Origin of the sequence: Pedobacter sp. GR22-6 (assembly GCF_037402555.1) — a bacterium.
GTDB lineage: Bacteria > Bacteroidota > Bacteroidia > Sphingobacteriales > Sphingobacteriaceae > Pedobacter.
The window spans coordinates 979,831-1,095,173 of the sequence record NZ_JBBEUC010000002.1 but is presented as its reverse complement, the minus strand read 5'-3'; the positions used below and the strand labels follow the sequence as shown (position 1 = coordinate 1,095,173).

Annotated in this window: 92 protein-coding genes (2 of these 92 only partly in view); 36 read left to right on the top strand and 56 right to left on the bottom strand. The window is 42.3% G+C overall.

The window, feature by feature from the left end:
* The 3 genes in view from WAE59_RS12265 to WAE59_RS12255 are tightly spaced (at most 3 nt apart) and all read left to right on the top strand, a layout consistent with a single transcriptional unit that may run on beyond the window.
* Positions 1–508, top strand: the 3' portion of a protein-coding gene (locus WAE59_RS12265; protein WP_337856254.1) for an MlaE family ABC transporter permease. 299 nt of this gene lie to the left of the window's left edge; 508 of the gene's 807 nt are visible here — the last part of the coding sequence; its start codon lies beyond the left edge, outside the window; its stop codon occupies positions 506–508.
* 3 nt (positions 509–511) lie between these two features.
* On the top strand, positions 512–1,282 hold the full coding sequence (locus WAE59_RS12260) for an ABC transporter ATP-binding protein (protein WP_337856253.1): 771 nt from the start codon (positions 512–514) through the stop codon (positions 1,280–1,282).
* A gap of 3 nt (positions 1,283–1,285) precedes the next feature.
* Positions 1,286–2,272: an MlaD family protein gene (locus WAE59_RS12255; RefSeq protein WP_337856252.1), complete on the top strand. Its 987-nt coding sequence runs from the start codon at positions 1,286–1,288 to the stop codon at positions 2,270–2,272.
* A 2-nt stretch (positions 2,273–2,274) separates the two neighbouring features.
* On the opposite strand, the gene WAE59_RS12250 is transcribed toward WAE59_RS12255, so the two are convergent.
* Positions 2,275–4,230 carry a sensor histidine kinase gene (locus WAE59_RS12250; RefSeq protein WP_337856251.1) on the bottom strand — a complete coding sequence of 652 codons (1,956 nt, stop codon included), beginning with the start codon at positions 4,228–4,230 and terminating at the stop codon, positions 2,275–2,277.
* Positions 4,231–4,372: 142 nt separating this feature from the next.
* Between WAE59_RS12250 and WAE59_RS12245 the strand changes: the two genes are divergently transcribed.
* Positions 4,373–5,239, top strand: a complete 867-nt coding sequence (locus tag WAE59_RS12245) for an aldose 1-epimerase family protein (RefSeq protein ID WP_337856250.1) — start codon at positions 4,373–4,375, stop codon at positions 5,237–5,239.
* Here the strand turns inward: WAE59_RS12245 and WAE59_RS12240 are convergent.
* From WAE59_RS12240 to WAE59_RS12205, 8 genes are all read right to left on the bottom strand, one after another.
* On the bottom strand, positions 5,236–6,306 hold the full coding sequence (locus tag WAE59_RS12240; RefSeq protein ID WP_337856249.1) for a sensor histidine kinase: 1,071 nt from the start codon (positions 6,304–6,306) through the stop codon (positions 5,236–5,238). The genes WAE59_RS12245 and WAE59_RS12240 overlap by 4 nt on opposite strands.
* A gap of 114 nt (positions 6,307–6,420) precedes the next feature.
* The gene (locus WAE59_RS12235) at positions 6,421–7,341 is read right to left on the bottom strand and encodes an NAD(P)/FAD-dependent oxidoreductase (RefSeq protein ID WP_337856248.1); all 921 of its coding nucleotides are present in this window, start codon (positions 7,339–7,341) and stop codon (positions 6,421–6,423) included.
* A 108-nt stretch (positions 7,342–7,449) separates the two neighbouring features.
* Entirely contained in the window at positions 7,450–8,265 is an 816-nt protein-coding gene (locus WAE59_RS12230) for a DUF4249 domain-containing protein (RefSeq protein WP_337856247.1), read from the bottom strand.
* Between the two features lie 5 nt (positions 8,266–8,270).
* Complete coding sequence (locus WAE59_RS12225) at positions 8,271–10,571, bottom strand: TonB-dependent receptor (RefSeq protein ID WP_337856246.1); 2,301 nt, start codon at positions 10,569–10,571, stop codon at positions 8,271–8,273.
* A 108-nt stretch (positions 10,572–10,679) separates the two neighbouring features.
* A complete protein-coding gene (locus WAE59_RS12220; RefSeq protein WP_337856245.1) occupies positions 10,680–11,210 on the bottom strand; it encodes an OmpA family protein in 531 nt (176 codons plus the stop codon).
* Between the two features lie 194 nt (positions 11,211–11,404).
* A complete protein-coding gene (locus tag WAE59_RS12215; protein ID WP_337856244.1) occupies positions 11,405–13,237 on the bottom strand; it encodes a beta-N-acetylhexosaminidase in 1,833 nt (610 codons plus the stop codon).
* 102 nt (positions 13,238–13,339) lie between these two features.
* Positions 13,340–13,942, bottom strand: a complete 603-nt coding sequence (locus WAE59_RS12210) for a sterol desaturase family protein (protein WP_337856243.1) — start codon at positions 13,940–13,942, stop codon at positions 13,340–13,342.
* A 102-nt stretch (positions 13,943–14,044) separates the two neighbouring features.
* Entirely contained in the window at positions 14,045–16,579 is a 2,535-nt protein-coding gene (locus WAE59_RS12205; protein WP_337856242.1) for a BamA/TamA family outer membrane protein, read from the bottom strand.
* 106 nt (positions 16,580–16,685) lie between these two features.
* Here WAE59_RS12205 and WAE59_RS12200 point away from each other — a divergent pair, with 106 nt between their 5' ends.
* Both WAE59_RS12200 and WAE59_RS12195 read left to right on the top strand, forming a co-directional pair.
* Complete coding sequence (locus tag WAE59_RS12200) at positions 16,686–17,402, top strand: pirin family protein (RefSeq protein ID WP_337856241.1); 717 nt, start codon at positions 16,686–16,688, stop codon at positions 17,400–17,402.
* A gap of 1 nt (position 17,403) precedes the next feature.
* Positions 17,404–17,709: a hypothetical protein gene (locus tag WAE59_RS12195; RefSeq protein WP_337856240.1), complete on the top strand. Its 306-nt coding sequence runs from the start codon at positions 17,404–17,406 to the stop codon at positions 17,707–17,709.
* 107 nt (positions 17,710–17,816) lie between these two features.
* Here the strand turns inward: WAE59_RS12195 and WAE59_RS12190 are convergent, their stop codons facing one another.
* The 12 genes from WAE59_RS12190 to WAE59_RS12135 form a co-directional block, all read right to left on the bottom strand.
* Positions 17,817–20,282, bottom strand: coding sequence for a glutaminase family protein (locus WAE59_RS12190; protein WP_337856239.1), 2,466 nt, complete (start codon positions 20,280–20,282; stop codon positions 17,817–17,819).
* 94 nt (positions 20,283–20,376) lie between these two features.
* Positions 20,377–21,417, bottom strand: a complete 1,041-nt coding sequence (locus WAE59_RS12185) for a PKD domain-containing protein (protein WP_337856238.1) — start codon at positions 21,415–21,417, stop codon at positions 20,377–20,379.
* Between the two features lie 38 nt (positions 21,418–21,455).
* Entirely contained in the window at positions 21,456–22,904 is a 1,449-nt protein-coding gene (locus tag WAE59_RS12180; RefSeq protein WP_337856237.1) for a BT_3987 domain-containing protein, read from the bottom strand.
* Positions 22,905–22,914: 10 nt separating this feature from the next.
* Positions 22,915–24,726 (bottom strand): DUF4983 domain-containing protein, encoded by a 1,812-nt coding sequence (locus tag WAE59_RS12175; protein WP_337856236.1) that lies wholly within the window; start codon positions 24,724–24,726, stop codon positions 22,915–22,917.
* A gap of 50 nt (positions 24,727–24,776) precedes the next feature.
* Positions 24,777–26,390, bottom strand: a complete 1,614-nt coding sequence (locus WAE59_RS12170; RefSeq protein ID WP_337856235.1) for a DUF5008 domain-containing protein — start codon at positions 26,388–26,390, stop codon at positions 24,777–24,779.
* A 34-nt stretch (positions 26,391–26,424) separates the two neighbouring features.
* On the bottom strand, positions 26,425–27,204 hold the full coding sequence (locus tag WAE59_RS12165; protein WP_337856234.1) for a fasciclin domain-containing protein: 780 nt from the start codon (positions 27,202–27,204) through the stop codon (positions 26,425–26,427).
* A gap of 17 nt (positions 27,205–27,221) precedes the next feature.
* Complete coding sequence (locus tag WAE59_RS12160) at positions 27,222–28,832, bottom strand: RagB/SusD family nutrient uptake outer membrane protein (RefSeq protein ID WP_337856233.1); 1,611 nt, start codon at positions 28,830–28,832, stop codon at positions 27,222–27,224.
* A gap of 23 nt (positions 28,833–28,855) precedes the next feature.
* Entirely contained in the window at positions 28,856–32,008 is a 3,153-nt protein-coding gene (locus WAE59_RS12155) for a SusC/RagA family TonB-linked outer membrane protein (protein WP_337856232.1), read from the bottom strand.
* Positions 32,009–32,034: 26 nt separating this feature from the next.
* Entirely contained in the window at positions 32,035–33,156 is a 1,122-nt protein-coding gene (locus tag WAE59_RS12150) for a DUF5007 domain-containing protein (protein WP_337856231.1), read from the bottom strand.
* Between the two features lie 30 nt (positions 33,157–33,186).
* Positions 33,187–34,422: a hypothetical protein gene (locus tag WAE59_RS12145; RefSeq protein ID WP_337856230.1), complete on the bottom strand. Its 1,236-nt coding sequence runs from the start codon at positions 34,420–34,422 to the stop codon at positions 33,187–33,189.
* Positions 34,423–34,438: 16 nt separating this feature from the next.
* Positions 34,439–35,989 (bottom strand): RagB/SusD family nutrient uptake outer membrane protein, encoded by a 1,551-nt coding sequence (locus WAE59_RS12140; RefSeq protein ID WP_337856229.1) that lies wholly within the window; start codon positions 35,987–35,989, stop codon positions 34,439–34,441.
* 48 nt (positions 35,990–36,037) lie between these two features.
* Complete coding sequence (locus WAE59_RS12135) at positions 36,038–39,013, bottom strand: SusC/RagA family TonB-linked outer membrane protein (RefSeq protein WP_337856228.1); 2,976 nt, start codon at positions 39,011–39,013, stop codon at positions 36,038–36,040.
* A gap of 682 nt (positions 39,014–39,695) precedes the next feature.
* Between WAE59_RS12135 and WAE59_RS12130 the strand changes: the two genes are divergently transcribed.
* The 4 genes from WAE59_RS12130 to pgl are packed head-to-tail and all read left to right on the top strand — an operon-like array spanning position 39,696 to position 44,131.
* Positions 39,696–40,460, top strand: coding sequence for an ROK family protein (locus tag WAE59_RS12130; RefSeq protein ID WP_337856227.1), 765 nt, complete (start codon positions 39,696–39,698; stop codon positions 40,458–40,460).
* Positions 40,461–40,466: 6 nt separating this feature from the next.
* Complete coding sequence (gene gndA / locus WAE59_RS12125; protein WP_337856226.1) at positions 40,467–41,870, top strand: NADP-dependent phosphogluconate dehydrogenase; 1,404 nt, start codon at positions 40,467–40,469, stop codon at positions 41,868–41,870.
* Between the two features lie 24 nt (positions 41,871–41,894).
* Positions 41,895–43,406: a glucose-6-phosphate dehydrogenase gene (gene zwf, locus WAE59_RS12120; RefSeq protein WP_337856225.1), complete on the top strand. Its 1,512-nt coding sequence runs from the start codon at positions 41,895–41,897 to the stop codon at positions 43,404–43,406.
* The gene (pgl, locus tag WAE59_RS12115; RefSeq protein WP_337856224.1) at positions 43,406–44,131 is read left to right on the top strand and encodes a 6-phosphogluconolactonase; all 726 of its coding nucleotides are present in this window, start codon (positions 43,406–43,408) and stop codon (positions 44,129–44,131) included. Before zwf ends, pgl begins: the two co-directional genes overlap by 1 nt.
* Positions 44,132–44,181: 50 nt before the next feature.
* Here pgl and WAE59_RS12110 read toward each other — a convergent pair whose 3' ends face one another.
* Complete coding sequence (locus WAE59_RS12110) at positions 44,182–44,763, bottom strand: DUF4833 domain-containing protein (RefSeq protein WP_337856223.1); 582 nt, start codon at positions 44,761–44,763, stop codon at positions 44,182–44,184.
* Positions 44,764–44,837: 74 nt separating this feature from the next.
* Positions 44,838–48,698: a TIM-barrel domain-containing protein gene (locus WAE59_RS12105; RefSeq protein ID WP_337856222.1), complete on the bottom strand. Its 3,861-nt coding sequence runs from the start codon at positions 48,696–48,698 to the stop codon at positions 44,838–44,840.
* A gap of 631 nt (positions 48,699–49,329) precedes the next feature.
* On the opposite strand from WAE59_RS12105, the gene WAE59_RS12100 reads away from it, so the two are divergent.
* The 11 genes from WAE59_RS12100 to WAE59_RS12050 all read left to right on the top strand — a co-directional run bounded on the left by WAE59_RS12100 (position 49,330) and on the right by WAE59_RS12050 (position 59,552).
* Positions 49,330–51,390: an immunoglobulin domain-containing protein gene (locus tag WAE59_RS12100; protein ID WP_337856221.1), complete on the top strand. Its 2,061-nt coding sequence runs from the start codon at positions 49,330–49,332 to the stop codon at positions 51,388–51,390.
* A 33-nt stretch (positions 51,391–51,423) separates the two neighbouring features.
* On the top strand, positions 51,424–52,161 hold the full coding sequence (locus WAE59_RS12095; RefSeq protein WP_337856220.1) for a hypothetical protein: 738 nt from the start codon (positions 51,424–51,426) through the stop codon (positions 52,159–52,161).
* 23 nt (positions 52,162–52,184) lie between these two features.
* Positions 52,185–53,135 (top strand): gliding motility-associated C-terminal domain-containing protein, encoded by a 951-nt coding sequence (locus tag WAE59_RS12090; RefSeq protein ID WP_337856219.1) that lies wholly within the window; start codon positions 52,185–52,187, stop codon positions 53,133–53,135.
* On the top strand, positions 53,132–54,121 hold the full coding sequence (locus WAE59_RS12085; RefSeq protein WP_337856218.1) for a PorP/SprF family type IX secretion system membrane protein: 990 nt from the start codon (positions 53,132–53,134) through the stop codon (positions 54,119–54,121). Before WAE59_RS12090 ends, WAE59_RS12085 begins: the two co-directional genes overlap by 4 nt.
* A gap of 63 nt (positions 54,122–54,184) precedes the next feature.
* On the top strand, positions 54,185–55,312 hold the full coding sequence (locus tag WAE59_RS12080) for an NAD(P)/FAD-dependent oxidoreductase (RefSeq protein ID WP_337856217.1): 1,128 nt from the start codon (positions 54,185–54,187) through the stop codon (positions 55,310–55,312).
* Complete coding sequence (locus tag WAE59_RS12075) at positions 55,309–56,040, top strand: methyltransferase domain-containing protein (RefSeq protein WP_337856216.1); 732 nt, start codon at positions 55,309–55,311, stop codon at positions 56,038–56,040. Before WAE59_RS12080 ends, WAE59_RS12075 begins: the two co-directional genes overlap by 4 nt.
* Entirely contained in the window at positions 56,037–57,092 is a 1,056-nt protein-coding gene (locus tag WAE59_RS12070; protein ID WP_337856215.1) for a type III polyketide synthase, read from the top strand. The genes WAE59_RS12075 and WAE59_RS12070 overlap by 4 nt, the downstream gene beginning before the upstream one ends.
* A gap of 35 nt (positions 57,093–57,127) precedes the next feature.
* Positions 57,128–57,574, top strand: a complete 447-nt coding sequence (locus tag WAE59_RS12065; RefSeq protein WP_337856214.1) for a 3-hydroxyacyl-ACP dehydratase FabZ family protein — start codon at positions 57,128–57,130, stop codon at positions 57,572–57,574.
* Positions 57,567–58,844: a beta-ketoacyl-[acyl-carrier-protein] synthase family protein gene (locus WAE59_RS12060; protein ID WP_337856213.1), complete on the top strand. Its 1,278-nt coding sequence runs from the start codon at positions 57,567–57,569 to the stop codon at positions 58,842–58,844. Before WAE59_RS12065 ends, WAE59_RS12060 begins: the two co-directional genes overlap by 8 nt.
* Positions 58,837–59,091, top strand: a complete 255-nt coding sequence (locus WAE59_RS12055; protein ID WP_337856212.1) for a phosphopantetheine-binding protein — start codon at positions 58,837–58,839, stop codon at positions 59,089–59,091. The genes WAE59_RS12060 and WAE59_RS12055 overlap by 8 nt, the downstream gene beginning before the upstream one ends.
* Positions 59,088–59,552 carry a 4'-phosphopantetheinyl transferase family protein gene (locus WAE59_RS12050; protein ID WP_337856211.1) on the top strand — a complete coding sequence of 155 codons (465 nt, stop codon included), beginning with the start codon at positions 59,088–59,090 and terminating at the stop codon, positions 59,550–59,552. Before WAE59_RS12055 ends, WAE59_RS12050 begins: the two co-directional genes overlap by 4 nt.
* Here WAE59_RS12050 and WAE59_RS12045 read toward each other — a convergent pair.
* The 3 genes from WAE59_RS12045 to WAE59_RS12035 form a co-directional block, all read right to left on the bottom strand.
* Positions 59,543–60,433: a Ppx/GppA phosphatase family protein gene (locus tag WAE59_RS12045; protein ID WP_337856210.1), complete on the bottom strand. Its 891-nt coding sequence runs from the start codon at positions 60,431–60,433 to the stop codon at positions 59,543–59,545. The two genes, WAE59_RS12050 and WAE59_RS12045, sit on opposite strands and share 10 nt — an antisense overlap.
* Before the next feature lie 5 nt (positions 60,434–60,438).
* Entirely contained in the window at positions 60,439–62,496 is a 2,058-nt protein-coding gene (gene ppk1, locus WAE59_RS12040; protein ID WP_337856209.1) for a polyphosphate kinase 1, read from the bottom strand.
* Positions 62,497–62,568: 72 nt separating this feature from the next.
* Positions 62,569–63,153 (bottom strand): hypothetical protein, encoded by a 585-nt coding sequence (locus WAE59_RS12035; RefSeq protein ID WP_337856208.1) that lies wholly within the window; start codon positions 63,151–63,153, stop codon positions 62,569–62,571.
* 95 nt (positions 63,154–63,248) lie between these two features.
* Between WAE59_RS12035 and WAE59_RS12030 the strand changes: the two genes are divergently transcribed.
* Both WAE59_RS12030 and WAE59_RS12025 read left to right on the top strand, forming a co-directional pair.
* Positions 63,249–63,740, top strand: coding sequence for a YajQ family cyclic di-GMP-binding protein (locus WAE59_RS12030; protein ID WP_337856207.1), 492 nt, complete (start codon positions 63,249–63,251; stop codon positions 63,738–63,740).
* Positions 63,740–64,183 carry a GNAT family N-acetyltransferase gene (locus tag WAE59_RS12025; RefSeq protein WP_337856206.1) on the top strand — a complete coding sequence of 148 codons (444 nt, stop codon included), beginning with the start codon at positions 63,740–63,742 and terminating at the stop codon, positions 64,181–64,183. Before WAE59_RS12030 ends, WAE59_RS12025 begins: the two co-directional genes overlap by 1 nt.
* On the opposite strand, the gene WAE59_RS12020 is transcribed toward WAE59_RS12025, so the two are convergent.
* Entirely contained in the window at positions 64,180–65,493 is a 1,314-nt protein-coding gene (locus tag WAE59_RS12020; protein ID WP_337856205.1) for a nicotinamide mononucleotide adenylyltransferase, read from the bottom strand. The two genes, WAE59_RS12025 and WAE59_RS12020, sit on opposite strands and share 4 nt — an antisense overlap.
* Positions 65,494–65,582: 89 nt before the next feature.
* On the opposite strand from WAE59_RS12020, the gene WAE59_RS12015 reads away from it, so the two are divergent.
* Positions 65,583–67,298: an ABC transporter ATP-binding protein gene (locus WAE59_RS12015; protein WP_337856204.1), complete on the top strand. Its 1,716-nt coding sequence runs from the start codon at positions 65,583–65,585 to the stop codon at positions 67,296–67,298.
* Positions 67,299–67,301: 3 nt separating this feature from the next.
* Here WAE59_RS12015 and WAE59_RS12010 read toward each other — a convergent pair whose 3' ends face one another.
* Positions 67,302–68,240, bottom strand: a complete 939-nt coding sequence (locus WAE59_RS12010; RefSeq protein ID WP_337856203.1) for a hypothetical protein — start codon at positions 68,238–68,240, stop codon at positions 67,302–67,304.
* A gap of 72 nt (positions 68,241–68,312) precedes the next feature.
* On the bottom strand, positions 68,313–69,194 hold the full coding sequence (locus tag WAE59_RS12005; protein ID WP_337856202.1) for a mechanosensitive ion channel family protein: 882 nt from the start codon (positions 69,192–69,194) through the stop codon (positions 68,313–68,315).
* A gap of 111 nt (positions 69,195–69,305) precedes the next feature.
* On the opposite strand from WAE59_RS12005, the gene rnr reads away from it, so the two are divergent.
* Together rnr and WAE59_RS11995 are read left to right on the top strand one after the other, a co-directional pair.
* On the top strand, positions 69,306–71,438 hold the full coding sequence (rnr, locus tag WAE59_RS12000; protein WP_337856201.1) for a ribonuclease R: 2,133 nt from the start codon (positions 69,306–69,308) through the stop codon (positions 71,436–71,438).
* Positions 71,439–71,457: 19 nt separating this feature from the next.
* The gene (locus WAE59_RS11995) at positions 71,458–72,426 is read left to right on the top strand and encodes a polyprenyl synthetase family protein (RefSeq protein WP_337856200.1); all 969 of its coding nucleotides are present in this window, start codon (positions 71,458–71,460) and stop codon (positions 72,424–72,426) included.
* On the opposite strand, the gene WAE59_RS11990 is transcribed toward WAE59_RS11995, so the two are convergent.
* Positions 72,423–73,388, bottom strand: coding sequence for a response regulator (locus tag WAE59_RS11990; RefSeq protein ID WP_337856199.1), 966 nt, complete (start codon positions 73,386–73,388; stop codon positions 72,423–72,425). The genes WAE59_RS11995 and WAE59_RS11990 overlap by 4 nt on opposite strands.
* 216 nt (positions 73,389–73,604) lie before the next feature.
* Here WAE59_RS11990 and WAE59_RS11985 point away from each other — a divergent pair, with 216 nt between their 5' ends.
* Complete coding sequence (locus WAE59_RS11985; protein ID WP_337856198.1) at positions 73,605–73,985, top strand: helix-turn-helix domain-containing protein; 381 nt, start codon at positions 73,605–73,607, stop codon at positions 73,983–73,985.
* A 71-nt stretch (positions 73,986–74,056) separates the two neighbouring features.
* Here the strand turns inward: WAE59_RS11985 and rpmA are convergent, their stop codons facing one another.
* The 4 genes from rpmA to WAE59_RS11965 form a co-directional block, all read right to left on the bottom strand.
* On the bottom strand, positions 74,057–74,494 hold the full coding sequence (rpmA, locus tag WAE59_RS11980) for a 50S ribosomal protein L27 (protein ID WP_337856197.1): 438 nt from the start codon (positions 74,492–74,494) through the stop codon (positions 74,057–74,059).
* Between the two features lie 55 nt (positions 74,495–74,549).
* A complete protein-coding gene (rplU, locus tag WAE59_RS11975; RefSeq protein ID WP_008241463.1) occupies positions 74,550–74,861 on the bottom strand; it encodes a 50S ribosomal protein L21 in 312 nt (103 codons plus the stop codon).
* An 86-nt stretch (positions 74,862–74,947) separates the two neighbouring features.
* Positions 74,948–75,457: a hypothetical protein gene (locus WAE59_RS11970; protein ID WP_337856196.1), complete on the bottom strand. Its 510-nt coding sequence runs from the start codon at positions 75,455–75,457 to the stop codon at positions 74,948–74,950.
* Between the two features lie 3 nt (positions 75,458–75,460).
* A complete protein-coding gene (locus WAE59_RS11965; RefSeq protein ID WP_337856195.1) occupies positions 75,461–76,888 on the bottom strand; it encodes a dicarboxylate/amino acid:cation symporter in 1,428 nt (475 codons plus the stop codon).
* Positions 76,889–77,019: 131 nt separating this feature from the next.
* On the opposite strand from WAE59_RS11965, the gene WAE59_RS11960 reads away from it, so the two are divergent.
* Together WAE59_RS11960 and WAE59_RS11955 are read left to right on the top strand one after the other, a co-directional pair.
* Positions 77,020–77,517, top strand: a complete 498-nt coding sequence (locus WAE59_RS11960) for an RNA polymerase sigma factor (protein ID WP_337856194.1) — start codon at positions 77,020–77,022, stop codon at positions 77,515–77,517.
* Positions 77,504–78,100: a hypothetical protein gene (locus WAE59_RS11955; protein ID WP_337856193.1), complete on the top strand. Its 597-nt coding sequence runs from the start codon at positions 77,504–77,506 to the stop codon at positions 78,098–78,100. Before WAE59_RS11960 ends, WAE59_RS11955 begins: the two co-directional genes overlap by 14 nt.
* 11 nt (positions 78,101–78,111) lie before the next feature.
* Here the strand turns inward: WAE59_RS11955 and WAE59_RS11950 are convergent, their stop codons facing one another.
* The 7 genes from WAE59_RS11950 to WAE59_RS11920 all read right to left on the bottom strand — a co-directional run bounded on the left by WAE59_RS11950 (position 78,112) and on the right by WAE59_RS11920 (position 86,406).
* On the bottom strand, positions 78,112–78,729 hold the full coding sequence (locus tag WAE59_RS11950; protein WP_337856192.1) for a hypothetical protein: 618 nt from the start codon (positions 78,727–78,729) through the stop codon (positions 78,112–78,114).
* A gap of 6 nt (positions 78,730–78,735) precedes the next feature.
* Positions 78,736–80,643, bottom strand: coding sequence for a beta-N-acetylhexosaminidase (locus WAE59_RS11945; protein ID WP_337856191.1), 1,908 nt, complete (start codon positions 80,641–80,643; stop codon positions 78,736–78,738).
* Positions 80,644–80,759: 116 nt separating this feature from the next.
* A complete protein-coding gene (trxB, locus tag WAE59_RS11940) occupies positions 80,760–81,725 on the bottom strand; it encodes a thioredoxin-disulfide reductase (RefSeq protein ID WP_337856190.1) in 966 nt (321 codons plus the stop codon).
* Between the two features lie 101 nt (positions 81,726–81,826).
* Positions 81,827–83,455, bottom strand: coding sequence for an acyl-CoA carboxylase subunit beta (locus WAE59_RS11935; protein ID WP_337856189.1), 1,629 nt, complete (start codon positions 83,453–83,455; stop codon positions 81,827–81,829).
* A 240-nt stretch (positions 83,456–83,695) separates the two neighbouring features.
* Positions 83,696–84,946: a beta-ketoacyl-ACP synthase II gene (gene fabF, locus WAE59_RS11930; RefSeq protein WP_337856188.1), complete on the bottom strand. Its 1,251-nt coding sequence runs from the start codon at positions 84,944–84,946 to the stop codon at positions 83,696–83,698.
* Between the two features lie 122 nt (positions 84,947–85,068).
* A complete protein-coding gene (locus tag WAE59_RS11925; protein ID WP_337856187.1) occupies positions 85,069–85,485 on the bottom strand; it encodes a luciferase domain-containing protein in 417 nt (138 codons plus the stop codon).
* A gap of 3 nt (positions 85,486–85,488) precedes the next feature.
* Positions 85,489–86,406, bottom strand: coding sequence for a hypothetical protein (locus tag WAE59_RS11920; protein WP_337856186.1), 918 nt, complete (start codon positions 86,404–86,406; stop codon positions 85,489–85,491).
* Positions 86,407–86,891: 485 nt separating this feature from the next.
* Here WAE59_RS11920 and WAE59_RS11915 point away from each other — a divergent pair, with 485 nt between their 5' ends.
* Positions 86,892–87,674 carry a 3-keto-disaccharide hydrolase gene (locus tag WAE59_RS11915; RefSeq protein ID WP_337856185.1) on the top strand — a complete coding sequence of 261 codons (783 nt, stop codon included), beginning with the start codon at positions 86,892–86,894 and terminating at the stop codon, positions 87,672–87,674.
* A gap of 66 nt (positions 87,675–87,740) precedes the next feature.
* Positions 87,741–89,075 (top strand): M23 family metallopeptidase, encoded by a 1,335-nt coding sequence (locus WAE59_RS11910; RefSeq protein ID WP_337856184.1) that lies wholly within the window; start codon positions 87,741–87,743, stop codon positions 89,073–89,075.
* Between the two features lie 2 nt (positions 89,076–89,077).
* Here the strand turns inward: WAE59_RS11910 and WAE59_RS11905 are convergent, their stop codons facing one another.
* From WAE59_RS11905 to WAE59_RS11855, 11 genes are all read right to left on the bottom strand, one after another.
* A complete protein-coding gene (locus tag WAE59_RS11905; protein ID WP_337856183.1) occupies positions 89,078–89,554 on the bottom strand; it encodes an OsmC family protein in 477 nt (158 codons plus the stop codon).
* Between the two features lie 51 nt (positions 89,555–89,605).
* Positions 89,606–91,666 carry a glycoside hydrolase domain-containing protein gene (locus WAE59_RS11900; protein ID WP_337856182.1) on the bottom strand — a complete coding sequence of 687 codons (2,061 nt, stop codon included), beginning with the start codon at positions 91,664–91,666 and terminating at the stop codon, positions 89,606–89,608.
* A 123-nt stretch (positions 91,667–91,789) separates the two neighbouring features.
* The gene (locus tag WAE59_RS11895) at positions 91,790–92,632 is read right to left on the bottom strand and encodes an SDR family NAD(P)-dependent oxidoreductase (RefSeq protein ID WP_337856181.1); all 843 of its coding nucleotides are present in this window, start codon (positions 92,630–92,632) and stop codon (positions 91,790–91,792) included.
* Positions 92,633–92,720: 88 nt separating this feature from the next.
* Complete coding sequence (locus WAE59_RS11890) at positions 92,721–93,626, bottom strand: AraC family transcriptional regulator (RefSeq protein ID WP_337856180.1); 906 nt, start codon at positions 93,624–93,626, stop codon at positions 92,721–92,723.
* A gap of 2 nt (positions 93,627–93,628) precedes the next feature.
* The gene (locus tag WAE59_RS11885; RefSeq protein WP_337856179.1) at positions 93,629–94,027 is read right to left on the bottom strand and encodes a DoxX family membrane protein; all 399 of its coding nucleotides are present in this window, start codon (positions 94,025–94,027) and stop codon (positions 93,629–93,631) included.
* A gap of 18 nt (positions 94,028–94,045) precedes the next feature.
* Positions 94,046–95,302: a YeiH family protein gene (locus tag WAE59_RS11880; RefSeq protein WP_337856178.1), complete on the bottom strand. Its 1,257-nt coding sequence runs from the start codon at positions 95,300–95,302 to the stop codon at positions 94,046–94,048.
* Position 95,303: 1 nt separating this feature from the next.
* On the bottom strand, positions 95,304–96,761 hold the full coding sequence (locus WAE59_RS11875; RefSeq protein WP_337856177.1) for a phytoene desaturase family protein: 1,458 nt from the start codon (positions 96,759–96,761) through the stop codon (positions 95,304–95,306).
* A 40-nt stretch (positions 96,762–96,801) separates the two neighbouring features.
* Positions 96,802–98,247 (bottom strand): hypothetical protein, encoded by a 1,446-nt coding sequence (locus WAE59_RS11870; RefSeq protein WP_337856176.1) that lies wholly within the window; start codon positions 98,245–98,247, stop codon positions 96,802–96,804.
* Positions 98,248–98,262: 15 nt separating this feature from the next.
* Entirely contained in the window at positions 98,263–99,624 is a 1,362-nt protein-coding gene (locus tag WAE59_RS11865; RefSeq protein ID WP_337856175.1) for a DoxX family protein, read from the bottom strand.
* An 11-nt stretch (positions 99,625–99,635) separates the two neighbouring features.
* Positions 99,636–100,964, bottom strand: a complete 1,329-nt coding sequence (locus tag WAE59_RS11860) for a RagB/SusD family nutrient uptake outer membrane protein (RefSeq protein ID WP_337856174.1) — start codon at positions 100,962–100,964, stop codon at positions 99,636–99,638.
* A gap of 11 nt (positions 100,965–100,975) precedes the next feature.
* The gene (locus tag WAE59_RS11855) at positions 100,976–104,125 is read right to left on the bottom strand and encodes a SusC/RagA family TonB-linked outer membrane protein (protein WP_337856173.1); all 3,150 of its coding nucleotides are present in this window, start codon (positions 104,123–104,125) and stop codon (positions 100,976–100,978) included.
* Between the two features lie 363 nt (positions 104,126–104,488).
* Between WAE59_RS11855 and WAE59_RS11850 the strand changes: the two genes are divergently transcribed.
* Complete coding sequence (locus WAE59_RS11850; protein ID WP_337856172.1) at positions 104,489–105,379, top strand: aldo/keto reductase; 891 nt, start codon at positions 104,489–104,491, stop codon at positions 105,377–105,379.
* An 81-nt stretch (positions 105,380–105,460) separates the two neighbouring features.
* Here the strand turns inward: WAE59_RS11850 and WAE59_RS11845 are convergent, their stop codons facing one another.
* The 4 genes from WAE59_RS11845 to WAE59_RS11830 all read right to left on the bottom strand — a co-directional run bounded on the left by WAE59_RS11845 (position 105,461) and on the right by WAE59_RS11830 (position 111,621).
* A complete protein-coding gene (locus WAE59_RS11845; RefSeq protein WP_337856171.1) occupies positions 105,461–106,732 on the bottom strand; it encodes a metallophosphoesterase family protein in 1,272 nt (423 codons plus the stop codon).
* A gap of 5 nt (positions 106,733–106,737) precedes the next feature.
* A complete protein-coding gene (locus WAE59_RS11840; protein WP_337856170.1) occupies positions 106,738–109,800 on the bottom strand; it encodes a TonB-dependent receptor in 3,063 nt (1,020 codons plus the stop codon).
* Positions 109,801–110,001: 201 nt separating this feature from the next.
* Positions 110,002–110,991 carry a FecR family protein gene (locus tag WAE59_RS11835; protein ID WP_337856169.1) on the bottom strand — a complete coding sequence of 330 codons (990 nt, stop codon included), beginning with the start codon at positions 110,989–110,991 and terminating at the stop codon, positions 110,002–110,004.
* Positions 110,992–111,054: 63 nt separating this feature from the next.
* On the bottom strand, positions 111,055–111,621 hold the full coding sequence (locus tag WAE59_RS11830; RefSeq protein WP_337856168.1) for a sigma-70 family RNA polymerase sigma factor: 567 nt from the start codon (positions 111,619–111,621) through the stop codon (positions 111,055–111,057).
* Positions 111,622–111,788: 167 nt separating this feature from the next.
* Between WAE59_RS11830 and WAE59_RS11825 the strand changes: the two genes are divergently transcribed.
* The 4 genes from WAE59_RS11825 to WAE59_RS11810 form a co-directional block, all read left to right on the top strand.
* Positions 111,789–112,769, top strand: a complete 981-nt coding sequence (locus WAE59_RS11825; RefSeq protein ID WP_337856167.1) for a glycoside hydrolase family 43 protein — start codon at positions 111,789–111,791, stop codon at positions 112,767–112,769.
* Positions 112,770–112,773: 4 nt separating this feature from the next.
* Positions 112,774–113,352: an RNA polymerase sigma factor gene (locus tag WAE59_RS11820; RefSeq protein ID WP_337856166.1), complete on the top strand. Its 579-nt coding sequence runs from the start codon at positions 112,774–112,776 to the stop codon at positions 113,350–113,352.
* A 129-nt stretch (positions 113,353–113,481) separates the two neighbouring features.
* A complete protein-coding gene (locus WAE59_RS11815) occupies positions 113,482–114,651 on the top strand; it encodes a FecR family protein (protein ID WP_337856165.1) in 1,170 nt (389 codons plus the stop codon).
* Positions 114,652–114,905: 254 nt separating this feature from the next.
* On the top strand, positions 114,906–115,343 hold the 5' end (the start) of the coding sequence (locus tag WAE59_RS11810; protein WP_337856164.1) for a SusC/RagA family TonB-linked outer membrane protein. The gene runs 2,943 nt beyond the window's last position; the window shows 438 of its 3,381 coding nt (coding positions 1–438); it begins with the start codon at positions 114,906–114,908; its stop codon lies off the right edge, out of view.

Sequence of the window (115,343 nt, the reverse complement as noted above, 5' to 3'; positions counted from 1 at the left end):
CGCTTTGTTACGTACGCTGGCTCCTCTGCTTACTTCTTTGATTGCTGCCGGAAAGGTGGGTTCGAGTATAGGAGCAGAGTTGGGGTCCATGCGTGTGACGGAGCAAATAGATGCGATGGAAGTTTCTGCAACAAATCCTTTTAAATTCTTAGTTACGACAAGGGTACTAGCTGCAACCATAACCATTCCTATTCTCACATTTTATACCGCCATGGTCGGTATGTTGGGTGCATTATTGAATGTATCTATGAGCGAGGGAACCAGTGCAAAGTTATTTTTTCAATCCTCGTTAGAAAGCATCACCTTTCTGGACATTACAGCCTCAACTGTTAAAGCTGTCTTATTTGGTTTTACAATTGGAATGGTCGGTTGTTATCAGGGCTATAATTCTTCTAAAGGCACTGAGGGTGTAGGTAAAGCGGCCAATTCGGCAGTTGTAATCGGAATGTTTCTCATCTTCATAGAAGAAGTCGTATCTGTTCAGTTTTTTGGTTTATTCAGAAGTTAAGCCATGGAACAGAAAAAAACAATTGAAACACAGGAAAAAGTAATAGAGATCAAAGGGTTGTACAAATCCTTTGGAAATTACCACGTGCTCAGGGGAGTAGACTTGAACTTGTTCAAACGCGAAAACCTGGTGGTACTTGGAAAATCGGGAACCGGTAAATCAGTACTGATTAAAATAATTGTAGGCTTGCTGACACCTGATGCGGGGATGGTACATGTATTGAACCAGCAGGTAGATCAAATCAGTTACAAAGAGTTGTTGGCATTGCGGCTGAAAGTGGGCTTTTCCTTTCAGAACAGTGCCTTGTATGACAGCATGACTGTACGTGAAAATCTGGTCTTCCCACTTGTCCGAAATCAAAAGAACCTAACCAAAGCAGAGATCAACAGTTCGGTCGAAGAAATGTTGGATGCTGTGGGTCTTTTACAGACAATCAATCAAATGCCTTCAGAATTATCCGGTGGGCAAAGGAAACGTATAGGTATTGCACGTACGTTGATCCTGCGGCCAGAAATCATGTTGTACGATGAACCAACTGCAGGATTGGATCCGATTACCTGCCTGGAGATCAATAGCCTGATCAATGAAGTGCAGGATCGTTTTCACACCAGTTCTATTATAATTACCCATGACCTTACCTGTGCAAAAGCAGTTGGCAACCGTGTAGCCATGCTGCTGGACGGCAAATTTGAACGTCAAGGCACCTTCGACGAAGTTTTTAACACCAGCGATGAGCGGGTGAAACCATTTTACGATTACAATTTTATCCAATAAGATATGAAGGCAACAGACAATCGCCGCAAAATAATAGTAGGAGCATTTATACTGATCGGTTTGGCCATATTTATACTCGGCGTATTTACATTAGGCAGTCAAAAAAAGGCTTTCGTAAAAAGTTTTACAGTCAATGTAGTATTCAATGACATTCAGGGACTAAAAACAGGTAATAACGTTTGGTTTTCAGGTGTTAAAATCGGGACTATCAAGAAAATTCAATTCAATGAATCGGCACAGGTTCAGGTATTTCTGAACATTGAAGAGGAAGCCCACCGTTATATTCATAAGGATGCTTCGGCCAGTATAAGCTCAGATGGTTTGATTGGAAATAAAATTATTGTGCTCACCGGAGGTACCCCGAAGTTTCCTTTTGTAGAGGACGGAGATAAAATTCGTGTGAATACCACGCTATCAACAGATGATATCATGAAAACCTTTCAGGTAAATAATAAAAACCTAGTGGAAGTTACCTCAGATTTTAAAGTATTAGCCAGGGGCCTTGTAGAAGGGAAAGGCACAGTAGGTTCGTTATTGACCGATCAGCAGGTAGCTGATGATTTCAAGTCTATTGTAGTAAACCTTAAAAATACCACTGCAGCTGCCAATAAAATGGCAAAAGAACTGGATGCTTTTAGCAAGACATTGAATACGAAAGGCGGATTAGCAGATAAGTTATTGACAGACACGTTAGTGTTTGCACAACTTCAGGCATCCGTAAATGAGTTACAAAAAACTGCCAGTTCAGCTTCTGCCCTTTCCGAGAACTTGAACAAAGCCTCAGCGAAACTAACACAAACGGACAATGCTATTGGAGTGCTACTTAACGATCCTAAAACAGCAGAACAGGTGAAATCTATTGTTGTGAATATGGAAACCAGTAGCAAAAAACTTGATGAAAATCTAGAGGCTTTGCAGCACAATTTTCTACTTAGGGGATTCTTTAAGAAGAAGGAAAAAGCGGAAGCAGAAGCTGCTAAAAAACCTTAGGACTAATGTGGTTTAAAATAAATGCTGAATGTTGTTCCCTCGTGTAGAACGCTTTGAACTGTTATTCGCCCTCCCATTGCTTCTATTTGATTTTTGGAAATGAATAAGCCTACCCCTCTTGAATCCGGGTTGCCATTGAATGTTTTATACATTCCAAAGAGTTGGTGCCCGTGTTTTTCCAGATCGATGCCAATTCCATTATCTATAACGTGCAATACCAAGTGGTCTTCTTCATGGCTACAGGATAATTCAATCACAGGTGTTCTTTGTTTGTGACGGTAGCGAATGGCATTGAAGATAAAATTCAGAAGAATGCTCTCCAAATAAGCGGGGTTGTAATAAATCTTTACATCTGCTCCAACCTTATTATTAACAACTGCATTTGTCATGCTAATTTGGTCGTTTAGGACATCAAGTGTATTGTTAATGTACGTATTAAGCGGTAGCCAATCCTTAATTACATCAATGCTGGTCTGAATATTCACAACTTTATTGAGGTTAACAAGTGTTTCATTCAGCGATCCGGAAACAGTTTTCATAAGGTCGACCAACTCATTTCGTTCAGCCTCGGACTCTGCCCCTTCTATCAAGCTGGATATTGCTTGAATATTACTGGTATGTGATCTCAAGTTATGAGAAACGATATAAGAAAAATTTAGCAAACGTTTATTTTGCTCATTGACCAGTTCAAAAGAATCATTCAATGCTTTTTGGGCCTGCTTTGTATCGCTGATATCAATCATGATTCCCCTTAGAAGCACCGGTTTCCCTTCCTCAGAAATTACATTTACGATGTCACGCAGCCAAACAATACTACCATCTTTCGCAATCATCCTGTACTCTAAATCGTGTTGTTTGTTGTTTCGGGTGTTAGAAGTACAAAATGCAAAAGCCCAATCCCTATCTTCGGGGTGGAGATGATCTACCCAGAACGTAGTCGAGGCAAACCATTCCTCCGGGGTATATCCCAGTATAGATTCTACTTTTTTACTAATGAAGGTAAATTGAAAATTATCCGGATCTGCTTCCCATACGATCCCATCTATCGTGTTGACAAGGGACTCCATTCTCAGCCAGGATTCAAGTGTCAATTTTTCATCTGCTTTTTTCAATAGTTGCGTAACTAGCAAACTGCAAATTATAGCCAGTAGCAGACCGAACAGCATTTGATAGCTCAGCTGCAATAATATGCCGTACCTATCTGGAGAAATCAGATATAGCTTCCAATTGCCATCAGGAAAAAAAGCAGATTCATAATTCTTATCTGAAAAATTCTGGGGACCCGGCAAAAAGAATTCCTCCTGATCATTCGTTATATTTAGCTTGGAAAATTGAAAATAATACCTGCTATTTCTCGCATTGTATACGCCAATGTCACGCAGAAAAGTGTCTAACTTAATGACTACGGCCGAAAAACCCCAAAACTTTTTCTCCCGGTATAATGGGAGCCTACCTACTATGCCAAAGCCCCCCTGTTTCAATTTACTCGGCCCCAGAAAATACATTTTTCTGTTTCTTATAGACAACTTTGCACGGTGGGTATTTTCTTTGGAATAGCTAAAAGCATTGGTATTTAATGCACTTTCATTCCCTTTTAAAGGATAGATATACTTAATAACTCCTCCGGGTAATAATTGCACTGCTTTAAAATGGGACCCCTCACTCATCAATTGCGCGGCCACGCCATCAAAGTCCCTGGGAACTCCTCTATCATTGATTGTTAAAGCTAGAGTGAGCGCAGTGGTATAGCTATTTCTTAGTGATTGTTCAATGTTTTGTTTGACCACACTAATGATATTGGTCATTTCCCTACGTTCATTTTCTTTAAGGATCAAATAACGTTGATGGGTAAATAGCCCGATGAGTAGGGAGAGAAAAAAGAAAACAAATAGTCCTGCTACCTTTGGTTTGTTGAGTAGCCAATCAGTGATAGCAAAAAGTCTTTTTTCTAAATTCATATCATTTGAACCAATTTACCTAAATAGAAAATACCCCTTGTTCATCATCTCGCTATAAACTTAAACATTCAGGTGCAAATATGGAAAGCCATTAATACTATTAAGCCGATTTTATTTACTTTAGCATTTTAGTCTCCACTTTATGATAATTCTCGAAAACACCAATATTAAAGCCTCTTTTTCAACTAAAGGCGCAGAATTGCAAAGCCTCTATAACAAAAATACTGAGAGAGAATATTTGTGGGATGGAAATCCGGATTTTTGGGGCAAATATAGTCCCATATTATTTCCAATTGTGGGTGGACTAAAAGAAAATCGTTATATTCTGGAAGGCCGAGAGTACGAACTTCCTAGACATGGTTTCGCAAGGGATCATCAATTTGATAGTAAGCAACTAAGTGAAACAGAACTGATATTTATACTAAGACAGAGCTCAGGCACGTTTTCTGTCTATCCCTTCGAGTTCGACCTACTCATCCGTTATGAGTTAATAGAAGAACAGTTACGCTGCACTTACGAAGTAAACAATCCTGCGGATAATCCACTGTTCTTCTCAATTGGAGCGCACCCTGCGTTTGCAATACCTACGGGACGAAATTTAAGTTATACGGATTATTACCTGGAATTTAATAAAGATATTACTCTGGAATATCATAAAATTAAACATGACCTGATTGATACGGAGACCATTACACTTCCACTTAAGGATGGAAAATTACCTTTGAAATATGAACTTTTCTATGATGATGCCCTCGTGTTTAAAACATTGAAAAGTGATCTCATATCCTTAAAAAATCACAAAAATGACCATGGTCTGGATTTCAGTTTTAAAGACTTCCCATATTTTGGAATATGGACGGCAAAAAATGCAGATTTCATATGTCTGGAGCCATGGTGTGGTATAGCAGACGGAGTTCATCACAACCAGCAGCTAAAAGAAAAAGAGGGAATTATCACTCTGGAAGCCCAGCAAGAATGGAAAAGAAGCTGGGAGATAAGAAGTTTTTAACTACATATAGGAAGTATAACAGTAAATTTAGTCCCTTTACCTCTTCCTTCACTTTCTGCCTGAATAGTCCCTTCATGTGCCTCCACTAACAATTTAACAATGGAAAGCCCCAGTCCCGTGGAGTTTTCACCTGCGGTTGGCTGTGCACTTAAACGGGTAAAGCGTTGGTACAGGCGATTTTTATCTTCTTCTGTTAAGCCTTGCCCTTGATCTTCGACTGAAATCAATACGTTATTTTCAAATTCGCGCAATTTCACAAAAATCTCCGTACCATGTGCAGCGTATTTGACAGCATTGTTGATCAGATTATCTACAATCTCAGACAACTTAACTTCATCTGCTTTTACTTGTGCTGATGTTTCACTGTGGAAGTGGATCAACTGATTCTTGCGTTCCGCCAAGGGTTGGTTCATGGTTATAACATTCGCAACGATATCTGAAATCGTCAACTTGACTAATAGCAAACGGATTTTTCCTGCTTCAGCAGTCGCTGAATGCAACAATTCATCAATAATTCTAACCATATTGAAACTGGCTATTTTGATCTGATCGCACATTTTTTCTATTGCTTCCGGATCGTGCTTTTTCAATTTGATCAAGTCGGCCCTAACTGGAATCGTAGTCAGAGGGTTTTTTAGATCATGCGCTGTCGTATTGAGTACTTGCTGATGATGGAACACCGCCTGACGATGAGCAAGGCTGGTTTCAACCTGATCGATTACAATTGCAGTCAAATCTTGAAGAATTTCCTGTTCATCACTGGTCAACACACGCAATTTTTCATCAGCAATACTTAAAAAACCCAGATTGCTCCCATCTTTAGCTTTCAGCACTACAGAAACCTGAAACTGATAACCTAAGGCCATTGCTGCTAAAGGATCGTTGAGCAAATAAGGATCATGAGCTGCCGCTGTTTCCGGGTAACACCAGATATTTTTATTATCTTCAAGATGGATCACAACAATTTCAACACTGAGCAGCCTGGCAATCAGCTTGGTTAACTTATTTAATGTTTCTAAGCCCTCGGTACTTGAAGAGCCGGGTTGATGATCGATTTGAACTGCCATTAGATGTTAAATAGGGAAATATTATTAGCTCTGTGAATGCAATATAATACTATTCTTCCTCATCCTAAAGTAAAATAAACTCAGAGACATACCTTTATAAGCACGGGAAAAACATTAAAAATCTTCAGCACACATTTCTGCATTCAAAGCTGCACCAGCGCGGGTTCCTGCCGCAATGGCGATACTCAAAGAACGTCCCATACTGGTGTTGTCGCCAGCAGCATATACTCCTTCGATATTCGTTTTTTGCATTTCATCTACTTTAATAAGTCCAAGATCGTCTTTTAAGCAGCCCAATCTTTCGGGTAAATTGCAGTGCTGCTCGAAATTAACCTTTGCGTACATCACTTCAAATTTATAGTCCCTATCATCAGTCAGCACTAGCTTTTTGAGGTAGCCATCTTGATGGATAATTTCACGAACAGGCATTTCTATGACTTGAATGTTATTGGTCTGAATTTTATTCAACTGCTCCGGTGTCAATTGAGCACTACCGTTTGTAAAAATAGTCAACTCCGACGTAAGTTGTTTCAAGAGCATAGCTACATGATAAGCCATATCGCCATTACCTAAAAGAGCGGTTTTCTCACCCTTTCCCTCATATCCGTGGCAATAAGGGCAATGCAAAACCGATTTCCCCCAACACTCAGCTATCCCTGTGATATTCGGCAATAAATCTTTCAATCCTGTGCTAAACAAGAGCTTTCTACTTTTATATAATTTTTGATCTTGAGTTTTAACGTAGAATAGTTTGCCATCTTTTCCTGCCTCAACAGCCAGTCCCCTCCTGATCTCCACCGTAGGATACTGAAGCACTTGTTGCTTTGCTTTTTTGCTGATTTCTCCAGGAACCGCACCATCGTGCGTAATGAAATTATGGGAATGCGGTGTTGCTGCGTTACAAGGTTTTCCACTGTCAATAATCAATACGCTCCTGATCGATCTGGCTAAAGTCATTGCTGCCGAAAGACCGGCATAACTTCCTCCAACAATAATAACGTCGTACATTGATTGGTCTTGCTGATGTGTTTCCATGACTTATTTTCAATTCCTATGGTTTTTACATAAGATAGATTACAAAGATAAAAACCCGACACACAAATGCAACCAAATTGCAAAAACAATAGTTACATATGACAATTTCTACTGAAGTACAACCATCTTTTTACTGGTGGTGTAAGCATTGAACACACCAAGGGCGCCATTGCTGAAATTGGAAGGTGGATTGGCCGGGGCAACTGGTGGTCCGCCACCTCCAGCACTTTGAGACAGACTGAAGAAGTATTTATATACATTACGATCAATACATTGTAGTTCCAATTCAACCGCATCACCAGAGATCAAATCATCCACCTCGTAAAAAATGACATTCGAGACTTTATTTCCGTCATCAAAACGATCTTCACTTACAACATCCTCTTCTATCTTTCCCTTAACTTTTAAGATATAGCGATATTGGTTTTGAATTCCGGCGGGATCATTAAAATTTGCGGCAACATAGGTATTTGTAGTACCAAAGAATGTAAATTCTTTAAAAGTCAATGAATCAAGTGTCACCTTCTGAGGCATTGTAGAGATCGCAGAATAGGTTTTTCCTTCAACCGTTACGTCCAATGTATAGGTAATATCAGGCCTCCCTCTGAATTTTATTGTCTGGTAAATCCCCGGTGATACTTCGGTATAATTATAGGTATTACCATTGCTGCTTTTGAGCACCACCTTTGCACCGGCAAGGCCATTGAATCGGTTAGCTTCGGTAAAGCTATAGGTTTTAGAAATTTTTACAACTTGATTTTCACTAAGATCGCTGATCCCGGCATCGATTACAATTGCCGCATCTGCATCTTTCAATTCCAGGTCGATCACTTTCTCACAACCGGAGAAGAGCATCAGCAAGGCTATTAGCATCAATATAGACAATGAAGTTTTCTTATAAGTATTTGATTTATTTGCCGTCATTACTTTTAAAATTTAAAGTTCCAGGTTACCGAAGGAATAATACCGAATAAGGTCGTACGAACTACCTGTGTTTTAGAGGCATCATCTGGATTGTCCTCAAAATCTATGGAAAATGCGTTGTGGCGATTGTATAAGTTATAAATACCAAATGACCAGCTGGATTGTAATTTGCGCCCAGGCTTACCTTCTAGTGTAGCAGATACGTCCAGGCGGTGATAATCGGGAGTTCGATAACCATTTTTCTCTGTGTAATAAAATACAGTCCGATTATTGATCTGGTATTTACCGCTGGGATAAGTAACTGCATTTCCCGTATTGTATACAAATACGGAAGAAAAGGTCCAGCGTGCATTTGCTTTATAAATACCTACCAGGGAAAGATCATGCGTACGGTCCTGCTTAGCATAAAACCACTTCGCATTGTTGATAGCATCGAATTGCCGCTCGGTTCTTGACCAGGTATATCCAATCCAGCCGTTGAATTTTCCAAAGCGCTTCTTCAGGAACAATTCGAGGCCATAAGCCCGACCATCTCCGTAAAGCAGATCCGCCTCTACATTTGAATTGCCTCTCAAGTCCGTCCCACTTCTGTATTCAATCTGGTTTTGCATCCATTTATAATATACTTCTGCAGAAAATTCGTATTTATCGTCATTAAAATTCCTGAAATAACCCGCAGCAATCTGATCCGCTATTTCCGGCTTCACGTTATTGCTGTTCATGATGTAAAGATCTGTAGGGGAAGTAGAGGTAGAATTGGACATGAGGTGGACATTTTGAGTGTTCCTGGTATACGCCGCCTTCAATGAACTGGATCCTGTGATCTGGTAACTTGCAGATAGCCTTGGCTCCAGGTTCAGGTAGTTCTTTACAAACTCAGCAGCGCCATAAGTTTTTGTAGCGATTGTATTGCCATCACTATCATACGTTTTAAAACTACCAGGTCCCAGGAGTGAGAATGCACTCAGCCGGAGACCGTAAGCTACATTTAAACGATCACTGAAATTCCATTCATCGGAAATATAGGCGGCAAGTTCCAGTCCTTTTCTATTCTCATAAGTCGTTTCATTAACGCTCGAGCTTTCACTCGCAGTGAGTTTACCTGGCGCTATGGTATGATGAATTGCGTTGATACCGAACTTAAAATTATGTTTATCACTAAGGCTGTACTCAAAATCTTGTTTCAGATTGAAATCCCTGATGGAGGAATTGACCTTAAAATCATTATCTTCCATCAAATTCTGGATCACATAATTGTAATTACTGTAAATCAGTGAGGTGTTGGAAAATAACCTGTTACTGTATAAATGATTCCATCTGAGGGTCACAGTAGAGTTTCCCCAATTGAATCCGAAAGATTCTGAAATACCAAGTTTATCGCGGCCGAAGTATCCGGAAAGAAAAAGAGTATTTTTCTCATCAAGCTGATAATTTGCTTTGGCATTCAGATCATAGAAAAATAGGGTATTTCCTTTAACAGAACTATCTGGTGATAAAGCTAAGAATGCATCAAGGTAAGTCCGCCTTCCACTGATCATAAAAGATCCTTTGTCTTTGACAATAGGCCCTTCTACTTTGAGTCTTGAAGAGATCAGCCCCAAGCCACCTTCAGTGGTCAGTTCCTTCCGGTTTCCATCATTCATCTTGATATCCAATACAGACGCTAGTCTGCCGCCATATTGAGCAGGCATTCCCCCTTTATATACACTCACATCTTTAATGGCATCGGAATTAAAAGTAGAAAAGAATCCCAGTAAATGGGAAGCATTATAGACGGGAGCTTCATCAAGTAGAATCAGATTTTGATCGGTAGAACCTCCCCTGACGTAAAAACCACTGTTCCCTTCCCCGGCTGACTTAATGCCAGGTAACAATTGCAAGGTCTTTAACACATCACGTTCACCCAATAGAACAGGTACGTTGTTGATCTCACGTACGTTTACTTTCTGAAACCCCATCTGCGGACTGCTCACATTCTCATTTCTTTTGGTGGCGGAAATCACGACTTCAGTCAGCTGGTTATCTTCGGCAAGTGCAAAGTTGCTTTTGGTATCTTTTGAAATTTCAATGGTTTCTACGATCGTTTTATAGCCTACAAAACTGATGGAAATCTGATAAGTACCTTCAGGTACATTGATTGAATAAAATCCGTAGGAATTGGTAACCGCACCACTGTTTACTTTACCTTGAAGCTTTATGCTGGCCCCGATCAAAGTCTCTCCGGTACTATTGTCTGAAATTATACCATTTAAGGTGAATTTATTCTGGGCTACTGCTAACTGACTGTAAACTATCAAAAAAAGCATCAGTACAATTCTATTGGCGTATGGCATAAATAACAAGTATCCGGTAAAAATAGAAAGTTAAAAAGAAAAAGGGGCATGATACCCCTTTTTAATTAAATGATTTTCCTGTTACGGGTTTAACTTGAATTCGACCCGGCGATTCTGTGCTCTGCCTGTCTCATTGTCATTGGATGCCACGGGCTTAGTCGCCCCGTATCCTTTAACGGTTAGATTGGCTGCAGGCACCCCAGCGTTGATCAGATAAGATTTTACGGAATTGGCCCTGTCAACGGACAGAGACATATTGTGTGCAGCCGAACCTTCCTGTGAAGAATGTCCATTTAATATAAATTTAGCTGTTAAATCTTTTTTCATTTCTCTGGCCATTCTATCCAGAACTTCAAATGATCCCGTTTTCAATACTCCTGAATCAAATTCAAATAAAACGTTGGTAAAGCTATAGTCTGGTTTTTCCTCAACTGGTGCTGCTTCTTCTTTTTTCTCTATAGGTACTGACGGCGTTTTCTCCTCCACCGGTGCTGCTTCTTTCTGTACTGTTGGAGTTGGTTTTGCAATCACCTTTTTGGTTTTGCAAGATTGAAATGTAATGGCGAGCAATACTATAGCCGCCAATAAGAAACTGGTTCTAAAAATTTTCATTTGTTTTGTTGTGTTTGTGTCCGTAATAATAAAAAATAAGTATCAATTTAAAAAGCCAACGCAACATTTAAACGTCTTAAAACCATAAATCATATCCCGCCCCCGAATTTCCTGCCGTATAGGCGCAGAAATCAGACAATGTAATCATATGTTTTCAATTCTGGGAAAGCCTGTAGAACTCCAGAATGCAGCCGCTATTTTTTCTTTGAAATCTTCGGGAAATAATCGGTAGCACTCTTTCGATTACCATAAAATAAAGCATATTTCAATTGTTCCTGACCTTTTAACTCAAATATGCTTTTATAAAGAGTTGATTTTAAAGTAACCTCAGAACCATCCAATGTATACCGGATCTCTCCGATGCCAGCAGGATTGAAAAGTGTAATATGATGCACTTCCTGTATGCTGCTTTCCAACGTAATTTCAGGGACAGGAATACGGAACTGGACATCTGATCGTTGGTATCGCTGATACTGAGTTCTCAATCTTATTTTGAAATCTCCAAAATCTCGTTTGGGTTTTGGACTCCAGTTAATTTCTGCCAAAGCTGCAATTCGAGGAAACACCATGTACTCAAAATAACTTTCCGTAGCGATAAATTCAGTCCATAAGTTGGCCTGGGCACCCAGGATCCGTTTTGCTTCCTGTTCATTCAAAGCGGGATGTACCGGTTCAAAAGCATAGACACTATCCAAAGGCACCCAATAACCAATGGCCATAGGTTCTATTTTCGGATCGGCTTGATAACCGTCGAAGTACATGTGGGAATAGGGCGACATGATCGCGTCATGCCCAGTTCTTGCTGCTTTTAAACCACTCTGTACACCCAGCCATGAATGAACCGTTGCATTTTCCGCCAATCCCCCCTGCATGATCTCTTCCCAGCCTATGATCTTTTTTCCTTTACTATTGATGAAATGCTCCATGCGTTGTACAAACCAGCTTTGCAAAGCCGCCTCATCTTTAAGCCCCTCCCTTTGTATTCTGGACTGGCATTTCGGGCATTTATGCCATGCATCATGAGGTGCTTCATCCCCTCCAATATGGACGTATTTTGAAGGAAATAAAGGGAGTACTTCATTTAAAACGTCCTCTAGAAAAGTAAATACAGAATCGTTGCCAGCACAATATAAGTCTTTCGATACCCCCCATACCCTCCTCACTTCAAATGGCTTTCCGTTTTCGATACTCACAGATCCACAGGCAAGATGAGGGTATGCAGTAATGGCTGCTACAGAATGTCCCGGCATTTCAATCTCAGGAATAACTTCTACAAATCGTGATCCGGCATAAGCCACAACCTCTTTGATCTGTTCCTGGGTATAAAATCCACCATACCGGATGCTATCTACATCTTTTTTCCTATCCGGACCAATTTGCGTTCCATTCCGGAAGGCTGCCACCTCTTGAAGACGGGGATATTTTTTTATTTCAATTCTCCAGCCCTGGTCTTCGGTCAAGTGCCAATGAAATTTATTGAGTTTATGCCTTGCGAGCTGATCAATGAATTTTTTAATAAAATCTACTGAAAACATATGACGGCAACTGTCAAACAACATCCCCCTCCAACTGAAACGAGGCTCATCCTCAATAAAAATAGCTGGCAATCTCATCTCGCCTTTTACAGGGATCAGTTGCAAAAGTGTCTGTATACCATAAAATAAGCCATTTGCAGTTTTAGCTCTGATCGCGATTTGAGTGGAACCCACTTCTAGTGTATATCCTTCCACCGATTTTATATTCGGATCAATCAGAAGACTGACCGACTTTCCCTTCTTTGCAATTGCGATGCCCTTGCGGATTTGAGGCTGAAGTCCGGTCGCCTCTCTAATAGCGTCCCCGGCAAAACTAGCCAATTGTGCTGAAGCTGCATCGGCGTAGCTGATATATACATTTTTATCGAGGAGGAAAGTTCCTTTTCTCAGATCCATTTTCAATGGCTGAGGTATTAACGCAGGATTTGTTTGAGCATGGATACTTGTATTAAGGATCAGCACCAGCATAAGAGATAGCAATAATTTCATCATGTTTGTTTTTAAACTATATGCTAGTTCGTAATTTCTTTCAGCTATCGAAAAAAATAGGTTGCGCAAACCTTTGCGTAAGTAATACTCAAAGCCAATATGGCTTTACCTGGTACGGAATACTTTGTCCCATATATCCGAGGTTACGCCATATTTTTTAGTAGAATCATCATAATGGTGCAACATATGTTGTTGCTTAAGTTTCTTCCAGAAAAGATTTTTGAACTGTGCGTGATGTAACATATAGTGTGTCATGTCATAAAACAGATACCCTAAAATAAAACCGGCAAAGAAACCATCCAGCATAGAAGGCGAAAGCATCCATTTGAATAAGAAGAAGAAGGCTAAAGCCAGCGGAATACTTGCAGAGGGCGGCATAACAAGGCGCTGCGCATCATTTGGGTAGTCGTGATGAACACCATGAAAAATGAAGTGGATTCGTTTTCCCCATTCAGACGAGGGGTAAAAATGAAAGATAAAACGGTGTAAGATATACTCTGTCAGGGTCCAGATGAAGAGTCCCAGCATCAGGTAGCCAGCAAAGGGCAGAAAACCGTTCAATTCAACTGATTTCCAACAGAAATATGCAACAACAGGGACATATACAATTAAAGGAACAAAAAATGGCACCTTAGATAAACCCTCTAGTAGGGGGCTCTTGAACATTCTGACAGATTCTTTAGAATTGGATATAAAATTCTTCTTCATCGGGTATTGCTTTTTGCACTTTTATTTTTGAGAAATCTAAAATACGGCTTTTCTATTATTTACAATAGTATGTATACACTATTTACCGAATTGTGATACTTCTTAGTATCTGAATTTCATAGCTACATAAGGATACCAACCTTCGTCTGAATGTCCAGCAAAAACTCGGAATACAGTTAGGGAAGCCGGGGCAAAATAAAACCCGCCGCCATATCCCTGATGCCATACTTTTGATTTTTCGCCTGTTCGCCATACCCGCCCAACATCGTGAAAACCAATCAGGCCAAATTCTCCGGGAAGTACATAACTGATAAAATCTGCAATCTTAAACCTCATTTCTAAATTATTATAGGCTGCGTGCTGACCACCAAAACGAAATTCACGATATCCCAGTAGATTTCCCTGACCTCCCAGGAACTGCGACTGATAAAAGGCCTGTTTACCCAATGTGACACCTCCGCCCACACGATCTGTCAATACAAAACGCTGCTTTGGATCCAGCGATTTATAAATAGAGAAACTTGCGTTCATTTGAGCTATGGAGTTGGAAAAATCACCCATTCCTTTAAAAAGCTGCAATTTTGTCTCCAAAAAATTTCCTTCGGATGGCATGATATCACTATTTCTGTGGTTACCCACGTAGGTCATTACGATCCCGGCAAAGGTTTTATCTTTATCGATGACGGCACTATCGGGCGAATGCAGGGCATTTGTGTTGTTGATGAATCTGCCATTGTTATCATCCCTGTTGTATCTGTAATATTGAAATGAAGGGCCAATACTAAATGTGGAGCGGCCAAACCTCCATCTGGCTGCAATTTCAGCATGATAAAGACTGAATCTCGCCCTGTAATACCGAATGAAATCACCTGTTTTATAAAAAGGAGTTTCATTTCCCAAACCGTAAAAATTCTGTGAATTTTCGGGTGCAAACGCGTCAGCCTGTAAGATCAAGTCTGCTTTCCCGAGCGTTTGGAATAGTTCGGACCTATAGTTGAACCTGAAGCCTGAAGTTGCAAATGAATGCAGGAAAGAAAAAGTATGTGTACTTCCATAAGGCAACTTTCTAAATCCGGGTTGTACAATCTTATAGGACAGACCTAACAAAATCCTGTCATCAATGTTGTAACCCGCATTTAGCAATAACATCCGGCGTGTATACAAATCGGTAGGCACAAAATGTGTATTCGAAGTATCGTTGTCCAGTTTTTCGATAAAGCGCTTTGTTGCACCACTAAAAGCCACACCCTCTTCCTGGGCATATATTTTAACTTTTTGGCGGGCATTTTCTGCATGAAAACTTTTGGTTCCCTCCGCAGCAATCACCTTGATCCTGATGGTGGAAACTTTATTGTTCAACAAAAGGCTATCCTCTCCTTTTCTGAGATATAGACGAATTTCTTTAGTGACTGCGGGATCGAATGTCCTTTCAAAAAGAATTTCCCTAAGCTTTCCTTCCTTAGAAATCTTTTGCATTGTTATCTTTAGCGACTTTCCGGGGCCGTCAGTAATGCTGAACAGCTCATTCTTATCCGTACCCTGTACATCTACAATCCTGCTGATGAAGCGATAATAGTTATTCATCATATCCGGAAGAGCGGATCTGCGTGCTTTGAGGGCAGCGAGCAAACGATCATGTCGCAAAGTATAACCAGGCTCCGGTAGTTGTCTTAAGGCTTGTTCAAACAATTCGTCGGTCAAACCTGCACAAAATTCTTTAACTTCTTCATTCCATGTCTCCTCGTCCAGGGATGAGAACCACCTTCCGTAGATATACCTGCCCTCCCAGAAAAACCAATTGACATCAGGCAGATTTCTTTCGTACCCCTGAATCATGGGCAGCAACCATGAAGCCTGTGCAAATCTGGGAATCAAGCCTTCAGACAAATAAAATACCTGATCTCTATCTCTCGGAATAGCCAGATACTTGACCGTCCCATCTTTTTCTTTCTCTGGTTTCCAGCGCCATTGGTCTTCATGTCGATCCCAATCCCCCAACAGTGCATCAAGGGCTTTTGCCCTCAACAATTGTCGACCGTCCAGTCTGTAACCATTGTCTTCTGTTAACTTCCGCATCATTTTCTCGGAATTGTCGGTGTCGCCTACAGGTTCACGTTCTTCTAGCAAGCACAATGTATTGGCAAAAACATCAGAAAACTCTCCCAATTGTGGATCCGGCAATACCCAACCGATCATAGGATCCGTATGAGGTACCTTCACAGCCTCTGCTATAATAGGAACGATAAGGGCAGAAAATGGATTTTGGGCAGACATGTTGTCTTTCACAGCCACACCTGCAAAAGTTTTTCTAAATACTTCTGGCAGGAGTATTTCCGGGTACTTTTCTACGCTCCTTAAAACCCACTCCTTTCCTCTTTTATCTATCAATCTGAGCGAATGAGACTGGTTACCTCCTCCACGTTGTGTCGGTGTGAGTCCACCCTTGATTACAGATATCTTTATGACCGGAACTTTAGTTTCCTTAGCGTATTCCTTTCGATAATTTTCACCAAATAAAATGCGGTGAACACGACTTACGCTATCGTACTTCGGGTAGATTTTAACAGTGATGGAATCTTGTGCTTTGCCAGCGAGACTGATTACCAATAACAAGATGGAGAGGTAGCATTTATTCATACCATAAATATCTGCAGATAAAGCTAATCATTTCTTATTCTATGTTAAGATTTTTGCAAAGCATTCCTTTTAAATTTGATGTATTCAAATAAAAACAGCAGATAAAATGGCACATACAATACTACATAAGGCAGATACCAGGGGTAAAGCAGATTATGGATGGTTAAAAAGCAGTCATACTTTTAGTTTTGGACAACATTACGATCCGGCAAGAATCCAATTCGGTGCGCTTAGGGTACTCAATGATGATTGGGTAAATGGTGGACAAGGATTCGGAGAACATCCGCATGACAACATGGAAATCATTTCGATTCCTTTAGAGGGTGCATTACAACATGAAGACAGCATGGGAAATGTCGCGGTCATTACTTCAGGTGAAATTCAGGTCATGAGTGCGGGAACCGGTATTTATCATCAGGAATTCAACAAAAACAAAAATGAGCCTGTAAAATTCCTGCAGATCTGGCTTTTTCCAAACCAGCGCAATGTGGAGCCGAGATACCAGCAACAAAGGTATGACGACAGGCTAGTTCCTAACCAGTTCACGCAGATCCTCTCCCCTTCTCCTGATGATGATGGTGTATGGATTTACCAGAATGCCTGGTTCAACATAGGAAAACTCGAAAAGGGAACTAAAATAGATTATCAATTCAAAAACAATAATAATGGTTTATATGTCTTTGTACTTAAAGGAGATGTAAAAGTCAACAGCCAAATATTGAATGAACGTGACGGTTTGGGATTGTCGGAAACAGATTTGGCTGCTATAGAAATGTTGACTGATGCTGAAATACTTTTAATGGAAGTCCCAATGAACTACTAAGATGAAAGAAACTGAAATTATGGTGATTTGTGCTCATGAGGAGATTTTGAAAACCATCGTCAGGCTTATAAATAATCATCCTGAAATGAATGCAACTGGAGTAAGTACTCTTGAACAGGCAGTGACAGTATTGAAGTCAGCATATTTCGATCTGGTATTGCTGGGTTCCGGCTTATCACCAGAGGAGGAAGATGAATTTTCTGAAACAGTAAAACATATGAGAAAAAAAATCCCTGTTGTCCATCATTATGGTGGCGGCAGTGGATTACTATTTACCGAAATTTATGAAGCTCTTGGAAGGAAATAAAAAAAGTGTCTTGTCCTGCCCCAGCTATACAAGCTGTATCGCTTGAGCAGGACAAGACACTTTACTTTCGATATTTAGAACTGGAGTACGTTGTTAGTTTTCCATCACTATTTGTTTTTCCAATTTTTCTCCAGCAATTTGATGAAGTACCCACCTACGACACTCCTGGCCTGGAAACCGGTCATTTTCCCATTGGTGGTTTCATGCCAGTCACTCAATGGAACCCTTGAGGAAGTCTCGGTGGCAAATTTATATACAGGATTGATTAGTGCTTGAAAATCCCGATCATTGTCTGCCAGGACAGAAGTCCAGATGATCCAATCAGATTTGGTATAAGTCCTTCTACTATCCAATGGTAGCCCAAAGCTATTTTGTTTGGTTAAATAATATTTGATTTCTTTGGCATACACCTCTTTAGGAAACAATTGTAATCCCAACAGTTTATCCCATACCAGATTATATTTTTGACTCCAGGTACCTTTTTTATCGAAAGTCAGGGCATAATGATCTCCATCATTAGCCATTTCCATCCATTTCAGCGCCATATTTTTAGCCATCTTACTGTACTTTTCAGCTTCAGCAGTTTCACCCAACAGGGCTGCCATCTGTCCGTAAGCACCGAGAGCTACGATCGCTTTCACAGACAGGTTGGAATTTCGTGCCAAATGTCCAGCAAAGTCATCTGTACAAAGTTGATTTCCGGGATCGAAACCTTCTTTGCTTAGATAGTCCGCCCAAATACCTAATGTCTTCCAATGCTTCTTGGCGTAATCGGCATTACCTTCGGCCTTGGCAATCGCCGCGGTCAGGATAATCATGTTTCCTGACTCTTCTACCGGCATGTCTTCACCGTAAGTTTGTCCGTTAGCCAAAGGGTATGTGCCTAAATCATGGGCAGCGAAAGGCTTTTTCCATTTACCACTTTCGCTGTAATAGAATATACCATTGAGCAATCCTTTTACCAATTCAGGATTATAGGCAAGGAAAAGTGGAGCAGAAGGATAGGTTACGTCAACGGTGTAGATGGAGCCATTACTGAAATTCTCTTTCGACATAAACAGTAAATCACCTTCAGGACTTTTTACCAGTTTATGTGCGGAGATCGCTTGCCTGTAGGCCAACACACAAAGTTTAGCATATTTCTCTCCACCTGCAGACAAGGCTTTCTTATACATATCCACATCAAAATCTGTACTCCTTTTGATGATTGAAGCATAGTCAGTGGCAGCTTTTTTCAATTCATTTTCAAAAGTCTGCGTACCCTCACTGTTCCACAACGCTTTCAAATTCTTTCCGAAATATTGAACAGATTGTAGATCATCGTATCCTAGCATTACATACTGCTGCTTTGCTGCAGCATTGACTTTTCCAAATTTCAAAACGGTACTTAGTGAAAGTCGTTTACCCGTTAATGAAGATGCTCTTTTTACCATGGCTTTAGAATTGAAATCTTTCACTGCACGCTCCTGCGAAACGATGTATTGTGTAGCACCTGAACTGATTGGTACGGCGACATACATATAACCCCAATCTATCCTCAAATCATCTCCCCTCTTCTGAAGGATAGGCTGGGCAGTAGTTCCTGCCTTTAATATCGATAACAAACCTGAACTTAGGATTTCTGCTTTCACTTCCTGACTCGGGGTATTTACCGCGATATTTGTAGAGGCGTTAAATAACACTTCTACATCATGGACCTTTTTATCATTAGATTTCACTTGGTAAGTAATGTATGAAATCGGGCGAGAGATCAGATTCAGATCATTAAGCAGTAAAGGCGAAGTGAATGTTAACGCCAGATCTACGCCACCAGCATTGAACGTATATTTGGTTTGAGTGGCAGTCACGGTAACGCTCTTTTGCTGAGCAGCAAAAATGGGATCAACTGCTGGTGCTTTAGTGACTAAGCCAGCATCAAGACCTTGACCGCCAGCTGTATTGGCAACATGGATGGCCAACACATTTCCTTTAGCTTTCAATGATTTGATAACTTCAGCCTTGATTGGCACATAAGTAAATTTATTGTCTGTCCAACCGTGATGTTCATAAATCAATGTTCCGTTCAGGTATACTTTAACATCATCATCGTGGTTCAATTTTAAACTAAGATCTTTAAGGTCAAGCTTCTCCAAATCGAAAGATCGGCGAACCCATAGATTTTTGCTTTTCCAAGCCGTCTTGGCGAAATGGTCAGCATCGCCAAATGGTGCTGGCCCGGATTTCCAGGAAGCGTCACTGAATGTTTGTGACATCCAGCCCTCATCGGGGCGCGATTCAGTATATCTAAAATCATAAGACTGGTCATCAGAAGCTGGCAAGATGTTTAAATACGACTGCTCCATGGCACCTAAGAAGCCATAGGATTTTCCGTCGACTTTGATTACTCCCAGTAAGGACTGTTCAGCTCCTGTCCAGTGCTTGGTTACTGACTGGTTGACTTGATCAGAGCTCGACCAAATACTGAAGTAAGGGTCATGAGTAATCAATGGGTAAGATGGCGCTTTCGTTTCCTGGGCAAAACTGCATAGGCCGAAAGACGCGGCTAAGATGGTTAATAGTGTGTTTTTAATCATGTGTGTATGGTTTAAAGACCGAAGTGTCATTCCATTAAAAACCCAGCTTAGGATTAAGCTGGGTTAGTTGAGAAATATAAAGAAGCGTTTTGTGTTATCTGAATAGTCTAAACTCTGAAGCCTGGAATGTTCCACCACTCTTCAATGCTGTGATTCTCCATCTGTAAATGCTGTAAGGCTTAGGATTAGGAACACTGAAATAAAACAAGTTTTTATATCTCGCATCTCCAACAACCCCTTTAGCTTCCATTTCTTCTTTAAAGCTTTGAGTTCTCGTTACAGAATGAACGGTTTCCCATGTTGTTCCGTTGTTTGAACCTTCAACAACCCAAGTCATTGGATCGCGCTCATGGGCGTCATTAGCCTGACCTACCGCATATAATTTGACTATCTGTGGAGAATCATAGGTAAACTCTAAAGTAAGCGGAACTGTACCTACAAGGAATTTAGTATCAACTTTACCGTCAATTAACTTGGCAGCATTTTCATTTGTATTTCCATTCTCCGCAGAAGGCTTATAGATAGCAGATCTTGTGATATCATCTACAACGCCTTCCGTCGAAGCACTTTTACTAATGATCGCTACGGATCCGGCTTTGGTTGTAATCTTAAGCGTAAAGCTAACAAGAGCACCTGGTAGGAAGGTTTTCAATGGCTCTAAAGACACCGATGTATTTCCTGGCTTAGTGTCATTGAAAGTCCATAAGACAGATTGGACATCAGCCTTTGTGACATAACTAAACTTTACTTGATTAGTGACACCAGTTTTTACCGCTTTTACCATCGCTACGCTATCTGGAGCGATTTTAAGAGTTCTAAGTTTCCTGCTGGACATGCCCAGTTCCGAGAATGCTTTTAAATCAACCTGAAAGTCACCAGTCGTCAAGTAAGTATGAGTAGGAGAAACATCAGTACGTAGCGTGTCGTCACCAAATCTCCATTCCAATGATTTATATTTAGAGGAAAGATTCTCAAATTTAAACGTAAACGGATCTTCAGTCTTTACAATTTTATAATCCGTGATGGGATTGATAATTTCCGGATCAGGCTCTACAAATACCTGATCACTTTTTGAGCAGGAAACGATAGTTCCTGCACATAAAAGTATCATTAGTGGATTGAATAGTCTTTTCATAGCTATTATTTTATTTCAAATGTGATTAATAATTTTAATTAGCTTTTTCTAGTAAAAATGACTCCTCTGTAATCATGATTACCCCGAATAAACAACAGTTTTAAAATATGTCGTCCTTTAGTCAAGGTTACTGTCGACTTATGAGATCTTTGATCACCATGTGATCCAGTATTTATCGCTGCTTTTTCACCAGTAAGATCCTGCTCGCCTAGAAAGACCCTATACCTTCCATCAGCATTATTTGCACCAAAATACATATCCATTTCGTAAGTACCGGTCTCTTCTACTAGTACAGTCCAAGTCAGCCACTCTCCAGCATTTGTCCAACCTACAACAGTCCTCGGGTTGTAGTCATGTGAAACATCGACCTTATCTGGTGCTCTCCAGTCGCCAGCCCCATCTTTTCCATTATCATCGTGAAATGCAATCCCCTCGCCACCGAAATCGTAATACGCGGCATAGATTGGATCAGAAACGGCGTTTATTCCTCCTTTGATAAGGAAAGGCACTCCATAATACGGTCTGAATGACCCTTGGTCTATAACAACGTATGATGTATGCAATCTATTTCCTACCTGGAATTTAGAAGGGTTTTTAAGTGTAATACCTATTGTTGGGTTTTTGCCCATCATTGCATACAAAGTCGTCAATTTAGTGGTTATTGTCAAGTCAGCTGTAGACCTACCTACCTCGAACCTCACCTTTGGATTCAATATAGAGTAGCTACCAGCCGGAAACAGAACTGAATTTTTAAGCGTGCCGTTATTGATGTACTTATTCACACTGTCGGGTACCACAACTGCATCTACAGTGAATTCTACTCCTGGATCACCTTGCAGTTTTAAAGGCACTGAAATCGTTACATCATCTGAACCTTTGAATGCAAAATTATCCAAGCCTACATTGTGAGTAGCCGTTGCAGTTGCAAATGATACAGACCGAATGGTACTTTCATCCACCACTTGATCCGTCTTGACTGCTACTACCAAAGCATTTTTTCCAAGTGCTATTGAATTCCCTTTAGCGGGATTAGCTATTTTCAATGCTACAGCGATGTTTTTACCGTAATTGACCTCTATAAAAGAACGACTTATGGAAAGATCAAAGGTGGTGCTTGTTACCCCGATTGGAACGTTCAACACTGTTGGAATCGTAAATGCCCCATCAGTCAATTTTACGGTTCCAACAGGAAGCACTTGATCAGTGATTAATTTGGTAACCGTGTCCGTGTTTGCAGATAACTGCACTACAAATGCTCTCGTCGTCGGAGCGGAAAAATTGATTGTTACAGGAACTCTCAACTCGCCACTTGTAAGGCTAAAATTACTTCCCGTACCTATATCGGCTTTGCTCGCTAAAGACAGACTTACACTGCCATAACTTTCATTAGACATTACGTCATCAAGTTTCTCACGCTCACATGATGTAACTGATGTTAAAACAAGGGCTAAAAGCCCTAGTTGCCATTGAGAAAATATTCTTTTCATATTATTGTTATTAAAAAGCCAACCAAACTTTACCATCTAAAGCCCATTTATCTTGGCGGGCAATATTAAACCAGCTTAAAATCTGCGCAGGAACATCCACATTTCTCGGAACAAGATTTCCAAGGTTTGTGTTATTAGGAGAACAAATTAAACTGTTATAGCTATTCCATTTATACTGGTAATCGGATTTCTGAGCACTTAAGGTCATATCGGCTATAAAAGGTCCTTGATCTCTCAGTTTTGAACCACTTCCCTCATTCATTGGCCAATAACCTACCAGATCCTGCCAATTCGGATGGCTAGCGTCAATTAGTGGAACACAGGCATATTGTTTAATTACATTCTCTGTTAATGCTTTCTTGAAGATTCTGAAGTCACATAGACTTACGTCGATTTTTCCAAATGCACCATCAATCTGTCCATCTACCCAGCCTACTCGTAGTGGCGCATTATTGTCAAAATTAGGAACTCCGGGAAGCTCAACTTCTTTAGCTGCAGGATTTGGAATGGATCCACCTACACCAGTAACACCAACGTTATTTGTAACGCCTAGGACACCATCAGTATAGATTCTTACATATTTCTTTTTGTTCGGCTTATATTCCACAACGGCCGTAAGATCGTGCCATGTTTCGCCGCTAAACTCTAATCCATTGATTTCATAGCCGTTTCTAAAATCGCTTCCACCTGAAATAAAGAATCTCCATCGGTTTTGCAATAAACTGAAATCCCAACCTGGACCTTCGTTATCTCCCCATCCGCTTTTCGCTTTCTTACCTAAGATAGAAGGCCATTGATAGTAATATTCTCCGCGAGATATGTTTCCTGGATTTCTATTTTTCTTAACCTTGACAGAAATAGTGAAACTGGATGTATCTCCAAAATTGAAATTACGAGAAATACTTTCACTAACTAAGCCCCGTACACCTTCCGGTGCTCCTAAAAAATTGACTGCTGACCCAGATACTGAAGTTCCTACGAAAGGTTTACCAATAAAAGTCTGGCTGGTCTCTTCGGTGTGAAATATAGTAAAGGTATTCGCATTGGTGTTACTAAAAATGGTTTTATCATCTAAGGCTGGTGACAAAGTAAACTGTCCTCCTTTATTAGAGGTAATAATAATTAGCCAATTTTCACGATCATAAGTCGGTCTTGCTTTTACTGTCTCTATGATCGCTCCGATACGAGTATCAAACTCAGTAATTGCATCTCTGTAAGGTGCAAAGGTTATATCATAGCCCGACGCTTTTCCTGCAGCATCTATTCCGCTAAATTCTCCTAGAACCAGCGCAGCTGTATCCGTTTTCAAAAAATCTACCATCCTTGATTTAACAGCTTCATCATTACCTGCAAAAGACTCAGAAACATCCATGCCGCTTGTCAGGTTCGCCTTAAATGTTTCTGAAGAAGCAAAACTAGCCATGCGGAGCTTAGGATTTATAGATTTTATGCGCTGGAATATCACTGGATAGTCCGACAGCTTATTACCTGCAAAATCTTCAGAAGCAACTCCATGCTTGCTTTGCCTTACGCCTGTAACTAAATCAGCCCAGTTTGCAGCATTGGTAGTACTTAAATCGTTTAAGCTATTCCAGCTATAAATCGACTTTGGTAACAATTTAACAATGTTCGCCGGTTGCATCGATCTAACTGAAGAGCCTCGTGCACCGTCAGCGATGATGTAGAGAATCTTTGGTTTTTTATAAGTAATATCCAAATTTGTTTCTGGTGCATCCGGAATCATCTTATCAAACTCACTATTACATCCAGTTGCTATCGCTATTACAAACAGCGATGCACTAATAATTCTGGCCTTTAACATGTTCATATGTTTTTAATTTATTCGGTTATTGATTGAATAGTAATTTCACCTTAGTTTAATAAGGTAATCCGTACGAGATTATAATAAAGCTGTTGATCGTCAAATCTATTGAAGTCTCCCATGATCAATAGAGCCCTCCTTCCATCTGCGGATTGTGTTTCATAGATATCGTTAATCTTATGAGCAGACCCAGTTACGTTGCCAAGATTATTATAACCCTGAGCCAGAGCACCAGTACCATCGGTAATTAGAAATCCAACTCTAGCCACTTTATCATAAGATTTGAAATCCCCACTGACTACAATCAGCCCATCATCAAGCTGCTTCGCATAGTAGGCTAAGCCACCTTCTATTGAGCCAACTTTAAAACTCTCATCAACAGAGCCGTCTTCATTTAACACAACGACTCCCGCCGCTGGCTTTCCATTAAATGACTTAAATCGTCCAGCCAATACGTATTTCTTTAATTTAACATTATAGTTCGCTGAAAAGATATAATCACTTGCGCCGGTTCCAGGATTGAAACTATTGTCTTTGGTACCATCAGGATTTAAACGCGTGATATAACCAGCAGCAACATCATCGAATCTGGTAAATTGCCCATAGCATAAGATTTTACCGTCAGCATGCATCAATGTAGAAGTTCTGCCTGTGCCACCTGCCCAGCTTTTGCCCTTTTGCCCTTTATAACCGACAGCGTTTTCATCGAACCTCCAGGTCCTATCTAAGGTACCATCTTCGTTAAAGCGAACCAATTGTCTTACTTCAACACTATCCAGCGCCGTACTGTCCTGGTACTTATAGGAGTTGATATCATATCTCCTAGATACATAATAATTGAAGTCCCCGCTGGCAATTAGTTTTCCATTAAACGTATATAAACTACGTATTGTACCACTTACTCCTCCATTAAACTTTGGAATATATTTAATCTTTTGGGTATAGGTCAATACAGAGGTAGTATCAATTGCTCCTCCAGTAGAAATACGCGTTATTCTACTAATATCTCCACGTTGTTGATATCCACTAAAATCACCAGCAATATAGTTCCAACCATTTAATGTTACCATTCCGAATAACTGTCCATTAGAAGCATTGCCCGCAGCATAAGATCTGTCCCAAGATCCATTTGGAGAAATTCTCACAATACGGTTGGTTGGTCTTACCGAACCACTATTATTATAACTGGTAAAATTACCAAGCAAATACAAGGTTCCATCTGGTCCTGGAACAGCTTTATTTACAGCACCATTTGTACCATTAAATGCTGTAAATGTGAAATCAACGGCTGCTTTACCAGATACTCTGAATCTCGGACCAAATACCAACTGACCATCAACAACAAATGATGTTACACCAGAACTCGCCTTTTCCGGAACAACCACAGTAATGGATTTGTCAGTCACAGATTTAATTTCAGCTTGCTGACCATTGAAGAAGAATGTTAGACTCTTCTCGTGCTCTTTCAATCCGCTTGCAGTAATAGTGACCAATGTACCCGGTTCACCTATTGAAGGACTCGGTAGCTGCTGGGCATTAGTTACAATACCCAAAGGTGCTCTTCCTCCTCCATAAGGGTCCTCAAAAACAGTCTTCTCTTTCTTACAAGAGCTGAAAAGCATTCCTGCGAAGAGAACAATTAAACTTGTATATTTCAATTTCATGATACTTGTTTTAAAATTTGTATATCCAACTCTCTTACTTACTTAACACTACGTCTCTTGCAAAATCATATCCAAGACCAAATCGATTTGCTGCTTCTTGATGAAACACACCCCCGATTTTTTCAGGTCCGTAGAAAACTGCAAGTACATGTACGACACCATTTGTTGGTTGGATGTCGGAAGTGGCCACTGCAGCAGAATTTAATTGCTGAGGGTTAGACGGATCAGGCAAAGTTGAAAAACTAAGTTGCCTATATCCCGTATATTTTACGCCATTAACTTCATTATATACTACACCAATATTTGCCAAATCTCCATTATATCCTTGATAGTAAGCGCCAGGAAAAAGTGCGCGTAAATCGAAATCTAGCTGCGGGTAATCTTTCAACCTCAATTTACCTTTAAAAACGTACTTTAGCAAGTATCTTCTCCAGATTTCAGTAGGAACGTCTGACAGCACTTTGATGGTGTCCTTGTTCTGATTGTACAACTCCTGATTTAAACGATTACCCATATTTGGCACATTTGTGTTAACGAGACCAATCGTTCTTCTAACCACCTCATCAGTTGGGGCGAAAAATGTAATATCTTCTTTATTGAAAACATCTTCCAGACCTGCTAGTTTTACTATTTGGGCTATGGTATCAAACTTATCATTGGATTGCAAATATTGCAAAACTGTTCCGTTGAAAACCGGGTCAGATTTCCCACCATCAATATAATAGTCGTCTTTGGCACATGATGATACTAAAGTAACTATCATCATAGTGCAGATCGCAAACGGTACCGTGTATTTCTTAAAAATATTTTTCATGCGCATAATTCAATTAGTTAAAGTCCAGTTCCTATCCAGTAATCATTTAGCCTCATCAAAGGATTGTTGGTTAACGCGGCTGCATCGATAGGCCAGGTCCAACCTCCTCTATTGAATTTATCAAATGTTAAGGGGTTCTCAACATACTGCCTATTCATAATACGCTTCGTCCTTACCAAATCAAAATAATGAGAACCTTCACCCATTAATTCCTTAGCTCGTTCCCAAAATATAACATCTTTAATATCACCCGCGCCAACAACAAATTCTGTGGCTCCTCTTTGCGATCTAACCATATTCAACTTGTCAGCAGCGCCGCTTTCATTACCTCTTTCAGCATAGGCTTCAGCACATAATAAAATAGCATCAGCATAACGCATGATGAGATAAGTATTGTCGGGATTGATGTCAAGACTAGGATTACTAGCGTCAACAAACGTGTTGTAAGCAAATTTCTTCAACTGAAAGGTTTCAGGATTTTGATCAAAAGGTGCCACAAACCAAGTTTCCAACCTCTGATCACCTGGATCAGGATATAACTTCAACATATACTCCTCAGTAAAAACAGCATTGCTGTATCTGTGGGTATACTCAGGTTGCTTATAAGGAAAGTGGATAAATACATCCGCAAATGGAGAATATGGGTTGGCTTGTGCAAATGGATTATCGGAATCATTATAATTTAACGTTCTGAACAATTCGAACAAGCTCTCCTCAGATCTTCCTTTACTCACGGTAGCCCACTGACTCAATGGCAACATTTTAAATGCATTGCTGGCGATCAATTCTTCACCCAAGGAAATGGTTTCGTCATAGTATTCCATCTTCCTGGAAGGATCAAAACCAGCGTTCCACATGTTCATATTCATAATCAGACCCACTACGGCACCACGACTAGCTCGAACCCCACGCTGGGACGGATCTGACATAGTCCAAGGCAAATCAGGCTTTGCTAATTTCAAATCAGCTATACACTTATTCAATACGGAAACCATATTTTCCCTTGGGAGTGGATCTTTCTGGTAAGCCGCGGTGTAATAAACTACGTCACCATAAAGCCTAACCATTTGAAAATAACAAAAAGAACGGATAAATCTAGCTTCGGCAATATATCGTTTCGTCTGCTCGGCATTTAAGGCAGGAATACCCTCTTGCACTTTTACCAACAATAAATTTGCGGCTTGGATGACCCTATAATATTCCTCCCAGTTAGTTAAATCCCTAAAATTATAACTAGACCAGTCCCTACCGTCTTGAACAGCTTCAAGCAACAGACGGTCATTAATTACAGTAGTCGGGATTACCTGCTTTACAGTACTGCCTTTCGGATCAGGAGCCTGTCTGGTGTGCCCCCCTATTCGACTAATACCTCTTCTAATTTCACCGCCTTGCACTGCTGGAATTGCTTCTCCCGAACGAAATTCTCCTGTGGCTCCAGCAAAAGAGGTACGTGTATATTTATCAAACAATCTACCATACATATCAGTGATATTGCTTTCAATATCATCAACGCTTTGATAAAAGTTGTTACCTGTCAACTTATCTATGGGAGTGATGCTCAAAAACTTTTTACAGCTATACTGTGAGCTGACCATCACAACTAATAGGCAAATAATAATCTTTTTCATGTCTTATGTTTTTCTGGCCTCTATTAAAATGTAACTACTAGTCCTAGTGTGTAAGTACGAGGATTTGGATATCCACTAGTGATGTCTCTTCCCAAATTCGTTACGTTTTCTGGATTAGGTCCCGAATACGGTGAGAAAGTCACTAAATTCGCAGTAGAAAAATGCGTCCTAATATTATTTACTCCAAGGCGTTTGGAGAATTTCTTATTAACATTATAAGCTAGCGTGGCCTGATTGATTTTAAAGTAACTTCCGTTTTCCTGCCATAGATCTTGTTCATTCCTGAAATTACCCATATATCCACCGTGGGCGTAGTCATAAACGTTTCCATAAGTCGCATCGTTATCGCCTGGTCCAGTCCAAATGTTTAAGGCTCCTGGAGGAGGCACAGTATTAGTACCAAATGGATCACTTAATAATCGCAAGCGAGCCGATAGTGCATTATTCAATATAGAACGAACAGCAGTATATGACGCATAGAAGTTCAACGTCCAATCTTTATAAGAAAATGTGTTACTGATCCCACCAGTTAGCAGGGGCTGTGTATTACCCAACACTTGCTTATCGCGATCATCGATTACATAATCTCCATTTGCATCCCATAATCGAGCATCACCGCCTTGGTAGGAGTTCAAATGACTTCCGTTGTTATTGTTTCTCAATCTTAAACCTGTTACAGGATCTACAGGAACATCAGATGTAGAACCATAAACTCCTTGATTGATGAAAAGATAATTTGAAAGGGCATTTCGACCCACTCTTTTAGCAATGAACTGTCCTGACCCTTGACCCTCTATAACTTGCCCGTTATATTCAGCTGGTAGGGACGTTAAAACATCATAATTCAGAGCTCCATTTACGGAAATATTCCATCTAAGTTTATAGGTACTTGGTAATGGCCTGCTTGATAGCGACAACTCGTATCCATAATTGGCAATACCTGCATCATTACTTAAATAGTTTGCAAAACCTAATGTATTAGATAATCTATTTCTAAACAATTCATTTTTGACATTTCTATAGTAAGTTTCAAAGATGACGTCTAATTTTCCATCAAAAAAACCGACATCTAATCCCAAATTGTATTGCACTACATTTTTAGGCTTCAAGACTGGATTAGGGATTTGGTCATAATCTATACCCACACGAGGTGCATTATTATAAAACCCATATGGATTAAATCTACCATAAATGTCTGTAAGAACGCCTTGTGGAAAAATATTGCGACCCCATGTAGCTCTGATAGCTCCATAAGTTAGCCAGTCAGAAGTTCCTTTCAACCAGTTCTCTTTGGTAAAGTTCCATTTCAAACCAATTGAAGGATTTTTTGAATAAGGATCATCCTGACCACTCGACGAGTTGCCTTCTACCCTATAAGTCAAATCCACTACGTATTTTTTCTTATAATCATAAGTGAATGCCGCAGCAACAGAAGCTTGATTTAAATCCCTGAAACTTCCGCTCAAAATACCTCCACCTCTGGAAAAATAACCGTCATAACCTAAAGGACCTTCAAACTGGTCATTTGGTAATCTTTCCAAGCGTGTAGCATTTTCCTGACTTTTTCTGATGTAAATCTCAGAGAACAAACTTGCGAAAAAGTTGTGATCTCCCACCGACTTAGTATAAGCAATGTTACTTCTATTGTATAAAACTGAGGAATAGGCATAGAAATTATATAAACTGGCAAACTGACTATTTGCAGCGGCCGGCAAATAACGCTCTGATGACTCAATTGTATAATCATAGTTACCAGACGTACCAAGATTCAAACCCGGCAAGATCTCGTAAGTGGCTGACATATTCGCTGAAATGTTTTTAGGACCAGCACTTTCTCTGATCTGTAAGGTAGTAAGTACGTCACTGGTTGCTAATAGAAATGATGGACCAGGCAATAATGATGATCGCTCACTACTAACTCCTACCACCCTTTGCAATACCCCGCTACCACTACCTGATTTTACACTGCCGATAGAACTTCTGATTTGTCCAAAGAAGCTCAATTTATTGGAAGGCTTAAATTCCATATTCATGTTCAAGCTATACCGCTCAAAACCTGTATTCTCTACGATACCATTTTGCGAATAGTAATTTAAATTAGTTTTGTAGTTAAACCGCTGATCACCACCATCAAACGAAACGTTATGTGTCATATTGTATTGGTCAGAATAAAAAAGATCCTGCCAGTTAGTGGAATTATTATAAAAGGCATTTAAACTGTCTGCCAAAAATGGAGTGTTTGAAACCCTATATAGTTGTTCAAACATACCATATTTATTAATCTGGTCTAACTTGAACTGACGTTCGAAACTCCCACCTAATGTCTCGCGAAGTTTGGGAACAGCGGACATATAATAGTTAGAGGTATACACTACTCTTGGAATTTCAGATTTACCGCGAACGGTCTGGATCAAGATAACCCCATAAGCACCCCTTGAACCATAGAGAGCAGTTGCCGTTGCATCTTTCAAAATCTCGATACTTGCGATATCCTCTTGTGGAATCAACGACAACGGACTAACCCCAGGACCTTGTTGATCAAAACCAAATTCAGAAGCCTTGTCTGCATCCATTGGCACCCCATCAATAACGTATAATGGTGAAGTCGGCTGTAAGAATGCATCATCGCCTGATCCGGTAGTCGCTATTGTAGAAAGACCACGAATGTTAGTGGATCCTCTCATACCTGGAGCACCAGTGTTATTTTGAATATTCAAACCTGCAACTTTACCTTGCAATAATTGCTCTACGTTGCCTACTGGCACATCCTGAATCTCTTGACGATTTACTAAAGCTGATGAACCAGTCGTTTGTTCACGTGTTCTCTTTTGATAACCACGAACCACAACCTCATTCATTTGATTTTTAGTTTCTTTCAAACTAACATTCAACGTAGTTTGGCCGGGTTTTAATGTAATTTTCTGTACGTCATAACTGATGTAGCTGAAAGTTAGGGTGGCACCCTCTTCCACAACGATCGAATATCGACCATTGGCATCTGCAGCGATAGTTCTAGGAGGTACTCCTGTAGTAATACTGGCATTGATCATCGGAAGTTTGGTTTCCAGATCAATCACCGTACCTGTTACAGTAATTCGTTTAGTTTGAGCCATCAAATCCTTGCATAAAAAAATGCAGCTGAAAAAAATTGATAGCAGAATAATTTGTCTTTTCATTGTATAAATTTTAATCATTAGGATTACTAGTCGTTTTCAAACTTAGGGTTCTTGTCTTTAAAGTGGAATACAATCTCCCAATCACCACGTTCGTAAATTTTGAAATTGCTGGAGATTCGCGCTGTCTTAGTTGTTCCACCAAATGCAATTCGGGAGTAAACTAGTTCTATTCTAGCGGAGTTACCATCTCCGTTGATACCTCCTGCAGTCCAACGAGTAGGTATCCTGGCTAGTGGAATTGGATAAGCAACAGTATACTCAACATGTTTGTCCGTCATCACGTAACCCAAGGCTGTGCCTGTTTCATTGAAGCCGTGAACCTGCTCGGCCCATTTTGTCTGGTTAAACATTACGGGGTTGATCTCTACGGAATCTTTATTCAACACCTTGAATCTTAACTTATTGCCATTAGGGTTGTTAGAAAACTTCCTAATATACATGTACACACGACCTCTTGTAGCACTTTTAACATCGTCCATAGGAGTGTTATCAATTGCCGCAGTAACATCACTTACTGAAGGATAGTTAAATACCCTAACCTTACCTGATGGAGTTGTTGTATTGGGCTTCCCAGTTATCGTGTTATAATCATCACTCGGTTCATAAGGAATATCTATTTGGGGGATGATTTGTAGATCTTTGATGATTCTGCTACCGCCAGAATTCGAGATTTTCACATCGAAATACCTTGTATCCTGAGGATAGGTTACGGAATCGGCTGGCTTAATTAGATCTTTTGTAGCGGTATACCACATGACTAAATCTCCTGAGCCCCTCAATTCTACCATCGGGCGATTTTCCAACTTACGTTTTGCTTCAATTTCGGCGATACTGGTTTCTTTGCCAGTATATTCTGATGTCCAGACCAAAGTCGGTTTTGAAACAAACATGTCGTTAGCATCTCTTCCATCTCCAAACCTAGCATTCAGTATCTGAAAGTTCATGGGGAAACTAGAATTGTCCGCGCTAAATGCATTGGTAGTAATCGAGGTTCTACCTAGTCTTGGTCTAAAAATCTTTGTATTATAATCAGCCTTTGCACTCAAGTAATCTGTCTCTTGTGGGAGGTCAAATATTTTACGGCAACCAGCAAAAGCAACTACTGTAGTTAAAAGTATTAATGCTTTATATTTAATTGATTCTTGCATAACATTATTTAATTTAAATATCATCCTCCCTTAGTCAAAAATTTCTCTAAAATTCATCGTCCATTCTGAAATTTGGATTACGCCAGCGCCATTGTTCTGAAGGAACACCAAACGATAATGCTTGTATGCTTTTGTGTTTACAAAATCATAAATCTTTTGCTGGTAGTTAGTCGTAAACTTTTGCTCTTGGCGAGTGTCTAGAACCGTCCATCTTTGTACCGGTGTAGTTGCAGGCGCTACTGGAATAGGATCATCAGTAGCCTCTACTCTCCAAGCTTTAGGGTCACGATCTATGTAAGTCTTACTATCATTCGCAGAAGTGATCGTATAAGAGTTCGAAATGGTTGGCACATCAGGCACCCAATTCATATAAATTTTATTATCCGTACCGAAGCTGTTCAACATTTTCGTCTGAAAATTGTTGTCCAATACCTTTATAAACTTCTCTCCAGGACTAGTTTGACCATCAAAACTATCCTTATTGTCCCAAGCGATAAACCAAGTACCACCTTTTGGGTAGGTAAACAAATTTGGTGGTGGTGGTACTAAAGTAATTCTGCTTACGAAATCATCAAATCCGAATACGTGGTCATTCCTTAATAAATGAACCATGCCATTTTTAGTCTTAATATTGACAGAAGTTGTAGTAGTTTTCGCCCAATTGGGTAAAAAGATGCTCCTTTTTGTGTTTGAAAATTCAATAATTGAAGAGCCTCCATTTTGCCAACCTTGTGCATCAGCGAATACCCGCAGACCATGCATTGGATAGTCTCCCCTGACACTAAAAATTGTCTGACCATCGCCTACAGAAAAGTCATTAGCAACAAAAATTTTCTTGATGATATATCTAGCCACTAAGGTATCTAGGTGCGAACTGTCAGCAATCGCTTTCGCTCTATCTCTTTTCGCCATACCAGGCAATACACCTTGAGCAATTTGGTTAAGATACATCGCAGGTTTGCCTTGAGCCCTACGCACATCATTTAAATTTTTAATAGCTATCTGAAAGCTTAAATTTGACGGAGCAAACAACGTTACCGCATCATTACTTACTATATCTTTCATTTTTAACTTATCGATCAAAAACAAAAGCGAATCATAAACACCAGGCTTACTTTTCAAGTATTCATACGTGTTTAAAGTGGTTTCATTCTCAGTATTAGGAGTATTATAATAACCTTCCTCACGCTTACAACCTGTTTGAAATATCAGTGCGGCAAACACAAATCCTAGAAGGGCCTTGCCGAATAAAATTGATTTTTTCATGTCTATCTATACTATATTACTTCCAATATGAATTTTGCGATAACAAGGGATTCTGATCAAGCAAATGCTTTGCAATCGGCCAGTAAATCCCACCACTGTTGATTAGTTGCATAAAAGCAGGATTAGATTGTTTGATTTTATGGTATCTGATCTGATCGTACCAATGCATTCCTTCACCCATAAATTCTTTTTGTCTTTCCTTAAAAATTGCATCAACCACATTCCCATGGGTGGCGAAGCTGTATGGAATATAATCGTTATCACGTTGATTCTGCAACCCCATGTGATCCACGTTATATCTTCGCTGTCTAACTCTATTTAAATCGTTTGCAGCAGCACCATTTTCACCCACCGCAGCATATGCTTCGGCACGTAATAAGGTGATATCTTCTAATCTGGTAACAACAATGGCACTTGAAAAGATCCTGAAAGTGGGATCAGTGCCTCCGTCTTGTATACATTTGATTTTGCTGAAGATCGGATATCTGCCAGTAAAATTTGTGAAATATAATTGTGATCTGGTCACGCCCGTAGTATCAATATTAAAGCGACCATCATTGGTTTCCTTGAAAATGGACAGAATAGAATCTTTAGGCACATACATATCCGGAACACTTTTATTTACGATAGGTTCAGCCAATGTCAATGACTCGATATTCCCCCTGTAACTTGCATCCTGATGGCCATAAACGAAGCCAAAGCCAAACAATTGCTCGCTATTTTTATCGAAGAATATCCCTCTCCTATCCGCAAGCCTGGCAGTAGAGATAAAATTCAAGCCCCCTCTACCAAAGTCATTGATCACTGTACTTGCATAGTTGATTACATCAGAGTATTTACCTTGCCATGCAGCAACATGAGCAAGCATACCATAAACTGTATGTTTCCTTACTAAAGCACCTGCCCACCTTACTTCGGACTCATTGTAATAGTTTCCTGGCTGCAGTTGATCATTTGCACTGTATTTGTAAGGCAATATTGGCGCTGCAGCCAACATCTCTTCCTGTACAAATTCAAGAATTGCCTGTTTATCTGATCTTTTACGATTTTCGAATTTGCCGTCTCTAGAAGACACAATGAATGGAACATCGCCCCATATCCTAACCATGTAAAAATAGGCAAATGCACGCAGAAATCTGACCTGGGCAATGTCAATCTGCATATTATTCTCTGTATAACGGGCATCTTTAGCTTTCACCTCGCCTATACGTTCTAAAAAAATATTAGCAGAATTGATAATGCGGTAAAACAACGTCCAATCTGACAAATCACGAATTACCTCGTGAGATGCATTCAGGTCATTTCTCATAATAGCCTTTAAATCCTGACGATTGGGGCTATCGAAATTACCCATACGCATATCTCCGTATAACCAATGGCGTTCTTGATCAGCCAGTGCTGCACGTGTCAACCCGTAAACCCCCATAAGTGCGGACCTCGAGTCCTCTATGGTGTTCCAATAGTTTTCCTCACTCACTACCCTGGTTGAGTTAATATCTAAGGTCTTTTTACAGCTGCTGGCAAGCAAACCAAAACAGACAAGACTCAGTAAAATTATTTTTTTCATTTCCTCGATTTATTAAGGTATTCGTTATTATTTCTCTACGACTATGGTTTAAAAGTCCAATTTAACACCCAATGTAAACGTTCTTGGGATTTGAATTCCGTAACCCGAATCGTATCCGGTATAATTCACCAATTCAGGGTCTTGTCCAGTATAGTTTGTCAATGTAAATACGTTATGAACGCTTCCATAAACAAGGAATTTTTGAACATTTGGAGATTTCTTCTTGAACATATCGGTCAAATCATAGGAAAGCGACAGCGTACGCAATTTTACAAAAGAAGCATCTTCAAGGAATAAATCTTGAGCAGCTTGATATGGCGCTACCGAACTCCAAGGATTGTACAATGGATATTTAGCATAATCACCACGCTTCTCCCAGAATGTAATTTCACGAACTGAGTTCATATTATTCTGACCCTCACGATTCACAAAATCAAATCTGTTAGCCATTTCCTGATTGATTAAATCTCTACCAAGATTAAAGTAGAAATTTAGGCCTAAAGTCCATTTCTTATAACTGATATCATTGTTAAAGCCACCTGAAACAACAGGCAAAGCATTACCTTTCAAGATTCTATCATCATCATTTATATTGTTATCTCCATTAAAATCAGTCCAGATTGGATCTCCTGCTTTCAAGTCGATACCGTTGTAGGACAATTTATCTCCAGCAGCATTCACAGGAACTTCACCGTCAGTATTATAGATACCTTTATTATTTAATAGCCAATAACTGTCGACTGATTCTCCAACTTTCAGCAATCTGTTACCGATTGCCAGCCGAGATAATCCACCAGGCAAAGCTGTTAAGGTATTTTTATTGTAATTAACATTTAAGGAAGATGTCCAGGAAACAACGTTACTGTTCGGAATAATCTTACCGGTCAACGTAAGCTCAACGCCTGTGTTCCTAACAGACAAACCATTTTTTATCACCTGTGTATAACCGTATTCCGCAGCAGAAGGAACTCCTAACAACATATTCTTATCCTCTTTGTAGTAGGCGTCTACGCTAGCTTGAAGACGATCAGCAAAGAAAGATCCGTCAATTCCAACATTTAATTGATCTGTATAAGCCCATTTCATGTCATATCCCACAGAACCAGCTGTGTAAGGACGAGTCAATACAGCAAAACCGTTATAGCCCGGAGTGATAAGATTTCCAGTAAATCCTATTGATGCTGTGTATTGAGGCCCCTGAGCGTAATTATCAAAATTTTCGTATCTACCCATCCGTCCTACACTAGCTCGCAGGTTCAAGTCAGAAATCAACCTGTTATCATTGAAGAACTCTTTTTTCATGTCCCAACCTGCTGAGAATACTGGGGCGTAAAACCAACGACTCGTAGGTTGTTGATTGGAAGAAGCATCTCCTCTCAAAATAGCCGAAAATGAGTATTTTTCTTTGAAATTATAGTCAACTTTTCCGTAGACAGAAATTTGATTATTCTTAGTTTTATCTAAAAACTTATAAACCAACTCTCTCTTGAATACCGTAGTATTTAAATCTTGATTAAGCAGGTTTAGCTTGATAAAATCATTACTTCCTTTATAGCCATACGCGTAGTTATATTTGGACTTATCAAACTGAAAAATATTTCCAACTGAAAAATTGAATTTATGATCTTCGTTTAATTCATAATCATACGTTGCAATGTTATCTATTGAAGCACGCTGATTATATCCATAATAATTTGATGCATAATTAGTCGTTTGCAATAAAGTTCTCGCAAAGAAAATATCACGAGTACCTTCATTATAATCAAGGCCAAGAGTCGAAACAAACTTCAATTTTCCAAAATCAAAGCCAAATTTCACAAAACCTTCCACGATGTTTGACTTATTATTATCAAAGCCTTTCTTAAACTCATTCAGATAACTGATATATGATGAGGAATTAGGAGCGATAGGTGAACTCAAATCCGGAATATAATTCACCTGCGAAAGGCGATCACGAACATTCTTGTTTCGTTGGCGCATAATCTGATTTGCATTGACCATTGCGCTTAACGTAAACCAGCTCACCGGTTTCATATTTATGATGAAACGTGTGTCATATCGATCTGCGCCTGTATCATCCGCTACTCCACCGCTACGTAATGTACCTAATGAAAACCTAAAATTTGCACGATCTGTACCTCCTGCTATACTTGCGTTTACACCATATTGAATCTCGCTACCATAATATTGATCTTTCCAATTAGCAGGGCCGTAGTATGCATTATTCAATGAATCACTTAAATACAAAGGATATACATCATTCTCCGAATAATTGCCATTCGCAGTATATTTATCGTAAAATTGTCTTCTGAATGAATTTTCGAAACGACCATTTATTGTAGTCACGTTATTGGGTGTAGCAATACCTACATAGCTATCAAATGTAATTCTTCTAGCAGATGCTGGCGCATTTGTAGTGATGACAATTACCCCATTCGCACCCTTAGGGCCATAAATAGCAGTGGCTGATAAATCTTTCAACACCTGTATTGACTGAACATTCGCCATGTTGATGTTGGCAAGCGTGTTTGTGGCAGTACCAATTCTATCGAATTTGTTTTGTTGGATATCAAACGCGAATGGATGCTCTCCTACTAGTTGAACACCATCCAAAACGACTAGTGGTTGAGTAGCATACAACTCACGGGCCGATAATAGCGGCTGAGAAGTTCCACGAATAAACATATTTTGAACAGTTCCAGGTTCTCCAGAAGGTTCTTGAACATATAAACCAGCAGATTCACCTTTCAAATATTGTTGAAGTGAAATCGCTGGGAAAGTTGAGAGTTTTTTTGGATCTAAACTGTTGCTCTTAGACTGTAGTTTTCGATCAATAGCTCTTTTAGGGGCTGATATCCCGACAACACCAGTATCCGTCACTTTTTTTGAAGTATCCGTTTGTTCTTGAAAATTTCCTCTAAAAGAGAAATTATTCGAAATACAGACAGACCTAGCCGTATTACCGAAGGAGTATGTTGTAGTACACAAAACACCCAGGAAAGTTATTGTTGCAATAATGCGCATAACAGACAATTAAGTATTAACTAATTAAAGACCTTTTTTAATTGTGATTATATTAAAGTCATCTTTAAATCAAACGCAAAACAATTACAGCCCTAACCCTATACCATAGGACTGAAAGATTCTACAAAAATTTAAAAATAGGTTAAAACGTTTTAGCTATCTAGAACTATGATAAGTTTTAAACAGCGATAACAGAACCAACTTTCAATGACTCTTGATAATGCTTAAGAAAATAAAGATTGCTCGGAAATGAGAATTCATCCCTGAAGATTTTAGTAAAAGTTTTACTCATAATTTGGTTTATTAGGTAATTTATTTGGTTTGTGATATCGAGGTTTTGTGTGCTAAATCGATTATCTATAACAATTATACGAAAGATAAATTACAATCCAAATGTTTTGTGGCATTTTTTTATATTTTTTTTATAATCCTAATTTACTCGAAGCTAGTCAATTATTATCCAGTTTATTTTCATGCTATAACGTTGTAGTAATTTTATCTGGTTTAGCATATAGTATATATATACAATTCTTAATTTTACCTACGCCAATGGATAGTTTCTTTTATCATCAATCGGTAATTATTAGGATTTAAAATTGATATGTTCACCCTTTTAGTCAATGAAAATTTGTTATTTTGATATATAACAAAAATTAGACAGGCCCTTTTACCTGAAACAAATATGCCAGTTAGAGAAAAAGAACAAACCAGCAGCAACGTCTTATCGATAGATATTGGCGGGACAAGCATCAAAGCTTGCATATTGAGTGAAGACGGAACGCCGCTTTCAGAATTCCAAAAAATACCAACGCCTAAAAATTCTACTCCTGAAGCTGTGATTTCCTGCATCAAAGAACTCGTAGTATGCCTTGCTGACGATTTCGCCAGGATTTCCGTTGGCTTCCCAGGCTACGTAAGATTTGGAAAGGTAGAAACTGCCCCCAACCTGGCCAGAAACAAATGGACGAATGTCGAACTCGCTCAGCAAATCAGTAATCTATTTGATAAACCGGTAAGGTTAATCAATGACGCGGATCAACAGGCTCTTGGAATTGCAAGCGGTTCGGGCTTTGAAATTGTAGTTACTGTAGGTACAGGCTTCGGTACCGCGATGGTTTATGACGGTGAGCTCCTCCCCCATTTCGAACTTGCACATTTGCCTGTTACCAAAACTAAAGACTATGACGACTACATCGGAACTAAGGCACTTGAAAAAATAGGAAAGAAAGACTGGAACGATCGCCTCGAAAGTATCATAGAAACTTACAAGACAGTTTTTAATTATGATACCTTATATATAGGTGGTGGAAATTCTAAGCACATCACCTTAGAATTGGATCACAACATTAAATTGGTGACCAATAAAGATGGTATAAAAGGTGGAGCCAAACTTTGGCAGGTTGCAGAAAAATACCATGTTCATACCACTTACCCAAACAAGAAATAACTAGAAATGAATAATAAATTTACTTTAGGAATGATCGGCCTGGGTACCATGGGCCGTAATCTATTGCTCAACATGGCCGACAACGGTTTCCAGGTAACCGGATACGATAAGGATGCCAAAATGCTTAAAAAACTGGAAGAAGATGGTAAAGCACATAATTTGAAAGGCTTTGAATCTCTGGAGGATTTTATTCAGAGTCTCGAATTACCGAGAAGAATTATGCTTCTTGTACCCGCAGGCAAAATCGTAGATAGTGTAATTCAGGAACTTGTACCGCTACTGGAAAAAGGCGACATGATCATAGACAGTGGAAATTCGCATTTCACAGATACCAGCCGCAGAGCTATTGAGCTTTCAGATCAGGGCATTCACTTTTTCGGAATGGGAATCTCCGGAGGCGAAGAAGGTGCCCGGTTCGGTCCGAGCATGATGCCTGGTGGCGACAAAACTGCTTACAATGCTGTAAAACCAATATTGGAAGCTGTATCGGCTAAAGTAAACGGCGATCCTTGTGTCGCTTACATAGGTCCGGGTGCTTCCGGACATTTTGTAAAAATGGTGCACAATGGAATTGAGTATGCCATGATGCAGGTACTTGCTGAAACCTATGATTTATTAAAAAATGGCTTGGGATACAATAACGACCAGATCTTTTCTCTTTTTGAAAAATGGAATAACGGCCGACTTAAATCTTTTCTTTTGGAAGTCACACGTGACATATTTAAAGTAAAAGACGAAAAGACAGGCAACTTCCTGATTGATATGATCAAAGATGAAGCTAAATCTAAGGGAACTGGTAAATGGACATCGCAGGTGTCGATGGATTTACAATCACCCATCCCTACCATTAATGAGTCCGTCAGCTCAAGAGATCTTTCAAAACTGAAGAAATTGCGCACTTCACTATCAATCGCTTTACCTCAGGAAAAAACAGCCATCGAAAACGCTGAAGCATTTGAAGTTCAATTGGAACAAGCACTTTATTTTGCCATGATCACTTCTTACGCACAAGGTTTGCATTTGCTCGAGCAGGCATCGGCTGAATTCAAATATGAACTGAACCTGAAAGAAGTTTCCCAAATCTGGCGCGGTGGATGTATCATCAGAGCAGAGCTTCTGGAAGATATTTATCAGGCCTATAAAAAACAACCTGAAATGACTCACCTTTATTCGGATGAAAGCATCCAGCAACAGCTTAAAGAGATCATCCCAGGAACAAGAGAAGTGGTCATAACAGCATTGAAAAATGGCATCGCCGTTCCATGTTATGCTTCAGCACTTACATACTATGATGCACTAAGAACAGATAAATCTCCATTAAATTTAACCCAGGCACAGAGAGACTTTTTTGGCGCGCATACGTTCGAACGCATTGACGAGGAGGGTATTTTCCACGCCAATTGGAATTAATTCAACTAGTAAATTAAACAAATAATGAAAACAAGCATCAGCCTCAACCCAACAATAATTGTGATTTTTGGTGGCACCGGTGATTTAAATATGCGCAAATTAGCGCCTGCGCTTTATAATCTATATTCCGATGGCTATATGCCAGAGAAATATGCCCTTATAGGAACTGCACGCAGACCGCTTGATGATGGCAAATTCAGAAATTCTTTAAAGGACGGTGTGAATAGCTTTTCCCGTTCAGGAAAAGTTAAACAAGAGAAATGGGATAAATTCACAGCTCATGTACATTACAGTCCTGTGGATGTAGAAGCTCCTGAAACCTTCGGAAAACTGAAAACCTGCATCGAAAAATACCAAAAAGAGTTCGGCCCAGAAACTCAAATCATTTACTATCTGGCTGTTGCCCCTAACCTTTTCCCGCTTATCGCACAATGTCTGTCCGACTACAAATTGGCAGGAACAGAAGACAATTGCAGGATTGTAATCGAAAAACCTTTCGGAAGAGACTTGGAAACCGCAAGGGAACTCAACGGCATCCTTACAGGGATATTTACAGAAAAACAAATCTACCGCATCGATCACTATTTGGGTAAAGAAACCGTGCAGAACATCATGGCTTTCCGCTTTGCTAACTCATTCCTGGAACCACTATGGAACAGAAACTACATCGATCACGTACAAATTTCTGTAACGGAGCAATTGGGCGTTGGCGACCGTGGAGGTTATTATGATGGTTCAGGTGCTTTGCGCGATATGATCCAGAATCACTTATTGCAACTGCTTTGTATAATAGGTATGGAAACTCCTGTTAATTTTGAAGCAGATGAGATCCGAAATAAAAAAGTAGATGTATTGAAAGCCATGCGTCCCTTTGGTCCTGACGATATTCGCTTCAGTACTGTACGTGGTCAATATACGAGAGGCTGGGTTGAGGGCAAAGAGGTTCCTGGTTATCGTCATGAAACCGGCGTTGATCCCGACTCCAATACAGAAACTTTTGCAGCCATTAAATTCTTTGTAGACAATTGGAGATGGCAAGGAGTTCCATTTTATGTCCGCACCGGAAAGCGACTTTTCCAGACCTCGTCACTGATCACAATCCAGTTTAAGGATGTGCCTCATCAGATTTTCCCTGCCGGAGTTACAGAACATTGGCAACAGAACAGACTGATCATCAGCATACAACCTGAGATGAGCATCCGCTTGCAAGTTCAGGGCAAAAGACCTGGCCTAGATATGGTGCTAAATCCGGTGGATATGGTCTTTGATTATAAAGGAACCTATAGTTCAGAAACTCCCGAAGCTTACGAAACGTTGCTATTGGACGTGATGACCGGTGATCAAACACAGTTCATGCGTGCCGATCAGGTAGAATCTGCATGGGAGCTTTTGATGCCTGTTGTAAATGCTTGGGAAAAGAAAAAATCTTTGAGCTTCCCCAATTATACTGCCGATTCCTGGGGACCGGAAGATGCAGAAGCACTTATAGCAAGAGACGGATTCCACTGGTTTACATTACCTCTAAATAAAGAATAATGAATGTATTGATTTACAACACGCAGTCCGAGCTTTTTGAGGATTTGGTAGAATATATTGTCAAGATTGCCAATCAATCCATTAAAGAAAAAGACTGTTTTAACTTTGTACTTACAGGCGGGAACTCTCCAAAAGCACTATATGAAATGCTGGCGACGACTTATAAAGATAAAATCGACTGGACCAAAGTATATTTCTTCTTCGGTGATGAGCGCAATGTGGCTCCAAATCATGAGAGCTATAATGGACTAATGGCTAAAAATGCCATTTTAGCACCATTAAACATTTCAGAGGACCATATCTTTTATGTAGATACTACGCTGGAGCCGGAAAAAGCAGCCATTGAATACCATAAAGCCATCACCAACCACTTTGATGGTGGCGATCTGGTATTTGACCTCATCCTTTTAGGTATGGGAGATGATGCGCATACTGCTTCGTTATTTCCTGGCACTTCTATCCTTAAAAACAGAGAAGTAGAAATTGATTCCGTATACGTTGAGAAGCTTTCTACGTATCGCATCAGCTTCACGGCGCCATTAATCAACAAGGCAAAAAACATCGCCTTTTTAGTGTTTGGCACAGGTAAAGCTGAAGCTGTAAAACATGTGATCGAAGATCAGCAGAAAAATACAGATCTGTATCCTACACAACTGATAAATCCCATCGACGGAAATGTAACATGGTTTTTGGATCATGAAGCGGCCGGCTTACTCAACAACTAAAGATCCATAAATAAAAACGCATCTATCCAAAGAAAGATAGATGCGTTTTTTTATACCTTGATGCGTTCAGTAACTACAGCATCATTCTCTGTATTTACACCTTTAATCTCAACATATTTCACATTTGGAAGCCAGAAAGATCCACCTTCTATACGCACAAATATGCGTTCGATCTGCACTTTTTTCTGGTTCACCGTCACAAAAACATGAAATTTCTTATCCTCCCCGCGTTGCAGGTACATCGGTAACTTCTTGTGTGAAACAAATCTCAGCTCAAATTGGTCCTTCGCCAATTCTTTAGTCTGTATACCGTAAGCAAACTTGCGCTGTATATAGCTCAAATCCTCCTGTTCACCTTTCTCCGCATAACGAAGCCAATACACAAGAATAGGCTCTTTACGGTCTACTACCCCATTTTTATCTACATTCAATTCGCAAATGATGGTATTCGTATTGGGATCCCGCTGCAAATAGAAAAGCTGATTGGAGATTCCTTTAGGCACAGGAAATTTCAAAGGTGAAGGGTCACTTTTGTCTGCAGTTTGAGCGAATACGCTTACATCACAAAAACCAATAAACAAAATTATGATGATCAGAACGCGTTTTAACAAAGGAAAACTTAGATTTGTCATTGCCTCAAAGATAGGAAGACAAAGATAAACAGCCGGGCTAAAATAAATATAATCTGATCATCATAAATTATTTATCAAAATTGAACACTATTGAGCCGCTGATCGACTAATATTCCATCAAACGCTTTCAGTTCAAATTTTAATTTACGCCGGGCTTTAAATCTGATGATAAAAAGATCTGCATTCCCGCTCAGCAGTTCCTTATTTCCCAGGTTCACAAAAGTTGGATACAGCATTTTTTTTCCGTTGCTGTGTAACCGGTCATAAGTCATGTTCTCCATTTGCTTTGTGTTTAAAACGTTTATTCCGAGGAACTCATAATCCTCAGGTGTATAAGGCAACGCAAAGCTCAGCGCATTCACCGCCTTTAAGGCTTTACCCTTTACGATCAGTTCAATGATTTCATCCTTATTGTAATCCTGTTTTGCAGTAATCAATTCGATTTTTCCGGCTGCCTGATCTTGGGCCTTTGGGTCAACTCCCCTCTCCAGCTGTGTAGCTACGACAGAAATGTCATATGCGTCGATCAGGTTGTTCTTGTTCAGATCACCATTACTGATATAGCCTTCGAAATCTGCATCTCCTTTCCTCAATCCGGTATAATTCATATAAGAAGTAAGGTCATTATGGTCAATCAGGCAGTCACTATTGATGTCTCCCGGCAAATACCCCGATGTCCCTGGAACCTTGAAAACATACAGTTCACGTCCTGAGCCAAAACCACCTACTCCATTTGTGACCGAAAGCTTGATGTAACGTACAGTGGGCTGCTTTCCAAAAGTGAATACTTTTACCTCGTCATTATTCAACCACTCAAAGGAGCCTGCTTCAGTCCAGTTGAGTTTGTCGTTACTGCACCAGACCTTTCCTTTCAGCAATACACCGTTCCCTCTTCCGGTCCTTGGCAGATAATGGAATTTATCCAACTGATAGACTGAATTCAAGTCAATCAGCACGTCAAATGGCACAGCATTTACCCCCCATTTGGTATGCCACATCTCCCCTTCTTCAAAATCAAACAGCTTATCAATCCCAGCCCCACCCTGATTTTCGACTGTTGTTTTAGCCGTAATTCCTTGAATCGCAAATTCCAGCGGGTTAGATCTCGTGCTCGCGTTGATTTCAGTCCAATCAGAATATCCGCTCTTGTTTGCTGCGCGGAGCTTAAATGAATAAGCTGTTTCGGGGCTGAGCCCATCGAACATCAACATGGTGTCCCTAATGGTAGTATAACGCATGCCGTTGAAATCAATTTCGTAGAAATCTGCCCCTACTATTTTCTTCCAGGATGGTGTAAGCGTATAGGCCTGCCTGTCTGCTTCTTTTACAACAGCATTGCTCGGTGCCTTTAGCGGTCCGGAAGAAATCCGCAGCTGATCCAATGGTTTATATCTGAAGCCCTCAACGGTTAACACTACCGCATCTTTTGTGATATCTGTCTTAGCCAATTTTACCAGGAGCTGAGGGTTTTTAGTCATCAGTACATCTTCAAACTCGCTTCCTTTTGTCGAAAACTTGTTTAGGTTAGGCTTAGGCTCATAAAAATAAACATTCTCTCTGTCCAGAAAGTCAGCGATAGAACGCGTTTCATCAAGTTTGATCTTGCGCTGTCCAATTTTCGCAGAAATTTTGGTCGGCATCTGAGTAACATTGACCTTAAAGCTCGTGGCTTTTTCCTTTATAAAACCGTCAAAATCACCTTGTGTAGGATGAACCGTAATGACTGCAGTATTTTTCTTATCTACTTCGGTCTCGATTAAACTGGTCACTCCTTTACCCAAGCGGTATTGTTCAGTTCTTCCGTCATCGTCATACTCCATGAATGAATTTTTACCCGAAGGATAAACTTCATAACTACGCATTGATGTATTGATCTCAGTCAGATTGTTGTTTGCATTTGTAAATGGAATGATTGCTCCATTCCGGACAAAAACAGGCAGCTTCCACAAAGGCACCGCGTATTCATTGAGGATGCAGTTGCCCTTATATTTTTGCCCGCTAAAATAGTCGATCCATTCGCCTTCTGGCAGATAAATACCATTGCGTATGTCATTTCCCTGCTCATCCGATCGCGTCGATTGATAAATAGGCGCCACCAGGAAATTCGGACCGTACATAAACTGGTATTGAGTAGCTGTCCCCCTTGTATAAGCATTCGGATAGGCTAAAAACATGGCCCTCATCATCGGCAAACCTGTTACAGCCTCTTTGGCAACGCTATAGGTATAAGGCATGAGTTCAGATTTGAGTTTCAGATAAGTTCTGTTGATGGAAGCAATAGGTTCTCCCAATGCATGTGGATACTTCTCATTAGCGCCCCAGCCATCCATATTCAGCTGCATGGGTGTAAATGTTTTCCACTGAAAATCTCTGGTATTTACTACTGAGTTCTTACCACCAAAAATACCATCCATGTCTGAAGTGATATTAGGTTGCCCCGACAAACCCGAGCCCAGGTAAGTAGGGATATGAAACCTGATATATTCCCAAACTCCGCCCGTCTGATCACCAGACCAAATGCCTGCGTAACGCTGCGTACCGGCCCATCCATCCAGTGAAATGATAAAAGGTCTGCTGTTGTTTCCATAGTCTGACATGATCTTTGCCACATCAGTCACGCCATTTAGCCCAAAAGAATATCCAGCTCCCACCCAGGCTACATCCGTTTTTAGCACACGGACACCCGCATCCTTCACTTCTTTCACGATATCTCTTTGTAATAATGGATTGACTCCTGCCTTGGGATGCAAATCAGATTGCGTCCACAGGCCGATTTCGACACCTTGTTTACGGGAATATTCGCCCAGGCTTTTTAAATTCTGAACGTTTCCTTCCAAAGTTGCTGTCTGTCCGTATCCTGCCCCATAGCCATCATTCGGCAATAACCAGCCAAAAGGCATATCATTCTTCTTATAACGGTCTATAACTGCACGGGCTGAAAACTGATAGTTGTTTTTTTCTCCATTCAAAGATTCCTTAATACCGCCATTGTCCTTTTGACTTTCCTGGTAGCGCTTACCGTCTTCAAATAAAATACCTTTTTCGTTTTCCAGCCAAAAATCCCGGTTGTAGGCATTTAAATGTCCCTGATAAAATCCGAATTTTGGCAACAACACCGGATTTCCAGTCAGCTGATAAAAGTCATTAAGCAATCCACTTGCATCATGGTTCACCATGAGGAATATATCGAGATAATTAGTTTCATGTGATAGTTTCACCAAACCCTTTTCTTTCGCTCCAAAATCATAGCGCCCTTTCCGAAAGGTATTCCAGAGCATACCATAGCCATTTGACGACCAGAAATATGGTGTTGGCGAAGCTACCCCGCCATCAGTCCAGCTATTTTGATTTTCAATGGCTACTGCTTTTCCTTTATGGGAAAATCTTCCATTTTGCACACCTCCCCCATAGAAATATTCCTGTGGATTTTCTTTAAAGCTTAAAGTCACCGCCGATTGATCCAAGATTGCAGTTGCCATTTCCTCCAGGATCACCTTATTGCCAGACAGATCAATTATCTTCATTAATGCAGTGTTTTTATTGATCTGAACAGCAATTTTTGCAGTACTTATTGTAATGATCTGACCGGCCTCACTCAGTTCCAATTTTGTCACCGGCCGTCTTGGATTTTCAACCAGAATTTTGGCTTCTGGTTTTGCTTCAGGATCCCTTAATCCCGCACCTGAATTGTCCTGAAACAACCTAAAAATATGATCGCCATAAAAATCAAACCATCTTTTTTGCTGATTAGAAAACAAGAGTTCGACGAGCGTTGGTCCGGACTTTTTAGCACTTGTGATTTTCAGTGCCGACTGAACTGGCTGTGCCGATGTAGCATTTCGGACAACTTGGCCCTGAATATAGGCCATTGGCAGCGACGACAGCAAGGCAAATAAAGTGGTGCCCAAAACTTTAGATTTAGAAAGTAGGTTCATTTCAGTTGTGTGGTTAGCTAATTTTTGCAGAGAAATCTTTTTCCTTACATGGTAAAGTTAAAAAATGCATCCACGAGAATCTCTTTTTGATCCCAACAAAGATCGCACAAACGTTTGCATTGAAGAAATTACTTCATCTCCACTTGAGAGCATAATAAAAACAGTTAGTTGAGCTACCATAGACCTCATAAGCCAACCCTTGAAATAAAGGATATGAATGCCGACTCATCTCCACTATCAAAGTAAAAATCACGAGGCTAAAGTAGAGTGAAATTTTTAAAAAACCGGAACGATTTTATGGCCTCCTTAGTATGTTTAAGAAGATGGAAACTCGACAGGTTTTCGACCTATAAATGATCCTGTTGAACTTTAGCAACAGTGAATAAAATGAACGAAAGACCAAATCGTCATTTAAACATTGATCAACAGCAAATTATCTTTGAAAAAGCATTTTAAAACCGTCCTTCATTTTTCTTTTCAAATAAGGCTTATCGATCTCAAACTGAATGTAATGAACGAAAATCAATGGATTTTCTGTGATAAGTTTGGGAAACGATACCGTTAAGGCGGTTTTTGATTAAAAAAACGTCAATGATGGGCTATCGCGAGAACAAGTTAATTGCTCCTTGGAATGCTCAAACTTCGAACCAAATTTCATTCACTTCCAATACTGCTGTTGACGGCAGTTTTGGCGGTAGTTTTTGGTACAGATGCAAAGGGGCAATGCATACCTCAAGTAAGGACTTACGCTAATTTCCAAGGTATTTATGAAACAGGTACCGGAGCTTTAGGTCTGCCTGTACTTGCTGGCTCAGTTGCCTCAGCAAATCTTGCTGCAGATGGAGATCCAAAAACTGCCTCTACACTATCGGTACCAATAGGGGCACTAAATCTGGCAACCGCTACACAATTTTTAGAATTCACGAATAATGGGACTCACGCTACAAAAAGAGATTTACCAGCCAATACTGAAGTTACGATTAAGTTTTCTTTACCAAAAGAAGTTCTTGGTTTATTAAGTAGCGTTTCAATAGGCAGTTTTACAAATTTAACCTCTGTATCCAAGTATTGGCCCCCGTTGGTAGGAATTGGAAATGGAAATGGAGCAGGGTATACCGCTGTTGGTCAAGTCGAATATTTATCAGGTTCTAGTTTGTTAAATTTACTCAATGGTGCGGGAGAAGTTGAGGTTACAATTAAACCGACTGCTTCTTTCAGCGGTATTTATCTCAAATTAGGGAGTGTATTATCACTAGGATTATCCGCTAATATTTACCATGCTTACATTAAAGAAAATTCCTCACCACTAATAAGTTGTAATGATGCGCTAGACGTTTTGGCAGGTGCAAGAGCCGGTACTGCTGTCGGCGGTATTGCTAGCGTCCTTGCTCCTGTAACCACTCCCTGGGATGCGATTGATGGAAATTTAGCGACTTATGCAGAATTGGATGTTACAGCGCAAGTATTAAATGAGTCATACCATACAACCATATTTAAGACTGTAGCACAAGCAGGTGATGCAATCCAAATTACCTTGCGGAATCAAGGTGGTGGACTGTTAAACTTAGGTCTCTTGAATGGCTTCAGTATTCAAATGTACAATGGCTTGACACCAGTCGGCACTGCCATGTCAAGTACTTCTGGTTTGCTATCGTTGAGTCTCTTGACCAGTGGAGGAAATGATTACACAGTTCTCACCATACCAATCGCAAAAGCTAACGGTCCATTTGATCGTGTTGAAATTAAGATTGGAGGGGTAGTAACAGCCAGTTTAGTCTCGAAATTACGCATATATGAAGTTAAGCGAATTATTCTCCCAAAGCCTACAATCGACGGCGCTATCTTAGATTCTAAAACTATATGTAAAAATAGTACCTCAACCTTATCAATATCGGAAACTCAAGACTGCACAACATACAATTGGTACAATGTACAAACAGGCGGATCAATTTTGACTACAGCAACAAGCTATACCCCGCTAGCATCAAGCTTAAACAACGGTAGCAATATATTTTATGTCGAAGCTGTACGTACAAACTGCACCGAAACTTCAGGAAGAATTCCTGTGACCCTTACCATAAACAATATACTCGCTGGAACAATAGGAAATGACCAGACGATCTGTTTAGGAACCACTCCAAATGCATTCACACAAACCGTAGCGTCTGGCAACGGAATCATAACTTATCAATGGCAAAAGTCTACTAACAATATCAATTTCACCAATATCTCTGGTGCCAATAGTGCGACATACACTGAGCTTTCAACATTGAGTCAAACCACTTACTACCAAAGAATTGCAACATCAACACTCAATACTCTTGAATGCACAGCAATTAGTAACAAAATTATCGTAGCTACAAATCCACTTCCCACCGCATCAATTACTGGTTCTACTGCTGTTTGTCAAAATTCTGCCTCACCGCTGATCACATTTACTGGCGGAAACGGTACCGCACCATATACCTTCAGCTATAAAATAGGAACTGGAAGTACACAAACCATCAGCACCACATCTGGAAATTCAGTATCCGTATCTGCAGCAACAACTACTCCCGGAACCTTTACCTACACATTACTTGGGGTACAGGACTCAAGTAGTACCACCTGTTCCCAAACCCAGAATGGAACTGCCACTATAACCATTAACCCCAAACCCGCACACCCCATTACTATCATAAGCTCAAATTAACAATCAAATTCTTAAACACTTAAACAAATCATCATGAACACAAAAACTACAATCCTGAAACTCGCACTAGTTTGCGTTTTGACAGCCTTTACCTCCCTCGTATCTGCACAAACAGACATTACAACATTAGCTGAATTCACTACAGCGAATGCAAAAATCACAGATCTTACACAGGTGATTTGTGCAGGCAAAAAAGTACAATTGAGTGTACCCACTACCGCAGGAATTACATATCAATGGGAAACAAGGTTCCCTACCGATGATGGATCAGGTACGGGAGTACCACTAGGCGCCACGGCCGGTGAAACATTCAATGAACCTGCTGCTCTGCCTGCCGGCTTCTATACCTATAAACTCAAAGCGACTAACAATACAACTGGTTGCGCCGAGATCTTCGACCAGGTTGTATTTGTGATGCCAGCACCTACACTTACAGTTACTGCACCAACTGATGTAGCAGCCTGTACAAATGTATCAGAGGTCTTCAACTTCACCGCAGCTGTAACCAACAATACAGTAGGTACTTTAAGATTCCCTGTAAGTTATCAATGGTATACAAAAGCTAGCGCTGGAACTGAAACAGCAGTTGCAACCGGAGGTACTACATCTTCACTGGCACTTACTTCACCTACTGTTGCTGAAACTTACGATGTATACGTTAAATCAAACTACGTATTAAAAAGCTGCGATGAGGTTACATCCAATAAACCAACGATTACGGTTACAAGCGGACCAACAAAACCAGTTATTACCATCGCTGCAGGGAATTAATTTACGCTACCCTTCTAATGTTCATGCCTAACAGAAAAACATACCTCGTAATCTTCCTGCTGTTGCTTCTCGCAACGGCAGGTTTTACGCAATCTGTTATTCCGCAGACCGTTAGAATTGGGCAAGGAAAAACGATTAAACTGCGTGCTAATTCTGTTAACGCGAGCAGCTATCAATGGTTGAAAGACGGAACATATATTGCCAACGCGAAACTACGTGAATACGTGGTCTCAGAAGCCGGCATTTACAGCGTAATATCTTACAACAATCAAGCTTGTGCTTCCGAAAGCTCCGATAATGTCATCGTCAACGTAGTACCAAACGGCGATCTGCGTGCCGATATGATGATGTACAAAAAATCTGAAGTCAGGGCAGTATCCCTCAATGATCCCTATGAATACCTGCTTCAGGTAACTAACAATGGACCAGACCGGGCAAGCGGTATTAAAGTCATGGACGCCCTTCCGGAAAACCTGGAGCTGGAATCCATGCAGAGTCCAAGTCTTGGGTATGCCAATTACAATGCAGGCACCCGGATCGTTCTATGGGAGATCGACGGATTAGAAAATACACAAAAAGCGAGCTTAAGAATCAAGGTGAAGGCATTGAAAGCAGGTGCCACGAGAAATACCGCAAGCGTTACTGCCAATGAAACTGACCCTAAGATGGGTAATAACGCTTCATTGGACGAGAAGACCATTATCGACCTCCAGATCCCAAGTGCATTTACGCCAAATGGCGATGGTAAAAACGACTACTTTGCCATCCCGGGACTAGAGAGCTATCAAGCCAATGAACTCACCGTTCTCAACCGTTGGGGAGGAACAGTATACGAACGAAAGGGGTATAAAAACGACTGGAATGGAGATGGACTCAATGAAGGTACCTATTTCTATGTTCTGAAGGTTAAAACCAGCGATGATAAATGGCATTCATACAATGGATACATCACTTTATTAAGAGGAAGGCAATGATGAAAAGACTTTTTTTTACAGCGCTGCTAACAGCTGCAGTCCTAAGCTCCAGCGCTCAGCAGGACAGTCAGTATACTCAATATGTATTCAACACCATCCATTTGAACCCGGCCTATGCAGGATACAAACAGGATGTCTATGTGCAGTCCTTCTTTCGCTCACAATGGGTGGGTGTTAAAGGTGCTCCGGTTAGTTTCTCCATCGCTGCAGATGGTGCAGTAAACGATGGCAATGTAGGCTTAGGAGTCATCATAGCCAACGACAAGATTGGTGCACAAACCAACCTTTCAGGTTACGCCAACTATGCTTACAAAATCCAAATGGGCTATGATGAACAATCGAACCTCTCTTTTGGCATCGCGGCAGGACTGATGCAACTAGGGCTTGATGGCACCCGTCTTGGTGGCATTGATCCCAATGATGAACTGATCCCTGTAAATAATGAAACACGTACCTTTCCTGATGCCCGGTTTGGGGCATACTATGCTAACAGCAAGTTTTTTGTCGGTCTTTCGGCAACCAACATCATTGCAGCATGGGCTTCCAGAAGGGGCAGTAACAGCAATTTACTCGTACCGGTGCCACAACCGCATCTCTACCTGAATGCAGGCATGCTCATCCCTTTAGGATACGGCCTCGATTTCAAACCTGTCATCCTGTTAAAAGATGATACCAAAGGCCCTACCTCATTGGATGTTAACGCTTTCTTTTTACTAAACGAAAAGGTATGGATCGGAGGCTTTTACAGAACTTCTGTACCGCTCTATAACAAAAAGGCATTAGAAAATGGCCTAACCAAAAAAAGCGCTCTGGGTATGATGTTTGAGCTTTTTGTCTCCAATAATTTCAAAGTAGGCTATTCCTACGATTATGCGCTCAACAAGCTCCGTGACTACAATTACGGCAGTCACGAAATTTCAGCTGGCTTTTACATCAACAGAAAGATTGGCAAAAGAGACCGCCAGTTGAGGTGCTATGATTTTTAATCCGCTCCTGAGTTCTTTATTCCCCAAAATTGCTTTTAAATCTTTAGCTTTATTTGAAAGAGAATGGAAGCCAGGGATCAAAACATCATTATCATCGGAGGCGGACTCGCAGGTCTGTGCTGTGCACTTCATTTGTTAAAATCAGACATCAAAGTCACGCTCATCGAAAAACTGAGCTACCCGCAGCACAAAGTCTGTGGAGAATACATTTCCAATGAAGTAATCCCTTATTTGAAATGGCTGGATGCAGACCCCTCAGAATTACATCCAAGCTCCATTTCCGAGCTACTCTTTTCTATCCCTTCCGGAAAGACGCTAACCTGTAAACTTCCCCTTGGAGGCTTCGGAATCAGCAGATATGCACTCGATCATTTCCTCTATAAAAAGGCCATCGAAAAAGGTTGCACAATGATCACAGATACGGTAACCGCCGTAAGCTATGAGCATGACAACTTTCAGGTGACCACTGCAAAAAAATTAACCTTATCAAGCGCATTGGTGATCGGTGCCTACGGCAAACGCAATGCAATGGATCAGAAACTGAAGCGCAGTTTTTTTTTCAAAAAAACACCCTGGCTGGCGGTCAAGAGTCACTATAGGGGCGACTTCCCAGACGAATTGGTTGCCTTACACAACTTTAAAGGTGGCTATTGTGGAGTATCCAAAATAGAGGATGGACACCTCAACATTTGTTATCTGGCGGATTACAAAAGCTTTAAAAAATTCAAATACATATCAGAATTCGAACAGGAGGTACTCAGACGAAATCCACAGTTGAACCTCATTCTCGAAAATTGTACACCATTGTTCAAACAACCACTGAGCATCGCCCAGATTTCGTTTGCAAAAAAAGAAGCCGTCCATGAACATATATTGATGATTGGCGATACAGCAGGGTTGATCCATCCACTTTGTGGCAATGGAATGGCGATGGCCATTCACAGCGCAAAGCTTTGCGCGGAATTAATTGTACAGTATAAAGCCGGCAGCATCATTACGCGTGCAGAACTGGAAAGCCAATATCAGCACAATTGGAATAGGAACTTTAAAAGCAGGCTAACTGTAGGTAGATTGCTCTCCAGCCTGATTAGAAACGAGTACCTGCTCAAACCTTTCTGGCTCCTTTTGGTTACACTACCGTCACTACTGCCATTTATCATAAAAAAAACTCACGGAAAACCGATAGAATGATGTTGATAGACACCCGTCAAAGAAGCAATGAACCAGAAATCATGGATGATTTCAATATGGAAGGAGAAATTCTTCGGGATGCCCTCGACAAAATAGCGAGCATAAACAGGCTACTGGGCGGCAATAAAGTGACCACTGCTGGATTGAAATTTCTGTTAAGAGGTATCGATCCGGTCAGACCGATCCGGATTCTAGATGTTGGTTGCGGTAACGGCGATATGTTACGGAGCCTGGCTGATTACGGTATAAAACAAGGCTATAACTTCCAGCTGAACGGTATAGATGCCAATGCTTTTACCGTCCGTCATGCCGCGTCCTTATCTGTCAGCTACCCCAATATCCAATACATCTGTGGAGACATCTTCCACGAAATTAAACAAACGGGGCCTTACGACGTGCTACTTTGCACGCTTACATTACATCACTTCAAGGAAACTGAGATCGTAAATTTGCTGACTGATTTCAAAGCGAAGTCGAACCTGGGCATCATCATCAACGATCTGCACAGGAGCGCCATTGCCTACTATCTTTTTATGGCTTTATGTTTTGTCTTCAGACTCAATCAAATGTCGCGGGATGACGGACTCATTTCCATCTTAAGGGGGTTCAAGTCTGAAGATTTAAGGCACTATTCCCGCAAATTGAATTTAACACAATACCATATTCGCTGGAAATGGGCTTTCCGATACCAATGGATTATAAAAACTGCTGAAGAACCTGGCATATGAGCGTAAACATAAAAACAGTAGCTAAAGTATTGCCTGCCCATTCCAGAAAGACAGCCGATATCCTTCCCTTTCTGGATGTTTGGCTGGCCGGTCAGGATGATCGATTCATCCGGAAGGTCAGAAAGATTTTCGAAAATGCCGGCGTCGACAAGCGTTATTCGATTATGTCGCCCGAAGAGGTATTCAGCAACCTGTCCTTTCAGGAACGCAATGACATATACATCAGGGAGGGGATTAAACTTAGTGCCGACTGTCTCAGCCTCGCTTTAGAGAAGGCCAATTGGAAAGCAGATCAATTGGATTACCTGATTACAGTCAGCTGCACCGGCATCATGATTCCCTCCCTGGATGCATACCTGATTAACAAACTGGAACTCAGACAGGATATCGTTCGTCTCCCTGTCACGGAAATGGGCTGTGCTGCAGGTATCTCCGGGATTTTATATGCAACGAATTTTCTAAAAGCACATCCTGGAAAACGCGCTGCCGTGATCGCCTATGAATCACCTACCGCAACTTTTCAGTTGAATGATTTTTCTATGGCCAACGTTGTTAGCGCTGCAATTTTCGGCGATGGCGTCGCTTGCGCCCTCCTCTCTTCCGCCCCTGAAGACCTGGGTCCGGAAATTATTGCTCAGGAAATGTATCATTTTTACGATGCCGAACAGATGATGGGTTTTAAACTGAGCAACACAGGATTGCAAATGGTACTGGACGTAGCTGTTCCAGAAACCATAGAGGCCCAGTTTCCTGAAATCATCCACCCCTTTCTCGCTAAACAGGGATTGAGCATCAAAGACATCGAACATCTGATCTTTCATCCGGGAGGAAAAAAAATCGTGCAGATGGTCGAAGGACTATTTGCCGGTCTGGGCAAAAACATTGCAGAAACCAAGGAGGTTCTGCGACTGTACGGAAACATGTCAAGTGCGACAGTGCTCTACGTTCTGGAACGCTACTTAGATGAAATCAAGCCCTCATCTGGTGAATATGGATTGATGCTAAGCTTCGGCCCGGGATTTTCTGCCCAGCGGATATTGCTGAAGTGGTAAAGAAATTGATAATTTAGGCCTGTAATTGAAAAAACATGAACAAAACAGAAATTTTAGCACACTTACCTTATTCCAAACCATTTTTATTTGTCGATGATCTTTCTGAGATCAATGAAAATGGGGTCACCGGAACTTATACTTTTGACAAAGATCTTGATTTTTATAAAGGACATTTTAAGGATGCACCCGTTACGCCAGGAGTCATTCTTACAGAGACGATGGCTCAGATCGGTCTGGTTTGCCTGGGTATCTACTTATCCGGCAGCGCAGAAGGGGGTATGCCCGGACATGTGATGCTAACTTCTACAGCAATCGACTTCATGAAACCTGTATTTCCGGGCGAAAAGGTAAAAGTTGTGGCAGAAAAAGTTTATTTCCGTTTTAAAAAACTAAACTGTACCGTTCAGATGTTTAATGAAGCAGGTGAAGTAGTCTGCAAAGGAACCATCGCAGGAATGGTCACCCAAAAAATGAATGGATAAACGAGTGGTCATTACCGGATTGGGCGTGGTTGCACCTAATGGTGTGGGCCTTCCTTTATTTACTGAGGCCATAAAACGTGGTCAGTCAGGGATAAGGTTCGATCCGGAACTGGCACAACTTGGCTTTTCCTGCCAGATCTCGGGAAAACCGCTACTCAATGACGAACTGATCGGAGCCTACCTGAGTCCACTGGAACTGAAGAATTTCAACAGCACAGGAATTCTTTATGGGCTCATTGCGGGAATGGATGCGTGGAAAGACGCAGGCCTTCTTCCTGCTGAAACTGATGAACCCGATTGGAACAGTGGCTGTATTTTCGGCACCGGCACTTCAGGTACAGATAAGTTCAGGGAATCCATTTATAAAGTCGATAACTTACAAGTCCGAAAACTGGGCAGCACCGTAGTGGCACAGACTATGGTCAGTGGGGTGAGTGCCTATCTGGGAGGAAAGCTCGGACTGGGCAATCAGGTAACCACCAACTCCTCTGCCTGCATTACAGGAACGGAAAGCATTTTAATGGCTTATGAGCGCATAAAAACCGGCAAGGCTACCAGAATGTTAGCTGGGAGCACAAGTGACAGTGGGCCCTATATCTGGGCCGGATTTGATGCCATAAAAGTTTGCACTTATAAACACAATGACGCGCCACAGCAAGGTTCCCGTCCCATGAGCATCACTGCCAGCGGATTTGTTCCTGCTGCAGGCGCCGGAGCCATGGTTCTGGAAGATTTAGATACAGCCCTGGAAAGAGGGGCACATATCTATGCAGAGGTCATGGGAGGTCACCTCAATTCAGGCGGACAACGCGGCAGTGGAAGCATGACCGCCCCCAACCCCATCGCCGTAAAGAGGTGCATCCAATCTGCTCTTGAAGAAACGGGTATCAGACCTGCCGAACTGGATGCCATCAATGGGCATCTGACAGCGACTAGTAAAGACGCCCTGGAAATAAAGAATTGGAGCGAAGCACTGCTGCTTGAGGGTTCCCGTTTCCCCTATATCAATTCTTTGAAATCCATGACCGGACACTGTCTGAGCGCTGCAGGCAGTATAGAGTGTGTTGCATCGGTGCTCCAGATCCATGAGGGCTTTGTATTTCCGAATATCAATTGCGAGGATCTGCATCCCGAAATTACTTCGATCATCAGTGAAGACTGCATTCCCCGTCAATTGCTGCAAAAACCAATACATATCCTCGCTAAAGCCAGCTTTGGATTTGGCGATGTAAATGCCTGCATCATCTTTAAAAAATACCAGAATGAATGAGTTCGAAATTATAGCGCGATTAAAGCCAATTGTGGCAAATTACGTGGCTGACAAAGCCCTCCCCGATCAAATTACTGAAGAAACTGATTTCATTAAAGACCTGAAGATCAATTCTGCCAATCTGGTAGATATCGTGCTGGATGTGGAAGAGGAATTTGACATTGAGATCGACAACGGCTCCATGGAGAAAATGCTGACAGTTGGCGCCGCAATTGCCATCATACAAGAGAAGTCAGCACAGAAATGATCGGCAACGACATCGTAGACCTGCAGCAGGCTGCACTGGACAGCAATTGGAAGAGAAAGGGCTTTCTGGAAAAACTCTTTACCGCTGAAGAGCAATTCCTGATTGCTTCCTATACCGAAAATCCTGAGCTAATGGTCTGGCTCTTGTGGAGTATGAAGGAGTCAGCCTACAAGATCAACTCCAACATTACAAAACTCCGCGCTTTTGCTCCGGTAAAACTGGTCTGCAACAACCTCATTATCCTGGAACACAGCGCAACAGGAAATGTGTACACGGAGGGCACATCTTATTGTACTGCTACAGAATTCAATACTGATTATGTACATACCGTAGCTGCCGAACAATTGCATGAACTTCAGCTGGCCAGAACTGAAATCTCCGCTCTTTACGATGGCTACCATCAGAAATCACCGCAATCTGTCAGTCACCACGGCCGATACCTCGCACTGGCTTATTCGTAAGTCGCCAGGTTTTCTTCAATCAGTAAATTGATGATACCGTCAACCATACCCACCTTCGGCACATAAATCTGTTTAATACCTGTCCATTTCATCAGCGTGATGTAAATCTCACATGCTGGGATGATCACGTCTGCACGGTCTGGATTGAGGCCAAATACACTGATGCGTTCCTTTAGCGAATGGCTATTGAGTTGATTGTACAGCGCTTTCAATTTGATGAACGACAAAGGCATGCCTTCTTTTTCATCAGACATGCGGAAAAGTTTATTGATATTGCCACCTGTACCAATGCCAGCTACATGTTTCAGGGATTTGGTATTTTCCTTTACCCATTGCTTCATCGATTCCCAGGTCTCATCCTTATCCTGATTGTCCAATATCCGGATTGTCCCGATATCAAACGACTTAGAAGCCACGGGAACTTTATTGACGAAGACCGAAAGTTCTGTACTTCCACCGCCCACATCGATATACAGATAGCTTTTATTCGCGTCAAGGTTTTCTTCGATATGATTGGAATAGATGATATTGGCTTCACGTTGCCCTTCGATAATCTCCAGATCGAGGTTAGCGAGTTTTTTTACCTTTTTAATGACCTCTGCCCCGTTTTCTGCCTCACGCATCGCCGATGTTGCACAGGCCAGGTACTCCGATACATGATATACCTCCATGAGGTTTTTAAAGGCGATCATGGTCTTGATCAGATCGTCTACTTTCTTGTCAGAGATGCGATGGTCCAGAAAGGCATCATCGCCCAGCCTTAGCGGCACCCGTACCAAAGTGTTCTTTTTATATTTAAAGCCTTCTTCTGTTCTTGAAATATCAGCAATGAGGAGTCTTACAGCATTAGATCCGATATCGACGGCAGCATATCTTAACATGGAGATTATTGGTGTTTATTTTTGAGGTAATTGTAGGTCTGCACTTGCGCCCTAACTTTGTTGGTCAACCTGTTCTTATGGTATTTGTTACTGTTGGTTCTTGTGATATCACGCGCCTTCACATTGTCCTGTAGCTGAAACTCAATGATATCCCTGATCTCATGCCGGACTTCTTCATCCAGGACAGGAAAACCCACCTCTACCCGGTGCTCAAAGTTCCTGCTCATCAGATCGGCCGACGAAAGAAACATTTCTTCTTTTCCATTATTACCAAAGATGAATACCCTGGCGTGCTCCAGGAATTTATCGATGATGCTGATCACTGTAATGTTTTCACTGTAGCCGGCAACTCCCGGCACAAGGGTGCATATCCCCCTCACAATGAGCTTGATCTTCACGCCGGCATTACTCGCATCATAAAGTTTTTCTACCACACCTTCATCGGCGAGACTATTTACCTTTAAGATCATATAAGCCGGTTTTCCCAGTTTGGCGATCTTTATTTCCCGGTCAATTAGTGCATATATCTTACTTCTGGATTCCAAAGGGGAAACGATCAGGTGTTTAAAACCTTTGGTTACTGTCTTTTTATTCAGGGCCTGAAAAAGTTTCAGCAAGTCGCCGGTGATCTCTTTTTTTGCCGTAAAAATGCTATGGTCGCAGTATAGTTTCGCAGTCTTTTCATTGAAATTGCCCGTAGCTAGATTGGCATAATACACAGCGCGCCCTTTTTCAATTCTCTTGACCAAACAAATTTTAGAATGCACTTTATAGTCGGTCAGACCATAATTCACATGCACGCCTTCTTCCTGCAAACGATTGGTCCAGAAAATATTAGCCTGTTCATCGAAGCGTGCTTTTAACTCAACCAATACATTGACTTTTTTGCCATTTTTCGCCGCGTTGATCAGCGCATTAATGACTTTCGAATTTTCCGCCAGGCGATATAAAGTTATGTTGATTTCCGTGACCTTGGGATCAATAGCTGCTTCCCGCAAAAACAGAATGATGTAATCGTAAGACTGATAAGGAAGGTTTACCACATAATCCCGTTCCTGCAATTTATTAAAAATGCTTTCTGTACGGTGCAGACCATGAACTTTAAGTGGTACATTTTGAGTATACTCCAGTTCTTTTGAGCCCACATTTGGAAAAGCAATGAAGTCTTTAAAACGGTGGTACCTATTTCCCGGGATCAGGCTTTCAGCCTCTATTTTTAGTTTGGTAACCAGGACCGTCAGCATGTCAAAAGGCATCTCGGTATCATAAAGCAAGCGCATAGGCTTGCCCTTCTTTCGTTTATCCAGGCTGGACTTGAGCTCTTCAATGAATTTATCACTTACATTCTTGTCAATATCGAGTTCAGCATCCCGCGTTAGCTGGATGGAATACGCATCTATAATGTCATAACTGAACACATAAAAAATATCGTCAAGGCAATATTTAATGATGTCTTCAGCGAGGATAATGAACTTCAGCCCATTGGTCTCCGGCAATACAAGGAACCTTGGCAGATCTGAAGGCAACTCAATTAATGCATATTTCTCACTCTTTTTGGAGCCCTTTTTGGAAAGCCGCACAAAGAAATACAGGTTCCTGTCCTTCAGTTCCGGAAATGGCTTGTCCATGTCCAGCATAATGGGAACCAGTGTCGACAAAATCCTGTCCCTGAAATGGCTCCTCACAAATTCCCCTCTAGCCACATTAAGCTGTGTTTCGTTGAGGATAAAGATCCTGTTTTGTGCCAGTTCATTGATCAGCGTGGCCTGGAACAATTGCTCAAACCTCCGCTCTTGCTTCACCACAATGTTTTTGATCTCATTGAGCACTTTCTTCGGGTTGAAACCAAGCAACGCTTTAGATTTGTCATTGAGGTTCGACAAGCGACTCATCGTCGCTACCCGGACACGGTAAAACTCCTCGAGGTTAGAAGAAAAGATAGAAAGAAACTTGATTCTTTCTATAAGCGGCACTGTTTCGTCTGCAGCTTCCTGCAAAACCCGTTCGTTAAAATATAACCAACTGATCTCTCTGTTTAAAAACGGTGCCTTCTTTTTTGTCATATAGTGATACAAGAATCCCCAAGTACTTGGGGATGCCCAAAACTGCGTATTCTTTTGTTAAGTAATTGTTAATTATTGTTTGTTTTCTGTTTTAGCTTTAACAGGAGTTTTAGCTGCGGTAGACTTCACAGCCGCTGCTTTTGTCGCTGGCTTTGAGGGAATGGCTTTCTCTACAGTTGCCTTCACTTCGTTTGCTTTTTCCACAACGGTTTTTACGGCTGCTTTTGTTGTACTTGCCGCAGCTTTTACAGTAGGAGCAATTGCTTTTGCGGCTTTCTCTTCCGTGGCGATCGCCGCAACCTTCACACTTTGTACTACCGGTTTAGCTTTAGCGGCTGCCTTCTTAACCGCTTTTTTTGCTTCCTTAGTTGTCTTCACTACTTCTTTTTTAGCCTTGGAAACGTTTTTTGCAGGTTGAGCTTTGGCTGCTGCCTCGTCAATTTTACTTTCCACTACGGCTTTTACTTCACTGAATTTCTTAGAGAGTTTTTTAGCTACGAATTTACTCGCGATCTCAATGTCCTTACCGATCCTTTCAGCATCATGGCCAAGATGTTTTACCACTTCCAGGAATTTGTCGGTCAGGCTTTTTTCCAATTCCTTTTTGGCTGCCTTTTTTGCGCCTTTTTTTTGCACCTTTGATTTACTGGTTTTCATATAGAGCTGTATTATTTTACAAAAATTTACTTGTTTTGTATGAAAAATCACACAACACTTAAATCTAACATATTTTTAACTATAAAGCTATAATCATGCCCACTTTCGATATCGTAAGCAAAGTAGATGCACAAACATTTGACAATGCGATGAATAACGCCAAAAAAGAGATTCTAAACCGTTACGATTTCAACAACTCCAAAAGCACCATTGATCACGATAAAAAAACCAACGTGATCACCATCGTAACGGAAGACGACATGCGTTTAAAGGCCATTGAAGATGCAATTATCTCCAGAATGATCAAGCAAAACCTGGATGCAAAAAGTCTGGATTTCGGCAAAGAACAGTATGCTTCCGGAAATATGATCAGAAAAGAAATTTCCATAAAAGAAGGAATAGATAAAGAAACTGCAAAAAAAATCGTCGCGAAGATTAAGGAAAGCAAGCTTAAAGTACAGGCCTCTATGATGGATGACCAGGTTCGCGTGCAGAGTAAGAGCATCGACGACCTTCAGGGGGTAATTGCTTTATGCCGCAAAGAGGACTTCGGGCAACCTTTGCAGTTCATCAACATGAGAAACTAATGGAAATCCTGGAAAACGGATTCGTATTTTCAGATGATCCAAATAAAATAGATCCCATCCGCATTCATCATTACCTGAGTACACAGTCCTATTGGGCTCAGGGCATCCCTTTTGAAACTGTCAAACGGTCTATCGACAATTCCTTATGTTTTGGCATTTATAAAGAGGAAAAACAGATCGGCTTTGCCCGATGGATCACGGATAAGGCTACATTTGGCTACCTTGCAGATGTATATATAGAAGAACCCTTCCGCGGTATGGGCTTGTCAAAAAAACTGATGTCACTCATGCTCTTCCACGCTGACCTTCAAGGGTTGCGCCGCTACATGCTGGCCACACAAGATGCTCATGGACTATATGCGCAATTTGGCTTTAAACCAATAGAACATCCCGACAGGCTCATGGCTGTTGTCTCAGAAAACATATACAAGGAAGACCGTTAAACGGTCTTCACATCTTCATTGCTGTAATCTTCTATATCGGTGATATACCCGTTGATGATCAGGAAATCAAACAAGGGCTTGGCATCCGGAGTTACCGGCATATTCGCACTCGTAATGACCTGATTGGTCTTTTTATCCAGAAAGGGATAGGCAAAGAGTTTCACATTTTTATTGAACATATCACTCACATAGCTCAGTAACTGGCTGGTATAGTTTTCTCCAAAATTGCTGGAGTTGAACACAAATTTCAAGTTATTGATATTCGTAGAGATCCCAACACTTTTCGGACGGCACCTATCCAGGTATTTCGCCAGTTTGTTGTGACGGGCAAAGTTGGAAACAATCACCTTGTTCCCGGTTTCGCACATTTCCTTCGCACGCTTAGCCACAGCACGCAAGTCAAGTTCATCTGAAATGGCTTCATTTTCAGAAAGCAGATTAGACATCAGCACTTCAATCAGCACACTCAGGTTTTCCTCTTTCACGTTTTCCGTACGCACATACTGGTCTACTGCCTTGTTCAGCATACTAAAATTCGGATTGGATTTTTGCGCATACTTTGTACGTAGGATCATAATGTCTTTTTTATACAGCAGGTCCTTAGGCAAACGTGGCCTGCCGGTCGCGTCGAAGATCGCTGCATCAGAAAAGTCTTTAACGATCAGGTACAAGTTCAGCAGGATATTATCCACACCCTGAAATACCGGGCCATTTACTGAGATCAAGTCAATCTCCACGGAACCTACAGTCAGGTTATCCGCCAGTGATTCAATCATCGCCTTGCGGTCCTGATTGTAATAGAAAGCTGCATACACCAAATTAACACCGATGATACCCAACACATTTTGCTGTAAGGCTGCATCAGTATCCAGCAAACGGACATGGAAGAAAATTTCGTTGGGCTCTCCCCCCGGCTCCGATTGGAAACAAAGACCAATCCAGCCATGTGGGTCATTGGACTTGTTATAATTCAAAGTGGTCACGGTATTTGCAAAGGCGAAAAAAGTACGGCTGTCATACTTCTCTCCACTCAATCTCTCCCGAAGTAAACCAAATTCATGCTCCAGCATTTTCAGCAATCTGGATTCACTCACATACCGGCCTGACTCTTCAGCGCCATAAATGGCATCGCTAAATGTCATATCATAGGCGGACATTGTCTTGGCTACTGTCCCAGAGGCTGCACCGGCGGTAAAAAAGTTACGGGCTACTTCCTGTCCTGCACCAATCTCAGCAAAAGTTCCATAGATTTTGGGGTTCAGGTTAATCTTTAGCGCCTTGCGCCTGGTGTCAAGGATTTCTCTTTCCATGCCGCAAAATTAAATAATCTACCGAATTTGGACGATAAAATAACTACCTTGAGCTCAGATTTCTCTTATCAAGATCGTATCTTAATAACATGCTGGACGTCAAAAATCTGACCGTACTTTTCCAAAACAAAGAAGACAAATCATGGCTGAAAGCAGTCAATGGGATTAGTTTCACTATAGAAAAAGGCAAGGTCCTGGGAATTGTAGGTGAATCGGGCTCTGGAAAATCGGTCACTTCTTTTTCCATTATGCGCCTTCACGATCCTCACAGCACGCGCATAGAAGGCAGTATAGCATTCAATCACACAGAGCTCCTTCAACTTTCTGCAACGGCCATCCGAGAATACCGGGGCAACAAAATTGCAATGATTTTTCAGGAGCCAATGACTTCCCTGAATCCGTCATTCAGCTGTGGTTACCAGGTACAGGAGGCCATCATCTTGCACCAAAAGTTAGACCGACAGGCCGCAAAAGCAATGACGCTCGAACTCTTCCATGAAGTACAACTTCCAAGACCTGAACAATTGTTCGATAGCTATCCGCATCAGTTATCGGGTGGACAAAAACAACGTGTGATGATCGCAATGGCGCTGAGCTGCAACCCTGAACTCCTCATCGCAGATGAACCTACCACTGCCCTGGACGTTACCGTTCAAAAGACCATACTGCAGCTATTGCTCCGCCTAAAACAAGAAAGGAACATGACCATGATCTTCATTTCTCATGATCTGGGTGTGATCAGCGAAATTGCAGATGAGGTTGCAGTGATGTATAAAGGGGAAATTGTAGAACATAATACTACGGAAAAGCTTTTCAAAAACCCCCTTCATCCTTATACAAAAGGATTGTTGGCTTGTCGCCCACTTCCTAAAAGGCAACTCAAAAAACTGCCGGTAGTTGCTGATTTCCTGCAGGAAGATCAGCAACTGGCACTTGCACATTTGTTGGACAAAAACAGCTTTACAGCCCAGGAGATAGCCGAACGGCGTGCTGCACTATATACACAGCAAGCCTTGCTCGAACTGAAGGACCTCTGCACCTGGTATCCGGTCAAAAAAGGTCTGTTTGGCAAAACTACAGACTATGTAAAAGCTGTAGATCACATTACCCTCAATGTATTTCCAGGGGAGACACTGGGACTTGTCGGAGAATCAGGCTGCGGCAAAACCACACTGGGAAGAAGTATCCTTAGGCTCGTAGAGCCGACCTCCGGCCAGATCATTTTTCAGGGAAAAGACATTACGCAGTTCAGCAAAAAGGAACTGAGCCTGATGCGCCGCGATGTACAGATCATTTTTCAGGACCCTTATTCTTCGCTAAATCCAAAATTGACGGTCGGGCAGGCTCTCATGGAGCCACTGCAGGTGCATGGTCTGTTCGAAGACGACCACAAACGCAAAACACGTGTCCTGGAACTGCTGGAAAAGGTAGACCTGAAACCAGAACATTTCAATCGGTATCCGCATGAGTTTTCAGGTGGACAAAGGCAACGGATCGTAATTGCCAGGGCCCTGGCTTTACAGCCAAAGTTCATCATCTGTGATGAATCTGTGTCTGCACTCGATGTCTCTGTCCAAGCCCAGGTACTGAACTTACTCAGGTCATTACAAACAGAATTTGGGCTCACCTATATATTCATTTCACATGACCTGGCAGTTGTAAAACACATCTCCGATCGCATGATTGTGATGAACAAGGGTAAGATTGAAGAGCAAGGTTTTCCGGAAGACATCTACAATAGTCCCAGTGCCGATTATACCCGCCGCCTCATTGCAGCCATTCCGGGCGCTGAACATATCTCTTAACCACTACCTTTGCTTATCTGCACCACGCAAAATCCCGGTAGAAATGCCTAACCTGAGGTATCCATACCTATCCCTGTAGTAGATGTTATAGGGGTCCTCACCATAGTAGCCTGTTGCTGCCATTAAAAATGTATTGTGCATAAAAGGAAGCGCATAATGAAAAGCCAGCTCAGCATTTAAACGTTTCTTCATAATTGACAAATCGTATTCTTTCATGCTGTTCATGGCGTAACTGAGCGAAACATTCAATCGCCATAGTTCCTGCTGACGGTACCTTCGCCATGAAAAATCATACAATATCCGACTAAAACCATAGTCATTCTCCAATGCCTTTTCGTAGTCGAACCATTTGTGCCATTCAAAACCTATTACATGAAACAGTCCTTCCGATCGACTATTAGCTTTGTAGTACTGATGGGCAAAATGATATTTAAGCCTGAGGTAATTCGTACTAAAATTGCCATTGATCGTATTTATACTACCGTCCGGATTCAAAGCCATACCATCCTGTCCATTCGAATGATGGACAAAGCTCAGACTAACATACCTGTAATCCCTTTCGCGATTATCCATTCTTACATAAAATGTACCGCCCAAACGAAAACTCGGCGTGCGCACACCAGCCGATCTTTCTTTACGAACCCTTACCGTAAAATCTGGAATGATCGCTAATGCTACAGGCAGTTTCTCCGTTCCGATCAGCATATACGTCGTTGTCAACCTGCCATTGATGACATATTTAGATGGTGCCCCAATTTCTCCTCCTGGCGAAGTATAAGAGAGGTCTGCGTCTTCTTTGTACCGTTGCACATACTTCCTGTTCCATTCAAACACCCGCTGCAACGTACTGTCCTTTGGGCTGACGACAGGCGTTTGTTCCTGCGCATTGACAATCGGTCCCACAAAGCAGAACAAACCAATAAATAGAATAGTAAATTTCATTACACAACTTTGTCCTACCTACGAAGAAAATCTCGAAATGGTTCCTGTTGCATCCCGAAGTCAGCAACCTCCTTATCCGGTTTTCAAAACTGCCGACAAACGGATCAGCGCCGTGTTGATGGCTCTCCTGATCTCCCGCTCTTTTATTTTATCATAACGCTTCAACAGGATCATCACTTTAAAAACCACCACATCTTTATTGATGGATATGGTCTTTACAGTCAAACCACCAGGCATCACATTATCTGTATATTTTTCGATGATCTTATTCAAATGATTCTCCAGGTATTCCGGGGTATAACCATTGTCCAGGGCCATATCAAACTCTATACTCAGCTTTTTGGTATTTTGCTTCGACTGATTGACGATCACTGAACTGAAAGCCAGGGAATTTGGGATGATCACCATATCGCTATCTTCATTTTGCAGGATCATATTAATCAGCGTGATATCCAGAATTTTCCCTTCATGTTCTCCAATCCTGATGTGGTCACCCAATGAAAGTCTGTCCGAAAACATAATGATCAGCCCGTTGATCATATTGGCAATATAGTCTTTGAAAGTAACTGCCAGTGCTGCCGCAACAATGGATACGCTGAAGATCAGCTCTTGTAGATTGATGCTCCAGAAGGAGGTTAGTGCAAGGGCTATAAACACGGTATTCAATATAGAGACGATCCGATTGATCCCCAATATAAAATTGTCCTTGATGTTGCTTTTAAATTTGTGCTTTTTGATATACCAGTAGATGACTATGAGTCTCAGAATGGAGATCACCAGGCTTGGCCCCAGGAAGACCATCAGACCATCCGCAAAGTTTTCAAGGCGTGGATATTCTTTATAAACAGCAGTAGGCTCATTTACTGCAAAGTAAAAAAGGATCAGGCAAATCACTGCCTTAACCAAGATCATCAGCAATTCTTCACCAGTTTTTCGTTCTCTGTCCTCTATCATTTTCTTATTCCAATTGTAAGCAAATTAATTCAAGCCTGTTTAGGCAAAGCTACAAAATACAACAATCTATCAGTTCAAATTGTTACCTTCGAACTGATACATACCTACATTATGGCAAAAAAGAAATCCTCTCACTTAGAACTCGTTTTAATCCAACTGATTAGCGACGTTCTGGAGAAAAGCAAAAATGACGCCCTCAATTATAAACAAGTCTCTGCAAAATTAAATATCACAGATCCGGCAGGTCGGGAAACCATCCTGGAGATACTTCGCGAACAAGCAAAAAAAGGTATTTTTTTGGAACCTGAAAAGGGAAAATTCCGGCTAAAAGATCTAAAGACTTTTGTAACAGGTAAGGTAGACATGACTGCTGACGGCTCTGCTTTTGTAGTCCCTGATGATGAATTTGAAAAAGATATTTTTGTATCTGCACGTAAACTGCACAATGCGCTACACGGTGATCAGGTTAAAGTGTATATCTACGCTAAAAAGAGCGGCAGAAAAAATGAAGGGGAGGTTGTGGAGATCATCAAACGCAACAAAACTGATTTTATCGGTGTAATCCGCATATCCGATCGCTTCGCCTTTGTCAATGTCGATGACCGCAAAATGTTGCACGATATTTTTGTTCCGCTCAGCGACCTAAATGGTGCCAAAAACGGTCAAAAAGTGCAGGTTAGTATTACCGACTGGCCGGAAGGCGCTAAAAACCCAATTGGTAAGATCAGCACCATCCTGGGTGAACAAGGCGAGAACAATACAGAAATGAATGCCATTCTCGCTCAATATGGATTCCCTCTGGCTTTTCCTGCGGAAGTGGAACATGAAGCCAATGCAATTCCTGAAGAGGTATCGGAATCCGACCTCAAAGACCGCAGGGATTTTAGAGATACGGTTACCTTTACTATAGATCCGGCCGATGCCAAAGATTTTGATGATGCGATCTCCTTTAAGAAATTGGAAAATGGGCATTATGAGATCGGGGTCCATATTGCTGATGTTTCTTATTATGTGAAACCCAATAGCCATCTCGACAAAGAGGCTTACGCAAGGGCTACTTCAGTTTATCTGGTCGACCGCGTCATCCCAATGCTTCCTGAGCGGCTCAGCAATGGGGTTTGTTCGCTTCGTCCCAATGAGGACAAACTTTGTTTCGCAGCTGTATTTGAGCTCGACAATGAGGCAAATATCATTACCGAGTGGTTTGGCCGCACTGTCATTCATTCCAATCGGCGCTTTAGCTATGAGGAAGCTCAGGAGGTTATTGAAACAAAAACAGGCGACCATGCAGAGGAAATTCTAAAGCTCAATGAGCTGGCCTATATCCTCCGCGACCGTAAGTTTAAGAACGGCGCCATCAGTTTCGAGAGTACTGAAGTGAAGTTCAAACTGGATGAAACCGGAAAACCAATTGGTGTTTATGTAAAAGAACGCAAAGACGCCCATAAACTGATTGAGGATTTCATGCTCCTGGCCAATAAAAAGGTTGCAGAATTCATCTCTAAAAAAGGCAAGGGTAAAAAGAAATATACTTTTGTCTACCGCTCCCACGACTCTCCTAATCTGGAAAATCTAGGCAATTTCGCTTTATTTGCTGCCCGTTTCGGCTATAAGATCAATATGAAATCGGATAAGGAGATTGCAAAATCTCTCAACTACCTGATGGAAGATGTAGAAGGCAAAAAAGAACAAAATGTATTGACCACACTGGCAATCCGCTCTATGGCTAAAGCGGTATACACAACCAAAAAGACCAGCCATTACGGTCTGGCATTCGACCACTATACCCACTTCACCTCTCCGATCAGGCGTTATCCGGACGTAATGGTACACCGCTTACTCGCAGCCTATCTGAACAATGAAAAGTCTGCCAATGAAGAGGAATACGAAACAGCTGCCTCTCATTCTTCTACCATGGAAAAGCGGGCGGCAGATGCAGAGCGCGCATCCATCAAGTACAAGCAAGCTGAATACCTGGAAGAAAATATAGGCAATACCTTTACAGGCATCATTTCTGGCGTTACTGAATGGGGAATGTATGTCGAGATCGCTGAAAATAAATGTGAAGGCATGATCAGGCTCCGTGACCTTTCCGACGACTTTTATGTATTGGACGAGAAAAACTATTGTATCGTAGGGCAGCGTAAAAAGCGAAAATATCAGTTGGGGGACGAAGTGAAGGTCAAGGTCAAAAAAGTAGACCTGGCTAAGCGACAGATAGATTTTTCACTGATACAAGACTAAATAACACATTTAAAATAGAATGCATTCTCCTTCAGAATTATTAAAAAAAATAGAAAAAGCAATTACAGAAATACAATATCCGGCGCACCCGGCTTCTTTATACGAACCCATCAGCTACATTATGGGCCTCGGTGGGAAACGCATCCGGCCCACCATGCTGCTGATGTCCACTGAGCTTTTTCAAGGGGATTTAGAAAGCGCCATACCCGCAGCATTGGCCATTGAAACCTTTCACAATTTTACGCTGATCCACGATGACATCATGGACAATGCACCACTTAGGCGTGGACAGCAGACTGTACATGAAAAGTGGGGCGATAATACGGCGATTCTCAGTGGAGATGTAATGATGGTGGAGGCCAATAAACACCTGACTAAAGTAGACATCAGTGTGCTCAGGCCCGCCCTGGATACCTTTAATGCAACCGCACAAGGCGTCTGTGAAGGTCAGCAGCTGGACATGGAGTTTGAGACCAGGGAAGATGTCAGCATAGATGAATACATCAATATGATCCGCCTGAAAACCGCTGTACTTCTTGGAGGTGCAATGAAACTGGGTGCCATTGTAGCCAACGCTGCTGAAGGGGACGCTGAACGCATCTATGAATTCGGAGAAAACCTGGGGATTGCCTTTCAGTTGCAGGACGACATTCTGGACGTCTACGGAGATCCCGAAAAATTCGGAAAACAGGTCGGTGGAGATATCATTTCAGACAAAAAAACTTTCCTCAGGCTCAAGTTACAACAGCTGGCCCTGCCCTCCCACGCTGCACACCTAAGTGCACAGGCAAATAACAGCAACACTGCAGATAAAATCAAGCAGGTGACTTACCTGTACGACCAGTACCAGGTGAAAGAACAGGCTACGGAAATTATGCAGGAATATCTTGAAAATGCCTTCAGGGCGATGGAACAGATCGACCTTCCTGAACATAGAAAAACGGAACTGATCAACGTTGCCAATCTCCTGATGAATAGAGAATATTAGGCACTTTCAAAGATCATTTTTACCTTATCGAGGGTCAAGGGCTTCGTGACAAAATATTTCACAAAAGCAAAAGTTTTGGCCCTCGATAAGTCTTTCGGATCTATGGAAGAAGATACAATAATCACCGCGACCTGAATATTCCGCACTTCCATCATGTGCAGAAACTTCCATCCGTCAATATGCGGCATATGGAGATCCAGCAGAACCAGATCAGGCTGGTGCTGTTCGATATAGTCGAGTGCCGGCTCAGGATCATGGAACAACACAATTTGCTTATCAGCAGCATGCCTCTTGATCAAAGTATGATGAATCTTATTGGTGATCCTATCGTCGTCAACAAGGACGACGTGCTGATTCTTCGAAAGGAAATGTCCACCTTCAAACACGCCGCCCTTTTCGTTCTTATTAAGCAAAGAACTGAGTGTCCTGATGATTTCATCTAGTTTTTCAGCTTGTATATTGATATCCGACAACAATTGATTGACTTTAGCAATGTCAAAAGACTCAATCTTTGCATAGTTGCCAATATTGGAGAGACTCAATATGTTCGTAATGGGAGCTCTTAACGCATGAGAGGTCAACTGAGAATAGTCATTCAACAGGCGCAACTGACCTATATTCACATTATTATTAATGACGTTGCAAATGACCCACATGTCTTCCTCTCCATTCAGTAAGGGTGTAAAAACCAGTTGGTACAAAACATCCGCTGAACCTTTCATCTCAAATCTCTTTTCCACACTGAAACTTTTTCCGGAGAAAGTTTTACTGAGCAATACCAGGAATTGGGTTTTGTATTTCTGTGTAATCATTTCCTCAACATTTCCCCCAACTGTGGGCGACTTTGCAAGAAATTCTTGCAGATCATGGTGATCATCTATAGTAAAATCGACCAATTCAAATTTTTTGTTGATGACGAAATAAGAACAAAACGACGGCTCGCAAATTCCTCTACCTGGCATTAGAAACACGGTTTAAGTTACTGAACGACTGAAAATTCATTTAAAACAAGGTTTAATGGTACATTTTTCAGGCTTACATCCAATCCATTTTCACATGAAATACGTATAGTGGATAGAGAACATTGCCAATTGTGACTATTTATGGTTTAGTAATTGCAAATACAATCACTGATAAACCATTTTAACGCTCACAAATCAACACAATAAAAACCAATTATGCAAGAAATACTATCAAAGAAGGAGATTGGCGAAAGAGTTAAAAACCTACGGTTGGAAAGTAAACTGTCACAGTCATTTGTTTCCGAAAAACTAAAAATATCGAGAAGTAATTATTCGCAAATCGAATTGGGCAATCAATTTCCTTCATTCAATACCTTATACCTCATCTCCAGTCTTTATGGAAAAAGCTACGAATGGTTATTACATGGCGATGAGACGCCGGCTAAAGCCAAACCAAAGCCCGTAGTGAAAGATGCGGTAAAAGACATGCAACGTACCCTGATGAAGTTTAAAAGCATCCTCAGCGAACTGGAAGAGGAATTCAACAGGATCAAAAGGACGACTGTAAAGGAAATCCAGGAAATGGAATCCGAATAAGCTAAGAAAAATTCATAGGCAAAAAAAAAGCCTACTCAATCGAGTAGGCTTTTTTTTTGAATGAGTTGAAATTATTCTGCTGGTGCAGCTTCTGTTTCTGTAGTTTCTGTTGCAGTTTCAGCTTTAGCAGCTTTCTTTGCAGGTGCTTTTTTAGCAGGCGCTTTTTCTTCAGTTGCAGCAACTTCAGCAACAGGTGCTTCAGCTTTAGCAGCTTTTTTAGCAGGTGCTTGTTCAGCAACAACTTCTTTAACTACTGCAGCAGGCAAAATAGAAACGTATGATTTGTTATCTTGTTTCTTTTTGAAGATTACAGTACCATCAACCAAAGCAAATAAAGTATGGTCTTTACCAATACCTACTCCTTTGTCTGGATGGTGTTTTGTACCGCGCTGACGTACTAAAATGTTTCCAGCGATAGCTTCCTGTCCACCAAAGATTTTGATACCTAAGCGTTTGCTATGCGACTCACGTCCGTTCCTGGAACTACCGGCTCCTTTTTTATGTGCCATCTTGTTTTATATTTTATAAATACCTGCCGAACAGGGATTCAATGTTTAACAATAATTATAAACTGATACCAGAAATCTGGATTTTGGTGAAATACTGACGGTGACCGTTTTTCTTTTTGTAACCTTTTCTACGTTTCTTTTTGAAAACGATTACTTTATCACCTTTTAAATGAGACACGATCTTAGCTGAGACTGTAGCGCCTTTCAATGCAGGAGCTCCTACAGAGATTTTACCACCATCTTCAACCAACAATACATTGTCAAATTCAATACTAGCGCCTTCATCTCCTTGCAAACGGTGTACAAAAAGGTGCTGGTCTTTTGCAACTTTGAATTGCTGTCCTGCTATATTTACTATTGCGTACATTGTTAAATAATTATTATTTTAAATTGTTTATTTTTTTTATCGAGGTGCAAATATAGAAATATATTTATAAAAACACAATAGAATTACTATTTATTAGTGTAGCGTTCTTCTGCTTCATTAATGCTCTGACTGATTAGCTTAACCATTTGACCCGCTACATCCCGCAGCTTGGGCATTTCGCTATAATCTGTCATAAAAACCACCTTTTTAGATTTCCGTTCATAATTGAACTGCAACTCATAGCGCAGCACTTTCGCCGACTTGAGGTCTTCACCTGCATTGGCAATCACCTCCGGAAAATTCCAAAGCCCCAGTTCATTGGCCTTGTTGTGCAGATACATAATGTCATTTTTACGCAGTTTCACATTCGTTTTCACTAAAGAATCCCGCGTATCCACATATTGGTAATCACCGGTTGCAGAATCATAGCTGTTTTCCAATACCGGCCCTACACCCCATTTGAATTGCAGGGATACAAATTCTTTGGATTTAAATGGTGCATTCCGCAACATAGGGGTGTAATACACCACACAATAAATCAGGAATGGAACTACAATGGTTAGTGCTAAGAATATCTTTTTACCTTTACTCGTCATATATTATACTTCTACTGTTTCTATCTGATCAGGGTTATATTCCCCCTCCCATTTCGCTATCACTACTGTCGCCAGACAATTTCCTATTACATTTAAAGAGGTACGCCCCATATCCATCAGCTCATCTATGCCCAAAATAGCCGCAATAATAAACGTTGGTAAGCCAAACTGGTCTGCAGTAGCAATCAGAATGATCAGCGATGCCCTTGGTATCGCAGCCACTCCTTTACTGGTGATCATCAGCGTAAACACGATCAACAACTGATCTCCAAATGAAAGGTGCATCCCCGCAGCCTGTGCCACAAAGATGGAGGCCAGCGACAGATACAAAGTCGTGCCATCCAGGTTAAAACTATACCCTGTAGGAATCACAAAAGAAACGATCTTGCGCGGCACACCGAACTTCTCCATTGCACTCATTGCTTTTGGCAAAGCTGCATCTGAACTGGTTGTGGCAAAAGCAATAGAGACCGGCTCCTTAATCGCATTGATGAACTTGCGGATCGGCAACTTAATGTATAATGAAATGGGTAATAAAACGAGTAAAATGAAAGCCAGCAGCGCCACATAAAGGGTAGCCACCAGTTTAAACAGGTGCAACAAAATGTCAACCCCCATATGACCTACCGTATATGCCATGGCAGCGCCTACACCGATGGGAGCGAAATACATGATCACATTGGTGAATTTAAACATGGTTTCTGATAAACTCTCGCAGAAATCTACCATCGGCTTTCTCTTCTTTTCATCGACCATAGCCAGTCCAATCCCAAAGATTACAGAAAAGATCACAATCTGCAATATCTGCGCATCATAGATGGATTTGGCAATATTTTCCGGAAATACGTTCCTGAAAAAAGCCAGCGTTTTATACAACCAATGTACGTTATCGGGAAGGGAAGCCAGAATGCTCTCATCTGCAAGGTCCTTTACAGGTTTCGGCAGTTCTGTATGGGGCATGTTCTCAATTTTCACACCCACCCCTGCCTGAGAGACATTGATCGCAGCCAGTCCGATAAACAATGCAGCTGTAGTTGCACAATAAAAATACAACATCGATTTCCAGGCCATCCTGCCTACTTGTTTCAAATCTGAATGACCAGCTATACCATACACCAGCGTAGCAAATAGAATAGGCCCTACAATCGTTTTCACCAACTTAATAAAACCTTTGCTCAGGGGCTGTAGTGCAATCGCTACATTAGGATAATCCACACCTACAAAAACTCCCAGGACCATACAGACCAGGATCCAGGTAGTGAGGTTCTTTTTCATAAAAGCATACACCACAAGCTCCACCGCCAGGATCCAGCGCGTTGCAATCATCAGGTTCTCCGGAATAGGCAAAACCTCAAACTCCTTGGAAAGTCCGAGAAGAATAGCAATCGTAACCAATATAAATGTGATGAACCCGATGCGGTTTTGTTTCATACAGAAGCTTTTTTTGAACGCAACAAAAGTAACTAATTGCACTAAGCCCACAAACATTTATTATTTTTGGGCTCATTAATGTGTGTAACATTTTATATTTAATGCAATCAAACACCCATTAGCCCTTATTAATGGAAAAAAAGGATCAACTATTTAAGCAGATTTTCGATACCAATTCAAAAAAGATATTCCATTTGTGCTATGGTTATACCGGAGATGAGGACTCGGCGAACGATTTGTTGCAGGAAACTTTCCTTAAAGTCTGGCAAAACCTCGATAAATTCCGCAATAAATCATTAATCTCTACCTGGATCTATCGAATTGCAGTAAACACCTGTCTTACTTACCTGAGATCAGAAAAACGTCAGGCAAAAGACGAACTAACTGAAAATATCATTGAAAATCGTCCGGAAGAATTTTCAGAAAAGAACGAACAGGTCGCCTTACTCTATAAATCTATCGCTAAACTGGAAGAAAATGATCGTCTGATCATCACGATGGTACTCGATGAACTTCCCTATCATGAAATCGCTGAGATATCTGGAATTAGTGAAGGAAACCTCCGTGTGAAAATCCACCGCATTAAACAAAAGCTTACCGAATTATACAATCAGCATGCAAGAATTTGATCATATACAATCCCTTTGGCAGTCACACTCGGTTGAGGTAAAAATCTCATCTGAAGAAATGCTGGTGCAAGCTAAAAAAGAGGTAAATGGGGTGCGAACCCGCTCCTTACTCAATATACTGGGCATGCTCTTGTCATTTACTGCCATCGCTGCATTATTGGTGTTCTTCCCTTTCAATTCCTGGACTACCCTCGCCGGACTAGGCGTCATCATTGTCTCCATTGCAGTCTATACTATAATCCTATACCTGGACTACAGGATCATTGCAAGAAATGATTTTACAGAGCACCCAAATGCCTTTCTATCCAATTTAAAGATCTACCAGCTGAATAAGTTCAACCTGTACAACAGGTTGTATTGGATCTATGCCATTGCACTCTCCTTTGGTTTCATCCTCTACTTCTATGAAATGCTGGACAACATGGAGGTCTGGATCCAAATCAGTATCGTGGCCTTTACCATTTTCTGGATGTTCCTTTGCGCCACCATCCTGAGAAAAGCCTACATGAAACGCGAAAAAGAAAGAATCGATCTGCTGATCGAAAAATTTGAACGCATCAGCGAACAGTTTAAAGAACAATAACTCCTGCGTACCTACTGGCCTTCTTCTTCCAGTTCCGATACAGAGAAGCTGTTTCCGCTCAGTCGGTATTGCAGGTATTTTTTGTCCCCAGCTTTTATACTTGTATCCTTGGGATTCACCAGTGGATAGGTACGGAACAAATCCCCGTTCTTGATCCTGAATTCGTCATTGCCGGCATAGCTTTTCCGCGCCCTGTCACTCAGTGAAGGAAAACTGATCTTATTGAAACTGCCTCCCGAATATTCATATACATTCAGGTCCTTTTCTTTCTGCTTGCTCAACAGCTCAATATAGATTTCCGGATCCCCATCATTATCCAGATCCATATTCCAGGCATCAGTGATGATCCCTTTACGCTCGTTGGAAAGTGTCTTATAGTTACTTTTTAGAGAATCAGACATCAATATGGTATAGCCACCAATGCTATCGGCTCCTTTCCCCCAGCTGATCACCTCAAAATTGAAACCCGGTCTGATGGCAATGTCCTTGTAAAACACAAACTGAGGCTTCTTTACAGCAGCAGTAGCTTTAGGAGCATCCGTATTCTGGGCATCTTCACCACAGGCGGCCAATAAAAGCAGCCCTGATAAAATCAGGGGCTGCTTCACAACATATTTCATCAAATTCATTTTTCTTTATTTCGTCTTTGTATCCAGGTTGGCACCGTTGTTCAGGATCGTATCCGTAACTACACTGCGCCTCCCACCTGGAGTGATTACTATTGTTTTCAAAATACGTTTCTGTCCTTCCGGCACCGTCACTTTGATCCCATTCTCATAAACTGATGCCACTTCCGAAGGACGGGTCAGGTCTAAGGTATAAAAAATCTTCGCCCCCGGTACCGGCGACTTGAGCTGAATGTTAAAATCCTGCCCTTTCAGCACTTTTTCCGTCAAACCAATTGGCGTAGGCACCCAATAATTCGTACTACTTTTATCCAGTTTGGCCAGGTGTACCGGCAAACGCTCTTCCGTAAAGTTCTTCAGGTCTTTACTCGCCAGGGGCGACCAGGCGATCTCCGACAAGGCAAATAACCTTGGTAAAATATGGTATTCTACTTTTGCCGGTGTAGCGATATATTCTGTCCACAAATTGGCCTGTACACCGATCACATGCTTTTGCTGATCTGCCGTCAGGTCTTTTGGCATAGGGTCATAGGCATACGCAATCCAGTAAGGTGCCAGACCGCCGATGTTTGTAGGTTCATCTGCAGAAGCAGACTGTGCATGGTCCAGGTACAATCCAATCTTTCCACCAGGGGTCATGATCACATCGTGGTTTTGCTTAGCTGCAGCAATTCCTCCTTCGGTACCCCGCCAGGACATTACCGTTGCGTTTGGTGCCAGTCCGCCTTCCAATATCTCATCCCATCCGATAATGGAACGACCTTTGGCATTCACATGCTTTTCTATCCTTTGGATGAAATAGCTTTGCAGCTCATGCTCATCTTTTAAACCCAACTTCTTGATCAGTTGCTGACAAAATTCACTTTCTTTCCAATAGTCTTTAGGGCTCTCATCGCCACCAATGTGGATGTATTTCGAAGGGAATAAAGCAATCACCTCATCCAATACATTTTCCAGAAACTGAAAAGTCGCATCACTCGGTACAAAGACATCGTCAAATACACCAAACTGCTGCTGCACCTGCTTACCCTTCCTCGATCCCGACCATGGGGTCTTAGCATCCACGAAAGTATCCCTGTCTGGGAAACAGCTCAGCTCCGGATAGGCTGCAATGGCTGCTGAAGCATGCCCCGGCATTTCGATCTCCGGAATGACATTGATGAACTTTGTCGCAGCATAAGCCACCACCTGCTTCACTTCATCTTGCGTATAATAACCTTTGTAAACTTCATTATCCGTTCCCACACCCGGATGGTGCCCTATAATAGTCCCGTTTCTGCTTGCCCCTATTGTGGTTAGTTTTGGGTATTTCTTGATCTCAATCCTCCATCCCTGGTCGTCGGTCAGGTGCCAGTGAAAATTATTCAGTTTATACTGGGCCATCAGGTCGATGTACTTTTTGATGAATGCCAGGGGGAAATGATGACGGGATACATCCAGGTGCAAGCCCCTGTATTTGAAGCGTGGGTAGTCGTTGATGCTGGCTGCAGGGATCAGCACTTGTCCGCTTTTTTGCTCTGGAAGAAGTTGTACAGCAGATTGGACTGCATAGAACAATCCAGCTTCCTTCCCCGTAATCGTGATTTTCTTGTCCGTAATGTCTATCGTATATCCTTCAGCAGGAAGTTTATCTGCTCCTGCAGTAGTCAGTACAATCGCCCTGTCAGTGGGACCCGCAGTCTTTACCGTCCTTAATGCAGCCCCGATTTTGGTCACAATTGCTGCATTCAGCAGATCAGCCATGCCTGAATTGGCCGGATCAGAGGAGATCAGGACCACCGTCTTGTCCAATTTAAAATTCCCACTCTTCTTAGTTACTGAAACCGGAGCGGGGATGATGCCCATATTTGCATCGGTCTGCGCCAACAAACCGACTGACATAAAGGACAGCAATGTGATTGATAGTAATTTTTTCATCTGTTTGCTTAAGATTTAAATAAATTTAAGCCACAAGGTAAAAAAAATATAAACCAATAGGAACAAAAAAAAGGCAGGATCAAGATCCTGCCCCTTATCATTATCACCTGTTTCCTTTAAGAAACCACGGCTTTCATTTCATCTTCTTTCGCAGCAAGGTAACGCTCTGCATCCAATGCAGCCATACAGCCCGATCCCGCCGCCGTAATGGCCTGACGGTAATAATGGTCCTGAACATCACCACATGCAAACACACCTTCTACATTGGTTTTCGTAGAACCAGGGATGGTCTTCAGGTAACCGGTTTCATCCATTTCTAACCAGCCTTTGAAGATATCTGTATTGGGTTTATGACCGATGGCCACAAAGAAACCTTCTACAGGAAGATCAGACTCAGCACCGGTCTGGTTATTCAGTACTTTTATACCTGTAACATTTTTTCCGTTACCCAAAACTTCTTTAGCTTCTGAGTTATAGATTACTTCAATATTTGGTGTATTCAGTACACGGTGAACCATGGCTTTTGAAGCCCTGAATTCGTCCCTGCGCACCAGCATATATACTTTTTTACACAATTTAGCCAGATAGGTTGCTTCTTCTGCCGCTGTATCACCAGCACCCACAATAGCCACATCCTGTCCTTTAAAGAAAAAACCATCGCATACCGCGCACGCAGAAACACCAAATCCATTGTACTGCTGCTCACTTGGCAATCCCAGCCATTTTGCAGTAGCACCCGTAGAAATGATCACCGTATCCGCAGTGATGGTCTTTATCTCGTCCACAACTACTTTATGCGGCATAGAAGTAAAATCTACCGAACTGACATATCCGAAACGGATGTCTGTTCCAAAACGTTCTGCTTGCTTACGGAAATCTTCCATCATTTCCGGACCGGTGATCCCGTTAGGATAGCCTGGAAAATTATCCACTTCTGTGGTTTGAGTCAATTGTCCTCCCGGTTCCATACCGGTATACATAACCGGCTTAAGATCTGCACGGGCAGCATAGATGGCTGCGGTATATCCGGCCGGACCTGAACCTATAATCAAACATTGAACGTGTTCTGTTTCTTGTGACATATTTTTAAGTATTACACTGCAAATTTACGCTTTCCACCGCGATTCAACAAACGGCAAAATGTAACAAATGCAACATTGTGATATATAGATTATAATCCGGACTAGGTCTGGATGATCCCCACGTTGAAGGGCTTTTTGATGGGCGACTGATTAGCGGCTTCTATACCCATGGAAATCACTTTACGCGTTTCTTTCGGATCTATAATACCATCTACCCAAAGCCTCGAAGCTGCGTAATACGGGGTCGTCTGACGATCATACCGATCTGTAATTTCCTTTAACAATGCAGCTTCCTGTTCCGGACTATCTGCCTCTCCCTTACTCTTCATAGAGGCCTGCTGGATTTGCAGCAATACCTTCGCTGCCTGGGCACCGCCCATCACAGCAATCTTAGCACTTGGCCAGGCATAGATCAGACGCGGATCATAGGCTTTACCACACATTGCATAATTGCCTGCTCCATAGGAATTGCCTACTACAATGGTAAATTTCGGCACCACGGAATTGGCTACGGCATTCACCATCTTCGCCCCGTCCTTAATGATCCCGCCATGCTCAGACCTGCTGCCCACCATAAAGCCGGTTACGTCCTGCAGAAAAACCAATGGTATTTTCTTCTGGTTACAGTTCATGATGAAGCGCGTAGCTTTGTCTGCACTGTCGGAATAAATCACCCCTCCAAACTGCATCTCACCTTTTTTAGATTTCACAACTTTACGCTGATTGGCCACAATACCCACAGCCCAGCCATCGATCCGGCCCAAACCGCAAATGATGCTCTGGCCATAGAGTTCTTTATAGGCTTCAAATTCTGAATCATCTAACAAACGGTGAATGATGTCCATCATATCATAAGGTTTTTCCCGGTTCTCTGGCAATATACCATAGATTTCCTCCTCGTCCAACTTAGGTAACGCCGGTTTCACACGATCAAAACCAGCCACCTGCGGCGCCCCCATTTTACCAATGATGTTGCGGATGCTGTCCAGACAGGCCTGGTCGTTTGGATGTTTATAGTCCGTTACCCCCGATATTTCACAGTGTGTAGTCGCGCCGCCCAGCGTTTCGTTGTCTACATCCTCCCCTATAGCCGATTTGACCAGGTAAGATCCGGCAAGGAATACAGAACCCGTACCGTCTACGATCATGGCCTCATCACTCATGATCGGCAGGTAAGCACCTCCGGCCACACAAGAGCCCATGATGGCTGCAATTTGTACGATCCCATCTGAAGACATTAGGGCATTGTTCCTGAACATCCTTCCAAAATGTTCCTTATCCGGAAAGATCTCATCCTGCATCGGCAGGTATACGCCCGCACTATCTACCAGGTAAATCACCGGCAAACGGTTTTCCATTGCAATTTCCTGTGCCCTCAGGTTCTTTTTAGCAGTCATCGGAAACCAGGCACCGGCTTTTACCGTCGCATCATTGGCAATAACCATACACTGCCTTCCTTCGATGTAACCAATGATACAAATAACTCCTGCAGAAGGGCAGCCACCCTGATCGGCATACATATCTTCTGCCACCAGGGCACCAACTTCCAGAAACTGGCGGTCTTTGTCGAGCAGGTAAGCAATCCGCTCCCGGGCAAGCATTTTACCTTTTTCCTTTTGCTTCGCGGCACTTTTTTCACCACCGCCTTTGTATATCTTTTTTAAACGGGTCTTCAGCTCATAAACCAGCTGCTTGTTCAGATCTTCGTTTTTATTGAATGCTATGTCCATCGCAGGCAAGTTAATTGTATTTTCTTATGGAACAAAAGTCCAATCGGGGATTCGGTACAAAGAACAGTGTTGCCTCTCTGCAAAGGCAAATTATTTTTTTCATGGAGCCAGAGATTGCCCCTTCGAGGCATTATTGCAAATCCCCCAAAACGCCATTGCGAGGTACGAAGCAATCCTTTTAGACAGAAGATGGCTTCATACCTCGCAATGACGAAGTTCGATAAAGTACCTTAGGAAGTACTAGTCCGTATATTTCTTGAAGATCGAAGTAGCGGTATGCCCTCCGAAGCCAAAGGTATTGTTCAATACATAATTTACCGGTTGGTGAACCGACTTACCTAAAATAAAATTCAGTCCTTCTGGTATTTCAGGATCCAGTTCCTGAGTGTTGATGGTTGCCGGAATAATGTCATTTTTAATGGAAAGCACACTGATCACGCTCTCTATCGCACCTGCTGCACCCAGTAAGTGTCCCGTCATGGATTTGGTAGCACTGATTGCCACAGGATGATCACCGAACACTTTTTTGATGCCATTCAATTCACCGATATCTCCCAAACCTGTAGAAGTTGCATGCGCATTGATGTAATCAATTTTGTCAGCGGAGATTCCCGCATCCTTCAAGGCTTTCGAGATGCCCAAAGATGCACCCAGACCATCCGGAGGTGTACCTGTCAGGTGATAAGCATCTGCTGCCATACCACCGCCTACAAGCTCCGCATAAATATGAGCGCCGCGTTTTTTAGCATGTTCCAGTTCTTCCAGGATCAGTGCACCTGCACCTTCACCCATTACAAAACCATCCCTGTTTTTATCAAATGGGCGCGATGCACCTTGTGGGTCTTCATTGTTCTTAGACAATGCCTGGGCCGCATTAAATCCACCGATCGATGGTGCAGTTACCCCGGCTTCGGAACCACCTGCTACCATAATTGTAGCTTTCCCCATACGGATGGTATCAAAGGCATTGATGATCGCAGTATTGGAAGAAGCACAGGCCGAAACTGTAGCATAGTTTGGACCATGCAGTTTGTTTCGGATGGAAATTACGCCTGCAGCGATGTCCACAATCATCTTAGGAATAAAATAAGGATTGAACCTTGGCGTACCGTCACCCAGGTAAAAATCTCTCACCTGTTGTTCGAAAGTCATGATCCCTCCATTACCCGAACCCCATACCACTCCTACTTCATAGCGGTCAACTTCGGGCATATTTTCAAAATCTATCCCCGAATCTTTAATCGCCTGGTCACTGGCGGCAATGGCATACTGTGTAAATAGATCGTATTTCTTAATCTCTTTTTTATCGATATAGGCTTCCGGATCAAAATCCTTAACCTCAGCGGCAAAATTAGTTTTGAATTTTGAAGCGTCGAACTTTGTTATTGCTGATACTCCGCTTTTGCCGGCAACAATATTGTCCCAAAACTCTTGCACTGTATTACCCAGAGGGGTTACAGCACCTAAACCTGTCACTACTACTCTTTTCATATTTACTTATTTTATACTAACGGTTGCCTTCTTCAAGACTCCCCTATTAATCCAAGTTGCACCTAACCACACTTTTACCGCTTTCAGCCTTCGCTTCAGCATCAGTAAATTTGCGGCGCAATTTACAACATTCTTCTTAAATAAGCCATACGAAGCAATTCCAATGCATATGCTTTGTCCTCAACTCCCCTGATATAGAAGCTGATCCAGCCAGTTTTTTTGAAAATATGATGGTCTTTTACCCTACCTGAAACCAGCAGTTCCGACTTCATTTTTTTACTAAAGCACATGTCCAGCAGTCCGTTACTGTGAAAATGTCCGAGTTCCTTCCCAGCTGTATTAAACTGCAGGCCTCCATAGCGGTGAAGGCTTGTCGAGGCACCATCCCAACTTAAAAATTCTGCTTCAAGTTCATCTATCCAGTCCAGCATTTCAGGTTGGGCCAACATTTGCCGCATCTTGAGCATGACATCAAAGACCTGAGCCGCGAGGGGAAGATGCTTGAGCCAGACCAAATAACGGACTACAAAATCGAACATCAACTAATTGTTTTCGCTGAGCATTTTGATGTGGTCCATCACCCGGAGGTGTACATTCCGAGTAATGCTTTCTGCCCATAGGTCATAATACCAGACCGGGAACACATGCAATTTATACCAGCTATTTCCAATCAGGGTGGTTGTGCCATCCAGGTTGTCCTTCAACAGGAACTGTCCGCGGAGGATGTCAATATGCCCCATGATCTCTGGATCCAGAGGCTGAGCAACAATATCAAATGTGAGGTCTTTATTCTGTTCATAGGTCACTATTTTTTCATCAAAAATATATCCGTTGCTGAAAATACATTTCCGTCCTGCTCCCTTACAATACCCATCTACAGTGGTCTGCATTGGGCTTGGCATTCCAATCTGAAACAACCAATAGTCATTTTTCTGTTTGATTTTTTCAAAAGCTACCACATGCTTCCATACCTGTTCCGGCCTGGCCCGAATCAGCATTTCATCGCCTACCATATTCTGATAATCATGTTCCGATACAGCGTCGACTACAAACACCACAAACAGCATACTGATGATGCTAACGTTCAATCCCTGATTTTTCTTTTTAAACATCCGCTGTCCCATAAAGGTACCGGTAATGCTGAATGCGAATATCAATGGAGAAACGATGAGTAAACAGATCATCCCCTCCCCAAGAAAAATTGCACTCATTAAAATGGCAAATAAACTATTAAAGCAAGCGTACTTGACAGTGCGCTTGCCTGAGAGCCCCAAATCACGCCAAAACCAGGCGGCAATCACACCCATCAAAATGGGAAGTACCACAAACTCAGAGAAAATTAAAATACTTTCTTTTGAACTGTTTCCGAGCAGATATTTGTGGAGACCGATGATCGCGAGTATGCTGAAGTTAGCAACCAATACACCATGCAGAACCGGAGATTTGAGAAATGCTTTCATATTCATTATTTGAGTTAAGTTTTAGAATCTTTCTGACAGCTGGTCAAGCAAATCTAAAGTTAATAATTAAACTTTCAAAATATATTGAAAGTTTAATTGTACAAAAAATTGTGCTAATCTTTATTAAATCAATACCTTGAAATGGTCATTTAGATCGTAACGATTTCCCTGCACATTTGGGTTAGATAAATAAACCGTATATTACAATGCATTAAGGGCGTATTAAATTGTGTTTAGGCTGAATAGTAGCTCATCCCAGGGTAAGGCCACAGTAACCCCACGTTGACCCCACCTTTTTACAATAAAAAGGTGGGGTCAGCACTGATTAATTAAAGGTTAACATTGGGATGAATCTAACTGCACCTTATACATCGGTAAACCACACCCATAAACCAGCTAACAGAGATTCTACGAGCAATAATATTTTTTGATTAGCCTGTAGAATCTATTACCTTTATCTTGATCAATCATTTTAGCAACACACAATGAATTTAAAAAACACAATCCTTACCTCTACATTAGTGATGGGAACATTCAGCATGGCAAACGCACAGGAAAAAACCAAGCCTGAACAGACTGAAGTTTATACACCGGTACCGAAAGTGGTTTCGGCAAAAGCGGTATTAACTACTCCCCCTTCGGATGCTAACGTGCTTTTCGATGGAAAAGACCTGAGCAAATGGGTAATGACCAATGACCGCGATAAACCTGCCTCATGGAAAGTAGCCAATGGCGTATTTACAGTAAACAAACAGGGCGGTGGAAATATAGAGACCAAACAGTCCTTCCTAAACTATCAGTTACACATCGAATGGCAAGTACCCGCCAACATCAGTGGTAAAGGTCAAGGCCGCGGCAATAGTGGTTTGTTCCTGGCTTCTATTGGTAAGGGTGATGATGGTTATGAATTGCAGATCCTGGATTCTTACCAGAATGATACTTATACCAATGGTCAGGCAGCGAGCATCTACAAGCAGTTTGTACCACTGGCTAATCCAACCAACAAACCAGGAGAATGGAATTCTTACGACATTGTTTGGACCGCTCCTACCTTCAACGAAGATAAATCTGTAAAAACGCCAGCGAGAGTAACTGTCTTGTTCAATGGTATTTTGGTGCAGGACAATACCATTTTAAAAGGTCCAACACAGTACATTGGCGACCCGGCTTACAGGAAAGCACACGGAGCTTCACCGATTAAATTGCAGTCACATGGTGATCCAAGTGAACCTTTGAGTTTCCGCAACATCTGGATCAGAGAGTTGTAAAGCACCAGGATTTTCAGCAAACATCAGGATGCCAGGATTGTTTAATCATAAATAACCCTGGCATTTATGTTTATACCCCAGCTTAAGCAAGCGATATATGTATTGATCTTACTCGGATCATTCTGTCTATTTTCCTGTAAATCAGGGACATTAGATCCCTTCAAACCAGCTTCACCTCATGAGCAGTACCAGCGAAAACTGGTCAGTGCCGGTCTGCACAAAACAGCCATGGGTACAGCCTGGATCAATGCCGCAACAAGCGGACTTCAACAGCCCTTAACAGTAAAAATCCCTTTCCAGGAGCAAGGTTATTTTGCGGCCGAAAAGGTTCCGGTGGCCGTGTACCGCTTTAACGCGACCAGGGGACAAAGGCTTAGTGTCAGGCTGGATAAAAAGCCTGTTGAGGAATTTACAATCTATATGGATCTTTGGCAGCTTTCAGAAAGTGGAAGTCCCAAACTCCTCAATGCTGCAGATACGCTTGGCAATCCCATCACTGTCGACATCGAGGAAACAGGCAGTTACCTCGTTCGTTTACAGCCTGAACTATTGCGGAGTGGCGCTTACACACTGGAGATCACCACTGGCCCATCATTGGGCTATCCGATCAGCGGTAAGCGCAGGGATCATATCCAAAGTTTTTTTGGTGACGGCCGCGACGGAAATACGCGGAAGCATGAGGGCATAGACCTTTTTGCTGCGCGCGGAACTCCCGTAGTAGCGATTGCTGAAGGTGCTGTAGTGAGGGTAAACGAAAACAACCTGGGCGGTAAGGTGGTCTGGATGCGTCCGAAAGGAAAGAACTACACCCTGTATTACGCGCATCTGGATCAGCAGATCGCTGTGGAGGGTCAACCTGTTAAAATTGGTGATACACTTGGGCTGGTGGGCAATACAGGAAATGCCAAAACCACAGTTCCACATCTGCACTTTGGGATTTACACTACTGGAGGAGCTGTTGATCCGCTGCCTTTTTTAAATCCGGTGGTGCCGAAAGCACCTAAAATACAGGCAGATTTGGATAATTTGAATGCTACACTTCGAACCTCAAGGAAAACACCAGTCTATAAGGAGATGGGCGCCGGCAATACACCCTTTCGCAGCCTTCCAGCGGGAACCATTATTCAGGTGAATGGCGCAAGCGCAGAGTGGTACCGTAGCCGGCTGCCCGACGGGCAGGAAGTCTACATCCAGAGCAGGAATGTGCTGAGCACCAAAACTGCACTGCGTACCATAAAGCTGTCTTCGGCACAACAGCAACTGTACGACCAACCAGATAGTCTGGCTGCTGTAATGACAAGCCTTATCGCAGGAACGAGTGTAAAAGTACTGGGTAGTTTTGAAGGTTATCAATTGATCACAGCCGGTGACAGTAAGACCGGCTGGATCAAAAGTTTATAAGTTTAGTTGCGCTCTACTGTGCAATTGGGTTCATGCGTGATGGGAAAATTACAGGAATTGGCAATGAAACACATTTTATTGGCCTGCTCATGTAGCGCATTTGCTTTAGCCACATCTCCTTCCTTACTAATGGTCACGCGTGGATTGAGTTGTACGGCGCTAAAATGCCCGCTTCCATCCGCATTTTCTATCATAGTACCGATTGACTGATCTTTATAGTCGAGCACCACAATTCCATTTTGGGAACAGAGGTGCAGATACCATAGCATATGACAGGAAGAAATTGCCGAAAGCAGGAGATCTTCAGGATTGTGCTTCGCCTTGTCGCCCATAAAAGCCGAATCGGAAGAACCCTGAATATCCGCCTTATGATCAACTGAGATCACATAACTTCTGTCGTAAGAACGGTAATCCATAGTTCCGGAGCCTTTGTTACCAGTCCACACCAGACTGGTCTGATATTCGTGTGATTTTTCCATAACGTTCTGTTTATACTTGATAAACCAATTTAAACATTCTTAGGGATGTTTTCACTTAAAATCTGTAATCCAGGCATTTTTGTTTTCCTGTGGAACATCAGTGGCAACGATGGTTAACATTCCGCCATTCATGATCTCTTTTTGATCCAGCCAATTTCGGTCCAGTTTTTTCCCGTTTAGGCGTACTTCTTTGATGTACAAATTCTTATCGGAGAAGTTCTCTACCTTGATGTTCAACTGCTTACCATTCTCCCAGTTGAAGGTTACGCTTTCAAATAAAGGTACGTTCAGGTAATAAACCGGCCAGCCTACGCAAGCCGGGGAGATTCCAGCCGCGGTGAGGACAAACCAGGCCGACATGGCACCGGCATCATCATCCATCGTACGGATATAAGCTTTATCAGTATTTTTATAGATTCTATCCATAAATGGATCAATACCCCTGCTGTTGTCGTTGAAATAATATTGAACTACAGTATCTACCGCATAATTGTGCATGAGTTTTTGCGACTTCCAGGACTGTGCCGTCATGTTGTACATCAGGGGAACTTGCAAGTCTGGCTCATTGGCATGGTTGTACAGGTCATTTTTAAAGAAGTAATCCAACTGCTCGGTGTAAGTCTTTTCTCCTCCGATCAGTTCCATCAATCCTTTCACATCAAAAGGCACAAACCAACGGTATTGCCAGATGGTACCTTGATAGAGCTTACGGGCTTGCATACGGTCTACATCCGATCTGCTGATGTCCTTGAAATCCTTGTTCCAGTGCTCCTTGTATTCCAACGCTTTTTGTTTGTATTTGGCACTCAGGTCTTTTTTGTTTAATAGACCCAGGATTTCAGAGAGTGCCCAGGCATCATAAGAAGATTCCAGGGCTTTGTCAGGAGAACCATAGTCGAGGTGGTCTACTTCCTTTATCAGTGAATCGAGGATCTCATCTGCAGGAACCTTATATCCTTTACGCATAGCATCCAGAATAACAACTACGGCATGCTCAGTTCTAACGGTTGGAGAAGGCTCAAATTTAGTGGCATAGTCCTTTTTACCATATTTATATAAGTTGGCAATAGATGTCGCGATGTCTTGAAAACGCTCAGGATAAGCAACAGATAGTAGTGGCAATTGTGTACGGTAGTTGTCCCAAATAGCCCATCCGTTGTATTTGGTGCCTGTGGTCTTTTGGGTTGAACCATCAATGGCTTTGTAGTTCCCATCTGTTTCAGAGATCTGATAAGGTGATTGCACAGTGCGGTACAGAAGGGAATAGAATAGCTTTTCCCTGTCTTTATCACCTTTTACCTGGATGCGGTTCAGGTGTTTGTTCCATCCTTCCTTGCTTTGAGTTTTCAACTGATCGAAAGTCAGTTTACTCAGTTCGTTTTCTGCATAAGCTACACTTGTAGAAGAGAAACTGATGTTCATTTCTATTTCCGTAACATCCACAGCCGGGGTTACGATCAATTTGCGATCGCCTGCTGGCTGGATTTTTACTGGTTTGCTAAATACGGCGGTATAATAAATGCGGTACACTCCGGCACCGCAGGTTGTTTTAGAAGCGATCATCCCGCTGATACTGTTGGTTCCAGTCTGATGCTCTTCTGAAACAAATCCTCCATTAAATGCATAGCCAAGGTCTATCGCGAAACCTTTCTCTCCTTTAGGAAAGCGGTAGCGGTGCTTTCCCTGATTTTTCAGCACAGTCATTTCGGCAGTCATTTTATTCTCGAAGCCGACACTATAATAGCCCGGGGATGCTTGTTCTTTGGCCTTGATCAGCTCTCCTTTTTCAGGGTCATTGCCAAGGAAAGGCTTGATCATGAAATTTCCACCGCTTCCCATACAGCCTACCCCCTCAAAACGGTTGTGGGTAAACCCCAGAAACTGCTTTGCAGAATGTTCATAGCCGGTATGGATATGCGGATAGGTCTGTGGACCGATGCTCAGCATACTAAAAGGATAAGAGGCAGCGGGCGACAATTGTCCGTGATCGCCTGAAGAACCCAGGAATACATTGACAGAAGCACTCAGGTCTTTTGGATCAGCCTTCTTCGCTGTCTGTGCAAAAGTTGCGGTTGAAAAGAGTGAGAGTAGTAATAGCGGAAAAATTTTCATTATTCAATTGTGTGTTGGCCCGCAATTTAGGATTTATTTAAAAAAGAAAGCGCAACGAGGAACAGATTCCTTGTTACGCTTATGTTAATTTAAATAGTTGCTATACCGTTTCAGCACATTATTTTAGAATCCTGTTGACACGGTCTTCGATTTCCAGCTTTCCAGGTCAGATTTTATGGCATCTATCTTCACGTAAGCCATATCATAGGCGTCTTGTCCGAGGAACAAATGCAAAGGTGGGTTTTCATCAAATGCTGCTTCTATGATCAATGCCACACCTTTTTCCGGATCACCGGGTTGGTTACCATTGATCGACTCCTGGTGTTGTCTTTCAGATTCCCTTACCGCAGCGTAGGCTTCCAGTTGATTTTGAGGTGTAACTACACCACCGGCAGCTAGAAAATTCGTTCTAAAATATCCGGGAGACACTACTGTAGCATGAATACCGAATTCTTTAACCTCTGCAGACAAAGATTCCGTGAGTCCCTGTACCGCAAATTTGGTTGCGCAGTAGATGCCCCATCCGGGGAAGTTGCCGTAAAAGCCACCGATAGAGGAAATATTGAAGATATGTCCGGACTGTTGATTCCTCAAATGCGGCATGGCCTGACGGATTACATTAAGGGTACCGAATACGTTTACGTCGAAATTTGTTCTGGATTCTGCATCGCTCAATTCCTCCAGACTACCTAAAAGGCCATACCCGGCGTTGTTGACGACAACATCCAGTCCGCCAAAACGTGATACCGTAGCTTCGATGGCGGTAGCAACACTTTTCTCAGATACGATATCAACCGATAAAGGAAGAAAATTTTCAGGCGTAGCGCCCTGAACCGCTGAACTTAGTTCTTCCAGGTTCCTGGAAGTTGCCGCTACCTGATGGCCCTGGGCCAACAGTTGATTGACGAGGGTAAGTCCTAATCCCTTTGATGCTCCGGTTACAAACCAAATTTTTCTTGTGTTCATCTCTTTTGTTTTTTTGATGATACAAATTTAGTCAGCACCCAGGCCCTGCGTTTGCAGGATTCAAGGCATTACTTGCAAAATTCAAACATTAGGCAGAACGGAAGCCTGAAGGTGTATGCTGTGTTTGCTTTTTAAAGAAATTATTGAAGTGTGCGGGTTCTTCAAAGCCCAATGCGTAGCCGATTTCGGAGATGTTCCAATTGGTGTGTTTCAACAATACTTTAGCCTCTCCGATCAACCTTTCCGTAATGAGATCGGTAGTCGTTCTTCCTGTTGTCTGTTTGATCGCACGGTTCAGGTGGTTTACATGTACCGAAAGTTGCGCCGCAAAGTCTTTGGCTGAGCGCATGGTAAAGCGCTGCGCAGGGCTCTCGATCGGAAATTGCCGTTCCAGCAGCTCATTGAAGACGGAAGTGATCCTGGATTTGGCATCAGGATGCTGGTATAAGGTTTCGTAAGGTCGGGACTTCAAGGCAAAATGCGTGATCTCCATGACGTAGTTCCGCAACAGATCGTATTTAAAGGCATAGTCGGAACCGATCTCCGCCAGCATCTTGGTAAAGATCCCGCTGACATGGGCATCCTGTTCCTCATCCAGCAGGTAAGCCGGCTTCCCTCCTATGGCGTACATAGGGAGCTCTTCCAGTCCGCCGCGGATCTTTTCCGTAAAAAAAGATTTGGAAAAGATACAGAAGAAACCCGTTTTGTCTTCGGATAGCGACTCCCAGGTGTAAGGCACCTGGGGGTTGAAAAATATGAGTGTGGGGCCAGTCACCTCAACCGTCTTGTCGGCATAATGGTAACGGTTCTTTCCCCTGATCAATGTCACCTTATAAAACTCCCTGCGGCTGTACTTCTGACCTTCGGCATCTGCTTCCAGGCAATCTTCCAGGCGGAACACATTGAAGTGGCCGACGTCCTGGTGCAGGTTAGGTGGCAGTTCTTTTATTTTATGCTCGTAAAATTCTTCGAGTGTCTGGGTTCTTTTCGACATGATTAAACAGTTTTTTTGCGGTCCAGAGTAAAAGCATTCAGGTCCAGATATGCAAGCAGGTAAGCAAAGATAAGCGTATGGATCAATTGTGAAGGAATGGCGCTCCATTCTTCTATGCAACTGGAACCGAAGATGAGTGCGATCATGATCACAGCGCCTGCTATCAGCGCCTGTTTTGTGAATAGTCCGATCAGCAACAAAAGGCCGACAACAAACTCCGCAACAGGAAGCGCATAACTGAAAGGCAGTACCAACGCGTTAGGGAGGAACGACCTTTCGAAATTGCCCAGCATCCAGTTGCTAAAAGCTTCCAACTTGGGTAAGCGCACCAGGCCATGACCGAACATGCTCATCGCCACTGCCAGGCGAACCAAAACGTAAGAGATCGAATTATTTTTCATACCTTAAAATTACCACAATTATGCGAAGAGGAAAAATGCGATAACCAAGGTAACCAAAATATTAAAGCCCTGAGCAATGATGAAGGCGTAAAATGGCGTCTTGCTATTGCGACTGAATAAATCCTTGAAATTGGTTTCCAGTCCGATGCTGGTAAAGGCGAGGGCAAACCAAAGTCCCTGAAGATTTTTCAAACTGCCTTTAACAGCGGTATTGCTTTCAGGGGAGATGAAGAAGGAGAACAACACAGAAGCGGCTACAAAGCCAATCACGAATTTAGGGAAACGCTCCCAAATGACGCCAAGCGTAGGCTTCTCTGCTTTGTCTTTTCCGGCAGGATGATTGGTGTAAGTCCAGTATACCGATATAGCGAAAGCCGCGATGCCGAGCAATACATTTTGTGAGAACTTGACAATGGTACTGATCTTCAATGCTTCTTCCCCTACCAATGTACCTGAAGCAACCACTGCGCCCGTAGTATCTATACTACCACCCAACCATGCACCCGTAACGGCCTGTGGGAAATTGAAATAAGCTGCGATGTAAGGCATAAAGATCATCATTGGAATGGCCGTGATCAATACCATTGAAATGACGTAGGAAAGCTTTTTGGAATCCCCTTTAATGGCGCCTGAAGTGGCAATTGCTGCAGAAACTCCGCAGATCGATACTGCACTGGAAATCATCATGGTCAGTTCATCGTCTACTTTCAGTTTTTTACACAACCAGAAAGCAAAATACCAAACGGAGAGTACAACCACCAGGGCCTGGATCAATCCCAGGGATCCTGCTTTCAGAATGTCTGAGAAGATCACGCTGGTACCCAATAGCACGAGGCCAATCTTGACGAATAGCTCTGTAGATAAAGAAGATTTGAGCCATTCCGGCAGTTTAAGGAAATTGCCGATCAGTAAACCTATACCCAGGCTAAAAATAACCGCTTCTAAATTAAGTGCTTTTACCTGTGCATTGCCGGCAAGTACCAAGGCAATCACAGTCAGTATATAAACGATCGGAAAGGTTTTAAGGCTGGCAGCAACTGATTTTCCGGTAATCAGGGCGCCCAGTGCAGCGATAACCAAAACAAATAGGAACTGGATGCCGATCAACTGTAGGTTGGCGGACGAAAGTACCTTCCTGGTCAATTCTGCCGTAGTTCCCCAGCTAAAGGCGGGAACGGTCAATGATATGCCTGCTAAGGCTAAGAGTATAATTAAGCCGCCAAGGATGACGACAGCCCAGTCTTCGTGTACGACCAGTTTTTTTTGATCTGTCATTTTATAGGATTTGTTTGATTTGTGTTTCTATAGAAAAAATGTCCTTCAATGCCCGTTTGGCAGCATGGTAGCCGCACATACCATGCACTCCACCACCCGGAGGAGTAGAAGAAGAACAGATATACAAGCCTTTGGCTGAGGTACGGTAGGGTGAAGTTCTGAGTGCCGGTCTGGTAAAAATTTGTCCAAGATCAATTACCCCTCCATTGATATCGCCACCAATGTAATTCGGATTGTATTCTTCTACCTGGGCGGTATTCATGGTATGTTTTCCGATGATGAGGTCACGGAAACCCGGAGCGAAACGCTCCACCTGACGTTCAATGATATCGGTCATGTCTTTGGTAGAACCGTTGGGCACATGACAATAGGCCCATGCCGTATGCTTGCCTTCAGGTGCCCGGGTATCGTCGAACAAACTCTGCTGGGCAAGCAGTACAAACGGATTTTCAGCATGTTGCCCCTTCCAGCATTGACGTTCAGATAAAGAGATCTCTTCGAGCGTATTACCCAGATGAACCGTGCCTGCCCTTCTGGCCTCCGGAGCAGTAAATGGAACCTGTCCGTCCAAAGCCCAATCGACCTTAAATACACCCATACCATATCGGTAGCGTTCCAATTGCCATTTATAGATGGAAGAGAATTTATGTCCGGCAATCTGCAGCAATTGTTTGGGCGTCACATCGAACAATACCGTTTTTGCCGCCGGCAATTCTGCTAGAGATTTTACATACCTGCCAGTCTCAATCCTTCCCCCAAGAGAGAGAAAATATGAGCTGAGGGCATTGGCAATTTCCTGGGAACCGCCCAATGGAATGGGCCATCCTTTAACGTGGGCGGCGGTCATCAGAACAAGACCGATGGCGGAAGTAGTCAGGTTACTCAAGGGTTGTATGGAATGCGCAGCCATTCCTGCCCAAAGCCCTTTGGCTTCCCTGGTTTCGAATCTTCTTGCGAGAAAAGATGCAGAACTGAGTGCTTTCAGTCCAAATTTTGCCATAGCGATGGGATGTTTTGGGAAGCTCAATGGCCCCAGTACATCGGCTGCAATATTGGGCCAGTCGCGCACAACCGGCTCGATGAGCTTGAGGTAGGCCTCCTTGTCCCTGCCCAACAAGGTCGCAGTTTCTGTAATAGAACTGCCCAGCACTGCCGCTGTACCACCATCAAAGGGGTGAGCAGCAGCCAGTTCAGGGAAAGTATAGTGCAGTCCATGATCTGCAAGTGGTAAAGTATTGAAGAAAGGCGAACCCAGGGCCAATGGATGGATAGCCGAACATACGTCATGCACGAATCCGGGCAGGGTCAGCTCCGCAGAGCGCAGACCACCTCCAATCTCTCCTTTTCCTTCTATAAGTAGTACAGAAAGGCCTTCCTGCTGCATCGTAATGGCGGCCGCTAAGCCATTGGGGCCGGAACCTATCACTATCGCATCGTATTCAGTCTTTGTATTGTTCATTTCTCAGCAGCTGCAAATGTGAAGATATGGATATTTGATTTTAATAGGCTTTAATATTGCTATTTCTACCTTCCACTAAGGGGTATTTTTTATTTATGCGGTACAGTACGACGGAAATGGAATCCTGAAATTCGTTGGTTCCTTTTAAAATAATCCGGCCATCAGCGGGTCTGCTGTAATGCAGTACCTGAGTCTCGTCCTTATGGTTCTTGTTTTTATTTTGCAGGTACAGTATCTTTTTCAAAGTATCTGCATTGTAGAAGAAATACCTGCGTTCGCCTGCCATACCCCCTACTTCCCATCGGGTAACCCCCAGATCGCGGTTTTTCTTGAGCTTTTGCAATTCATCAGAATCCTGGGTGTTTACCTGGTTCAGCTTATTGTTCTTTTTGTCGTTTTTTACCCTAAGCGGTGAGTAACCGATCATCCTGTCGGCAATAGCTCCCCGGTTGGTCTTATAACTTAAGGAAGACCATTGTTCGAAGGTCGCATCCTGCCAGCGGATGGAATCCTGAGGGCTATAAGGAATCAGCTTTCCATTAAGTTTGAATTCCTCCACGTTGTAATAACCTTTGGCTCCTACCAGGCCCGGAGTGCTTGGGATGTTGTAATTGTTTCCAAAGAAAAAACCATAGGCCCATAGACCCGCAGCTACAGGTACAAAGAGAAAGTTGAAGGTCCATTTGAGGCCGAAAGCCAGTTTACGCTGCCAGTCTTCTGAGATTACAGGTTGGTAGCGGTAGGGTTGGATGTCCTGTTCATTGACCAGCAGGTTCCAGATCTTCGGCAGATCGTACCATACGATAAATATGCCAATGATGGCAAAATAAGCTGCGGGAACAGCTACCCCGGCATCATAGGCGTGATTGGCAATACAGATATTGAAAGTAACCACTGCCGCAAGGGCCGCACCCAATGGCGAAGTTTTGCGGTTGAGCAAAAGGAGTCCGGGTATGATCTCTGCAAAGCCCAGAAAGACTGTGTACCAAAAAGACACACCTACATGCGACCAATACAATTTCTTCTCTGCCATATCAATAAATGGCGTATTGAGCATCCCTACTGTTGGGAACACCATCTGCATGGGAAAAGCCTTCTTTAAACCCCAACCCACCATACCATAAGCCAGGCGATAACGGGCCAGTACCCTGATCCAGTAGTATAACTTTTCGTATTGAGTAGATTTGCGGTCCAGTACGGTCCAGATGAGTCCGCCTACGACTGCGCCGGCAAACAGCAGGATCAGGTTGATGTAATTCAGCAGTCCGAAAACCCCTTCTTCTGATTCAATGGTCACAAACTGTGGTGGCCAGAAAGCCACAATCGCCTGAAAATCATGATAAGTAATCTTGCCCCAGCGCAAACTAAAAAGCTCTTCATAGAATTTGGGATACGTGGGAATACAGAGAAAGAGCAGGTATAAAAATGCGATCCTGAAGGCAACCTTCTGTGATTTCGTCCAGGTTTTTGTATCAAATGTAGTCATAGCAATTGCTTTGGATTAGATTTTAACCGGCTTGCGGCGGCCTTCAAACATCATGTACTTTTTATTGATCCTGCTGAGCACGACGTGGATAGAATCCTGTCTTTCATTGGTGCCGGAAAGCAGGATCGTAGAATCATTTGGCCTTTCATACTTCAATTGCATCCGTTCAGTCCGGTGGTTTTTATTTTTGTTCTGAAGGGACAGGGTATGCTTCAGAGTATCTGCTTCATAATAGAAGTAATGCCGGCCAGCGAAACCTGCCAGTTCGTAGTTCCGGTCGATGTCTTTTTCATGAACTGCTTCCCCACTGGAGAAGTCGATCTTTACAGGACGGTTTTGCCTGATCGTAAGGGTCGACCATTTTTCGAAGATCACATCCTGCCAGCGGTTGGGGTCTGTCTTGGAGTAAGGGATGGTGTCTTTATTGAGTACAAATTCCCTGACCTGGTAATAACCGTAAGCTTTGTCAAGCCCGGGAGTATGTGGAATTTTATAAGGGTCATTGGTATAATTATCAAAAGCCTTGTACGCGAAGATCAGGACAAACAGCAAAAAGGCTGCTTTGGCCAGCAGACGCAAGCGCCGGGCTTTAGCATTAAAGCTGTAGCTGAATTTATTGGCCCTGGCGGGAACTTCCCTGACCAGCAGATCATACAAGCGGGGAATATCATAAGCGAACAAAAAGGCAGCCAGGAGGACAATAAAGGTACTTAAGACCGCTTCGCCGATGGCGTAAAATCCATTGGCTACAGCCACATTTCCCAGGAAGCCAAAGATCAGGCCTACGCCAAAGGTGACGGTCCTGCGGTTGAACAAAAGAAAAGCGGCCAGAATTTCTACAAAGCCAAGGAAGGATTCATATTTCGGAGCGATGCCTACGGTTTGAAAGTAGATTTTCCAGGCAAAGTAATCACCGTAATTCGTCAGCAAATTACTGAGTGAAGGATAAGGCATCTGCAAGGGGAAAAATTTGATGAAGCCATAGGTAATCAGTACAAAAGCCAGACGGTAGCGAACCAAAACCCTGAGCCAGTAATACAAAACTGTATACTCCCTGCGTTGTGCATCTAACCTGGCCCAGACCACAGTGCCAATGGCCGCAAGCAGGGCAAACAGGAGCCAATTGGCAAAACTGCCGATGTACCAGCTGTCCAGCGTTTCCTCACTAAAGAACTGTGGCTGGTATTTGCTCAATTCGAAAAGGTCATGGAAGTGCAGCTGCAGCCAGTTGATGGAAAGCAGCTTGTGGTAAAATTTCCAGTCGACCGGTACGATCTGAATGATCAGGAAGATAAAGAAAAACCGAAAGAGGTTTTTCTCGTAACCTTTCCATTCCCGGAAAGGCTGCTGAGTTTTTGAATGACTATTTTCGTTCATGATCAATGTTTTTAATTCTTACCATATCCCGGATTTTGCACCAGGGAGGGATCGGCAAGGATTTCTCCAGCCGGGATGGGGAATATGTATTTGTTGGGATCGCTCAGGTTGAATACCGCCGCGGCCCGGCCAGTACGCACGATATCAAACCAACGGAAAGGCTCAAGGGCAAACTCTACGCGCCTTTCGTTTTCTATCGCGAGTAAAATATCTTCTTTACTGAGTGTATTGGACAATGCAGGCACATTGGCGCGTGTGCGCACTGCATTGAGGTCATCTATAGCACCCTGCAGATCCGGACTGGTTTTCAGTATCCTTGCTTCTGCGCGGATCAGGTGGATCTCCGCAGTTCGGATGAGGTAGCCAGCTGAAGTATTGGTGGGATAAATACCGCCGATAAACTGTCCTGCTGAATTTCTCACAGAAAGCAGTTTGCGGTCGCCCCCCACATTCGGATCATTGAGGAGGTTGTGAATTGCCGGCTTCGGCTCCAAAGCTCTGTTGCTCGTATTCCATTGCGCGTAACCTGCGTTCACATCATTGACACTATAAGAAAGTTCCAATATAGATTCTGTGGTTCCAGCAGCCAGGGCAAAGGGCTTGATCAGTTTGTAAGCAGTATTGGAGAGGACAATATTGGCATCAGCCTCAGCTTCCGTATACTTTTTAGTGTATAGATATAGTCTTGCGCGTAGTGCGTTGACGGTAGATTTGCTGACGCGGTTCCGCAACACTGTCGTTTGAAGCAAGGGTTCTGCTTTATTCAGGTCGTCGAGTACCTGGGCATAGACCTGTGCGGCTGTGCTTTGCTTGACACCCAGTTTATCAGCGACCACCTTGGTCGGACTCAAAAAGAGTTGCACATTACCAAAGGTGCGTGCCAAGTCGAAATAAGAGATTGCCCGGATGAAGTAGGCTTCACCCAGCAATTGGTCCCTTTGCGCAAGCGTCAATTTGATATCGGTCACTCCAGGAAGCTTTTCTATGATATGGTTACTGCGATTGATGGTATTGTAAAAATTGCCCCAATAGGTGGACAGAAAAGCAATATCGGATCGCAGGTCGTAATTGATCACGTTCAGATCGGTTTGGGCATTATTGAGTGATTTGATGTCTCCGCCCGATTGCAGGATCGTGTTTTGAAAACCCGCACCATAGTTGAGGCTGGCGAGTGCTCTGTAGGCGCCCCTTACCGCAGCTTCTGCGGAAGACTTATCATAGATGGTATTGTCGTCGGGAATGGTGTCATAAGGCCTTTCCTCCAGAAATTTCTTGCAGGAACTGGAAGATATACTGACAAACAGTACCAGCACCAAGAGTATTTTATGTTGAATATTCATGATCGTAAAAATTAGAATGTGATGTTTGCACCAAACTGAATTCCCCTGGGTTGTGGCGGGGTGGCAGTATCCAGGCCATCCAGATTTTGTCCCGAACTACCGGAACTTTCCGGGTCTGCCCCGGTATATTTGGTGGTGATCCAAAGATTGGTACCCAAGGCATACAAACGTACTTTGTTCAGTCCGGCTTTAGAAGTAATGGATTTGGGCAAAGTATAGCCGATACTGGCAGTCTTGAGCCTGATGAAAGAACCATCTTCCAGATAGCGACTGTTTTGCTCAATGTTGTAATTATTTCCGACACTGGTTACACGGGGGGTGTTGGTGAAGTCTCCCTCCTTCTGCCATCTGTTGAGCTGACTGGCAAGAATAGATCTTGAAGCATCCCTGGTGCCTCCACCTTCCAGGATGTATTTATTGAAGTTGAATAATTTATTTCCCGATTGGAAGGAAAAGAACAGTCCTGCATCAAATCCTTTGTAAGAAAAGTTATTGGAGAAACCGCCGAAAAAATCAGGGATCAGATTGCCCATCAGCTGTCTGTCGGCGGTAGTCACCGTTGTTCCCGTACTTCCATCAGCACGCTGAAATATGGCATCCCCTGTTTTTGGATCTACATAGAGCTGTTTATATAGCCAGAAGCTCCCCAATGGAGCCCCCTCCTCTGTTCTTCGGTATTCCCGGGCTTCAAAAGTGATCGGGCTTACCAGTTTTTCGGCACGGTTGACGTTGCGTGCTATATTGAAGTTAGCCGTCCATTCAAAATCTTTTGATTTGATGACATTGCCGGTGATACCCAGCTCAATCCCTTTGTTGCTGACCTCCCCTGCATTGGCCAGGGTGCTGGCATATCCGGTGGACTGTGGTACCGGCAGGTAAAGTAAGGCATCTGTGGTATATTTATAATACGCATCAAAATTGATGAAAAGCCGGTCTTTAAATAAGCCCAGATCGATACCTGCGTTATAAGTAGTAGTCCTTTCCCATTTCAGATCCGGGTTTTCGAGTTGGGCAGGTGCTACTCCAGGTTTAGGTCCGCTGCTCAGGTTATCCGGGTAGGCCGCTGAGCCTGACCATAAACCCAGTGCCGCGTAATCATTGATCCCATTTTGGTTACCCGCCGAACCTGCGCTGAATCTTAATTTCAATTCAGAGATACTTTCCACATTTTTCAGAAAGGCCTCCTCTTTGATGCGCCATGAAGCGCCTATACCTGGAAAATAGCCCCAGCGATTATTGGCGCCGAATTTACTGGAACCATCTGCCCTCAATACCGCTTCTAAGAAATACTTACTATCGAGGCTATAATTTAAACGGCCAAAGAAGGAAGCAAGGGTCGACTTAGATCTGCGCTGGTCGGCGGTCCTGACTGAAGCTGCCGAGATTTGCTGAAAGGAATTGTTTGGAAATCCTTGTCCAACTGCCTGCGCGATCTGGACATCCGTACTTTGGATGCTGTTCCCTAAGAGTGCGGTGATGTTTTGCCTTGCATTGATGGCTGTGGTATAAGTTAGGATCTGCTCATTTTGAAATATGGTGCTGGTGGTGTGCACATCCTTACGGTAGCCCAGTGGATTTGGTGCACCTCCAATAATGGTTTGATCATTGAAAAACTCCCTCTCATCATAAGTATTGTAATCCAATCCAACTGAAGACTTGAACTTCAGTCCGGGAATGATATCGACCTCCACCGACTGGTTGCCGATATAGCGGATACTGGTGGTGGAGATATTGGTAATGTCGGTATTGGTCAGGTTGTCGATGTTCTCATAAATAGAGCCCCGTGCCGGAGTGCCGTCTGCATTGAGCAAAGGCAGATAGGTTGGGTGGTGCAATGCGGCCAGTAAATGCCCGGCCTGTTGACCTGCCCCGCCCCTCACCTGCTGTCTGAAAGTGCGGTAGGCACCGTTGCTGGAACTGAGGGTCACTTTATCACTCAATTTACTGTCGAGGTTCAACTTAAAACTTGCCCTCTGGAAATCAGCAGGTTTAAGAATACCTTCCTGATCGGTGAAGCCTGCGCCAATGTTGTAACGGATCTTCTCACTGCCACCCTGGATGCCGAAATCGTAGTTACTGACCTGTGCGGTGCGGAATACCCTTTCCAGGCGGTCATAAGTCTGTTGGTCTTCCGGATTACCACGCCCTGCGACACCATTGATGACTTCAGTGACCGGGCGGAAGGGGCGATTGGCAAAAGTCTGGTTCAGGCTAGGCTTATCTATACCCGAATTGATCCATTGTTCATTGACCAAAGCGGCGTGCTCAGGTCCGGTAGTTAATTTCCAAAGCCGGTCCGGATCGGCTTTCTGCCAGCCATGTGAGATCTCCAGGTTGTATCTGGTTCTGCCAAAGTTGTACGTACCCCGCTTTGTGGTCACGAGAATAACGCCATTGGCACCCCTTGAACCGTAAATGGCAATGGCACTCGCATCTTTCAGTACTTCTATACTTTCTATATCTGCCGGATTGATATCTGCTAGTGGTGAGGTCCTTTTTCCGCCCAGATCCAGGGTTGATAATGAATTGTTGTTCACGAATACCCCATCGATCACATACAAAGGTTCATTGCTGGCGTTGATGGAAGCCGTACCACGGACCTGTACTTTTACCCCCTCGCCAGGTGAACCCGAATAGGTATTGACCTGTACTCCTGCTGCACGTCCTTGTAACTGGGCATCAAAGCTGGCTACCGGAACCTGTTTCGTCTCCGCCGCACTGATTTTTGCTACTGCTCCCACAACGCTTTTGCGGGTTTGTGTCCCGTACCCTACAATCAGTACATCATTTAGCTGACTGGATACTTCCTTTAAGCGGATAACGATGGGACTACCATTGGCTACAACATCTTTCTTTTCGTAAGCAAGGTGTCTGATCTCTAAAGTATAGGGGAATTTTTGTCCCGTTACAAAATCGAACCTGCCGTCGCTGCTCGTCTGCACGGAGTGTGTAGTACCGGTGATATGGACCGTGACACCAGGAATGCCCTGATTGGTCACTGAGTCGATCACCTGTCCTTTTAAAGTGGAATTGATCAGGGGCTGCGTCTGGGCCAGTGTATGTTGTGGTATGAGGATCCATACCGGGACACTGCTGCTCAACAACAGTGTCATTTTTAATAAGGCATAAGCATAGCGCCTAACCTTTTTAAAATTTTGCATAACTTTAAAAAGTTTTAATGATTAATAATCGAATGGTTAAAACTGTCGGCATTTCAGTAAGTGATTGGCGTTGCGTACTGGAAGCCTGAATAAAGGCAGGGATCTGATCCCTGTCTTTATTGTATATTTTAAATCATAGCGGAATGGCTATTGCATGGTGCAGCAACAACAGTGGATGACGATTTTCATCTCATTAGAAATTACGGGAGCGTATTTCTTTTTCTGGTGTAAAGTTCTTTTCATTTTAAACTCAAGTTGGTCATTGGTTAACAAATGTAATGGCTATTTCCCTAAAAACAAACTAAATCTATCAAATTAGTAGATATTAGTTAAGAATCATAAATATTCATTAAATTTGGGTCTATGCAAAAGATATACATGGGGGATGCGGGCCCTAAAGTTTCACCTGCAGTTTATGGCTTCTACAGATGGGACGATGTAGCCAATACGGAACGTACCTTACGACAAATTGTAGATTTATGCCTGGAACTGGGCATCAACACTTTCGAACACAGCGATCACTATGGCAATTTCAAATGTGAAGAGCTTTTTGGAAAGCTGCTGCAGGAAGGTGTGGTAAAGCGCTCAGATGTAGTATTATTCACCAAATGCGGACTCCGGGTTCCTCATGCTGAAAATCCTGGCGTCAGGATCAAACATTATGATACCTCTGCCAGTCACATTACTGAAAGTGTGGAGCGGTCATTAAAGAAATTAAAAACTGACTATATTGATATTTTCCTGCTGGATAAGCTGGATCCGATTTCTAATCTGGAAGAGACAGCTTTGGTATTGGAGCAATTGAAAGAGTCTGGGAAAATCAAGAACATCGGCGTGGCCAATTTTTCAGTTTTTCAGCACCAATTGCTGGCAGCTTACCTCAACAAGCCTATAGTGACCAATCACATCGAGTTCAACCTGCTGAATACACAGGCACTTGAGAACGGACAGATCGATTACATTAAGCAGCGTTATATGCGTCCACTGGCTTATGCACCATTGGCAGAAGGCAGAATTGCCGAGGGTACAGATACCCAGGCTGTCAAAGTAAGGGCAAAACTGGAAGAACTGGGAGAGAAATATGGCGTAGATATTGAATCATTGGCCATTGCCTGGTTACATAAACTTGGCGCGCTTCCACTGATCGGAACAAGGAATGAGCAGCGCATCCGGAATATCGCCAATGCCTTTTCGGTCGATTTAGATCACCAGGATTGGTACGACATTTACAATGTCTCGCTAGAGAACAGGTAACAAAAAACCGTCATTTCGAAGGAGGAGAAATCCTACATTTAAGTAAAACAAGAGATTTCTCCTCCCTTAAAATGACAGTTTTTACTTTTTCTTCTTTGTCAGATCAGTAAAAACAGCTGCTTTATCTTTGGAAACTTTCTTCAATTTAAAAGCATCAAAAACTTCACCTGAAGCTTTGTAGGCAGTATAAGTCAGGTTTTCTCCATCGACGGAAATGATCTGAAACAGTTGGGTATTCTCTGTAAAAATATCCATCCATTTCGGAGTTACATCCACTTTGTACATTTTTGGTCCTGCCACCGAAACGACATACATTGGCCCGCCTACCCTTCCGGAAACTCCCGTTCCCAAATTTTGACCGCGGCTGTAAGTATGGTCGTGTCCCTGCATCAATATATCGACATGGTACTTATCGAACAAAGGTTTGAACAGTTCCCGGAACTCCTTATTATCCCGTCCTTTGGCCGTAGAATAAATGGGATGGTGATAGGTGATCATCGTCCATTGTTTCGGATTGTTTTTCAAAACCTCTTCCAGCCAGGCGGCCTGGGTTTTCAGGGAATTGGAATCCAAAACGATCATCTGGGAATTTAAGGAAATCAAGCGGACATTCGCATAGTCGATGTAATACACCGATTCCTCCAAACCCTTGGGGCCATTTTCCGGCAGGGTATATTGTTCCCTCCAATGCGGATCCAGGGTAAGCACTTTCTGCTCATCTCTGAAATACTCGTGGTTACCAGAGGATGGAATGCTGGGGATCATGCCATTAATAAAACCGCCACCAAAATGCCATTCGCCCCATTCGCTATCATTGTTGGAACGGTTGATCAGATCACCGGCATGTACGATGAAACGCGCGTCGCCATGCGTAGCAAAGGCCTTACGGATCACCCTGGACCATTTTGACCTGATATCGTTCTGTGCATCGCCCAAATAGATGAAGGAAAAAGGTTTAGCCGTAGCAGGACCTGTCCTGAACTGGAACCATTCACTCCAATTAGTTCCATCACCTACCCTATAGGTATACAACTGATCAGGCTGCAGACCGGTAAAAGTGACACTATGGTAATTTGCAGCCTCATATTCCTTTCCTTTTAGATTGGATGTTGTGGCATTGTATTCTTTGGCCTCCGGCTTGTCGAGTTTTGGTGAACTGTCCTCAACCAAAATTTGCGCCACTGCTCTGGTCACGGTACTGTCGGTTCTCCAGGTCACAGACTGCGTGGTTGAGGGATCTGCCGACCATGTCAGGATGATCCTGTCGGGAAAAGCGCCAGCCTTGAAGGACTGGGCTTTTACCGCTTGGATCATCATTAAAAAAGAGAGCGCTGCTAAAGAGAATAATTTCATCGTAATTAGTTAAATGGATTGTATTTGAAACCCAGATTTCCCCAGGTTGAGAAATATTTATGGTCATTTGGACGGCCATCGCCATAATCCAAAATCGTCTGTGCGTTGTTGATGTTGCTTATGCCCATAAATACGGTGAACTTTTTGTTGATTTTCTGTGAGGCAGAAAAATCCAATTGCATTCTACCTTTTTCCATCAGGTCATCTTTTTGCTCAGCCGCCAGTTCGCTAATGAAGGTCTCATAAAAGTTTAAAGATATTCGACCTGAGAAGCCATATTTTTCATAGGAAAGGGAAGCATTCCCCACTTTTGGACGCATAGAAGGAAGACGAACGGTACGGTCGCTCACAATACCCGGCACTTTGAATTTTGATTGGATTTGAGTGAAGTTACCATAGATACCGAAACCATTCAGAAAACCAGGAAGGAAAGTCAACTGTTGCTGCCATGCAATCTCGTATCCGTATACCCGCGCCTTTGCACCGTTTACAGTTTGGGTAACCTGGTAGCCATCGAACTGACCGCCTTGCTGCGCATAAATGCTTGAATAGATATAATCTTCGATCTCTTTGTAGAATACGCCACCCGAGATCAGACCCAGAGATTTCAGGTAATGTTCGAATAAGAAATCATAATTTGTAGAGGTACTCTGGTCCAGGTCAGGATTACCAATTTTCATGCGCTTTCTGCGCGGTTCAACCTCTTGCCATGGAACAAGATCATAGTAACCCGGACGGGAAAGCGAGCGTGTAGCTGCAGCTCTTAGGTTTGTCCGGGAGTCAATAGCATATTTTAAATTCAAACTTGGATAGAAGCCATCAAATGCAGACTTCACAGCAACTTTATTGGTGCTTACGTATTTCCCTGCATTGTCGAAATTCACAATATTCCCATCATATTCAAATCCGGTGCGCTCATAACGTAAGCCAGTAATGATGTCCAATTTATCCAGAGTTAACTTACCCATTACGTAACCTGCACCCATAGTCTCGCTACCTCTGTAAGAGTCCGGATCTGTGTTTTGACGCACATAGGTTTCATCTTGACTAAATAACGACCTGTTGGCTTGATAATATTCTTCCATCAGGTAACCATTGGCAATGGCTCCCGAGAGATCATATTTGCCATTGAAGTAGCCTTTTCTGGAATAACCAGACAAGAACTTATCCATAGAAACACTGTTTCCCGGTTGCAAAGTATACTGAAAGTAGTTACGGGTGTGTGAATCTTCTTTGTACTTATACCGTCCGCCAAATTTCAACATGAACTTGTTTTTGGCACTCAGGTCAAAGGTACGCTGTACGTTAAATGATCCCTGACCATCTTTATCATGTGCAAACTGATGCCTGTTTACATAAGAAGAAGTTTTAAAGTTAGCAGGATTGGACGGATCGCCATTGGTAAAATTAAGCTGAGGGGCACGCGGGTCAGTAATGTCCAGACCGGCAGTAAGGCCACCATAAGTAAAATAACCATCATAATAGATCGGCTGATCGTAAAGCCCGCTTGAATAAGTAAGGTCTATGTTGGCGATCCAGTTGTTGAAATTGGTTTTACCACCCAGGGAAACGCTGAAAAGGTCACGGTGATAATCACGCGGCGAACCAGCTGAACCAATAGTCACACCAGTTACATTACTTTCATCTGTATAGCCACCTATGCTGTAGCTTTTAGTACCACGGGTCTGTAACTCGTAGAACTTATTGTAGTTCGTGCGAACGTACAACTGGCTTTTCTCATTAGGAAAAAAGCTAAGTTCCCCTTGCAAGCCAATATTTTCACGGTGTAAATCTGTCCCTTCCAATTCCAGATTGGATAGGCGAATCTGATCTGCACCATTTATTTTGTAGGTACCGTAATCTTTTTGCACACGGTCTTCACCTCTATAGGTATTGCTATAATTTACACCCGCAAGGTAAGCCCATTTATTTTGGCGCTGGCCAAAGTTTACAGCACCATCGAAATTCTGTTTACCTAACAGGAAGTTGTTTCCAAATGAACCTTTTACCTGCATCTGTTTCATACCCACTTTTGGGGTTTTGGAAATGATGTTTACAGAACCAGAAGTACCATCAGCTTCCATATCCGGTGTTAGTGTCTTATTGACTTCAATCGCCTCAACTGTAGAAGAAAGGATACCATTTAAATCGATATCGCGGGAGTTGGTTTGTGTGGATGGCAAACGGTTGCCGTTTAAAGTCACAGAACCCATGCTCTGATCTAATCCGCGGATGATGATATTTCTCGGCAATCCATAACTATAATCCATGGCAATACCCGGAACCCGCTGCATGGCCTCGCCCACAGTTGCGTCAGGGAAGCGTTCGATCTGTTCTTCGGAAAGTACGTACTTGATGTTATCTGCATTGCGCATGTTACTTAAGGCTACAGCTTCCCCCCTTCTGATTCCGCTGATGGTGATGCCCTTCATATCATTACTCTGGCTTTCCAGTTTCAGATCGGCAGTCAGGGTTTTATCGTCCACAACTGTCAACTCAAACTCAGCGCCTGTGTAGCCGATGTAACTTACTTTCAACGTAAGTTTCCCTGCTTTCAGGTTGCTGAAGATAAAATAACCGTTCACATCAGTGATCGTTTTTTGGTTACTGCCTTTAATGATTACAGTGGCATAAGGAAGGGTTTGATTATTGGCTTTGTCTTTTACATAACCAACAATAGAACCTGGCTTCACTGCTGCACGCAGTGGAACTGGCGCTTTCTTGAGCACCACCATCATTCCTTCCTCAACCATCATCAATTGGTGACTTTTCAACAATGGGCTAAGTATACTTCTAGCAGATTTCGCACGGTCTGCAATTGTCACCCGGGCGCTGATCAGTTCCTTATTGGTATAAACAAAACTCACACCCGTTTGCTTTTCGATCTCCTTCAGAAAATCAGTGAAGGCCAGGTTCTTCACCTGTATGCTTATACTTTTGTCCAATCCGTTCTGGCCTTTTACCGAAGCATGGACCATATTGAGAAAGAGTGCGGTGATGATACTGAATATTAAGCTAGTGCGCATAATCATCTGGACGAGACCTTTGGTCTCATTTAGTTTTTTCATTTTTAATAATTGTTGTTCAAATACAGCCAGTTCCTCTTTACTTATTCACCTTTTTTATTGATAAGCTCGTGAGGCTTCACTACATTTGAATGTTTAAATTTCTTGGATTTAAATAATTTAACATTAGCCGGAAGGTGGCCGCCAACCGGTTAAGAAAGGACCGTTTTCTCAAGAGAACGGTTTTTTTATGCGTATCAGATTTTACATACAATTTCCTCCTTTAAGATAAATGGTGTCTGCTATTTGCTTTGAACTGATGTTCATAGAGATATTTAATGTTTTGAGTACCACAGATAAAGGCTGCTTATTGAAACGGGCGCTAAGTTTGCAGGCATTGTAATTTTGATTTCCAGACTCAATCTTCACTTTATATTTTCGGGAAAGCATGGCAAATACTTCCGGCATAGGTGTTTGCTCAAAGATCAACTCCCCCGTTGTCCAGGAGTCGACATCTGCGACATTGATTTTATGCTTAGTGAACTTCCCTTCTTTATAGCTAAGCTGATCACTTGGCAAGAGCATCAGGGCTTCGGTATTTGAGCCTGTTGCCTGTACGCCTACTTTACCTGTGTTTACCGAAACCTGACTTTCCGATTCAGTCGGGTATGCCCTGACGTTGAAACTTGTCCCATATACAGTTGTGCTGAGCGCACCGCTATTTACGACAAAGGGTTGCCGACTGTCGTGTTTCACTTCGAAATAGGCTTCCCCGCGCAGCTTTATCAAACGTAGCTTCTCTCCGGTAAAGTCCTTAAGAAAACGAATCTCTGTTTCAGCATTTAGCCATACCCTTGAACTGTCGGGCAGTCTCAATTCAAGAACCTGACCGGCTTCTGCCTTTCTTACCACCCATTCTTCCTTTTGGTTTTGTGTCCGTGCTCCAAAAAAATAAAACGCTATAAACAATAAGGCACCAATTAAGGTTGCCGCCATCCCGTATTTCCAGAAGACTACTGGTTTTACTGGATTTAGATCTGGAGTAACTTCCAGGTTCAGGTTCAGTCTTCCCGGATCAGTTTCTACCGTTTCCGGGGGGACCATAGCGGTTAACTCCCATAGCATCCGGGCTTCATGATATTGCTGTAGGTGACGCTCATCTGACGACAGCCAATCATCGAGCAATTGCCTTGATGCTGCTGTTTCCGTATTGGTCAACCTTTTGATGATGTACGTCCAAATTATATCTTCCATATCCTGTAATCTGCTTACCAAATGAAAGACACATTTGATGGCAGGAAATACGGGCCGCTTAAGTTAAGCTTCGGTTAAGTTTGCATCAATTAAATGTTTGGCCCGTGCATGGATGAATTCCATGCTTTTTGCCAGATGATCTTCCACAGTGCGCACAGAAATCTGCAGGAGTTCTGCAATCTCCGCATAACTAAAGCCTTCTAACCGGTACAACCTGAAGACCAGCTGACGCCGTTGCGGAAGTTCTGCGATCACACGTTGCAAAAACTGGAGCTTGTCTGACTCATTGGAAGTCGCGCCTTCTTGCATGGAAAGGTCTGAAAGGTCCCGGAGCTCATCTTCCACCACATACGACAATGGAACGTTACCCTGCTTACGCAGGTAATTAAGAGAAGCATTTTTTACAGCCCTGAACAAATAACCCTTTAAGTTATCAGGCTTATGCTTGCTGAACCAGAGCTGAACAAATAAGTCATTTACAATACTTCGGGAAGCTTCATGGTCGCGCACGTAATATTCGGAATACCTTTGCAGCAAAGCATTCCAGTGCTTATAGATCAGTTCGAACTGTGATAAATCCAGTTGATCCAATGTAATTTCAGTAAAATCCGAATCCCTTTTTGAAGACATGATATTGATCACAAAGCTGCCGAATGCATGTAAATCCTACATTAATTGAATATTACCATACCAAGTCTGGTGTAAGCGAAACAGGGCTAAATCGCTTTTTCTTTGCAAGAAAGATGACAATACGTTATCTTGGATGCGGATATTCAAACACACAAATACATCTCAAAATGAAGAAACGCATCCTTTTACTTTGCTTTCCGCTACTTTCACTGTCCGCTTTTGCGCAGACCAATACGGAAAAAACCACATCGGGAAATCCTATTTTTCCCGGCTGGTACGCCGATCCAGAAGCTCAGATTTTTGGAAAAGAATATTGGGTATACCCGACCTACTCAGCCAGGTATGAAGAGCAAATTTTCATGGATGCTTTTAGCTCCAAGGATCTGGTCAACTGGACAAAACATCCCAACATCCTGAAAAAAGAAGATGTTAAATGGGCAAATAAAGCCATGTGGGCACCTTCCATTACAAAAAAAGGCAGCAAGTACTACCTTTTCTTTGGTGCCAATGACATCCAAAGTGACAAGGAACTTGGGGGAATCGGCGTAGCGGTGTCTAAAAAACCCTATGGCCCTTTCAAAGATCACATTGGCAAACCGCTGATCGACAAATTTCATAACAAAGCACAGCCAATAGACCAATATGTATTTAAGGACAAAGACGGTCAATATTATTTATACTATGGTGGCTGGTCGCATTGCAACGTTGCCAAACTGAGCAAGGACTTTAAAAGTATTGTCCCTATGCCTGATGGGAGCTTGTTTAAGGAAATCACGCCGAAAGGTTATGTAGAAGGTCCCTTTATGTTTATACGTGATGGCAAATACTATTTCATGTGGTCAGAAGGTGGATGGACAGGACCAGATTATTCTGTAGCTTATGCTATTGCTGATTCGCCAATGGGCCCCTTCACGCGTATTGATAAAATTTTGCAGCAAGACCCAGCAATAGCGAGAGGTGCCGGACACCACTCTGTAATTCAAAATCCAAATACCAAGGAGTATTATATTGTCTATCACCGCAGGCCACTGGGCGAAACCAACGGAAACCACAGGGTAACCTGCATTGATAAAATGGAATTTGATGAGAACGGACACATTAAGCCCGTTAAAATTACTTTTGAAGGTGTGAAGGCAAATCCTTTGTAAACACATGGAGCAAGAAGGCCATCTTATCCCTGCAGACACAGAACTATTGCTCCGACTGGGCAATGGGGATAAACATGCCTTTGATATTTTATACAATCGCTATTGGAAGCAGGTTTTCAACGCAGCCTATAAACGTTTAGGGGATCGTGAACAGGCTCAGGATATTGCCCAGGATGTGTTCATTCAGCTTTGGACCAGGGCTTCCAAAGCACCTATAGACAACCTTTCTGGTTACCTGATGGTGGCTACCCGGAACGGGGTCTTTAAAAAAATGGAAAAAGAGGCAAAATATTCTGCCTTACCTGAATCAGTACATCAGATGGAAAGCGCTACAGGTGCCGATTCTGGTGTACTGCACCAGGAATTTCTCTTTGCATTTCAAGCGCTGATAGAGACGCTGCCCCCGCAGCAGCGCCTGATCTTTAAAATGCGCTTTGAAGAAGAGCTCAATAGTCATCAGATTGCCGAAAAACTGGAAATATCTGTAAAAACTGTAAGAAATCAGTTGGGAAAAGCACTCGCTACGCTCAGATCATCACTATTATTGATCCACGTACTCTTATTTCTATACGAGGGACGCTAATCACCAAATCAACAGTCTAACACAAGGCTTTTTCCAATAAAAAACAAGATTCAAGAATAAAAATAAAAATATTTTCATTCCGTGTGGGCTATTTTAAAAATTCTGACTCCTATATATATAAACCGAACCATGAAAGACCAATACAAACAATATTTTCTTGAAATCCTGAAGAAATATCGGCTAGGTAATGCAAGCAGGGAAGAAATCAGCTTCCTTGAAAAATACTATGAACTTTTTGAGACGAGTGAAGAAATCTTACTGAGTGAAGAAGAGTCTGATCAACTGAAAGCCGGTATTAGAGATAACATATACAAAGAAATTAACATCGGAAATGATCCTTCAAAACCTTTCGTTTTTAAGTGGAGCTGGTTGAAATATGCAGCGGCAGCATCTGTAGTGATGATGCTTTCCTTTACACTTTACCTGCTTTTAAATCCACGGAATAAACAAGAAGTTAAGATCGCAAAGCAGGATGTCGAACCAGGTGGCAACAAAGCCATACTAACACTTGCCAATGGGGAGAGAATTACGCTGGATGACGCAGCGAGAGGACAGATCAGCTCCCAATCGGGAATCAGTATTACGAAAACTGCTGATGGGCAGATTGTTTATCAAGTAGCCGAAAATATTGGGGCATTTGAAGAAAACAACATGAATACCATTTCTACACCTAATGGCGGACAATATACAATTGTATTGTCAGATGGCAGCAAGGTAAAATTGAATGCAGCTTCTTCGCTTAGTTTTCCGAGTTCTTTTACAGGTGATGCCAGGGAAGTCAGCCTGAATGGAGAAGCTTACTTCGAGGTAGCAAAAAAGGAAAGCCAACGCTTTAAAGTACAATCGGGGCTACAAACGATCGAAGTCTTGGGAACGCATTTCAATATAGACGCCTATCCAGATGAGAATGAGATCAAAACTACCCTTCTGGAAGGATCTGTAAAAGTATCTACGAGCAATGCATCTACAACAATAAGACCGGGGCAACAAGCTGTGATTAATCGTAATGATCTCACTACCATTTCCAAACAGGACGTAGATATTGATAAAGCAGTTTCCTGGATAAATGACCTTTTCACCTTCCAGGGCGATGATTTAAAATCTGTAATGCGTGAGGTGTCACGCTGGTACAATGTAAGTACAATATACTCTGGTGATATACCTGACAAGAAATTTTACGGAGAGATTTCCAGAAAAAGCAAGCTGTCTGAAGTATTCAAAATCCTGGAACTAAACAAAGTACAGTTCGAAATAAAAGATAGAACCGTTAAAGTTTCATATAATGAAGATCAACCCTAGTTTAACATATCAACTAACCGAACCATTCACCAAAAAACCAAACACATGATCAAACAGTTACACCATTAAGACTTAAGATTTAAGGAAAAAGACCGAAAGTATCTCACCCCTTTCGGCCAAAAAATTGTCAACAGCCAGATGTTCAAGCCAGGCTGTTATTTATTCAATAATTCTAATCCAAAAGTATGAAATTAACTTTTCTTTACAAGCCCGTATGCGAAATACGGAAGGTAAAGTACAAACTCCTTATAGTGATGAAATTAACTGCTATTTTATTACTGATCGGCGCCATGCATTTATCGGCTGCTACCTATTCACAAAAAGTAAGTGTTTCCAGAAGAAACGCTACTCTTGAAACTGTTTTTCAAGATATCAAAAAACAGACCGGGTATTTGTTTTTCTATAGTGGTGATGTAAATGTAAACCGTGAAAAGCTCAATGTTGAATTAAAAAATGTAGGGCTTGAAGAGGCCTTAAAAATCACGTTGGAAAAACAGAACCTGACGTACAACATCGTGAACAATACGATCGTGATTAGGAATGCGCTCCCTTTAACCGGTCAAAACTTCGCTATCGTAACGGGTAAAGTGACTGACGCAAAGACTGGTCAACCAATACCGGGGGTATCCATTTATCTGAAAGCAAATAAGAACATTCGAACTCAAAGTAATGAAAATGGCGAGTATACAATC

What these genes read in the sequence shown, in the direction of transcription:
- WAE59_RS12260 (WP_337856253.1), top strand. Translation starts at nt 512, where the DNA reads ATGGAACAGAAAAAAACAATTGAAACACAGGAAAAAGTAATAGAGATC.
- WAE59_RS12255 (WP_337856252.1), top strand. Translation starts at nt 1,286, where the DNA reads ATGAAGGCAACAGACAATCGCCGCAAAATAATAGTAGGAGCATTTATA.
- WAE59_RS12250 (WP_337856251.1), bottom strand. Translation starts at nt 4,230, where the DNA reads ATGAATTTAGAAAAAAGACTTTTTGCTATCACTGATTGGCTACTCAAC.
- WAE59_RS12245 (WP_337856250.1), top strand. Translation starts at nt 4,373, where the DNA reads ATGATAATTCTCGAAAACACCAATATTAAAGCCTCTTTTTCAACTAAA.
- WAE59_RS12240 (WP_337856249.1), bottom strand. Translation starts at nt 6,306, where the DNA reads ATGGCAGTTCAAATCGATCATCAACCCGGCTCTTCAAGTACCGAGGGC.
- WAE59_RS12235 (WP_337856248.1), bottom strand. Translation starts at nt 7,341, where the DNA reads ATGGAAACACATCAGCAAGACCAATCAATGTACGACGTTATTATTGTT.
- WAE59_RS12230 (WP_337856247.1), bottom strand. Translation starts at nt 8,265, where the DNA reads ATGACGGCAAATAAATCAAATACTTATAAGAAAACTTCATTGTCTATA.
- WAE59_RS12225 (WP_337856246.1), bottom strand. Translation starts at nt 10,571, where the DNA reads ATGCTTTTTTTGATAGTTTACAGTCAGTTAGCAGTAGCCCAGAATAAA.
- WAE59_RS12220 (WP_337856245.1), bottom strand. Translation starts at nt 11,210, where the DNA reads ATGAAAATTTTTAGAACCAGTTTCTTATTGGCGGCTATAGTATTGCTC.
- WAE59_RS12215 (WP_337856244.1), bottom strand. Translation starts at nt 13,237, where the DNA reads ATGATGAAATTATTGCTATCTCTTATGCTGGTGCTGATCCTTAATACA.
- WAE59_RS12210 (WP_337856243.1), bottom strand. Translation starts at nt 13,942, where the DNA reads ATGAAGAAGAATTTTATATCCAATTCTAAAGAATCTGTCAGAATGTTC.
- WAE59_RS12205 (WP_337856242.1), bottom strand. Translation starts at nt 16,579, where the DNA reads ATGAATAAATGCTACCTCTCCATCTTGTTATTGGTAATCAGTCTCGCT.
- WAE59_RS12200 (WP_337856241.1), top strand. Translation starts at nt 16,686, where the DNA reads ATGGCACATACAATACTACATAAGGCAGATACCAGGGGTAAAGCAGAT.
- WAE59_RS12195 (WP_337856240.1), top strand. Translation starts at nt 17,404, where the DNA reads ATGAAAGAAACTGAAATTATGGTGATTTGTGCTCATGAGGAGATTTTG.
- WAE59_RS12190 (WP_337856239.1), bottom strand. Translation starts at nt 20,282, where the DNA reads ATGATTAAAAACACACTATTAACCATCTTAGCCGCGTCTTTCGGCCTA.
- WAE59_RS12185 (WP_337856238.1), bottom strand. Translation starts at nt 21,417, where the DNA reads ATGAAAAGACTATTCAATCCACTAATGATACTTTTATGTGCAGGAACT.
- WAE59_RS12180 (WP_337856237.1), bottom strand. Translation starts at nt 22,904, where the DNA reads ATGAAAAGAATATTTTCTCAATGGCAACTAGGGCTTTTAGCCCTTGTT.
- WAE59_RS12175 (WP_337856236.1), bottom strand. Translation starts at nt 24,726, where the DNA reads ATGTTAAAGGCCAGAATTATTAGTGCATCGCTGTTTGTAATAGCGATA.
- WAE59_RS12170 (WP_337856235.1), bottom strand. Translation starts at nt 26,390, where the DNA reads ATGAAATTGAAATATACAAGTTTAATTGTTCTCTTCGCAGGAATGCTT.
- WAE59_RS12165 (WP_337856234.1), bottom strand. Translation starts at nt 27,204, where the DNA reads ATGAAAAATATTTTTAAGAAATACACGGTACCGTTTGCGATCTGCACT.
- WAE59_RS12160 (WP_337856233.1), bottom strand. Translation starts at nt 28,832, where the DNA reads ATGAAAAAGATTATTATTTGCCTATTAGTTGTGATGGTCAGCTCACAG.
- WAE59_RS12155 (WP_337856232.1), bottom strand. Translation starts at nt 32,008, where the DNA reads ATGAAAAGACAAATTATTCTGCTATCAATTTTTTTCAGCTGCATTTTT.
- WAE59_RS12150 (WP_337856231.1), bottom strand. Translation starts at nt 33,156, where the DNA reads ATGCAAGAATCAATTAAATATAAAGCATTAATACTTTTAACTACAGTA.
- WAE59_RS12145 (WP_337856230.1), bottom strand. Translation starts at nt 34,422, where the DNA reads ATGAAAAAATCAATTTTATTCGGCAAGGCCCTTCTAGGATTTGTGTTT.
- WAE59_RS12140 (WP_337856229.1), bottom strand. Translation starts at nt 35,989, where the DNA reads ATGAAAAAAATAATTTTACTGAGTCTTGTCTGTTTTGGTTTGCTTGCC.
- WAE59_RS12135 (WP_337856228.1), bottom strand. Translation starts at nt 39,013, where the DNA reads ATGCGCATTATTGCAACAATAACTTTCCTGGGTGTTTTGTGTACTACA.
- WAE59_RS12130 (WP_337856227.1), top strand. Translation starts at nt 39,696, where the DNA reads ATGCCAGTTAGAGAAAAAGAACAAACCAGCAGCAACGTCTTATCGATA.
- gndA (WP_337856226.1), top strand. Translation starts at nt 40,467, where the DNA reads ATGAATAATAAATTTACTTTAGGAATGATCGGCCTGGGTACCATGGGC.
- zwf (WP_337856225.1), top strand. Translation starts at nt 41,895, where the DNA reads ATGAAAACAAGCATCAGCCTCAACCCAACAATAATTGTGATTTTTGGT.
- pgl (WP_337856224.1), top strand. Translation starts at nt 43,406, where the DNA reads ATGAATGTATTGATTTACAACACGCAGTCCGAGCTTTTTGAGGATTTG.
- WAE59_RS12110 (WP_337856223.1), bottom strand. Translation starts at nt 44,763, where the DNA reads ATGACAAATCTAAGTTTTCCTTTGTTAAAACGCGTTCTGATCATCATA.
- WAE59_RS12105 (WP_337856222.1), bottom strand. Translation starts at nt 48,698, where the DNA reads ATGAACCTACTTTCTAAATCTAAAGTTTTGGGCACCACTTTATTTGCC.
- WAE59_RS12100 (WP_337856221.1), top strand. Translation starts at nt 49,330, where the DNA reads ATGCTCAAACTTCGAACCAAATTTCATTCACTTCCAATACTGCTGTTG.
- WAE59_RS12095 (WP_337856220.1), top strand. Translation starts at nt 51,424, where the DNA reads ATGAACACAAAAACTACAATCCTGAAACTCGCACTAGTTTGCGTTTTG.
- WAE59_RS12090 (WP_337856219.1), top strand. Translation starts at nt 52,185, where the DNA reads ATGCCTAACAGAAAAACATACCTCGTAATCTTCCTGCTGTTGCTTCTC.
- WAE59_RS12085 (WP_337856218.1), top strand. Translation starts at nt 53,132, where the DNA reads ATGATGAAAAGACTTTTTTTTACAGCGCTGCTAACAGCTGCAGTCCTA.
- WAE59_RS12080 (WP_337856217.1), top strand. Translation starts at nt 54,185, where the DNA reads ATGGAAGCCAGGGATCAAAACATCATTATCATCGGAGGCGGACTCGCA.
- WAE59_RS12075 (WP_337856216.1), top strand. Translation starts at nt 55,309, where the DNA reads ATGATGTTGATAGACACCCGTCAAAGAAGCAATGAACCAGAAATCATG.
- WAE59_RS12070 (WP_337856215.1), top strand. Translation starts at nt 56,037, where the DNA reads ATGAGCGTAAACATAAAAACAGTAGCTAAAGTATTGCCTGCCCATTCC.
- WAE59_RS12065 (WP_337856214.1), top strand. Translation starts at nt 57,128, where the DNA reads ATGAACAAAACAGAAATTTTAGCACACTTACCTTATTCCAAACCATTT.
- WAE59_RS12060 (WP_337856213.1), top strand. Translation starts at nt 57,567, where the DNA reads ATGGATAAACGAGTGGTCATTACCGGATTGGGCGTGGTTGCACCTAAT.
- WAE59_RS12055 (WP_337856212.1), top strand. Translation starts at nt 58,837, where the DNA reads ATGAATGAGTTCGAAATTATAGCGCGATTAAAGCCAATTGTGGCAAAT.
- WAE59_RS12050 (WP_337856211.1), top strand. Translation starts at nt 59,088, where the DNA reads ATGATCGGCAACGACATCGTAGACCTGCAGCAGGCTGCACTGGACAGC.
- WAE59_RS12045 (WP_337856210.1), bottom strand. Translation starts at nt 60,433, where the DNA reads ATGTTAAGATATGCTGCCGTCGATATCGGATCTAATGCTGTAAGACTC.
- ppk1 (WP_337856209.1), bottom strand. Translation starts at nt 62,496, where the DNA reads ATGACAAAAAAGAAGGCACCGTTTTTAAACAGAGAGATCAGTTGGTTA.
- WAE59_RS12035 (WP_337856208.1), bottom strand. Translation starts at nt 63,153, where the DNA reads ATGAAAACCAGTAAATCAAAGGTGCAAAAAAAAGGCGCAAAAAAGGCA.
- WAE59_RS12030 (WP_337856207.1), top strand. Translation starts at nt 63,249, where the DNA reads ATGCCCACTTTCGATATCGTAAGCAAAGTAGATGCACAAACATTTGAC.
- WAE59_RS12025 (WP_337856206.1), top strand. Translation starts at nt 63,740, where the DNA reads ATGGAAATCCTGGAAAACGGATTCGTATTTTCAGATGATCCAAATAAA.
- WAE59_RS12020 (WP_337856205.1), bottom strand. Translation starts at nt 65,493, where the DNA reads ATGGAAAGAGAAATCCTTGACACCAGGCGCAAGGCGCTAAAGATTAAC.
- WAE59_RS12015 (WP_337856204.1), top strand. Translation starts at nt 65,583, where the DNA reads ATGCTGGACGTCAAAAATCTGACCGTACTTTTCCAAAACAAAGAAGAC.
- WAE59_RS12010 (WP_337856203.1), bottom strand. Translation starts at nt 68,240, where the DNA reads ATGAAATTTACTATTCTATTTATTGGTTTGTTCTGCTTTGTGGGACCG.
- WAE59_RS12005 (WP_337856202.1), bottom strand. Translation starts at nt 69,194, where the DNA reads ATGATAGAGGACAGAGAACGAAAAACTGGTGAAGAATTGCTGATGATC.
- rnr (WP_337856201.1), top strand. Translation starts at nt 69,306, where the DNA reads ATGGCAAAAAAGAAATCCTCTCACTTAGAACTCGTTTTAATCCAACTG.
- WAE59_RS11995 (WP_337856200.1), top strand. Translation starts at nt 71,458, where the DNA reads ATGCATTCTCCTTCAGAATTATTAAAAAAAATAGAAAAAGCAATTACA.
- WAE59_RS11990 (WP_337856199.1), bottom strand. Translation starts at nt 73,388, where the DNA reads ATGCCAGGTAGAGGAATTTGCGAGCCGTCGTTTTGTTCTTATTTCGTC.
- WAE59_RS11985 (WP_337856198.1), top strand. Translation starts at nt 73,605, where the DNA reads ATGCAAGAAATACTATCAAAGAAGGAGATTGGCGAAAGAGTTAAAAAC.
- rpmA (WP_337856197.1), bottom strand. Translation starts at nt 74,494, where the DNA reads ATGGCACATAAAAAAGGAGCCGGTAGTTCCAGGAACGGACGTGAGTCG.
- rplU (WP_008241463.1), bottom strand. Translation starts at nt 74,861, where the DNA reads ATGTACGCAATAGTAAATATAGCAGGACAGCAATTCAAAGTTGCAAAA.
- WAE59_RS11970 (WP_337856196.1), bottom strand. Translation starts at nt 75,457, where the DNA reads ATGACGAGTAAAGGTAAAAAGATATTCTTAGCACTAACCATTGTAGTT.
- WAE59_RS11965 (WP_337856195.1), bottom strand. Translation starts at nt 76,888, where the DNA reads ATGAAACAAAACCGCATCGGGTTCATCACATTTATATTGGTTACGATT.
- WAE59_RS11960 (WP_337856194.1), top strand. Translation starts at nt 77,020, where the DNA reads ATGGAAAAAAAGGATCAACTATTTAAGCAGATTTTCGATACCAATTCA.
- WAE59_RS11955 (WP_337856193.1), top strand. Translation starts at nt 77,504, where the DNA reads ATGCAAGAATTTGATCATATACAATCCCTTTGGCAGTCACACTCGGTT.
- WAE59_RS11950 (WP_337856192.1), bottom strand. Translation starts at nt 78,729, where the DNA reads ATGAATTTGATGAAATATGTTGTGAAGCAGCCCCTGATTTTATCAGGG.
- WAE59_RS11945 (WP_337856191.1), bottom strand. Translation starts at nt 80,643, where the DNA reads ATGAAAAAATTACTATCAATCACATTGCTGTCCTTTATGTCAGTCGGT.
- trxB (WP_337856190.1), bottom strand. Translation starts at nt 81,725, where the DNA reads ATGTCACAAGAAACAGAACACGTTCAATGTTTGATTATAGGTTCAGGT.
- WAE59_RS11935 (WP_337856189.1), bottom strand. Translation starts at nt 83,455, where the DNA reads ATGGACATAGCATTCAATAAAAACGAAGATCTGAACAAGCAGCTGGTT.
- fabF (WP_337856188.1), bottom strand. Translation starts at nt 84,946, where the DNA reads ATGAAAAGAGTAGTAGTGACAGGTTTAGGTGCTGTAACCCCTCTGGGT.
- WAE59_RS11925 (WP_337856187.1), bottom strand. Translation starts at nt 85,485, where the DNA reads ATGTTCGATTTTGTAGTCCGTTATTTGGTCTGGCTCAAGCATCTTCCC.
- WAE59_RS11920 (WP_337856186.1), bottom strand. Translation starts at nt 86,406, where the DNA reads ATGAAAGCATTTCTCAAATCTCCGGTTCTGCATGGTGTATTGGTTGCT.
- WAE59_RS11915 (WP_337856185.1), top strand. Translation starts at nt 86,892, where the DNA reads ATGAATTTAAAAAACACAATCCTTACCTCTACATTAGTGATGGGAACA.
- WAE59_RS11910 (WP_337856184.1), top strand. Translation starts at nt 87,741, where the DNA reads ATGTTTATACCCCAGCTTAAGCAAGCGATATATGTATTGATCTTACTC.
- WAE59_RS11905 (WP_337856183.1), bottom strand. Translation starts at nt 89,554, where the DNA reads ATGGAAAAATCACACGAATATCAGACCAGTCTGGTGTGGACTGGTAAC.
- WAE59_RS11900 (WP_337856182.1), bottom strand. Translation starts at nt 91,666, where the DNA reads ATGAAAATTTTTCCGCTATTACTACTCTCACTCTTTTCAACCGCAACT.
- WAE59_RS11895 (WP_337856181.1), bottom strand. Translation starts at nt 92,632, where the DNA reads ATGAACACAAGAAAAATTTGGTTTGTAACCGGAGCATCAAAGGGATTA.
- WAE59_RS11890 (WP_337856180.1), bottom strand. Translation starts at nt 93,626, where the DNA reads ATGTCGAAAAGAACCCAGACACTCGAAGAATTTTACGAGCATAAAATA.
- WAE59_RS11885 (WP_337856179.1), bottom strand. Translation starts at nt 94,027, where the DNA reads ATGAAAAATAATTCGATCTCTTACGTTTTGGTTCGCCTGGCAGTGGCG.
- WAE59_RS11880 (WP_337856178.1), bottom strand. Translation starts at nt 95,302, where the DNA reads ATGACAGATCAAAAAAAACTGGTCGTACACGAAGACTGGGCTGTCGTC.
- WAE59_RS11875 (WP_337856177.1), bottom strand. Translation starts at nt 96,761, where the DNA reads ATGAACAATACAAAGACTGAATACGATGCGATAGTGATAGGTTCCGGC.
- WAE59_RS11870 (WP_337856176.1), bottom strand. Translation starts at nt 98,247, where the DNA reads ATGACTACATTTGATACAAAAACCTGGACGAAATCACAGAAGGTTGCC.
- WAE59_RS11865 (WP_337856175.1), bottom strand. Translation starts at nt 99,624, where the DNA reads ATGAACGAAAATAGTCATTCAAAAACTCAGCAGCCTTTCCGGGAATGG.
- WAE59_RS11860 (WP_337856174.1), bottom strand. Translation starts at nt 100,964, where the DNA reads ATGAATATTCAACATAAAATACTCTTGGTGCTGGTACTGTTTGTCAGT.
- WAE59_RS11855 (WP_337856173.1), bottom strand. Translation starts at nt 104,125, where the DNA reads ATGCAAAATTTTAAAAAGGTTAGGCGCTATGCTTATGCCTTATTAAAA.
- WAE59_RS11850 (WP_337856172.1), top strand. Translation starts at nt 104,489, where the DNA reads ATGCAAAAGATATACATGGGGGATGCGGGCCCTAAAGTTTCACCTGCA.
- WAE59_RS11845 (WP_337856171.1), bottom strand. Translation starts at nt 106,732, where the DNA reads ATGAAATTATTCTCTTTAGCAGCGCTCTCTTTTTTAATGATGATCCAA.
- WAE59_RS11840 (WP_337856170.1), bottom strand. Translation starts at nt 109,800, where the DNA reads ATGAAAAAACTAAATGAGACCAAAGGTCTCGTCCAGATGATTATGCGC.
- WAE59_RS11835 (WP_337856169.1), bottom strand. Translation starts at nt 110,991, where the DNA reads ATGGAAGATATAATTTGGACGTACATCATCAAAAGGTTGACCAATACG.
- WAE59_RS11830 (WP_337856168.1), bottom strand. Translation starts at nt 111,621, where the DNA reads ATGTCTTCAAAAAGGGATTCGGATTTTACTGAAATTACATTGGATCAA.
- WAE59_RS11825 (WP_337856167.1), top strand. Translation starts at nt 111,789, where the DNA reads ATGAAGAAACGCATCCTTTTACTTTGCTTTCCGCTACTTTCACTGTCC.
- WAE59_RS11820 (WP_337856166.1), top strand. Translation starts at nt 112,774, where the DNA reads ATGGAGCAAGAAGGCCATCTTATCCCTGCAGACACAGAACTATTGCTC.
- WAE59_RS11815 (WP_337856165.1), top strand. Translation starts at nt 113,482, where the DNA reads ATGAAAGACCAATACAAACAATATTTTCTTGAAATCCTGAAGAAATAT.